This is a genomic window from Nibrella saemangeumensis, assembly GCF_039541915.1.
Lineage (GTDB): Bacteria > Bacteroidota > Bacteroidia > Cytophagales > Spirosomataceae > Nibrella > Nibrella saemangeumensis.
In genome coordinates this window covers 115,344-230,686 of sequence record NZ_BAABHD010000021.1, presented here as the reverse complement: position 1 = coordinate 230,686, position 115,343 = coordinate 115,344, and the positions used below count along the sequence as shown (strand labels likewise).

104 protein-coding genes (2 of these 104 cut by a window edge) are annotated in these 115,343 nt (G+C 53.2%); 57 read left to right on the top strand and 47 right to left on the bottom strand.

Going from position 1 to position 115,343, the window contains the following annotated elements; genetic code table 11:
- From ABD949_RS07775 to ABD949_RS07765, 3 genes are all read left to right on the top strand, one after another.
- A protein-coding gene (locus ABD949_RS07775) for a flavin monoamine oxidase family protein (RefSeq protein ID WP_345242238.1) crosses the window boundary here: on the top strand, positions 1-859 show its 3' portion. The gene continues 704 nt to the left of window position 1, outside the view; only the last 859 of its 1,563 coding nucleotides appear in the window; the start codon falls outside the window, past its left edge; the stop codon is at positions 857-859.
- Between the two features lie 14 nt (positions 860-873).
- Positions 874-1,878 carry a Hint domain-containing protein gene (locus tag ABD949_RS07770; protein WP_345242237.1) on the top strand — a complete coding sequence of 335 codons (1,005 nt, stop codon included), beginning with the start codon at positions 874-876 and terminating at the stop codon, positions 1,876-1,878.
- A gap of 185 nt (positions 1,879-2,063) precedes the next feature.
- On the top strand, positions 2,064-3,269 hold the full coding sequence (locus ABD949_RS07765) for an NAD(P)/FAD-dependent oxidoreductase (protein WP_345242235.1): 1,206 nt from the start codon (positions 2,064-2,066) through the stop codon (positions 3,267-3,269).
- 83 nt (positions 3,270-3,352) lie between these two features.
- On the opposite strand, the gene ABD949_RS07760 is transcribed toward ABD949_RS07765, so the two are convergent.
- The 4 genes from ABD949_RS07760 to ABD949_RS07745 all read right to left on the bottom strand — a co-directional run bounded on the left by ABD949_RS07760 (position 3,353) and on the right by ABD949_RS07745 (position 7,265).
- Entirely contained in the window at positions 3,353-4,123 is a 771-nt protein-coding gene (locus ABD949_RS07760; protein WP_345242233.1) for an MBL fold metallo-hydrolase, read from the bottom strand.
- 44 nt (positions 4,124-4,167) lie between these two features.
- Positions 4,168-4,938, bottom strand: coding sequence for an SDR family oxidoreductase (locus ABD949_RS07755; protein ID WP_345242231.1), 771 nt, complete (start codon positions 4,936-4,938; stop codon positions 4,168-4,170).
- Between the two features lie 67 nt (positions 4,939-5,005).
- The gene (locus ABD949_RS07750; RefSeq protein WP_345242229.1) at positions 5,006-6,670 is read right to left on the bottom strand and encodes an apiosidase-like domain-containing protein; all 1,665 of its coding nucleotides are present in this window, start codon (positions 6,668-6,670) and stop codon (positions 5,006-5,008) included.
- 199 nt (positions 6,671-6,869) lie between these two features.
- The gene (locus ABD949_RS07745; RefSeq protein ID WP_345242227.1) at positions 6,870-7,265 is read right to left on the bottom strand and encodes a T9SS type A sorting domain-containing protein; all 396 of its coding nucleotides are present in this window, start codon (positions 7,263-7,265) and stop codon (positions 6,870-6,872) included.
- Positions 7,266-7,684: 419 nt separating this feature from the next.
- On the opposite strand from ABD949_RS07745, the gene ABD949_RS07740 reads away from it, so the two are divergent.
- Together ABD949_RS07740 and ABD949_RS07735 are read left to right on the top strand one after the other, a co-directional pair.
- Entirely contained in the window at positions 7,685-9,025 is a 1,341-nt protein-coding gene (locus tag ABD949_RS07740) for a M16 family metallopeptidase (protein WP_345242225.1), read from the top strand.
- Positions 9,026-9,050: 25 nt separating this feature from the next.
- Entirely contained in the window at positions 9,051-10,427 is a 1,377-nt protein-coding gene (locus ABD949_RS07735; RefSeq protein ID WP_345242223.1) for a M16 family metallopeptidase, read from the top strand.
- Positions 10,428-10,511: 84 nt separating this feature from the next.
- Here the strand turns inward: ABD949_RS07735 and ABD949_RS07730 are convergent, their stop codons facing one another.
- Both ABD949_RS07730 and ABD949_RS07725 read right to left on the bottom strand, forming a co-directional pair.
- Positions 10,512-10,907, bottom strand: a complete 396-nt coding sequence (locus tag ABD949_RS07730; protein WP_345242221.1) for a T9SS type A sorting domain-containing protein — start codon at positions 10,905-10,907, stop codon at positions 10,512-10,514.
- 228 nt (positions 10,908-11,135) lie between these two features.
- A complete protein-coding gene (locus tag ABD949_RS07725) occupies positions 11,136-12,392 on the bottom strand; it encodes a cation:proton antiporter (protein ID WP_345242219.1) in 1,257 nt (418 codons plus the stop codon).
- Positions 12,393-12,592: 200 nt separating this feature from the next.
- Between ABD949_RS07725 and ABD949_RS07720 the strand changes: the two genes are divergently transcribed.
- Positions 12,593-15,703, top strand: coding sequence for a PVC-type heme-binding CxxCH protein (locus tag ABD949_RS07720; RefSeq protein WP_345242217.1), 3,111 nt, complete (start codon positions 12,593-12,595; stop codon positions 15,701-15,703).
- Positions 15,704-15,711: 8 nt separating this feature from the next.
- Positions 15,712-16,653, top strand: coding sequence for a TIM barrel protein (locus ABD949_RS07715; RefSeq protein WP_345242343.1), 942 nt, complete (start codon positions 15,712-15,714; stop codon positions 16,651-16,653).
- An 83-nt stretch (positions 16,654-16,736) separates the two neighbouring features.
- Here ABD949_RS07715 and ABD949_RS07710 read toward each other — a convergent pair whose 3' ends face one another.
- Both ABD949_RS07710 and pnuC read right to left on the bottom strand, forming a co-directional pair.
- Positions 16,737-17,045 carry an isoamylase early set domain-containing protein gene (locus tag ABD949_RS07710; RefSeq protein ID WP_345242215.1) on the bottom strand — a complete coding sequence of 103 codons (309 nt, stop codon included), beginning with the start codon at positions 17,043-17,045 and terminating at the stop codon, positions 16,737-16,739.
- Positions 17,046-17,193: 148 nt separating this feature from the next.
- Complete coding sequence (gene pnuC / locus ABD949_RS07705) at positions 17,194-17,877, bottom strand: nicotinamide riboside transporter PnuC (RefSeq protein ID WP_345242213.1); 684 nt, start codon at positions 17,875-17,877, stop codon at positions 17,194-17,196.
- Between the two features lie 84 nt (positions 17,878-17,961).
- On the opposite strand from pnuC, the gene ABD949_RS07700 reads away from it, so the two are divergent.
- The 3 genes from ABD949_RS07700 (at position 17,962) to ABD949_RS07690 (ending at position 21,076) form a co-directional block, all read left to right on the top strand.
- Positions 17,962-19,155 (top strand): Gfo/Idh/MocA family protein, encoded by a 1,194-nt coding sequence (locus ABD949_RS07700; RefSeq protein ID WP_345242211.1) that lies wholly within the window; start codon positions 17,962-17,964, stop codon positions 19,153-19,155.
- Positions 19,156-19,222: 67 nt separating this feature from the next.
- A complete protein-coding gene (locus tag ABD949_RS07695) occupies positions 19,223-20,011 on the top strand; it encodes an SDR family NAD(P)-dependent oxidoreductase (RefSeq protein WP_345242209.1) in 789 nt (262 codons plus the stop codon).
- Positions 20,012-20,035: 24 nt separating this feature from the next.
- Positions 20,036-21,076: a methionine synthase gene (locus ABD949_RS07690; protein ID WP_345242207.1), complete on the top strand. Its 1,041-nt coding sequence runs from the start codon at positions 20,036-20,038 to the stop codon at positions 21,074-21,076.
- 85 nt (positions 21,077-21,161) lie between these two features.
- Here ABD949_RS07690 and ABD949_RS07685 read toward each other — a convergent pair whose 3' ends face one another.
- On the bottom strand, positions 21,162-21,488 hold the full coding sequence (locus ABD949_RS07685; protein ID WP_345242205.1) for a HesB/IscA family protein: 327 nt from the start codon (positions 21,486-21,488) through the stop codon (positions 21,162-21,164).
- A gap of 146 nt (positions 21,489-21,634) precedes the next feature.
- Here ABD949_RS07685 and mce point away from each other — a divergent pair, with 146 nt between their 5' ends.
- From mce to ABD949_RS07670, 3 genes are read left to right on the top strand one after another with little or no spacing between them, the layout of a single operon-like run.
- Complete coding sequence (mce, locus tag ABD949_RS07680; RefSeq protein WP_345242203.1) at positions 21,635-22,042, top strand: methylmalonyl-CoA epimerase; 408 nt, start codon at positions 21,635-21,637, stop codon at positions 22,040-22,042.
- 13 nt (positions 22,043-22,055) lie between these two features.
- Positions 22,056-23,213, top strand: coding sequence for an AAA family ATPase (locus ABD949_RS07675; RefSeq protein WP_345242201.1), 1,158 nt, complete (start codon positions 22,056-22,058; stop codon positions 23,211-23,213).
- On the top strand, positions 23,210-23,776 hold the full coding sequence (locus ABD949_RS07670; protein ID WP_345242199.1) for a hypothetical protein: 567 nt from the start codon (positions 23,210-23,212) through the stop codon (positions 23,774-23,776). Before ABD949_RS07675 ends, ABD949_RS07670 begins: the two co-directional genes overlap by 4 nt.
- Positions 23,777-23,854: 78 nt before the next feature.
- Here ABD949_RS07670 and ABD949_RS07665 read toward each other — a convergent pair whose 3' ends face one another.
- Positions 23,855-24,163: a hypothetical protein gene (locus ABD949_RS07665; RefSeq protein WP_345242197.1), complete on the bottom strand. Its 309-nt coding sequence runs from the start codon at positions 24,161-24,163 to the stop codon at positions 23,855-23,857.
- Positions 24,164-24,272: 109 nt separating this feature from the next.
- Between ABD949_RS07665 and ABD949_RS07660 the strand changes: the two genes are divergently transcribed.
- Complete coding sequence (locus ABD949_RS07660; RefSeq protein WP_345242195.1) at positions 24,273-24,836, top strand: sugar O-acetyltransferase; 564 nt, start codon at positions 24,273-24,275, stop codon at positions 24,834-24,836.
- 3 nt (positions 24,837-24,839) lie between these two features.
- On the opposite strand, the gene ABD949_RS07655 is transcribed toward ABD949_RS07660, so the two are convergent.
- From ABD949_RS07655 to ABD949_RS07645, 3 genes are all read right to left on the bottom strand, one after another.
- Positions 24,840-25,271 carry a response regulator gene (locus tag ABD949_RS07655; RefSeq protein ID WP_345242193.1) on the bottom strand — a complete coding sequence of 144 codons (432 nt, stop codon included), beginning with the start codon at positions 25,269-25,271 and terminating at the stop codon, positions 24,840-24,842.
- 407 nt (positions 25,272-25,678) lie between these two features.
- The gene (locus tag ABD949_RS07650; protein WP_345242191.1) at positions 25,679-26,227 is read right to left on the bottom strand and encodes a hypothetical protein; all 549 of its coding nucleotides are present in this window, start codon (positions 26,225-26,227) and stop codon (positions 25,679-25,681) included.
- A 189-nt stretch (positions 26,228-26,416) separates the two neighbouring features.
- Positions 26,417-26,743, bottom strand: coding sequence for a hypothetical protein (locus tag ABD949_RS07645; protein ID WP_345242189.1), 327 nt, complete (start codon positions 26,741-26,743; stop codon positions 26,417-26,419).
- 155 nt (positions 26,744-26,898) lie between these two features.
- Between ABD949_RS07645 and ABD949_RS07640 the strand changes: the two genes are divergently transcribed.
- The 3 genes from ABD949_RS07640 to ABD949_RS07630 all read left to right on the top strand — a co-directional run bounded on the left by ABD949_RS07640 (position 26,899) and on the right by ABD949_RS07630 (position 31,411).
- Positions 26,899-27,333: a response regulator gene (locus ABD949_RS07640; protein WP_345242187.1), complete on the top strand. Its 435-nt coding sequence runs from the start codon at positions 26,899-26,901 to the stop codon at positions 27,331-27,333.
- 175 nt (positions 27,334-27,508) lie between these two features.
- Positions 27,509-27,952 carry a LytTR family transcriptional regulator DNA-binding domain-containing protein gene (locus tag ABD949_RS07635; RefSeq protein ID WP_345242185.1) on the top strand — a complete coding sequence of 148 codons (444 nt, stop codon included), beginning with the start codon at positions 27,509-27,511 and terminating at the stop codon, positions 27,950-27,952.
- Positions 27,953-28,048: 96 nt separating this feature from the next.
- Complete coding sequence (locus ABD949_RS07630) at positions 28,049-31,411, top strand: class I SAM-dependent DNA methyltransferase (protein ID WP_345242183.1); 3,363 nt, start codon at positions 28,049-28,051, stop codon at positions 31,409-31,411.
- A gap of 103 nt (positions 31,412-31,514) precedes the next feature.
- Here the strand turns inward: ABD949_RS07630 and ABD949_RS07625 are convergent, their stop codons facing one another.
- Entirely contained in the window at positions 31,515-32,120 is a 606-nt protein-coding gene (locus ABD949_RS07625; protein WP_345242181.1) for a hypothetical protein, read from the bottom strand.
- 460 nt (positions 32,121-32,580) lie between these two features.
- On the bottom strand, positions 32,581-32,760 hold the full coding sequence (locus tag ABD949_RS07620) for a hypothetical protein (RefSeq protein WP_345242179.1): 180 nt from the start codon (positions 32,758-32,760) through the stop codon (positions 32,581-32,583).
- A 288-nt stretch (positions 32,761-33,048) separates the two neighbouring features.
- Here ABD949_RS07620 and ABD949_RS07615 point away from each other — a divergent pair, with 288 nt between their 5' ends.
- The gene (locus ABD949_RS07615; protein ID WP_345242177.1) at positions 33,049-33,315 is read left to right on the top strand and encodes a hypothetical protein; all 267 of its coding nucleotides are present in this window, start codon (positions 33,049-33,051) and stop codon (positions 33,313-33,315) included.
- A gap of 117 nt (positions 33,316-33,432) precedes the next feature.
- Here the strand turns inward: ABD949_RS07615 and ABD949_RS07610 are convergent, their stop codons facing one another.
- Positions 33,433-33,810, bottom strand: a complete 378-nt coding sequence (locus ABD949_RS07610) for a hypothetical protein (protein ID WP_345242175.1) — start codon at positions 33,808-33,810, stop codon at positions 33,433-33,435.
- 538 nt (positions 33,811-34,348) lie between these two features.
- Here ABD949_RS07610 and ABD949_RS07605 point away from each other — a divergent pair.
- The 4 genes from ABD949_RS07605 (at position 34,349) to ABD949_RS07590 (ending at position 37,087) form a co-directional block, all read left to right on the top strand.
- Complete coding sequence (locus ABD949_RS07605; protein WP_345242173.1) at positions 34,349-34,699, top strand: hypothetical protein; 351 nt, start codon at positions 34,349-34,351, stop codon at positions 34,697-34,699.
- Entirely contained in the window at positions 34,699-35,415 is a 717-nt protein-coding gene (locus ABD949_RS07600) for a hypothetical protein (RefSeq protein ID WP_345242171.1), read from the top strand. The genes ABD949_RS07605 and ABD949_RS07600 overlap by 1 nt, the downstream gene beginning before the upstream one ends.
- 199 nt (positions 35,416-35,614) lie before the next feature.
- A complete protein-coding gene (locus tag ABD949_RS07595; protein WP_425576736.1) occupies positions 35,615-36,376 on the top strand; it encodes a sensor histidine kinase in 762 nt (253 codons plus the stop codon).
- Between the two features lie 45 nt (positions 36,377-36,421).
- Complete coding sequence (locus ABD949_RS07590) at positions 36,422-37,087, top strand: response regulator transcription factor (RefSeq protein WP_345242167.1); 666 nt, start codon at positions 36,422-36,424, stop codon at positions 37,085-37,087.
- 27 nt (positions 37,088-37,114) lie between these two features.
- Here ABD949_RS07590 and ABD949_RS07585 read toward each other — a convergent pair whose 3' ends face one another.
- Both ABD949_RS07585 and ABD949_RS07580 read right to left on the bottom strand, forming a co-directional pair.
- On the bottom strand, positions 37,115-38,170 hold the full coding sequence (locus tag ABD949_RS07585) for a response regulator (RefSeq protein WP_345242165.1): 1,056 nt from the start codon (positions 38,168-38,170) through the stop codon (positions 37,115-37,117).
- Positions 38,148-39,758 (bottom strand): sensor histidine kinase, encoded by a 1,611-nt coding sequence (locus ABD949_RS07580; RefSeq protein WP_345242163.1) that lies wholly within the window; start codon positions 39,756-39,758, stop codon positions 38,148-38,150. Before ABD949_RS07580 ends, ABD949_RS07585 begins: the two co-directional genes overlap by 23 nt.
- A 167-nt stretch (positions 39,759-39,925) precedes the next feature.
- Between ABD949_RS07580 and ABD949_RS07575 the strand changes: the two genes are divergently transcribed.
- Positions 39,926-40,294, top strand: coding sequence for a thioredoxin family protein (locus ABD949_RS07575; protein ID WP_345242161.1), 369 nt, complete (start codon positions 39,926-39,928; stop codon positions 40,292-40,294).
- Positions 40,295-40,376: 82 nt separating this feature from the next.
- Here ABD949_RS07575 and ABD949_RS07570 read toward each other — a convergent pair whose 3' ends face one another.
- The 8 genes from ABD949_RS07570 to ccoS all read right to left on the bottom strand — a co-directional run bounded on the left by ABD949_RS07570 (position 40,377) and on the right by ccoS (position 47,604).
- Positions 40,377-41,342, bottom strand: a complete 966-nt coding sequence (locus ABD949_RS07570; RefSeq protein ID WP_345242159.1) for a 2-hydroxyacid dehydrogenase — start codon at positions 41,340-41,342, stop codon at positions 40,377-40,379.
- Between the two features lie 26 nt (positions 41,343-41,368).
- On the bottom strand, positions 41,369-42,082 hold the full coding sequence (locus ABD949_RS07565; RefSeq protein WP_345242157.1) for a sulfite exporter TauE/SafE family protein: 714 nt from the start codon (positions 42,080-42,082) through the stop codon (positions 41,369-41,371).
- Between the two features lie 66 nt (positions 42,083-42,148).
- Positions 42,149-42,580: a FixH family protein gene (locus tag ABD949_RS07560; RefSeq protein ID WP_345242155.1), complete on the bottom strand. Its 432-nt coding sequence runs from the start codon at positions 42,578-42,580 to the stop codon at positions 42,149-42,151.
- Between the two features lie 81 nt (positions 42,581-42,661).
- The gene (gene ccoG / locus ABD949_RS07555) at positions 42,662-44,068 is read right to left on the bottom strand and encodes a cytochrome c oxidase accessory protein CcoG (protein WP_345242153.1); all 1,407 of its coding nucleotides are present in this window, start codon (positions 44,066-44,068) and stop codon (positions 42,662-42,664) included.
- Between the two features lie 55 nt (positions 44,069-44,123).
- A complete protein-coding gene (locus ABD949_RS07550; RefSeq protein WP_345242151.1) occupies positions 44,124-44,963 on the bottom strand; it encodes a cbb3-type cytochrome c oxidase N-terminal domain-containing protein in 840 nt (279 codons plus the stop codon).
- 20 nt (positions 44,964-44,983) lie between these two features.
- Positions 44,984-45,151: a hypothetical protein gene (locus ABD949_RS07545; RefSeq protein WP_345242149.1), complete on the bottom strand. Its 168-nt coding sequence runs from the start codon at positions 45,149-45,151 to the stop codon at positions 44,984-44,986.
- A gap of 69 nt (positions 45,152-45,220) precedes the next feature.
- On the bottom strand, positions 45,221-47,416 hold the full coding sequence (gene ccoN, locus ABD949_RS07540; protein WP_345242148.1) for a cytochrome-c oxidase, cbb3-type subunit I: 2,196 nt from the start codon (positions 47,414-47,416) through the stop codon (positions 45,221-45,223).
- Positions 47,417-47,430: 14 nt separating this feature from the next.
- On the bottom strand, positions 47,431-47,604 hold the full coding sequence (gene ccoS / locus ABD949_RS07535; RefSeq protein WP_345242147.1) for a cbb3-type cytochrome oxidase assembly protein CcoS: 174 nt from the start codon (positions 47,602-47,604) through the stop codon (positions 47,431-47,433).
- 230 nt (positions 47,605-47,834) lie between these two features.
- Between ccoS and ABD949_RS07530 the strand changes: the two genes are divergently transcribed.
- The gene (locus tag ABD949_RS07530) at positions 47,835-48,011 is read left to right on the top strand and encodes a DUF1059 domain-containing protein (RefSeq protein ID WP_345242146.1); all 177 of its coding nucleotides are present in this window, start codon (positions 47,835-47,837) and stop codon (positions 48,009-48,011) included.
- Positions 48,012-48,306: 295 nt separating this feature from the next.
- Positions 48,307-48,576, top strand: a complete 270-nt coding sequence (locus ABD949_RS07525; RefSeq protein ID WP_345242144.1) for a DUF983 domain-containing protein — start codon at positions 48,307-48,309, stop codon at positions 48,574-48,576.
- Positions 48,577-48,704: 128 nt separating this feature from the next.
- Here ABD949_RS07525 and arsS read toward each other — a convergent pair whose 3' ends face one another.
- From arsS to ABD949_RS07495, 6 genes are all read right to left on the bottom strand, one after another.
- Entirely contained in the window at positions 48,705-49,751 is a 1,047-nt protein-coding gene (gene arsS / locus ABD949_RS07520; RefSeq protein ID WP_345242142.1) for an arsenosugar biosynthesis radical SAM (seleno)protein ArsS, read from the bottom strand.
- 83 nt (positions 49,752-49,834) lie between these two features.
- The gene (locus tag ABD949_RS07515) at positions 49,835-50,167 is read right to left on the bottom strand and encodes an arsenosugar biosynthesis-associated peroxidase-like protein (protein WP_345242140.1); all 333 of its coding nucleotides are present in this window, start codon (positions 50,165-50,167) and stop codon (positions 49,835-49,837) included.
- A gap of 105 nt (positions 50,168-50,272) precedes the next feature.
- Entirely contained in the window at positions 50,273-51,271 is a 999-nt protein-coding gene (locus tag ABD949_RS07510; protein ID WP_345242138.1) for an NAD-dependent epimerase/dehydratase family protein, read from the bottom strand.
- 165 nt (positions 51,272-51,436) lie between these two features.
- On the bottom strand, positions 51,437-52,216 hold the full coding sequence (locus ABD949_RS07505) for a DUF4397 domain-containing protein (protein ID WP_345242136.1): 780 nt from the start codon (positions 52,214-52,216) through the stop codon (positions 51,437-51,439).
- 5 nt (positions 52,217-52,221) lie between these two features.
- A complete protein-coding gene (locus tag ABD949_RS07500) occupies positions 52,222-53,766 on the bottom strand; it encodes a SusD/RagB family nutrient-binding outer membrane lipoprotein (protein WP_345242134.1) in 1,545 nt (514 codons plus the stop codon).
- Positions 53,766-56,852, bottom strand: coding sequence for a SusC/RagA family TonB-linked outer membrane protein (locus ABD949_RS07495; RefSeq protein ID WP_345242132.1), 3,087 nt, complete (start codon positions 56,850-56,852; stop codon positions 53,766-53,768). Before ABD949_RS07495 ends, ABD949_RS07500 begins: the two co-directional genes overlap by 1 nt.
- A 640-nt stretch (positions 56,853-57,492) precedes the next feature.
- On the opposite strand from ABD949_RS07495, the gene ABD949_RS07490 reads away from it, so the two are divergent.
- The 7 genes from ABD949_RS07490 (at position 57,493) to ABD949_RS07460 (ending at position 67,074) form a co-directional block, all read left to right on the top strand.
- Positions 57,493-60,666, top strand: coding sequence for a SusC/RagA family TonB-linked outer membrane protein (locus tag ABD949_RS07490; RefSeq protein ID WP_345242130.1), 3,174 nt, complete (start codon positions 57,493-57,495; stop codon positions 60,664-60,666).
- A 21-nt stretch (positions 60,667-60,687) separates the two neighbouring features.
- The gene (locus tag ABD949_RS07485; RefSeq protein ID WP_345242128.1) at positions 60,688-62,151 is read left to right on the top strand and encodes a SusD/RagB family nutrient-binding outer membrane lipoprotein; all 1,464 of its coding nucleotides are present in this window, start codon (positions 60,688-60,690) and stop codon (positions 62,149-62,151) included.
- Positions 62,152-62,178: 27 nt separating this feature from the next.
- Complete coding sequence (locus ABD949_RS07480; RefSeq protein WP_345242126.1) at positions 62,179-62,655, top strand: hypothetical protein; 477 nt, start codon at positions 62,179-62,181, stop codon at positions 62,653-62,655.
- A gap of 133 nt (positions 62,656-62,788) precedes the next feature.
- On the top strand, positions 62,789-63,931 hold the full coding sequence (locus tag ABD949_RS07475; RefSeq protein ID WP_345242124.1) for a pyridoxal phosphate-dependent aminotransferase: 1,143 nt from the start codon (positions 62,789-62,791) through the stop codon (positions 63,929-63,931).
- 150 nt (positions 63,932-64,081) lie between these two features.
- Positions 64,082-65,110 carry a 3-dehydroquinate synthase gene (aroB, locus tag ABD949_RS07470; RefSeq protein ID WP_345242122.1) on the top strand — a complete coding sequence of 343 codons (1,029 nt, stop codon included), beginning with the start codon at positions 64,082-64,084 and terminating at the stop codon, positions 65,108-65,110.
- Positions 65,111-65,235: 125 nt separating this feature from the next.
- Entirely contained in the window at positions 65,236-65,769 is a 534-nt protein-coding gene (locus tag ABD949_RS07465) for a DUF4136 domain-containing protein (protein WP_345242120.1), read from the top strand.
- A gap of 126 nt (positions 65,770-65,895) precedes the next feature.
- Positions 65,896-67,074, top strand: coding sequence for an ATP-binding protein (locus ABD949_RS07460; protein ID WP_345242118.1), 1,179 nt, complete (start codon positions 65,896-65,898; stop codon positions 67,072-67,074).
- A 37-nt stretch (positions 67,075-67,111) separates the two neighbouring features.
- Here the strand turns inward: ABD949_RS07460 and gldA are convergent, their stop codons facing one another.
- The gene (gene gldA, locus ABD949_RS07455) at positions 67,112-68,035 is read right to left on the bottom strand and encodes a gliding motility-associated ABC transporter ATP-binding subunit GldA (RefSeq protein ID WP_345242115.1); all 924 of its coding nucleotides are present in this window, start codon (positions 68,033-68,035) and stop codon (positions 67,112-67,114) included.
- Positions 68,036-68,207: 172 nt separating this feature from the next.
- Between gldA and ABD949_RS07450 the strand changes: the two genes are divergently transcribed.
- Positions 68,208-72,038, top strand: a complete 3,831-nt coding sequence (locus tag ABD949_RS07450) for a PVC-type heme-binding CxxCH protein (RefSeq protein WP_345242113.1) — start codon at positions 68,208-68,210, stop codon at positions 72,036-72,038.
- 113 nt (positions 72,039-72,151) lie between these two features.
- Entirely contained in the window at positions 72,152-73,834 is a 1,683-nt protein-coding gene (locus ABD949_RS07445; RefSeq protein WP_345242111.1) for an amino acid permease, read from the top strand.
- A gap of 7 nt (positions 73,835-73,841) precedes the next feature.
- Here the strand turns inward: ABD949_RS07445 and ABD949_RS07440 are convergent, their stop codons facing one another.
- Positions 73,842-74,564, bottom strand: coding sequence for a class I SAM-dependent methyltransferase (locus ABD949_RS07440; RefSeq protein WP_345242109.1), 723 nt, complete (start codon positions 74,562-74,564; stop codon positions 73,842-73,844).
- 165 nt (positions 74,565-74,729) lie between these two features.
- Here ABD949_RS07440 and ABD949_RS07435 point away from each other — a divergent pair, with 165 nt between their 5' ends.
- Entirely contained in the window at positions 74,730-75,131 is a 402-nt protein-coding gene (locus ABD949_RS07435; protein ID WP_345242107.1) for a phage holin family protein, read from the top strand.
- 53 nt (positions 75,132-75,184) lie between these two features.
- On the opposite strand, the gene ABD949_RS07430 is transcribed toward ABD949_RS07435, so the two are convergent.
- The 6 genes from ABD949_RS07430 to ABD949_RS07405 all read right to left on the bottom strand — a co-directional run bounded on the left by ABD949_RS07430 (position 75,185) and on the right by ABD949_RS07405 (position 81,659).
- On the bottom strand, positions 75,185-75,871 hold the full coding sequence (locus ABD949_RS07430) for a zinc metallopeptidase (protein WP_345242105.1): 687 nt from the start codon (positions 75,869-75,871) through the stop codon (positions 75,185-75,187).
- Positions 75,872-75,989: 118 nt separating this feature from the next.
- Positions 75,990-76,475: a D-glycero-beta-D-manno-heptose 1-phosphate adenylyltransferase gene (rfaE2, locus tag ABD949_RS07425; RefSeq protein WP_345242103.1), complete on the bottom strand. Its 486-nt coding sequence runs from the start codon at positions 76,473-76,475 to the stop codon at positions 75,990-75,992.
- 8 nt (positions 76,476-76,483) lie between these two features.
- Entirely contained in the window at positions 76,484-77,536 is a 1,053-nt protein-coding gene (locus tag ABD949_RS07420) for a lysylphosphatidylglycerol synthase transmembrane domain-containing protein (RefSeq protein ID WP_345242101.1), read from the bottom strand.
- A gap of 103 nt (positions 77,537-77,639) precedes the next feature.
- Positions 77,640-77,993 (bottom strand): aspartate 1-decarboxylase, encoded by a 354-nt coding sequence (panD, locus tag ABD949_RS07415; RefSeq protein ID WP_345242099.1) that lies wholly within the window; start codon positions 77,991-77,993, stop codon positions 77,640-77,642.
- 249 nt (positions 77,994-78,242) lie between these two features.
- Complete coding sequence (locus ABD949_RS07410; RefSeq protein WP_345242096.1) at positions 78,243-81,005, bottom strand: alkaline phosphatase family protein; 2,763 nt, start codon at positions 81,003-81,005, stop codon at positions 78,243-78,245.
- 138 nt (positions 81,006-81,143) lie between these two features.
- Entirely contained in the window at positions 81,144-81,659 is a 516-nt protein-coding gene (locus ABD949_RS07405) for a DUF2911 domain-containing protein (RefSeq protein ID WP_345242095.1), read from the bottom strand.
- 145 nt (positions 81,660-81,804) lie between these two features.
- On the opposite strand from ABD949_RS07405, the gene ABD949_RS07400 reads away from it, so the two are divergent.
- The 10 genes from ABD949_RS07400 to ABD949_RS07355 all read left to right on the top strand — a co-directional run bounded on the left by ABD949_RS07400 (position 81,805) and on the right by ABD949_RS07355 (position 94,421).
- Entirely contained in the window at positions 81,805-83,610 is a 1,806-nt protein-coding gene (locus ABD949_RS07400) for an acyl-CoA dehydrogenase (protein WP_345242094.1), read from the top strand.
- 92 nt (positions 83,611-83,702) lie between these two features.
- The gene (locus tag ABD949_RS07395; RefSeq protein ID WP_345242093.1) at positions 83,703-84,725 is read left to right on the top strand and encodes a YheT family hydrolase; all 1,023 of its coding nucleotides are present in this window, start codon (positions 83,703-83,705) and stop codon (positions 84,723-84,725) included.
- Between the two features lie 79 nt (positions 84,726-84,804).
- Positions 84,805-86,709, top strand: a complete 1,905-nt coding sequence (serA, locus tag ABD949_RS07390) for a phosphoglycerate dehydrogenase (RefSeq protein WP_345242092.1) — start codon at positions 84,805-84,807, stop codon at positions 86,707-86,709.
- 2 nt (positions 86,710-86,711) lie between these two features.
- The gene (locus ABD949_RS07385; protein WP_345242090.1) at positions 86,712-87,794 is read left to right on the top strand and encodes an aminotransferase class V-fold PLP-dependent enzyme; all 1,083 of its coding nucleotides are present in this window, start codon (positions 86,712-86,714) and stop codon (positions 87,792-87,794) included.
- Positions 87,795-87,958: 164 nt separating this feature from the next.
- Entirely contained in the window at positions 87,959-88,978 is a 1,020-nt protein-coding gene (locus ABD949_RS07380; protein ID WP_345242088.1) for a hypothetical protein, read from the top strand.
- 265 nt (positions 88,979-89,243) lie between these two features.
- The gene (locus ABD949_RS07375; RefSeq protein WP_425576735.1) at positions 89,244-90,266 is read left to right on the top strand and encodes a spore photoproduct lyase family protein; all 1,023 of its coding nucleotides are present in this window, start codon (positions 89,244-89,246) and stop codon (positions 90,264-90,266) included.
- Between the two features lie 84 nt (positions 90,267-90,350).
- Positions 90,351-91,232, top strand: coding sequence for a DUF937 domain-containing protein (locus tag ABD949_RS07370; RefSeq protein WP_345242084.1), 882 nt, complete (start codon positions 90,351-90,353; stop codon positions 91,230-91,232).
- Between the two features lie 181 nt (positions 91,233-91,413).
- Positions 91,414-92,313 (top strand): S1 family peptidase, encoded by a 900-nt coding sequence (locus ABD949_RS07365; RefSeq protein WP_345242082.1) that lies wholly within the window; start codon positions 91,414-91,416, stop codon positions 92,311-92,313.
- A 75-nt stretch (positions 92,314-92,388) separates the two neighbouring features.
- Positions 92,389-93,468 carry a M20 family metallo-hydrolase gene (locus ABD949_RS07360; protein ID WP_345242080.1) on the top strand — a complete coding sequence of 360 codons (1,080 nt, stop codon included), beginning with the start codon at positions 92,389-92,391 and terminating at the stop codon, positions 93,466-93,468.
- Between the two features lie 185 nt (positions 93,469-93,653).
- A complete protein-coding gene (locus ABD949_RS07355; protein WP_345242077.1) occupies positions 93,654-94,421 on the top strand; it encodes an SEC-C metal-binding domain-containing protein in 768 nt (255 codons plus the stop codon).
- 46 nt (positions 94,422-94,467) lie between these two features.
- On the opposite strand, the gene ABD949_RS07350 is transcribed toward ABD949_RS07355, so the two are convergent.
- The gene (locus tag ABD949_RS07350; protein WP_345242075.1) at positions 94,468-95,184 is read right to left on the bottom strand and encodes a hypothetical protein; all 717 of its coding nucleotides are present in this window, start codon (positions 95,182-95,184) and stop codon (positions 94,468-94,470) included.
- Positions 95,185-95,365: 181 nt separating this feature from the next.
- Here ABD949_RS07350 and ABD949_RS07345 point away from each other — a divergent pair, with 181 nt between their 5' ends.
- Together ABD949_RS07345 and ABD949_RS07340 are read left to right on the top strand one after the other, a co-directional pair.
- Positions 95,366-96,343 (top strand): type I phosphomannose isomerase catalytic subunit, encoded by a 978-nt coding sequence (locus tag ABD949_RS07345; protein ID WP_345242073.1) that lies wholly within the window; start codon positions 95,366-95,368, stop codon positions 96,341-96,343.
- A 10-nt stretch (positions 96,344-96,353) separates the two neighbouring features.
- Positions 96,354-97,853 (top strand): gluconokinase, encoded by a 1,500-nt coding sequence (locus tag ABD949_RS07340; protein ID WP_345242071.1) that lies wholly within the window; start codon positions 96,354-96,356, stop codon positions 97,851-97,853.
- A gap of 55 nt (positions 97,854-97,908) precedes the next feature.
- On the opposite strand, the gene ABD949_RS07335 is transcribed toward ABD949_RS07340, so the two are convergent.
- The 3 genes from ABD949_RS07335 to aat all read right to left on the bottom strand — a co-directional run bounded on the left by ABD949_RS07335 (position 97,909) and on the right by aat (position 100,922).
- Complete coding sequence (locus ABD949_RS07335) at positions 97,909-99,162, bottom strand: glutamate-5-semialdehyde dehydrogenase (protein ID WP_345242070.1); 1,254 nt, start codon at positions 99,160-99,162, stop codon at positions 97,909-97,911.
- Positions 99,163-99,174: 12 nt separating this feature from the next.
- Positions 99,175-100,209: a glutamate 5-kinase gene (gene proB / locus ABD949_RS07330; protein WP_345242069.1), complete on the bottom strand. Its 1,035-nt coding sequence runs from the start codon at positions 100,207-100,209 to the stop codon at positions 99,175-99,177.
- Positions 100,210-100,292: 83 nt separating this feature from the next.
- The gene (gene aat, locus ABD949_RS07325; protein ID WP_345242068.1) at positions 100,293-100,922 is read right to left on the bottom strand and encodes a leucyl/phenylalanyl-tRNA--protein transferase; all 630 of its coding nucleotides are present in this window, start codon (positions 100,920-100,922) and stop codon (positions 100,293-100,295) included.
- Positions 100,923-101,333: 411 nt separating this feature from the next.
- On the opposite strand from aat, the gene ABD949_RS07320 reads away from it, so the two are divergent.
- The 4 genes from ABD949_RS07320 to argC all read left to right on the top strand — a co-directional run bounded on the left by ABD949_RS07320 (position 101,334) and on the right by argC (position 105,679).
- Positions 101,334-102,038, top strand: a complete 705-nt coding sequence (locus ABD949_RS07320; protein WP_345242066.1) for a GNAT family N-acetyltransferase — start codon at positions 101,334-101,336, stop codon at positions 102,036-102,038.
- A gap of 140 nt (positions 102,039-102,178) precedes the next feature.
- On the top strand, positions 102,179-103,399 hold the full coding sequence (locus ABD949_RS07315; protein WP_345242064.1) for an argininosuccinate synthase: 1,221 nt from the start codon (positions 102,179-102,181) through the stop codon (positions 103,397-103,399).
- A 20-nt stretch (positions 103,400-103,419) separates the two neighbouring features.
- On the top strand, positions 103,420-104,700 hold the full coding sequence (locus tag ABD949_RS07310) for a glycosyltransferase family 4 protein (protein ID WP_345242062.1): 1,281 nt from the start codon (positions 103,420-103,422) through the stop codon (positions 104,698-104,700).
- Positions 104,693-105,679 (top strand): N-acetyl-gamma-glutamyl-phosphate reductase, encoded by a 987-nt coding sequence (gene argC, locus ABD949_RS07305; protein WP_345242060.1) that lies wholly within the window; start codon positions 104,693-104,695, stop codon positions 105,677-105,679. The genes ABD949_RS07310 and argC overlap by 8 nt, the downstream gene beginning before the upstream one ends.
- On the opposite strand, the gene ABD949_RS07300 is transcribed toward argC, so the two are convergent.
- The 3 genes from ABD949_RS07300 to ade form a co-directional block, all read right to left on the bottom strand.
- Positions 105,676-106,947, bottom strand: a complete 1,272-nt coding sequence (locus ABD949_RS07300; RefSeq protein ID WP_345242058.1) for a replication-associated recombination protein A — start codon at positions 106,945-106,947, stop codon at positions 105,676-105,678. The two genes, argC and ABD949_RS07300, sit on opposite strands and share 4 nt — an antisense overlap.
- 77 nt (positions 106,948-107,024) lie before the next feature.
- Positions 107,025-107,645 carry an RNA polymerase sigma factor gene (locus ABD949_RS07295; RefSeq protein WP_345242056.1) on the bottom strand — a complete coding sequence of 207 codons (621 nt, stop codon included), beginning with the start codon at positions 107,643-107,645 and terminating at the stop codon, positions 107,025-107,027.
- Between the two features lie 149 nt (positions 107,646-107,794).
- Positions 107,795-109,432 carry an adenine deaminase gene (gene ade / locus ABD949_RS07290; protein WP_345242054.1) on the bottom strand — a complete coding sequence of 546 codons (1,638 nt, stop codon included), beginning with the start codon at positions 109,430-109,432 and terminating at the stop codon, positions 107,795-107,797.
- A 161-nt stretch (positions 109,433-109,593) separates the two neighbouring features.
- On the opposite strand from ade, the gene ABD949_RS07285 reads away from it, so the two are divergent.
- The 6 genes from ABD949_RS07285 to fucP all read left to right on the top strand — a co-directional run.
- Positions 109,594-111,258 (top strand): UxaA family hydrolase, encoded by a 1,665-nt coding sequence (locus tag ABD949_RS07285; RefSeq protein ID WP_345242052.1) that lies wholly within the window; start codon positions 109,594-109,596, stop codon positions 111,256-111,258.
- 101 nt (positions 111,259-111,359) lie between these two features.
- A complete protein-coding gene (locus tag ABD949_RS07280; RefSeq protein ID WP_345242049.1) occupies positions 111,360-112,133 on the top strand; it encodes an SDR family NAD(P)-dependent oxidoreductase in 774 nt (257 codons plus the stop codon).
- Between the two features lie 30 nt (positions 112,134-112,163).
- The gene (locus ABD949_RS07275) at positions 112,164-113,018 is read left to right on the top strand and encodes a fumarylacetoacetate hydrolase family protein (RefSeq protein ID WP_345242047.1); all 855 of its coding nucleotides are present in this window, start codon (positions 112,164-112,166) and stop codon (positions 113,016-113,018) included.
- Between the two features lie 5 nt (positions 113,019-113,023).
- Positions 113,024-113,848, top strand: a complete 825-nt coding sequence (locus ABD949_RS07270) for an amidohydrolase family protein (RefSeq protein ID WP_345242045.1) — start codon at positions 113,024-113,026, stop codon at positions 113,846-113,848.
- 82 nt (positions 113,849-113,930) lie between these two features.
- Positions 113,931-114,713, top strand: a complete 783-nt coding sequence (locus ABD949_RS07265; RefSeq protein WP_345242043.1) for an L-fucose dehydrogenase — start codon at positions 113,931-113,933, stop codon at positions 114,711-114,713.
- A gap of 73 nt (positions 114,714-114,786) precedes the next feature.
- Positions 114,787-115,343, top strand: the beginning of a protein-coding gene (gene fucP, locus ABD949_RS07260; protein WP_345242041.1) for an L-fucose:H+ symporter permease. The gene runs 730 nt beyond the window's last position; the window shows 557 of its 1,287 coding nt (coding positions 1-557); it begins with the start codon at positions 114,787-114,789; the stop codon falls past the right edge of the window.

The following is a 115,343-nucleotide window of genomic DNA, read 5'->3' as shown; positions in this document are numbered from 1 at the left end:
GACCGATCCCTATGGCCTGACTGACCTGCTGCACTCCGGCTTTATGCAACCCGTGTTCTACAACGTCGGCGAATACGTATATGAGCAACAGACAACGCTGTTGCAGCCGGTGGGCGGGATGGATGCGATTCCGAAAGCATTTGAAAAGAAGCTGACCGGCAAAATCCTGTTCAACGCCCCGGTGAAAGAACTCCGCAAAACTGAATCGGGCGTGCGGGTCGTGTACACCCAAAACGGCAAACCGGCCGAGCTTACCGGCGAGTTCTGCGTCTGTACACTGCCGCTGCCGGTCCTGAAAAACCTGGACTCCGACCTGTCCGGAACGGTGAAGCGGGCCGCTGATTTTGTGCCGTACATCAAGACCGGCAAGATCGGCCTGCAGTTCAAGCGCCGGTTTTGGGAAGAAGACGAAGGTATTTACGGCGGTATCTCCCGCAGCAACATGGACATTAACCAGATCTGGTACCCATCGTTCGGGTTTATGGGTAAAAAGGGAGTACTGATCGGCTACTATAATTTCTACAGCCGTGCCGAAGCGGTAGCTAATCTGCCCATCAACGGCCGTGAAAAACTGGCGCTGGAGCAGGGGGGTAAGATTCACCCGCAGTACGCGCAGGAGTTCGATAATTCCTTCTCACTGGCCTGGCACAAAATTCCGTACAACGAAGGCGGTTGGGCGCTGTACGACGACGCTGTTCGCCGGAAATATTATTCAGCGCTAACGGAGCCCGACGGCAACATCTATTTCGCCGGAGAGCATACCACCTACCTCACCGCCTGGATGGCCGGTGCCCTGACCTCCGCCCGCCGGACTGTCGAAAGCATCCACGCCCGTGTGGGTCAGTACACGAAAAAGTAAACTACAACCAAGCTATGAGACACATCAACCGCCAACTACCAACTCTTCTGCTTTTCCTCTGTGCTGTCATTGTAAACCAGTTCGCTAGTCAGCGCGTCTGGGCGCAGGCTGCCAGCGCGGGCATGACCCTCGATCAACTGAAGGCTATTAAAGAGATTAAAATTGGTAATCTGGAGAAAGATACCTACTTCAAAGCCGGGGGCTACATCCTGGACCGCTACGAAGAACGGCCGGCTTACGTCTTCAACTACAGCGACGGTATTCCCCGAAAGATCTACCTCTATAAGGTATACACGGCTGCCGACACTAAAGAACTGGGCCTGCTGGCCATTTACCAGAACGGCAAAACCAACCAGACAATGCCCTTCGTGATTCCCGGTGCTACCGCCGACCGCAAGGCGTGGGATGCCTACATTGACGACCTGAAATATGTAGGCGAAAAAGAAGCCGGTCTGATGTCGGCGCTGGGCTTTGTGCTGTCGCGGGAGATGGCCCTGCTGATGGGCGGTGGCGGCCCCAAGGAAGAAGGGGGCGATAAAAAGAAAGAGGAATACAACTTCTGTTTCCCCCCCCATGCCCAGGTCTCCCTCGCCAACCGGCAGACCAAAGCCATTCAGGACATTAAACCGGGCGATGCGGTGATGGCGTACGCTAATGGCCGGATGGTAACGACACAGGTGCGCGAAGTGCAGGTACACGAAGCGCAGGATGTTGCTATCACCGCCGTGTGGTTGACGGCCAGCGAAGAGGTAACGGCGTCAACCCGCGCCGGGTTGACGGCCCCCATACTGCTGGAAGCCACGGCCAATCATCCGGTGCTGACGGCCACCGGCCAGAAGCGGTTGGGCGATCTGCGGAAAGGAGATATGCTGTACCGGTATGATGAGGCTTCAACGGCTGTTGTGGTCTGGACCGTAGCCGATGTGCAGGCGGGGGCACGGACGGTGAAAACCGTGTATAACCTCGTTACAGAACAAGGCAGTTTCGTCGTCAGCGACTTTGTTGTCCTGGACAAATAAGCATTAAAGAGTTTACACTTCGTCGATAGAGCCGGCCAGCCCGAAAGGGCTGGCTTTGCTTTTGTCTAACGTTCATTAAACAATTTGGCTGGACAACGAGTAAGGTAGGTGTATTGACCCAGAACATAGATGGCGCTACCGGAATAAGTGGACCGGCGTTGCGCCATACTCAACGTTAAGAAAAAATGAATGTCCGTTCTTCAGATACCTACTGGGTTTCCAGCGACCCGGTACAAACCTATTATCCCCCCCTTCAGGAGCCGGTTGACTGCGATGTGCTGATTATCGGCGGAGGGATCACCGGAGCGCTGGTTGCTTACGAACTGGTTGAAGCCGGGATCAGGACCGTGCTGATTGATAAGCGGGGAATCGCACAGGGCAGCACGGCCGCCAGTACTGCCCTGATCCAGTATGAAATGGACGTTCCCCTCCACCAGCTCATCGACCAGATTGGCGAAGAGGATGCCGTGCTCAGTTATAAACTTTGCCTCCGGGCGCTCGACCGGCTAACCGGAATTGCCAAAAAACTGAACTTCGCGGGAAAATTCCACCGGCGCGAAAGTCTGTACTTTGCCGCTCAACAGAAGGATGTCGACGAACTAAAGCAGGAGTGCGAAACCCGGAGCCGGTACGATTTTCCGGTAAGCTGGCTCGACAAGCCGGCGCTTTTGCGGCAGTTTGGCCTGGCGGCTGAGGGCGGCATCCTGTCGTCGGTGGGGGCCGAGCTTGATCCATTTGCCTTTACCCAGGCCCTGTTACACTATTTAACCGAACAGGGACTACGGGTTTTTGCGCATACGGCAGCTGCGGAACTGACGTATCGGAAACAGAACGTGGAGGTGCAAACGGGTCAGGGACTGATCATTACCGCCAAAAAAGTCGTGTATGCTACTGGCTATGAAGTACCGGAGCGGCTGGTCGAGGTGAACGACATTACCATGCTCAGCACATACGCCCTTGTGACGGAGCCAATCCCCCATTTGCCCGAGCGGGTGAAGAATGCCGTTCTGTGGGATACCGCCGATCCATACTTTTATGCTCGTACCGTAGGCGGCAACCGCCTGCTGATCGGTGGGGGAGACGAAGACCTGCTCGAGGCCGGCCAGCGGGATGCACTCATTCCCCAAAAGCAGCAGCAGCTTCTTGACCGCTTTAGCGAGTTGTTTCCGGACCTGCCCGCCACGGCGGAACTGACCTGGGCCGGCACCTTTGCCGAAACCAAGGACGGGTTACCCTACATCGGTGAGCATCCGCGCTATCCCCACAGCTACTACGCCCTGGGGTTTGGCGGCAACGGCATTACGTTCAGCACAATTGCCGCTACCGTTATCCGCAACCTATACCAGAACGGCCATTGCGACTACGCCCGGCTATTTCGGTTTGGACGGTGAGGAGGAATGATTGAGTGAATGAATTAAAGAATGACTGAATAAAAATTACTTTGTTGACAGTTTTTATTCAATCATTCTATAATTCATTCACTCTTTATCATATAGACCGGTGTTTCCTGAAAACGCGAAGCAACAACCACTTTAGTACCGCTGGTGTGAGCTTTGAACAGGTCCATGGCTACCTGCGGGCAGTTATTGTCTTTCGACAGGTGGGAGAGCAGCACATGGCTCATATACGCCGGCCGGTGCGTTTTGAAGAGTTCCAGCGCTTGCTGGTTGGAGAGGTGTCCCTGACCGCCCCGGATGCGTTGCTTCAGGAAATAAGGATATCTGCCGTGCTCCAGCAGGTCCTCGTCATAGTTAGCTTCCAGAAAAGCGGCATGGCACTGTCGGAAGTGGTCAATTACGTTGTCGCAGGCAATACCAATATCGGTAAATACGCCGACGCGGGTATCCTGGTAAGTAATCAGAAAACTATGCGGGTCTGAGGCATCGTGCTGCTTTGGAAAAGCCGTGATGCAGAGGTCGCCGATCCAGACGGGAGCCGAACTCCGTAGCGGACGAATAGGAAATCGGTCCTCGGGCAGTCGGCACTGCTGCAAGGTACGGGGCGTAACATAAACCGGCAACTGGTATTTTCTCGCCAGCATGCCAATACCGCGAATATGGTCGGTATGTTCGTGAGAAATAAAAACAGCCTTTACCGTCTGGAGCGATAGCGATAGCCGTTCCAGACGCCTTTCGATCTCCCGACAGGAGATTCCCGCGTCGATCAGAACCGCTTCCTGCTCATTGCCAACATAATAGCAGTTTCCGTTGCTGCCAGAGTTCAGGGAGGTAATAAATAGGGGCATAGAACTACAAAGAAACGGCTTTTTTAGCACTTTTTCTCTATAAATCAGAGCCCGTACGACAGAAAGCCACCGTCCACCGCCAGCGTCTGGCCCGTGATGTAACCGGCAGCCGGCAGGCAGAAAAATACCGCGGCCGCGGCTACTTCTTCGGGCTCTCCCACGCGCTTCATCGGAGTCCGGCGCAGAATACTCTCCAGTCGTTCCGGGTTAGTCAGTACCGGCTCCGCCAGGGGAGTCCGGATGTACCAGGGCGCCACGGCATTGACCCGGATGTTGTCGGCCGCCCACTCCACCGCCAGGTTACGCGTCAGTTGGTTCAGTGCGGCTTTCGATACACCATAGGGCGACCCACTGCCGACATGTGTCATGCCCGCTACCGAAGAAACAAACACAATGCTGCCTTGGCCGGAGGCTTTCAGCAGCGGATAAGCGGCCTGACTCAGTTCAAACGCCGAGCGCAGGTTGGTATTTATGATATGCTCGAACTCGTCCGGGCTGTAGTCAATGGTCGGCCGTCGGATGTTGGTGCCAGCGTTATTGATCAGGATATCCAGGCGGCCCCACTGCTCCTGAACGGCTTCAATTACCTGCCGGGCCACACCCGGCCGGCTTACATCGGCCGCCATACCGTCTACGGGGCAGCCGTCTTCCTGATAGGCCGCTACCTGCTGTTGCAGTAGTTCGGCGTTACGGGCCACAATGAATACTTCGCAGCCCCGGTCCAGCAGGGTTTTTACAATAGCTTCGCCGATCCCTTTGGTGCCGCCGGTGACCAGCGCCCGCCGGCCGGTAAGTTGCCAGTTTATGAGGTTCATAACAGAGTGACAGGTTATCTCCCGCAGTAGCCGGGAGGGTACGCAGCGGCTAAGTTACGCAGCAACGTTACTTTCGCTGCAAGACAATCGCTTTATCTGAGCCTAAGTCCTGCGGACCGACCCAAATACCCCCTTTGAAGTCCGGCATCAGGCGGCTTTGCCCTGTCCATATGTCAACGATCCGAACGGTATAATCCTGCTTTGGCGTATTCAGAATGGGCGTTCCCGACTGCACGTATAACAGATACTGACTGTTGTCGGGGTTGGCGAGGCAAAGGGTGCCGTGATGGGTAAGGGCGTTGTTCGGCGCCATTCTCCAGTAGTCGACGGAGGTGAACACATCGTACATGACCCCGTAGTAGTGCAGCATAATCATGGTCGAGTCGCCCCGGCCGTTGATCCAGCCACCCCCGGTATTGTTACCGGCGCAGCTACCGCGGTCGGCCCGCTCGCCGGTGGTCTGGTAGCCGCCGGCCATGCAGATCTCCCAGGCCAGCCGGGTGCGGGTTTTGGCGTCGCGGCCGGGCGCTACTTTTTTGCCCATCGGCCCGCAGCCCCATTCGGGGTAATGGTCTTCGTAGCCGTACTCTTCGTTGATCTGCGGCTTGGGTACGCCGGTCTGCGCCTGCTGCTGCCGGTTGCTCAGCATCTTGTAATAGCCACCGCACTCGTCCCAGTCCTGCGTCATGGCAAAATCGGTCCAGGCCGACGCCCGGAACGGAAAACTGCCGTGGCCGTGGATCGAGGTCAGGTGCTTATACGGGTCACGCTCGCGGAGGTAGCTGCCCATCTGCTCGGCCCAGGCTTCGTTGCGGAAGAGGTGATATTCGTTGGTAACGTCCCACATTACGTTGGAGAAGGCCCCGAACCGGTTCACGGCGTAGCGGTAGTAGCGCTTCTCGTCCTCCCCACCCATATTGGCTTTCCTGAACGGATCGGAGCCGTGGTCCATACCATCTACGTAAAAGATCAGCGAGACATTGACATTCCGCTCACGGGCAAACGCCAGCATCCGATCAATGCGCTGCCAGTGGGCGACATTGTAGCGGGTAACGTCGAAGCCGGGTGTGTCGAGGCTGGTAGGATCTTTGGCGACCCAGGGGTTCAGTTTCAGGGTAAACTCGTCACAATCCTGCACCATCGGCTCGGCCCAGCGGTCACCACCCGGCTGGCGGCCGTTGATAACCACCCGAATGCGGTTGATTTTCAGTTTGGCCAGCCGGTCGATGGCGTCGCGGATGGTCTGTTCGTTTTTCCAGCCCATCAGCCAGTAGGTAGTCGTGCCGTTCCAGAAATAATGCTCGCCGGTGCCTTCCCAGATAAAATGGTATGGATGCTGTGGGTCAACGCGAACCATACCTTTGCGCCCGGCTGGCACCGCCGTCAGCGAACCAGCGTATTGAATGAATTTTCCGTTGTACTGGCCCCGGATGGTAAACCGGTAGGTACCGGGTCGGGTAGGCATAAAGCGCACCCGGTGCAGCGACCCATCCTGTGCGTCACAAAACCCCTCTACCCGAACCGAATCGCCGGATTCGTGCCGAAACGTACCGGTAAGGGGGACCTCGGTAAAGGGATTACCGGCGCGGAAGGCCGGCAGGCGGAGGGTAACTTCGGCGTAGTCATACACATCTACCTTGTCGCGTTGCAGGGCAAAGGCATTTTGGGGCAGACGCTGGGCAAGAAGCGGGTGGGACAACAGACAAAGAACAAGCAGGTGAAGAGACTTCATAACTTTTCAGGTACGGCAGGTAACACGAACTGCTGGAATCGCTTTAATAGAGTTTACGGCGTAAACATAGAAAATTCCGTGTAAATGTGTGGGTGGCTCTGTTAGGCCTGTCTGTAGTTTGAAGAACGGCAGGACCTTACAAGCAAAAAGCCCCGACGAATGCCGGGGCCACTTTGTGTATGGTGAAATGATTTCGTGTTTAGTTGAGCGCAATAGTGCGGCTTACCGTAGCCGGAGCTACGTCCGAAATGGTGAAATCTTTGACCATTAGGTCAGCGCCGTTGGTCACCTCTACGCGGTACGTACCGTTGACCAGTTCCGACAGGTTCAGCTTGCTCTTGAAGGTACCTTCTTTTTTGGTCAGGTACTCGGTATGCAGCACCGTGCCGGCTGCGTTTTTCAGGACAATCTGCACGCGGCTGCCCGTCTGCTTCTGAACGATGACGTTCAGCGTGGTGGCATTAGCGGCCGGAAAAATGACAGCCTTATACGAGGTTGCGGTTTTCTTGTCGCCGGCGTTAGGATTAGCCGAAGCTACATACGAAACAGAGCTCAGTGTCAGAGCCAGAACCAGTGTTTTGATGATCGTTTTCATTGTCTTGTGTGGATAGTATGTTGTTAATCTTTCTGTTGGTGTGTCAATCAGATTTGTCCCTGATTGTTGAGTCAAAGATAGCGGACGACCCGGCAACGTTGCATCACATACTACTTTAGCGGTAAATTTTTTTAGATGAGTGGCAGACAAGCGTGACGGTTGAGTAAACGGTCAGAAAAAACCGAGAAACGTGTGTCCGGTTTCGGACATAAAGCATTGTAAATGAGATGATAATAGTAAGGCTAGGTGGTATTTGGTAAATTTTTTTATCCACCAAATAATATGCTGCAAACCGGTTTAATTGGCTATTTACGATTGGCGCTAACAACTAAAGCCAAATTAAAATGCTATTCCTCTTTAAGCAGTTGGAGAATAGCCTTCGTACAATTTATTTTGAAAGTTTCTTTTTGCCTTTGCTTATGAAATCAGCAATCTGTTTACTAATCGGTTTGTGGCTTAGCGTCGGGTTGTCCTGGGCGCAGCATAAACCAAAACCCGAGGATGTCCAGACCTTCACGCTGAAGAACGGCATGAAGTTTCTGGTACTCGAAGATCACTCCATCCCCAACGCCAACTTTTATCTCTTCTGGAAAGTAGGGGCCCGGAACGAGGTCCACGGCATCACCGGCCTGTCGCACTTCTTTGAACACATGATGTTCAACGGCTCCAAAAAATACGGGCCCAAGCAGTTCGATCGGGTGATGGAGGCCGCCGGCGGTTCCAACAATGCCTATACGAGTGAGAACGTAACCGTGTATACCGACTGGTTCCAGAGCGGAGCCCTCGAAACCATCTTCGATCTGGAGGCCGACCGTATCGCCAACCTGAGCATCGACCCGAAAATGGTGGAAAGTGAGCGGGGGGTGGTGCTGTCGGAGCGCAGCACCGGCCTCGAAAACAGTAATTACCGGCTCCTCAGCGAACTGGTAAAATCGGTAGCCTTCGTGGAGCATCCATATATGTTTCCGGTGATCGGCTTCGAGTCAGATATCAAGAAGTGGTCGCAGCAGGATCTGGAGACGTATTTCAAAACCTATTACGCGCCCAACAACGCGGTAGCGGTGATTGTCGGCGACGTAAAGCCGGAGCAGGTAAAAAAGCTGGCGCAGCAGTATATTGAGCCCATTCCGGCGGGCAAACTGCCCGAGCCTATCCGGACGGTTGAGCCTCCGCAGAACGGCGAACGCCGGGCGGTCACTTACAAGGATATTTCAACACCCAATATTCTGCTGGCCTACCACACGCCCGAAACCAGTCACCCGGATTACTACGCGCTGGATCTGCTGAGCAGCGTGCTGAGTGCGGGAAACTCATCGCGGCTGGTAAAGGCCCTGGTGCTGGACTCGACCATTGCCTCGCGGGTATCTACCAGTATGGCCGACGGTTTTGACCCGAACCTGTTCTATGTTTACGGGGTGGCTGCCAATAATATTACGGCTGAGAAGCTGGAACAATCCATTCTGGCCCAGATTGATCGGGTTAGTAAGGATGGCATTACGGATGCGGAGCTGCAAAAGCTGAAGAACCAGAAACTGATGGAATTTTACCGGACTATGGAAACCATCAACGGCAAAGCCAACAGCCTGGGTACCTACGAACTGTTTTTTGGTGATTACAAAAAGCTGTACGAAGCCCCGTCACTTTACGAAAAGGTTACCAAAGAAGACATCCGCCGGGTAGCGGCCAAATACCTGACCGGCCGCAACCGTACCGTTGGCTACCTGCTGCCGGAAGAGAAGACCAAAGCGGGCGCTAACTAACGCCCCGATTCATTGACTGACAGCCATGAAAAAAATACTTGTGTTTATCTGTTGTCTGCTGGCCGTTGGTTTTGCGTCGGCGCAGACGTTCAAAGTGCCCCCGTACCAGAAGGTTAAACTAAAAAATGGGCTGACCGTTTACCTGATGGAGCAGCATGAGGTGCCGCTGATCAACGTATCGGTGGCGTTTGATGCGGGCGCCGTAAAAGATGGTACTCGCTACGGACTGGCCCATATGACGGCTGATGCGTTGCTCTTTGGCAGTTCCAAATACACCAAAGAGCAGATCGAGGAAAAGACCGAATACGTAGGGGCCGATGTTAATACCTACGCCGGTAAGGAGGTGGCCAAACTGACCGCGTCGTTTGCCGTAAAGGACCAGGATCAGTTATTCGATATTATTCAGGATGTGGTGACGCGGCCGGCCTTCAACGAGCCGGAATTTGCCAAATACAAGCAGCGGCTGCTGCTGCAACTGACCCAGCAAAAGGAGAGTCCCCGCGCTGTGGCTACCTCCTACTTCAACCGCTTTGTGTTTAACGAGCATCCGTACGCCAATCCGCTGACGGGAATTCAGTCGACGGTGGAGAGGATTTCGGTCAACGATGTACGGGAGTTTTACCGCACTCAGTACACCGCCGACCGGGCCGCCATTGCTATTGTGGGTGATTTCAACACCGCCGATATGAAGAAGCGGATTACCAACCTGTTCGGTACCTGGAAAACGGCGCCGGCTTCGTCGCCCAAACTGACGGAGCCAGCCCTGGCGTTCAACCAGAATCGTGTGCTGCTGGTGGATAAACCCGATGCCCGCGAAACCACGTTCCTGATCGGCGGTAAGGGCGTGACTCAAAGTAATCCGGATTATATTCCGGTGGTCGTGGTTAATACCATTCTGGGCGGCCGGTTTACCTCCTGGCTGAACGATGCGCTGCGGGTCAACGCCGGCCTGACCTACGGGGCTAATAGTCGGTTTGCCACGCTGAAAAACAGTGGGACTTTTACCATTTCGACATTCACCAAAACCAGTACCACCACCGAGGCTATTGACATGGCGTTGCAGGTACTGGATAGCCTGCACCGAAAAGGTATTGATGCCCAGACGCTGGAGTCCGCCAAAAACTACGTCAAAGCCACCTTCCCGCCGAACTACGAATCGGCCGGGGCGCTGGCCGATTTGCTGACGGATATGTTCAGCTTGGGGTACGATGAATCCTTTATCAATAACTTCCAGAAGAACGTTGATGGCCTGACGGTGGATAAGACGCGGGAGATCATTAACCGCTACTTCCCCAAAGAGAACCTCCAGTTTGTGGTCATTGGCCAGGCCGGGTCCATCCGGGACAAGGTGAAGAAGTACGGAGCTATTACCGAGAAAGCTATAAAGGCCGAAGGCTTTTAAGCCGTGCTCCGGCAGTAAGGCAATAAAGCAGCAGCCCCGACAAATGCCGGGGCTGCTTTGTGTATGGTGAGATAATGTAGAAACTTAGTTAAGCGCGATGGTGCGGTTTACCGGAGCCGGATTTATGTTCGAAAGGGTGAACTCCTTGGCGGTTGTTTCGGTACCGTTCGTTACCTCCACGCGGTACGTACCGTTGGTCAGTTCAGCCAGGTTCAGTTTGCTCTGGAAAGTACCTTCTTTCTTGGTCAGGTACTCGGCGTGCAGCACCGTGCCGGCTGCGTTTTTCAGGACAATCTGTACGCGGCTGCCCGTCTGCTTCTCGACGATAACATTCAGGGTAGTGGCGTTTGCTGCGGGGAAGATAGCGGCCTTGTACGAAGTGGCTACTTTCTTGTCGCCGGCATTAGGATTAGCCGAAGCTACATACGAAACAGAACTCAGTGTCAGAGCCAGAACCAGTGTTTTGATGATCGTTTTCATTGTCTTGTGTGGATAGTGTGTTAGTCGTTTCTTTTTGAGGGTGACAATCAGATTTTGTCCCTGATTGTTGATTCAAAGATAGCAGGGTGTTCCGGTACTTTGCATTGCATACTACTTCAGCGGTCGTTTCCCCATGATGAATGGCAGAAAGGCGTGACGGTTGAGTAAACGGTCAGAAACCCAGAAACGACCGGGTGTCCGGAATCGGACAAAGCGGCTGGTAAACAGCTAGTTAGTTTCTGGTTTGGTCCGGTAGATTCGCCGGGCAACCCGCTCCAGACTGAGTCCCTGCACGATGATGGAGAACAATACGACGGTATAGGTCGTAAAAACGATGAGGTTCTTAGCCGCAAACGATTCCGGAATGGAAAGCGCCATGGCGATGGACAAGCCGCCCCGCAACCCACCCCATGTCAGCATCAGCAGGTCGCGCCGTTCGGAGTAAATCCACCGGCGCGACATCAGCAGGGGTATCCGGATGGCCAGGTAGCGGCAAACCAGCACAATGACGATAGCCGCCAGGCCTACCTCTATATAGATCCACTCGAAGGTCAGCGCCAGCAGGCGGAAGCCGATCAGGACAAAGAGGATGGCATTCAGGATAATGTCAATGATCTCCCAGAACTTCTCCACGTATTCTTCTGTAATGTCGCTCATGGCCACCCCCTTGGCCTGCTTGCCGGTAAACAGTCCGGCTACCACAATCGCTAGTGGCCCCGATACATGCATCCAGGATGCCAGCGTATAGCCCCCCATCACGGCCGCCAGCGTTATCATGATCTCCGTCTGGTAATGGTCAATGGATCGCAGCAGGAAGAAGATGCCGTAGCCCAGTACCAGCCCGAAGATCAGCCCGCCGACGGTTTCTTCAATGAACAGAATGGCGATATCCCCGGCCGAAACCGAATCGACACCCCGGCGGGCAATCTCCAGAATGGTCAGAAAGATCACCACGCCCACGCCATCGTTGAACAGCGACTCGCCGACAATTTTGATTTCTGTGCTTTTGGGAACGTTGGTTTTGGTCAGAATTCCTAAAACGGCAATGGGGTCGGTAGGCGAAATCAGGGCACCGAAAAGCAGGCAGTAGATATACCCAATCGGGTAGTCAACCGCCAGCAGCAGGCCATACAGCAAACTGGCGATCAGGAACGTAGACAGCACCACGCCAATCAGCGCAAACAGGGTAATGCTGCGCCATTCTGACCGCAGCAGGTCAATATTAGTGTGTAAGGCCCCTGCAAACAGCAGAAAGCTAAGCATGATGTCGAGAACGATGGTGGTAAAGTCCAGCCGCGTCACAAACTCCACGGCTACATCAAAGTCGATTGGATCAAGCTGGTAGGCGAAAATAAGCGCCAGCGAAAACACCAGTGAAACGACCATCAGACCGATGGTGTCGGGAAGCTTCAGAAAGCGGACGTTAACGTAGGCAAAGGCGGCTGTGAGGATAATCAACAGGGTAATGACGCGGAATATTTCCATAGAGCAGGGGTGGTTGTCGGCCCAAAATTGTCCAGAAAAGCTGTAGCACACAAACTTCAGGCGCACGCAACGAGACAAATCCACCCTGGCCGCCGGCCGGCAATAGTAAAAGGAACGCTTTTCTGCTTTATGTATATAGTAGCTGATTTATTGATAAATTTACGGGTAATATTCCCATACGCTAACCCTGTTGCTTTCCTATGCATTTCTTTCCGTTGTCTTCTCAACGATTCCTGACCCGGCGGGCCCTGGCATTATCGACGGCCGGTCTGCTGATTGGCGGAACGCTGATTGGGGCTTATCAAAATGACCTCAATGAGGCCTCCTCCGCGTTTCTGGATGCCTTGTATACGCAGCTCAGCGACGATGACAAACACGATCCCAAGTACGCGGTAGCGGGTCTGAACGTAGCCCCCGGCCTGGAAGCTACGCTCTTTGCCGCCGAGCCGATGCTGACCAATCCGACCAACATCGACGTAGATGCCCGCGGTCGTGTCTGGGTGTGCGAAGCCTATAACTACCGGCCCGCTATTACCGGCCATGCCACGCACCAGGAAGGCGACCGCATTGTAATTCTGGAAGACCAGAACGGCGACGGCAAGGCCGATGTCAGCAAGGTATTCTACCAGGGACCCGATCTGCAGGCTCCGCTGGGCATCTGGGTACAGGGTAACAAAGTGATTGTATCCAACAGCCCGAACGTATACGTATTCACCGACGAGAACGGCGACGATAAGGCCGACAAAAAAGAAATTCTGTTTACGGGTATCAGCGGAGAGCAGCACGACCACGGCATGCACGCGTTTGTGTTCGGTCCCGACGGGAAATGGTACTTCAACTTCGGCAATGACGGCAAGCAAATCCGGGATAAAGACGGCAAGCCTATCTTCGACCGTACCTCCGGTCGTGAAATCGACTCGAAAAATTACCGCCAGGGGATGGTGTTCCGCTGCAACCCCGACGGCAGCGAGATGGAGGTTCTCGGCCACAATTTCCGGAACAACTTTGAAGTAGCGCTGGATTCGTACGGTACCATGTGGCAGTCGGACAACGACGACGACGGCAATAAAAGTGTGCGCATCAATTACGTGATGGAGCATGGCAACTACGGCTACACCGACGAAATGACGGGAGCCGGCTGGCAGGCTAACCGGACCAACATTGAACCCGAGATTCCACGCCGGCACTGGCACCTGAACGATCCGGGCGTGGTCCCGAATCTGCTCCAGACGGGAGCCGGCTCGCCCACGGGTATTATCGTGTACGAAGGTACCCTGCTGCCTGAGCAATTCCGCAACCAGGTTATTCACTGCGATGCCGGTCCGAATGTGGTGCGGGCGTATCCGGTGCAGAAAAGCGGAGCCGGGTATACGGCTACTATCGTCCCAATTCTGGAAGGTGCGCGCAATCAGTGGTTCCGTCCATCGGATGTGTGCGTGGCACCGGACGGGTCGCTGATGGTCTCCGACTGGTATGATCCGGGCGTAGGGGGGCATCAGGCCGGTGATCTGAACCGGGGTCGCGTTTTCCGCGTTGCTCCGCCCAATACGCCCTATCGCATCCCGAAAGTCGATCTGGCTACCACCGAAGGCGCGATCGAAGCCCTGCAAAGCCCCAATATGGCGATCCGTTATGCCGCCTGGAACAAACTGAACGGCATGGGTACCAAAGCGGAAAAGGCACTGGCAAATTTTTACAAGACATCGGCTAACCCCCGCATGAAGGCACGGGCGCTGTGGCTGCTGAGCAAGCTGAACGGAAAAGCTGGTAAAAAGCACATTGAGACCGCTCTGAAAGACGCGAACCCCGATCTGCGGATTACCGCACTCCGAGCCGCCCGCGAGTTGAAAATGGATATTATTCCGTACGTGAAGCAACTGGTCAATGACCAGGACGCTCAGGTACGTCGGGAGTGTGCGCTGGCCCTGCGCCGGCATACCTCACCCGAAGCCCCCGAACTATGGGCCCAGCTGGCTGCCCAGCACGACGGCAAAGACCGCTGGTATCTGGAGGCTCTCGGAATCGGGGCCGACGGGCAGTGGGACAGCTACTATGCCGCCTGGCTGAAGCGGGCGGGCGCTAATCCTGCCGCTACTGATGCCGGCCGGGACATTGTCTGGCGTGCCCGCACGAAAGAGGCCGTGCCCCTGCTGGCGAGTCTGGCGGGTGATGCCTCCAGTGACCTGAGCAGCCGTCTGCGCTATTTCCGGGCCTTCGACTTCAACCCCGGTGCGGCTGAGAAGTCAAACGCCCTGCTGGCGATTCTCCAGAGCAGCAACGGCGCCACCGATATCACCAAACTGGTGCTGCGTCACCTCGACCCTGGGTTTGTCAAGCAATCGCCGGTAGCGACGTCGGCTATGAGTCAGTTGCTGAACGAGACGTACGGTACACCGGAATACATGGAGTTGATCAACCGCTACGAGCCCGCTACCGAAAACGAGCGACTGCGCAAACTCGCCATTGAGAAAGCCTTCACCGGCATGGGTCGCGATGCGGCCCGTCAGTTGCTGAAGCAGGGTGGGGGCCAACTGGTCTGGCAGGCAATCAACGGATCAGATGCCGACGTTGCCGTGGGCATGATCAGTGCGTTGCGGATGGTCGGCAATAGCGAATCGCTGGACATTTTGAAGACGATTGCATTAGACGAAAAACGGCCGGCTACTCTGCGTCGGGAGGCTACCCGTGCCCTGGGTGGCAGTAACAACGGCGAAGACATGGTTATTGCCCTGCTAAAATCAGGCGCTATCACAGGCGATTATAAAGCCGCTGCGGTGCAGGGGGTATCCAATGCGTGGCGGAGAAGTATCCGTACCGAAGCCGCCAGCTACCTGGATAAGCCTAAGGGCTCGGCGGGTAAAGCGCTGCCGGCCATTCCGGAGCTACTGGCCATGAAAGGCGATGTCACTAAGGGGGCCGGGGTATTCCGTACCAGTTGCGCGGTCTGTCACCAGGTCAACAGTGAAGGTATGGACTTTGGACCCAAGCTGTCGGAGATTGGTAGTAAGCTGCCGAAGGAAGCGCAATACCTGGCTATCATCCATCCGGATGCGGGTATCAGCTTCGGCTACGAGGGCTGGGAGGTGAAGTTTAAGGACGGCAGTGCGGTAGCCGGAATCATCTCCAGCAAGACCGAGACCGATCTACAGATGAAATTCCCCGGCGGGGTGGTGTCCAATTACAAAATGGGGGATGTTGTCTCCATGAAAAAGATGGACAACTCCATGATGCCAACCGGCCTGCAGGAGGCTATGAGTACGCAGGAACTGGTTGATTTAGTAGAATATATGGCAAGTTTGAAGAGAAAGTAATCTGTATGATACACCGTCGTGACTTTGTAAAAACCACATTAGGCGCAGCAGGTGCTGCGCTGACCGGCAGTGCGAGTGTTGCCGCTGCTTCGGAAACTACCTCTGCCTCACCGACAGGCAAAAACAAATTTAAGCTGCACTACGCTCCGCATTTCGGCATGTTCGAAAACAGCGCGGGCAAAGACCTCATCGACCAGCTGAAGTTTATGGCCGATATGGGCTTTACCGCCCTGGAAGACAACGGTATGATGGGGCGGCCCGCCGATGTGCAGGAGAAGATCGGCAAGGAGCTCGATCGCCTTGGCATGAAGATGGGCGTGTTTGTCGTCGACAAAGGCGGTAACTCCCAGAATACCTTAGCGGCCGGTAAGAAGGAGCATATCGATATTTTCCTGAACGGCTGCAAGCGGGCGGTTGAGGTAGCCAAGCGCTGCAACGCCAAATACATGACCGTGGTACCCGGCGACTTCGAGCGGAACCTGCCGATTGGTATCCAGACCGGCCACGTTATTGATGCGTTGCGCCGGGGTGCCGAAATCCTGGAGCCGAACGGCCTGGTGATGGTGCTGGAGCCGCTGAGCGATACGCCCAACCTGTTTCTGCGCACTTCCGACCAGACGTACGAGATCTGCCGGGGGGTAAACAGTTCGGCCTGTAAGATCCTGTTTGACGTGTACCACATGCAGAAGAACGAAGGCCACATTATTCCGCATATTAACTGGGCCTGGAACGAGATCGGCTATTTTCAGATCGGCGACAACCCCGGCCGTAAAGAACCGACTACCGGCGAAATCAACTATAAAAACGTATTCAAGCACGTTTACCAGAAGGCAAAAGCCGAGAACAAGGAGTTCATCTGGGGCATGGAACACGGGAATGCCCGACCCGGAAAAGAAGGTGAGATGGCCCTGATTCAGGCGTATGTTGAATCGGACAGCTTTACGGTATAGTACTGACGTTACCTGCCGACTATAAACAAAAAGGTCTCCGGCTACCCGGAGACCTTTTTGTTTATTCGTTCTTTTACAATACGTTACAGCACAATAACTGAGTTGTCATCGTCAGACACTCCGCTCTTTACGTATTTGTCAGCCTCCTGATCGTTGGTCCACTTCTCGCCGTCGATCAGATAGCGGAACTGGAACTCCTGACCGCACGGTAATTCAAGCGTAGTTTTATAAGAACCATCTTTTTGCTTCTTCAGAACAGCCGCATCCGTACTCCAGCCATTGAACTCGCCAACGACAGCAACCGTCTTGGCACCGTTAACGGCATCAGCAGGCAACGTAAAGGTGACTTTGCAAACAGGTTTACTCTTTAAATATTGTTTGGCTAGTGCCATAGTGAGTTGGTATGTTTGGTTAGTGACACAAAAATATACCCGTATGAGTACAATGCAATGGTAATCAATGCGTTGGTGGCTAATTTATTGAAATCTTTATAATACGTGTGCACAATTTCATAAATAACCATCGAAAAACGGGTCCTTTTTATCCAACGGTCCCGGCTCTATACGTAGACCGGTAGCTCCGGTAAATGACCGTCCAGTGCCAGGCTCCGTACAGCGCAATCAGGCAGAAAATAAAATATTCGATACCAACCAGTTTCACCCCTTTTACGAAATACATATAGGTGGCTATGATGTCGACCAGCAGCCAGACGTACCAGCATTCGACCTTCTTCTGGATCATCATAAACGTGGCCACAATGCTCATGACGGTGGTAAAGGAGTCGAGGTACGGGAATGCGCTGGGTTTACTGAACAGCACCGGAAACCACTCGTGCAGGTTGCTGGCGAAGGTACCCAGGGCCCCCGTTGCCGCCATGCCGCCCAGGATCAGGTACAGCATATACCGGTTTGGGAGCCGGGTAATGCGGAGTTCCTGCCGGGTGTCGGCTTCTCCCGGTGCGGGGTGCGTCCATCGCCACCACCCCTGCAGGTTCGTAGCAAAGAAGAACACCTGCAGAAACATATCCGGGTAAAGCTGGATCTGATAGAACAGAAAAAAAAACAGCGTAACGCTGATCAGCCCAAGCGGCCAACTCCACACATTGGCACGGGAAGACAGCCAGACCGCTACCCCGCCGGTTAGTACCCCGAAAAACTCCAGATAGCTCATCGGGTAGTCCCATAGCGTAAAGAATATGGTGTTTATGTCAAAAAATCGTTCCATTGTCCAGTTTTTAGACGGGGCTTTCTATCTTTGGCGGCACGAAACTACGCATATCCTACAAACTCTATTCCCTGTCAATAACCTATGCAACGAATTGCCATGCTGGGCTCCGGCTTCATCGGCCGGTTCTACGCCGACTCGCTGCACGGCCAGCGGAGCCGGGACCGTGTCGTCGCTATTTACGCCCGCCGGGAAGAAAGCGCCAGGAAGTTTGCCGATGATTACGGCTGCTCGTTCTTCTCAACCGACATGGAGGAGGTAATCGCCCATGCGGATGTCGATATGGTCTGCATTGCCTTACCGAATAACCTCCACGAAGCGGCCGTGATGCTGTGCGCGAAGCATAAAAAAGCGGTGGTTTGTACCAAACCGCTGGGCCGCAACGCCGACGAAGCTCTGCGCATGATGCAGGCGGTGGAGGAAGCGGGTATTTTTGCCGGCTACCTGGAGGACCTCTGCTATACCCCCAAGTTTTTGAAGGCCATGGAAACCGTAAAGAGCGGGGGCCTGGGCCGGATTTTGTGGGCAAAATCGCGGGAGACACACCCCGGCCCGCATAGCGAGTGGTTTTGGGATAAGGAGCAGGCCGGTGGCGGTTGCATCCTGGACCTTGGATGTCACTGTATCGAAATTGCCCGCAATTATATCGGTAAAGAGGTAAGGCCGGTTGAAGTGATGTGCTGGGCCGCTACGCAGGTGAAACCCATCGATGCCGAAGACCACGCCATTGCGCTGGTGAAATACGAGAACGGGGCCATTGGGCAGTTTGAGGTAAGCTGGACCTTCCGGGGCGGTATGGACCTGCGCGACGAGGTGATGGGTACCGAAGGCACGATCTGGATCAACAGCTTTCTGCGGACGGGCTTCGAAATGTTTACTACCGGCAAAGGCACTGCCTATGTAGCCGAAAAGGCCGAGTCGGCAACCGGCTGGCTGTTTCCGGTGGGTGATGAGGTAAACGAACTGGGCTACAACCATATGTTTACCGACATGTTTACGGCCGCCGAAGCAGGCCGCGAACCCGCCGAGACGTTCTACGATGGTTACGTTGTCAATGCGGTGATCGATGCCGCCTACCGGTCGGCCCAAACAAAGCAGTGGGAACCCGTACGCCTGCCCGTCTGGCGGGGCAGAGAAGGGCTTACGCAGGAATCAACCCTGGTCGACTACGACGAGAACCACTACCTCATCAAAGAAGAGATCACCCACGACGGCCGCCACAAACTCATCCTGAAAGACAAAGCAACGGGCCGGATTCTGGAGCGGGATCTTATTTAGTCCTTAGTGGGCAGTAGGCAGAAAAGTTGCCGCTGTATACTGCCCACTGCAAACTGCCCATTAAAATATGACTTGGTTAACCAACAAACGAATTGTCATTATCGGCGGTACCACGGGCATTGGCCTGTCGGCGGCTCAGGCCTTTGTGCGCGAGGGGGCCCGCGTTGTCGTAGTCGGGCGCAATCCGGAAAGCTGCGCGGCTGCCGAGCGACAGTTGGCCGGTGGGGGTCTGGCCATGACGGGCGATGCGGCCGAACCGGGTACGGCACAGCGGGCTATTGATCTGTGTCTGCAACTCTTTGACGGCATTGACGGCCTTTATCACGTGGCCGGTGGCAGCGGCCGGAAGTTCGGCGATGGTCCGCTGCACGAACTGACGCTGGAGGGCTGGAACGAAACATTTTCTATGAACCTGACCTCGCTGATGCTGGCCAACCAGGCCGCTATCCGGACTTTTCATGAGCAGGGGAGCGGGGGGACTATTCTGAATATGAGTTCGGTGCTGGGGTATTCGCCCTCGCCCCGCCATTTTGTGACCCATGCCTATGCCGCGGCCAAATCGGCTGTGTTTGGCTTTACCAAATCCATTGCGGCCTACTACGCGGCCGACAACATCCGGATAAACGTTATTGCGCCGGCGCTGGTTGAAACGCCCATGGCGCAGCGGGCGGCCGGCGACGAAGAAATTATGGCCTTTATCCGCACCAAGCAGCCGCTTGATGGGGGGCGTATCGGCGCGCCCGATGACCTCGATGGTGCCGCCGTGTATTTTATGTCCGATTACTCCCGCTACGCCACCGGGCAGGTGCTGACCGTCGACGGCGGCTGGTCGGTCAGCGAAGGGCAATATGAATAAACGTTATTAACCAGAGAGACCCTCATGCAACCCATACCCATCCGTACTACCGTTGTCGGGAGTTATCCGTTTCCCGGCTGGCTGGAGTTCGCTACGCAGCACCTCGACCAGTTTGGTCCGGCCGACGTGGAGGAAATGATTGACGATGCGGTAGTCGCGGCCGTACACGACCAGATTACCGCCGGCCTCGATGTCATTACCGACGGCGAACAGACCCGGCTCGACTTCAACCTGTCGTTCTACGGCTTCATCAAAGGGCTGCAGCCTAATCACAGCGAAACCCGCAAGTTTGGTCCGCCTGCCCACGACCAGCGGGGCAAGCACTCCATTGTGGATGAACTGACCGCTCCAAAAGGATTAGGGGCGGTTAGGGAATACCAGCGGCTGAAGAAACTGGCACCCGCCGGCCCTACGCTGAAAGCCTCGGTACCGGGGCCCTACACGCTCAGCGGCCGGATGCTGCCGAACGACCGCTATAAAGACCGGTACGCCATTACAGAAGCATTACTGCCGTTTGTGAGTAAGGAGCTGGAAGAACTGGTTGCGGCCGGCTGTACCGAAATCACCGTCGATGAACCGTCGATGTCGTGCTATGCTTACCGGGAAGATACCCGGCGCTTTGTCGAGATCTTCAACCGGACGGTGGCTCCGGTGGTAGGCAAAGGCCGCCTGTCGACGCACTTATGCTTTGGCAACTTCAAAGGGCGGCCGGTCGGCTACCGGAGCATCAAACCCATGCTGCCGGATTTTCTGGACCTGACTGTCGACGAGGTGCATATTGAAATGGCTAACCGCGAATTTGCCGAGATTGAACTGCTGGCCGAGTTTGCGCAGGTAATGGACGTGGCTGTGGGTATCATCGACGTAAAGAACTATTACATCGAAACCGTGGCCGACGTGGAGGAGCGCATTCGGCGGTGCCTGCAATACGTGCCAGCCGAGAAACTGGCCGTGGCTCCCGACTGTGGTCTGAGCCAGACCGCCCGCTGGGCCGCCCGGCAGAAGCTGATCAATATGGTGGCCGGTGCCCGGAAGGTGCGGGAGCAACTGGCGGTAATGGCGTAAGACACAAAAAAGCACCGTCTGGAAGCCGACGGTGCTTTTTCACAACCTTACAAGAAATATCGACCGGGCGCTTACGCCCGGTCAGTTAAACAGCAAAGCTTTCGCCACAGCCGCAGGTGCGGCTGGCGTTGGGGTTTTTAAACTGAAACCCTTTCCCGTTCAGCCCGTCGGAGAAATCCAGTTCGGTGCCAGCCAGGTATAACAAACTCTTGCGATCTACCAAAATCCGAACACCCTTGTCTTCCACGATATGGTCGTTGGGTTGTTCGGTGGCGTCGAACTGCAGGTCGTACATCAGGCCGGAGCAACCTCCACCCTGTACCGCTACACGGATGGCGTAATTATCCTGTAGCCCTTCCTTCTGGCGCAGTTCAACAATTTTTTCTTTTGCTTTTTCTGAAACAGAAACCATATCTCTATATACTAAAAATGACGATGTAGCGTGAAAATAACAGCCCCTGCATTGTCATGCGACGCTAAGCTATTAACTTTTGGCACGCGGGAAAAGTTCGATATAGAGCCGCCAATTCCTTATCCAGTATTTTCTGTTCATTCATCATGCTGACCAACGTCGAACATATCGGTATTGCCGTCAAGAGTATTGCCGCTTCCAACGAGCTGTTTACGAAGTTGTTAAATATAGCTCCCTACAAAGCCGAGGCTGTAGAGTCGGAGGGGGTGACTACCTCATTCTTTAAAGTTAACCAGACAAAAATTGAGCTTTTGGAAGCCACCACTCCCGATAGCCCCATTGCTAAGTTCATCGAGAAGAAAGGCGAAGGTATTCACCACCTGGCCTTTGAAGTCAACGACATCCGGGCCGAAATGGAGCGGCTGAAGGGCGAAGGCTTCACCCTGTTGAACGAAACGCCCAAGCGTGGAGCCGACAACAAACTGGTCTGTTTCCTCCACCCGAAAGGTACTAATGGGGTACTGGTGGAGTTGTGTCAGGAGATAAAGGAGTAAAAAAGAAGAAATCATGCTAAAGCGCGTATCAATACAAAACTTTAAAAGCCTGAAAGACGTCACCCTGGATTTACAGAGGGTCAATCTGCTGATCGGGCCAAATAACTCTGGAAAGAGTAATTTCCTGAAGGCGTTGGAGTTTTTTGAAAGTCGTGAGTTTCGCTCTTATGATTTAGCCGAGTTAGAGAGGGTTTCATATAAGCATCAACGAAATAGTATTAAGTATGCCTTTGATTTTAAATCTAAAATAAAGAGTTCATTAGAAGGACAGATTAATAGCCAGCCAGAAACTTTTTACCGACTATTGTTTGATAAGCAGATAGTTATAGAAAATTTTGAAGCTCAAGTTGTTCATAAAGCTGTTCCAGCTATTATTGATGAAAACGGCAATACTATTTCTGTAGAAGATTCAATAATTGATAGGATTGAACCAGAGTTTCGAAATTATCTCAGCCCTAAAATTTATAAACCCGATCCGAATAAGTTAAATAAGCCTGGGCCAGTGGGCACGGGAGAAGAAGTAGTCAACGCCGATGCTTCTAATCTCGTCGGCTTTTTGGATTTAATGCTTGTCAAATACCGCAGAACTGCTTTTCAACAAATTGAGAATGATCTGCAGAAGTGCATACCTGAATTTGATGAAATTAAATTAGATGATGTTAAGCCAGCAGAAGAGATACGTAGGCTTTACGCCGAGGACGGAAACAAATACTCTTTTAGACGTCTTGGGTTAAGGGATGGCCGTCAAGATATAACCTATTGGGCCGATGAACTCTCAGAAGGCACTTTATATTTTCTTGCTCTCCTTTGTATCATCAACCAACCCAACCCGCCAAAGCTTCTCCTTTTAGAAGAGCCGGAAAAAGGTATTCACCCGCGCCGTATCAAAGAGGTAATCCAGTTTATCCTGCTGTTAGTAGAGGAAAAGGATATTCAGGTGATTATGACCACGCATAGCCCGGTGGTGCTGGATATGTTTGCGGATATGCCGGAGAGCGTTTTTATTTTTGATAAAGACGAAGAAGGAGCAACCCACGTAAAAAACTTGCAACGGGATGTTATAGAACCAGATACGGCAAAAAGCACAGAGTTGGGCCTGGAACCTCCCCATTATACCGATGCGCTCGGTGATTCATGGACAGTTGGCTTTTTGGGAGGGGTACCCAAATGAGGAAACTGTTTACCTATGGTTTTTTTGGTGAGGATGCTGCACAACAAAATTTCCTGTCTAAGTATCTGGACCACCATTATCCGAATACATTCATTGAAGATGAGGAATTTCGCTGGCGGATAAAAGTCAGGAACAGGGACCAGGTGGACGCCCTTCTCCCACAAGCGTTACTCCAAAAGGTAAAGCTGAACTTAGATGTGCTTTTTGTCGGCCGGGATATGGATAGCGCCCATGAGCCATCTATTCTGGCTAAACGCGATTACTTTAGTAAAATCTGCAAAGGTGATGGTTCGGTATTCATTATGCTGCCGGTGCAGTGTATTGAGCATTGGCTCTGGTATCTCAAGCGCAGGCAGGAAGAGCCTGGTAAGAACACCCCTTTGGAATCATTAAATCGCCGGGATGCCAAACGAGCTGTTTATGGTAACAGTCAGGTCACCGAAACGCAACTCGAAAAAGCGAATCAGATCTTGCTCAGTTTAGATGTGAAATGGCTGGAAAGTCGTTCGGAGAGTTTCAGGCATTTTCATCAGCAGGTCGGCCGATTCGTAGAAACGCATTAAAAAATAAGCCAGCCCGGCAGCTGATGGGTCGGGCTGGCTTACCTGCTGAATCAATGGGTGGAATAGAAAAGAAGATACTTAGTTGGAGGACTTCCGGGCTTCCTTAACGGTTGCTTTGGCGTTGGCCTTCGTATCTTTCACTTCGCTCTTTATCTCCTTCTTCATTGCTTTTTCCTGCTTCTTTTCGGCTTTTGCCATTTTGGCATCGCCTTCAGGGGTGCCGGCGTGCTTCTCGGCCTTCATCATTTTCTTTTCGGCCTTGGCTTCTTTGCGATCAGCCTTTATTTCCTTTTTCGCTTCTTTGGCTTCCTGCACAACCTGGGCATAAGCACCCTGCGAACACATCAGGGCAGCACAAACGGCTACCGTCATCATTACCTTTTTCATTTTCATAACGTTTTAGCGCAAACCCGTCACTATGGTAAGTTTGTCGAACCTAATAACATATCAGGTAACGAAAATGTTTGAGTGAGCAAACAACCTAAACACTGCCCTCATGAAAACTGAAAAAGAAAAAATGCTGACCGGCGAGCTGTACAACGCCCTGGACCCGCAACTTACCGAAGAGCGGGTGCGCACCCGGCTGCTGATCAAGGACCTGAACGACAGCCGTGAAGACCAGCCGGAAGAGCGGGCCCGTATCCTAAAGGAATTGATCCCAAACGCCGGCGCCGACCTGTGGCTGCAACCGCCGTTCTACTGCGACTATGGCAGCAATATAATCGTTGGCGACAGAGTATTCTTCAACTTCAACTGCGTGGTGCTCGATGTTACATACGTAAAAATAGGCAGCCGGACCCTGTTCGGTCCCAATGTGCAGGTGTACACCGCTACCCACCCCACCGACTACCAGGTACGGGCGTCTGGGGTAGAGTTTGCCAAACCCATCACCATTGGGGAGGACGTGTGGGTGGGCGGCAGCGCCGTCATCTGCCCTGGCGTTACCATCGGCGACCGCACCATTATCGGGGCAGGTAGTGTGGTAACCAGAGACATTCCTGCTGATGTGTTTGCCGCCGGTAACCCCTGCCGGGTAATCCGGTCGCTGTCTACACCTTAAACGTTAAATAGAGGCCGTTATATGGGCCGGCAGGGTACAACAGTTAAACCAGTAATCGCACGTGAGGGTGATGAGTGGGATGTATTCTTCCGGTGAAGACGGCTTCTCTACACAGGCATTGGCCCGCAAGGCGTAAGCCTCCCGGAGGTATGCCGTATCGGCGGCTTTGGTGAGCACAATAATGGGGGTGAGGCTGGTGCCATCGTGCGCTTTCAGGGCGTGTAATAACCGGAGCTGATTGTGCTTACCCGGCAGATGACCCAACAGAATAATGGCGGGTGCCTGCTGGGTGGATTCCAGATGGGCGACCAGCATCGATTCGGTGTATAAGGGCACTACCGTGTACTGTTTATACGTAAGCCCCCAGAGATGCTCTGCCGTCTGACAACTTTGCCAGTCATCAATGATCCATATCGTGTTATGTCTTCCCATCATTGCCGCCGGCTCGTTATATGATCAGTATCTGGTATAAACCTACGCAAAATTAATCATATTTCATGCTGTACCGGCTGTCCGTTGCTGCCATCAGAGGCTTGTCGCCTGGCAACCACCGGTGGGAGGCTCCGTTTCAGGGCGGGCTTAAACAGACAACCCGGCCACATCACGGACCGGGTTGTACACTACTCGTTTATCATTTAATCATTCTCCGAACTATTGGCTAATGCGAAACCGCGCCTTTATCCCAAGAATGTTAATACTAAATTACGGCGTTTATAGGAATTTTTTACTATTGCCTTCCTAATAGGTAATTATTTTTGGAATGAGTAACAGTAACTACCCAAGAAAAAGGCCGGGACCTCAATCGGTTCCGGCCTTTTTTTGACTGTGTATCGTATTTTCTGTCAATGGAACCCGTGCTGTTCCAGATAACGCACGTCGGCTTCATTACGGGGTTCAACGCCAATGACAATGCCGCCCTCTTTAATACCTGATTCATATTCTTTAGCGCGATCATCAGGTACACCGGCTCCCGTCAAAGCCCCAATGATACCACCCGTCAGGCCACCGGCACCAGCACCGGCCAGACCAGCCGCGATAGGCCCGGCAATGACCAGCCCTAAACCGGGAATTGCCAGCGAGGTACCGATAGCCGCGATGGCTCCGGCAATGGCCCCAAGCGTACCGCCAATGGCCGACCCTTTACCGGCTCCTTCCATAGCTTTATCGCCCAGATCCGAGTTGTCATTCCGGTAGCTGTCATTGTCGAAATTCCGCTTGCGCGTGTCATCAGACATTACGAGGTTTACATCATCCTTTGAAAAGCCATGATTGAGTAATGCGTCGTAGGCCTGTTCAGCACTTTCACGATCCCGGAAGATCGCCGTCATCATCCCTGACGTCCTGCGTGTCGAGGAACCTGTCATACCTGTGTTGTCTGTGTAATTAGCCATAATACTTGTGGTTTGTTGAGTACAAAGAGCGCCTTGTGCTGCCCCTGTTGATTGAACACGGCTGGGGTCATAATGTTTTGCTTTTGTCGTATATAGGTAACGTTGAAGGGCCTTGAAAAAAAAAGCCCGGCTACTCAGTAACCGGGCTGTCGTTGTTCATGGGTGGAGTAGAATACGGAGCGACTACGCTTAATCGTTCGGAGTCACTACTTTGTCGGCTTTCTTGGTTCTGCGTTTGGCTTTCGCCTTCAGGTCCTTCGCATCGCTCTTGATCTCCTTCTTAATGGCCTTTTCGCGCTTCTTCTCCGCTTTTTCTATTTTGGTTCTGGGGCTGGTAATACCAACAATCCCATCATCTTCTTTCGCGTTTTCGAGCTTCTTCTGGGCTTTGTCCAGTTTCTTCTCGGCCTTCATTTCCTTTTTGGCTTCTTTAGCCTCCTGCACGGCCTGGGCAAAAACGGTACCCGACCACATTAGAGCGGCACTTACAGCGGCCGCTATCATCATCTTTTTCATTTTCATAACGTAATGACCTGCCTCGTCGGCAGGCGTTGTTTGAACACAATAACATAGCTGCGATTGAGATTGTTTGCACAATTATTTAAATAGGGTCATCTAATCCACCGAGATTAGGTAGTATCTTTGCTGACGAACTGCCCTCCCTTTCCTGTATGAGTTCCATTCGGAATTCCTTAATCTACATTGTTGACGATCATCATCCTGATCGTCAACTTCTCTTATACGAATTGGAGAAACAATGTACCAATTGTCATATAATTGGCTTTGTCAGCGGAAGTAGTTTATTCAGTATCCTTCAGGACACTAGCCGTCACCGGCTTCCCAATCTGATTCTGCTGAGCCTGCATATGCAGGGAGTAGACGGGCCGGCCATTTTAGATTTCATCAAAACGAATCCAGTCTTCAGGCGAATTCCGGTCATCATAATGGCGCACAGGGCCAGTCCGGAAGAGGTAATGCTGAGTTATGATAAAGGCAGTACTGCCTTTATGAATAAACCCCAATCTGCTGCTCAGGCCGAAACGATGGTGGCCGTAATTAACCACTATTGGCTGGATGTAGCCGAACTGCCCATGGGCTACAAGTAGCTTTTGCGCCGGGGTGACAGGTTAATCAACCCGGTTATCACCCGTCCCTACCGGTTACCTTCGCTTCACTACCCAGCATTTTTTAAACAAAAAGTACAGGGTAACGCTTATAATCGTAAACTAAAACATCTACATTTACCTTGTATGGTCAAATTGTACTATGATATAACCGCATATGGGTACGATTTATCTGATCGGGTACAAAAGGAATGTAGATACCGATACGATTATATGGATTGAAGGGTATGGCAACTATGCGAAAGTCCATTTCCTGAGTGGAGAGACTTGCCTGATTACGCAGACGCTGAAGAGGTTTGAGCGGACCCTGGGCAACTTCATGCGGGTAAATAAGGCTTCGCTGGTGAACCCGCTCCACATCGACTGGTTAGAACAAACCTCTCCCAACCATGCCGCTATTTGCCTTTCCAATAGGATTGAACTGATCCTATCCCGCCGTCGTATAAAGTCTATCGTTGCCAGGCTAAAGACCTTGCCCATGGTTCAGGAGACAAGCATAGACGAGCCATTGCGAATCAAAAAAAGACCCGGCTACAGAGTAAGCGGGTCTTCTGAACCTGGCGATAAACTGATGAACTTCTCCGTTACAAAGCACGTGTAGATAGAACGAATGGTTTTCAAATTCTGAACAAGTCACTATATTGTCACTTTTTGGCATAATTATGTGCCACGACAATAGCTTATACCATACGCCATCGTGACCTTTACCGAATTTGAAGCCCGCTGGAAATCGGCCGGCGGTGCCGAACGCGCCAACTACGGCATCTTCTTACTTGAACTTTGCGACCTGCTGGGCGTACCTCGCCCTGAACCTACCACCGATAATCCGGCGCAGGATGCCTACGTGCTGGAACGAGCCGTCGAGTTCAACGATGGTGTAAACGGTCCGGCGCTCCGGAAAAGCACCGGCCGTATTGACCTGTATAAACGCGGCTGCTTTGTACTCGAAACCAAGCAAGGCACGGAAACCCCTGACCAACAAAAGGCGGTAGAACGGGCTGAATTAGGACTGGCTCCGGAAAAACGCCGGAAAGGTCATGCCGTGCGGGGTACCACCAAATGGGGGCAGATGATGGAAGCCGCCCGCCAGCAGGCTCTCGGCTATGTGCGGGCGCTACCTGCGGATGAACCCCGGCCGCTGTTTGTGCTGGTGGTCGATGTGGGCTACTGCATCGACATCTACAGCAATTTTGCCGGGGTTGGTGATTCCTTTATTCCGTTTCCCGACCAGACTCGCTATAGATTGTATCTCTCTGCTTTGGAGCAGGAGAGTACCCGCGCCATGCTGCGGCAGATTTTTCTGGAACCGCGTGAACTGGACCCAAGCCGCCGGTCGGCACGGGTGACCCGCGAACTGGCGGGCTATCTGGCCGGTGTATCAAGCCAGTTGGAACGGGCGGGCCATCCGGCCGATACGGTGGCGCAGTTTCTGATGCGCTGCCTGTTTACCATGTTCTCGGAAGACGTAGGGCTGATTCCGAAGGAGTCGTTTACGGGTATGCTGCGGCAGTATGCCGCGCCTGATCTGCGGGAGTTCCTGCCGGATGCGCTGCAAAACCTGTGGCAGAAGATGGATACCGGTGGCTTTTCGTCCGAGCTGAAAGCGCGTTTGCGCCGGTTCAACGGCAAACTGTTCCATGATGCGACCGCTTTACCGCTTTCGCCTGAACAGATTGAGCTGTTGCTGAAAGCAGCAGAGGCTGACTGGACGGCGGTAGAACCGGCCATCTTTGGCACCCTGCTGGAGCGGGCGCTGGACCCCCGCGAACGGCATAGCCTGGGTGCACACTACACCCCGCGCCGGTACGTCGAACGGCTGGTACTGCCTACGGTGCTGGAACCGTTACGCCGGGAGTGGACGGCTGCACAAGCCGCAGCCGCCCGGTTGCTGGAGGAGAATAAGCCCAAAGACGCCCGCGCCGAACTGGTCCGTTTTCTGAACCGGCTCACGGCCATCAAAATATTAGACCCGGCCTGCGGCTCCGGCAATTTCCTGTACGTAACGCTCGAACACCTGAAACGCCTGGAGGGTGAGGTACTGGCCGCTATCAACAGCTACGGCCAGACGGGCCTGCTCGACCTGGGTGGCGGGACTACCGTAAGCCCGCGCCAACTGCTGGGACTGGAGCTAAACCCCCGCGCTGCCGCCATTGCCGATGTGGTGCTGAAGATCGGTTACCTGCAATGGCACCTGCGTACCCACGGAGCCAGCGAACTACGCGAGCCGCTGCTGGACGAATACGAGAATATTCAGCAACAGGATGCGGTGCTGACCTACAACGGCAGTTTTGACAATTCTAAGCCAACTGTATGGCCGGATGCTAATTTTATTGTCGGTAATCCGCCTTTTGTAGGGGATAAAGCTATGAGAGGTGCTTTGGGTGATGCTTATGTTGATGCCCTGCGCAAGACCTATAAAGGCATCGTACCCGATTCATCTGATCTGGTGATGTACTGGTGGGAGAAAGCGGCTGAAACGGTCCGGCAGGGCAAAACCGAATCGTTTGGGTTTATTACCACCAACTCCATTACGCAGACCTTCAACCGGCGCGTTATTCAGCGGCATTTGGAAGCCGAGCCACCCCTGTCATTAACCTATGCGATTCCTGACCATCCGTGGGTCGATAATGCTCAGGGCGCGGCCGTTCGAATTGCCATGAGTGTAGCGCGGGTGGGTAGCCATACAGGTACGCTGGCTACCGTTACGCGGGAGGTAGCTACCGACGATGACGATGCACACTCGGTAGAGCTGACGGAAACGTCCGGTACAATCAACGCAGATTTCAGTGTTGGGGCAGATGTGGCCGGTGCTGCCACATTAAAGGCAAATACCCGTGTAACCAGCAACGGCATGATGCTGGCTGGGTCAGGCTTCATAGTCACTAAGGAACAGGCAGAAGATTTAGGCTTGGGTCGTGTACCAGGATTACAAGACCGCATTCGGCCCTATCGGAACGGTAAAGATTTAACTGCAAGGCCGCGTGGCGTTTATTTAATTGATTTGTTTGGGTTGAAAGAAACCCAGGTAATCAGCCACTTCCCTGAACTGTATCAACACGTTTATACTTATGTAAAGCCCGAGCGAGATCAGAACAATCGCAAGAAGTTAAAGGAAATCTGGTGGGAGTTTGGCGAAACCCGTAAGGGCTTACGATCTGCTATAAAAGGGTTAACTAGATATATTGCCACACCCGAGACAGCAAAATATCGTATATTCCAATTTATAGACGGTGGCATAATGCCAGACCATAAGCTGATATGCTTAGCCTTTGATGATGCTTATTTTCTGGGCATAGTTTCAAGCCGAATTCATGTAGCTTGGTCACTAGCAACTGGAAGTTGGTTAGGAGTAGGTAATGATTCAGTCTATACAAGCTCCCGCTGCTTTCAAACCTTCCCATTTCCTGAAGCCACACAGGAGCAGCGTGCCCGCATTCGAGAACTAGCCGAGCAGTTAGACGCCCATCGTAAACGCCAGCAGGCAAAACACTCAACATTGACGCTTACGGATTTGTATAATGTGGTTGAGAAACTGAAAATGGGAGAGCCGCTGAATGCCAAAGAGCAAACCATTAATCAGCAGGGGCTGGCATCAGTGGTACTGAGTTTGCATCAGCAACTGGATGCCGCCGTTGCCGAAGCCTACGGCTGGCCGGTTGACTTACCCGAAGCCGAAATCCTGAATCGTTTAGTAAAGCTAAACCACGAACGCGCCCGCGAAGAACAGGCCGGACATATCCGGTATTTGCGTCCGACTTATCAGCGGTCCGGCGTTCCGGCACCCGGTCAGCAGCAACTCGGCATTGATCTGCCTACAGCAGCAGCTACTACCGAAGCTGCATCCACAGAAGCTACTGGCCCAATAGAGTGGCCGAAGGAGTTGGCTCAGCAAATGCGGGCGGTACGCGATGCCGTGCAGCAGGCCGGTCAGCCGCTCACGCCCAAACAGGTAGCCGACCGGTTCCAGCGCACAAAACCCGACAAAGTACAGCCGCTATTAGATACGCTCACGGCGCTGGCCTTGCTGCGGCAGACGGAGGAGGGGAGTTATGCCGCGTAGCGGAAAGAAGAGCATAGCTGCTACTCTGTCGTTTCGGGCGATCATGTTAACCCATAAAAAAAGGCAGCGTGTGAAGGCTGCCTTTTTTTATGGGTCAGTTAGTTTAAAGTCCTTGTAACACACCAACTATCTGGTTAAGCAGATCAACGATCTGAGCAAGATTCGCCAGGAAGCTCACCGGATCCAGTAAACCGGCTACGGCACATAACAAATTGCCCAGCAAATTACCTGAGCCGGATTGCGCATCAATGGTTAAGTTCACCTGATCGAGATGAACCACCAAACCCAACAGATTAAGGTCAAGCGGCCCCAGCGTCAACTCCAGAATTTCACACGTAGCCTGGGCTGTAATATCTCCCAGACTGGCCGTTCCCATAGAGGGAAAGCTAACGGGCAGTGTCCACTGCTGGCTTGTGATCGTTTTTACAGCGCTTCCGCTAAGCTTCTTGCCTTTGATGTTAGAGATCGTACCTACTGCCAACACCTGAGAGCCATCTTCAATAAAACGGGAAATGGTAAAAACGCCACTAAAACTGCTGCCATCAACGGTGCCGGTTATAGGTGCCGACAGTGCACTGGTTGCTTTTTTGGCCGTAGCCTCCGTTCGTGCACCGGAAGTCTGGTCAGGAGCAACGGTGTCAGGGTTAGTACAACCCAAAGCAAGGGCGAATAGGACTAAACTAAGTCCTTTGCTGATCTGGTTCTTCATAACTGAGTTGAATTGTTTAAGGTGAAATTAGAACAGTGCACTGTTTCTGTAGGATAGAACGGTATATCACAGAAAGGGTTATTGAGAAAAAAAAGAGTGTTATTAAACGGTATTTAATAGAAATCATGTATACGTTATAGCATATGAGTTAATAAGTGATAACAAAAATTGTTACCGTATTCGTAACTACTTAAAAATTAAATTCATAAGTAAATAACGTATGATAGTTATACGTTTGGCGTTAAAACCTTAGTCACTTAATTGTATATTTTGTATACGACAAAGTTTGCTCTCCGGAAACGTTCACGGCGCTGCTGCGGCAGACGGAGAGGGGGGAGAACTATGCAGCATGATACACTATCTGTACTACTCCATAAACTTACTAAGCAGCAGCACTTCCTGACCAATATGAATTTTGGGCCTGTCAATCTTAATCAGACCTTGAAACACCGCTTTTCTCTTATTGTTGTCTGCATTGATAAATGAGGTCAAACGTGCTGCGGTTCACAAAAGCAGTGCTGGCCGGGGTGTACAGGTACCCTCCCTGCGGAAGATGTTGCTGATCCAGGGCGGGTATGTAGACAATGGTGATGGTAATCGAGCCCTGTCCAGGTGATTGGATGGTACAAGTTGTGCGCATAAACAATCAACTGGTTCAGGTTACAAGAACGGTATTAATACAATGCCGGCAATGGCCCAGGATAAGATCGGCAATTAATCCAGTATGGGACATTCTAACGCCAATTGCCAATAAATCAGGGCTCTGTCAACCAGACTAAGGGAACGATGTGCTTCGCAGTCCATCAATATAATTTATAAACATTAGACTAGGGTGAGTGGTTGATAAAACCAATTTTGTTGCTGTTTAGCGGACAGAGAGCAGTGGAGACGGGAAAATGGTAACGAGCATACAGTCAACTCAACGTATATGGAATACTATGACAAAAAACAGATTATACAACTTTTGACAGACCATGGGTTCACCGATGTGTCGCCTATTAGGTATGGCGCTGTATCCATTTATGAGCGTGGGGCCATGCGCGTAGTTGTGGGTACAAATACCGTGTGGTTGTTTCTTGATGAACGGCTACAGGCATCGCTGCATGGAACCGTATCTGTGGTGCTGGAGGGCTTAGCGGAGTTCCTGCACGTAGCGGAGGGAAGTGCTGACCGGACTACCCGATTCACAGGATAACTGAGGACGTAATGTATTGTTTTACCCTGCCCGGCAAAGCAAGCCGGGCTTTTTATTTAACATAGCCAATGTATCAGGTTATGCACAGACTCGCTCCTGTTAACCACAGTAACAAACCTACTCAACGTCACTGGCTTTGATAGAAGTAAGCACTGTCGGCAAGTGGTGTTCAAGCTTTTTAGTAACTAAACTGCTTATGGATTCACTATACCTGTCGGAGTAGCTCAGGGGCCAGGTTTGCGGGTCGGGCAGTTTTACCTCCTCTATTATTTTCTCCTGCTTTACTGCTTCGGCCGGTAACACCAGTAGGCCGACCAGGCACATCACTGCCAGCACGGAAAAACTCACGGCTGTAGGGGCGATGTCAAAACCCAGATTGGAGACAACTTCTTTGAACCACGGCTGCTGGGGATAAACAAGTTTATAAATAGCCAGTAAGGAAACTGCAAAAAGGCTAATGAGCGCAGAACGAATTACCGTCTTTCTTTTTATCATAACGTTGGCGTGGGGAAGCGGAAAGTCTCCAGGTATAGGAACACCAGATTGTGAGGATGGTTCAGTTAGGTTATTAAATGGTTACTAGTTGACGATACCGCCTACATAGTTGCCGGCAGCAAAGCATTGATTTAATCAGAATACTCCGGAGACAATGTGGGGTTTTGGTAAATTGTGCTACCGATGTGCTGCCACGAAAAATGAAATAGCCTGTCAATCAACGTGTTGACAGGCTATCAGTAACCTAACCTATGAGATGAGAAATTCGTTTATGTCGGGAAGCGTAGTTGACTATGGTGTATCAGCCCAACTGCTAAACGGTATGTCAAAGGTATAAGCTTAAGCGTCAGTATGTAAGCGCAAAAACCCGCTTTTTCAGATAAGGGCTTAAAACAGGGGTTACCCCGTAGTTTGGTAAGTAGAACTACGCATATACGGCCCCTCGCGGGCCGGGAAGTTGCCAAAACCGGAATAGCTGCTTATTTAGTAGTTTAGACAGAATCGTACCCAACCGGGTACGGGTAAACCCCTCGTCATTATGAATACAACTAACGGAGAAGGTGGACGTTTTATTGAAGTAGGTCAGGCGGTTGGTATGGCCCGGCGTTTCCGGCAGGGAAAAGGCGACGTCACCAAGGCCGAACTCTTTAGCCGGGCGCAGCTGATGGAGCTGCTGGAAGGCGCAGACGGCCTGCGTATCTACTACGGAGCCGACGATAACGGCAGAGGCCAGCTGCTGCTGGTGAGCGTCGACAAGGAGAAGCGCGACCGCCTGCCCGCGACGGCCGGGGGCGGTAAAGACATGCCGGGGGGCGAGCCGACCGGAAAAGTGCTGGCCTTTGGGCAGCCCTGTCCCAATGTGTGTGATTCCACCAGTGCTTTATTCTGATGGATTATCTGGCCGACCATATCGGATTGCTGGCCAGGGTTGCCGACGCAAGTATTCTCATTCCGCTCATAGCCCTGCTCATCAGGCGACAATACATTACCGGTGAACTGCGTATACTGGCCGCGTTTGTTATCCTGGTGTTTCTGCGGAATCTCATTACCGAAATTCTGTCGGCCTACCGCATCCATAACATTATCTTTTATAACTGGTTTGTTATTTTCTTTTACCTGAACACGGCTTATTTATACGCCCGTTTGCTGAAAGGGCGGATACGTCAGTATTTTATTCCGATATCCTGTATGCTGCTGGTCGGCTTGTCGATGCTGGAGTACGACACCATGCTCAATCCCAAAACGGTAATGTTTAACTCCTATGCCCACCCCCTCAGCGGATTATTTACTATTGTGCTGGTGCTGGCGTTTTACTTTCAGGTGCTGGAGAGCCTGCAGATTCCCAACATCAAACGCGATCCGTATTTCTGGTTCAGTTCCGGAGCGTTGTTGTATTATACCGGTACCCTGCTGGTGTATGTGTTCAGCCGATATACCCTGAGTGTATCCCCGGAGATTGATATGCAGCGCCAGTACTGGAGCATCGACTGCCTGCTCAGCATCATTTTTTATCTGTTCATGGCGGTGGGCATCTGGTTTACGGGGCCGGCCGGGCACACCAGAAAGAGGAGCACGGCTAAAATGCGGATAATTTCCAATTTGTAACGGTTATAATATACGCAGGCGTAAACCCATTTTTTCGCTGTAAGTTTCTCATTTTCTTACCGTTCAATATCTCAAATCGAAAAAGCTGGTTTGTTTCTCAGCCCTTTAGTATATTCGTTTTAGCCAATATGACCTGCTAACTGCTGTGGACGCGAATACCTTTCGACTATACCTGGCGCTCGGAACGGCGTTGTTGCTGATGATGGCAATCTTTATTGTCGTGTTCGTGGCTTATTACCAGCAGAAGCAGGTAAAGCAGCAGTTGGCCCTGAAAGAACTGCAGGAGAAATATCGCCGGGAGCTGATGGCGGCCACTTTTCAGGGGCAGGAGCAGGAACGCCGGCGGCTGGCCCGCGACCTCCACGACGAGATCGGCACCATGCTGTCGGTGACCAAAATGAGCCTGAATCAACTGGACCGCAAACTAACCGACAATGTACCGGCCAGTTTACTGCTGCAGCGCACCCGCTCCCTGCTCGACGAAACCATGAGCAATGTCCGGCGCATCAGCCGCGATCTGGTACCCACCACCCTCGACCGGTTCGGGCTGGTAGCCGCCCTGGAGGAACTCATCGAAAAAACAACCGACGGAGACATTCACATTCAGTTGGAATGTAACGCAACTTTAGATAACTTAACCTCTCCAATGGAAGTCATGCTGTACCGTATTGCGCAGGAGCTGGTTAATAACGGCATTAAACACGCGAGGGCTACGCAGATCACGATTCAGTTGTTTTGTCAGGAAAATGAGGTACGCCTGTCGGTAGTTGACAACGGACATGGCTTTGATTTCGATGATGTAATGAAAGACAGAGACCGGGGGCTGGGTCTGCGGAATATCGAAAGCCGGCTGAGTGTGGTCGACGGCCACGTTACCTTTGATGTGGCACCCGGCCGCGGATCAAAAATTTATGTGCAGGTGCCGCTGCCCCAGTCCGAGCCGGAGCCTGAATTGGTGTAAATTCCTCTCTGCTCGTATGAGCCTAACCAGAAACCTTTTTGAGCTATGAGAAAAATAAAATTGGCTTTGGTCGACGACCATAACCTCTTTCGGCGGGGTATGGCGACCATCTTAAGCCAGGTACCCGATTTTGAGCTGGTGCTGGAAGCCAGCAACGGGCAGGAGTTTATCGACAAAATTCCCCGCCGTGTTCCCGATGTGGTGCTGCTCGACCTGCAAATGCCTGTGCTCGACGGCACCGCCACCGCCGATTATCTCCGCGACAACTACCCCCTCATCAAGATTGTGGTGCTGACCATGCACGACGAAGACCGCATGGTGCTGCACCTGCTGGAGAAGGGCGTGAGTGGCTATCTGCTGAAAGATTCTGACCCCGACGAGGTGGAGCTGGCCGTGCGGAAGGTCATGGACGAAGGCGTTTACCTGAACGAATTCGTTTCGAAGGCGATGCTCCGCAAGATGACTAACAAAACCACGGTGGTGAAGCCCAGTCCCAACGCGGGCCTGTACAACGGCAAGGTGGTGCTGTCGGAGCGGGAAAAAGAAGTATTAAAGCTCATCTGCGAAGGGCTCTCGACGCAGGAGATCAGCGAAAAGATCTTTCTCAGCCCCCGCACCGTAGAGGGCCACCGCCTGCGCATTCTCGAAAAAACCGGCACCAAAAACACCGCCGGCATGGTGGCGTACGCGTTCAAGAACAACTTAATGTAAAAAGAGCGGGCCGCCGGCCCGCTCTTTTTATACTCGCATCTGCTTCAGCCGCTCCGGATTCTTGACCCGGATGTTGCCGTCGGCGATCTCAATGAGGCCGTCCTGCTTGAACTCGCTGAGGGTCCGGATAAGGGATTCGGTGGCGGTACCGACAATGGACGCCAGATCGTCGCGGGAGAGCTGAATGGCTGCTGCGTTGCCCGATGATGCTGCCCGGTTATGCAGGTTCAGCAGGGTGTCGGCCACGCGCCGGCGGAGGGAGTTATAAGCCATGCCCAGCAACTGCTGCTCACGCTCGGTAACCCGGTTGGCCAGCAACTGCACAAACCGCTTGGCTACCTCCGGGTCGCGGGTCATCAGGTCCATGAAGGTTTCTTTGGGGATATAAATCAGCTCCGAGTCTTCCAGCGTTACGGCCGTATCAGTATGGTCGGTCTGCTCCAGCAGGCTGACGTAGCCGAAGAAATCGCCGGCCTGGTACAGACCGGTAATGAGTTCTTTGCCGTCGGCGTTGGTTTTATACGTTTTGACCCGGCCGGTTTTCAGGAAGAACAGCCGCGACGGCTCATCACCTTCCGAGTACACAAACTGCTTTTTTTTGATCTGGTGCGTTTTCCGGTCTACCGTCAGCGACTCCAGGCCGGTCACGGCGCGGGCGTCGTCCAGAAACTGGTTCAACCCTTCGGATGAGGGTTCGTAGGCCGGGCGCATCTGCTCGAAGCGTTTCAGCCGGCCTTCAATGGCGTTGAGCAGTTCAATTTCGTCGAAGGGCTTGGTCAGGTAGTCGTCGGCCCCCATTTCCATCCCTTTGCGCAGGTCGGCGCGTTCGGTTTTGGCGGTCAGGAAGATAAACGGAATGCCGTTGAGGTCGGGGTTACGGTTGAAGATATGGAGGACGCCGTAGCCGTCCAGCACCGGCATCATAATGTCGCAGATAACCAGGTCGGGCCGGGTTTCCAGTGCCCTCTCGACGCCTATTTTTCCGTTTTCTGCCGTGATGACCGTATAATTGGCCAGTTCGAGGATCTCGGCGGTATTCTCCCGGATGTCGGGGTTATCTTCAATGAGCAGGATGGTTTTCATGGTGGAATGTAAGGGTTACAAGTGTGCCTTCGTTTAGTTCACTGCTGAGTTCGATGGTGCCGTTGAGCAGCTCCACGTATTTGGCCACGATGTGCAGGCCGAGGCCGGTACCCTGGAAATTGGTGGCGTTTTTGGCCCGGAAAAACCGTTCGAACAGGTGCTTCTGGTCGTCTTCGGAGATACCAATGCCCCGGTCACGGATCGACAGTTGGGTGGTAGTACCCGAACAGCGGCCGGTTACCTCGATCCGCATATCTTCGCCGGAATATTTGATGGCATTGGACAGAAGGTTGATTACAATCTTCCGCAGCAGCGACTTATCCAGCCGAACGGACCGGGGACAGTCCAACGTCGTTTTTATGGTCTGACCCGGCTTTAGCATGCCCTGCATATCGGTTACAACGTCGCTGATGAGCGCCGTAACATCGAAGGTTGTCCAGTTGGCTTCGACGCGGCCTTCTTCCAGCCGGCCCACCGACAAAAACTCTTCGAGAATATCGTTCAGGTGGTTTACCGACGATTTGATACGCTGGATGTGTTTCTGCCGTTTGTCCTGCTGCTCGGTGGTGATGTATTTTTCGATCAGCGAGGCCGAGGTCAGCACCGCGCTCAGGGGTGTCCGGAACTCGTGCGAGGCCATAGACACAAAGCGGGATTTTAGCTCGCCGAGTTCGCGTTCGGCCGCCAGCGCTTTGGTCAGTTCATCTTTCGACTCCTCCAGCTGGTGCAGGGTGGCCATCAGGGCGTGGGTGCGATCGGCTACCTTCTGCTCCAGTTCGATATTGAGCTGGGCAATTTTGTTGCGTTGTTCGATCAGCGCCCGTTCGGCTTCTTTCTTGAAGGTGATGTCCAGGATATACGACACCACGTACAGGTCGGAACCCTGGTAAAAGTAACTCAGGCTCACTTCGGCCGGAAACACCGAGTCATCTTTGCGTTTAGCGTACAGGTCGCGGCCGTGTCCCATGGCTCGTACCTGGGGGTTGGCGTTGAACGACTCCCGGAGTTCTTCGTGGCGGTGGAGCACCGTGTATGGCACCAGCGCGTCAATCGACTTCCCCTGCAACTCGCCGGGCGAATAGCCAAACTGGTTATGAGCAAACTGGTTCGCCGAAACCATGATACCCCGTTTGTCGCACACCACAATGCCGATGGTCGCGTTGGTAAACACGGCTTCATACTGCCGTGAACTCTGCTCCAGCCGGCGCTCTACCGACCGGGCGTGGTTGATGTCGGTGATCTGAACGAGCAGATAGCGTCTTCCGTTTACTTCAAACGGGTCAACCTCCAGTTTTCCCCAGAAGGAAGCCCCGCTTTTTCGGGGAAACTCCCTCTCTTCGGAATAATGACTGGTCTGCTCCAGGGCCGTTTTGATCTGGGCAAGCTTACCGGGACCAAACGGATTGCAGGACGCGTTGTGGCCGGATTCCTGCAGGAACTCAGCGATGTCGCGGCAGCCGAACAGGTCGGAGCCGGCCGGATTAACCTGGATGAACTGGTCTGTCTCCCGGTCGAGCAGGCCGATGAAGTGCTTGGCGCGCTCAAATAAAGGATTTATCAGCGCTGCCGATAGAAAGTCTTTGATCATACGTAATCACGCAAGGCGTAGCAATTTACGTTTTTGAGCTATATACCCGCAATATATAACGCATTACGCAGGGACAGGTGATTTTAATCAAACGGCTACCTGACGTAGGTCATATAATCTAAGGCAGGAAAAGGAGAATTTTACTGTCGATTAAGTAGCCTATTGCTATGCCTGTATACCGTCCTTTATTTATTCCGCCGAAAACAGCCGTGTTGTTGGTATTTATGCCCAGGGTATCGTCCTTATCCCTGGATGTGGAGCTGTTGCTGGAACGCGTAGGGGCGGTGCTGGGCGACGCGGTTAAAATTACCCGCGTCGACGAATCCACGCATCCCGAAGTGGTCAACAGCTTTGGGGTCCGGATGCTGCCTTCGTTTGTGCTGATTATGCAGGGAAACGAAATCTGGCGGCATACCGGCTCCATTGAAGGGTCAGAACTGCTGCAACTGCTGGCTGAGCAACTGGAAAAACTTCAGCCGAGGCTCGATACCTTACCCGTGCCGAATCCGATAGAACCAAACCGGCTTAGCTTATAATATACCGCCTTCTCTTTTGACCCGGCGGAAAGACGGGATGGCGAAAACCCTGTCTTTCCGCCGGGATTTTGCTGTTGTCTTCTCAACCGTTCGCCCACCGATTCAGGTGCTCAATGGTCTGGCGGCTGATGGAGTCGACGGCCTCGCGGGTCAGAAACGCCTGATGGCCGGTAATGATGACGTTATTCTGCTGCATCAGTTCTTCCAGCAGGGGGTCGCGGGGCTCGCGGGACCGGTCCTGAAAGAAAAGCCCCCGTTCGTTTTCATACACATCAATACCTAAATAGCCTAACTGCCCATCTTTGAGGGCCTCAATGGCATCCTGTGTATCCAGTACCCCACCCCGCCCTGTATTGATCAGCATGGCACCCCGCTTCATCCGGCTAATCCGCTCGTTGTTAAATAACCCTTTTGTCGATTCATTCAGCGGCACATGGATGGAGACAATATCAGACTCGGCCAGCAACGTCGGAAAGTCAACGAAGTCGATGGGGTCGCGGGTAGGAGCGGCCTGTTCGGGCCTGACGTCGTAGGCAATCACCCGGCAGCCAAAGCCGCGCAAAATATCGATAACGGCCGCACCGGTATGGCCGCAGCCCACAATACCCGCTGTCTTGCCCTTAAGCTCAAAGCCGAGCAGTTTTTCGGTCAGCCGGAAATCAAAGCGTTTGACGTTGTAGTCGGCCCGCAGCAACTGGCGGCTCAGGGCCAGCATGAGCGCTACGGCATGTTCGGCGATGGCATGGGGTGAATAGCGCGGCACATTACCAACCTGAATCCCTAAGGCATCGGCGGCCTGGCGGTCGATGTGGTCCATGCCCGTGGAGCGGGTTACCAGGTACCGCACGCCGTGTTCGTGCAATCGTTTCAGAATGGGAGCGGATGCATCGTCGTTGGTAAAAATCAGCACGGCATCGCAGCCTTTGGCGCGGTCGACGGAATCAATGGATAAGGGTTCGGCGATGTACCGGATGGTGTGTTGGCCCTGGTTGAATCGGTCGAGAGCTGGTTTCTCGTAGTCACTAATACTAAAAGCAGTAACGTTCATAGGGGGCTATTTTGCCGGCAAGTTACTCAATTCCCTAAGGTGCCGTGGCAGTCAGGAATAGAAGTTGAGTTTACGGCCGGTGAATGGGTGGCCGGGGTGTGGGCGTAGGGAGTCAGGCCGCGGACGATCAGGAAGACCGCCAGCAGGGCTGTGGCTACGGGTAAAACCGGGCTCAGGCGCTGCCGTAGCGCGGGGGGCAGCAGGCTGGGGGCAAAGCGAATGCCTAACAGGGCGGGCAGGGTACCCAGCCCGAACAGGATCATGTAGAGGGCTCCGTCGGGCGGAGTTGGGTTGTTGAGGGCGCCGGCCAGCGCCACGTACACAAAGCCGCAGGGCAGCAGGCCGTTCAGAAAACCCATGCTGGTAAAACTCAGCAGGGTAGGGTGTTGCAGCAGCCGCGTCATGGGAGCCGTTACCCACCGTACCGCCCGGCTCGACCGTAGCTTGTACAGATGCGTCCGGTTGGTGAGGGTATAGAGCAGCAGCAGCACACCGGACGCGATTGACACCGGTCCCTGAATACCCGCCAGCAGCAGACCATGGCCCAGCAGACCGGTTACCAGACCCAGCAGGGCATAGGCTGAGATACGGCCCGCATGATACAGGAGTACACCGCCTGCCCGTTGGTAGCGGGGCAAACGCCCCACGGGCAGAGCCATGGCCAGGGGGCCGCACATACCAACGCAGTGCAGGCTTCCGGCCAGGCCGGCCATAACGGCAGTTGTCCACCAGATGTTCATTGCTTTATTAAATTGGATAGAGCCTTGCTGGCACCCTGGCGATCGAGGGCCGCCCGCTGTCGGTTATTACTGAATGTAGACTTCCTGTTCGGCATAATACTCGCTCCGGCCGTCGGTCCAGTTAAGCTGCACGCGCCAGCGACCTTTCGATAGCCGGGCGGTGGATACAACCTGTCGGGTAGTCCGGTTAGGGCTGATGGAGACACGGAAGTCCTGCCGGCGGTCTGAAGGCCGGTAGAAGGTAATCTCTCCCTTACGCATGGTATCCGGGAGAACAAAAGCGACCTGCTGTTGCTCCGGTTGGTAAACCATAGTGACTGGTGTTTTAAGGCGGGCCGTGTTACTGACCCTATCTATCTGACGCTGGTACTGAATTTCGTCCTGATAATAGTCGTCTCGGACCAGGTCTATCTGCTGACGACTCATTAAAGTGACCATTCCGCCGATGAATCCGGCAAACAGAATGAAGGTTAACGTGATGGCTTTTCCCCAGTTCATGAGTATGTTGTAGTTGTGCCTCACCCCGCGCTAAATGGCAGGTTTTTCATGTAATCTCCTCGCTCACGAGAAAGGGGGAGGCTAATTTACGGGTCCTAAAAATGTAGTTGTTGACCGTTCAATAACTTTATCGCCGGAAATTACTTCCAGCTCTAACTTTGTGCTGCTTTCCTGGATACTCTTTTCCGGCAGCAGAATAAAGAACACGCCTTTGGCCATATCGCTGGCCGGTACGGCTGTCAGTGGCTGTACCATCCGGATGGTGGCGTCGGGCCGGCTGAGCCGGAACCGTACCGGCATAGACCGGTAGGTCTTATTCACCACTTCAATCGTATACAGGTTAGAAACCATGCCGTTGGCTTCGCGCTGGTAAAGTTGCCCCGGTGCCCGCAGCAACGTCGTCTCCACGTCGGAGCGGCTGACCAGCAAAAAGACCAGTACCCCAATCAACGCAACCAGTACAGCGCTATAGGCTTTGATCCGGGCGGTAAATCGCAGGGGCTTCTTCTCCTGAATACCCGCCAGCGAGTCATACCGGATGAGGCCGCGCGGCCGCCCTACTTTGTCCATCACACTGTCGCAGGCATCAATGCAGGCCGTACAGTTGATACACTCCAGTTGGGTACCGTTACGGATGTCGATACCCGTCGGGCAGACGTGGACACACAGGGCGCAGTCGATGCAGTCTCCTTTCAGTTGAATCGGCGATTCGTTCTTTTTGATCTTTCCGCGAGGTTCACCCCGCACATCATCGTAGGCGACCACGATCGAGTTTTTGTCCAGCAGCACCCCCTGCAGACGACCGTAGGGGCAAATGGTGATGCAGACAATCTCCCTCAATTTGGCAAACACGACGTAAAATGCGCCGGTGAAAATCAGGATCGATGCCAGGCCACCGAGGTGGTTGGCCGGGTTGTCGGTGACGATTTCCAGCAGGGCATCTTTGCCGATGATATAGGCCAGAAACGTGTTGCTGATGACGAACGCGATCAGGAAGAAGATGGTATGCTTGGCCGTTTTCTTCAGGACTTTATCCGTTGTCCACGGAGCCGCATCGAGCCGTTTCCGGGCGTTGTGATCGCCTTCGATCCAAATCTCGATCTTCCGGAATACCATTTCCATAAAGATCGTCTGGGGGCAGGCCCAGCCGCACCATACCCGTCCGTACACCACCGTAAAAAGGATGATGAAGACAATGAAGGTAATGAGCCCAATGGCCACCAGGTGGAAATCCTGCGGCCAGAACGTGACTCCGAAGACGATGAACTGCCGCTCCAGGACATTGAACAGAAACAGCGGGTGGCCGTCGTAGCTCAGGAAAGGTCCGGTAAACAGGGCCGTCAGCAGCACCCAGGCCACCACGGTCCGCCAGCGGTGCAGTGGACCTTTGATGACCCGTGGGTGCAGCCACTTCCGATCACCATTATCCCTGGCATTTGACAGGTGGTCACGGAAAGTGTCTTTATAAGAGGCAACGTTTGGTTGCATGATTTCCTTTATTTAATCGGGTACGTCGAGTGGGTATTTCAGGTACTATGTTGTTTTATCGGGCTGCTACTTCCTCACCTGCCTTGGTTCCCTGCGGTTCTTTGGCGTTAGCGGGGTTGGTGCCTTTCAGTGACAGCACAAAGCTGGAGATCTGCTGGATTTGCAGCGGGTTGAGCTGGTTTTTCCACGAGATCATCCCTTTGTCGGGTATCCCTTCGGTGATGGAGTGGAATACGGCTTTGATGTCACCACCATGCAGCCAGTACTCATCGGTCAGGTTCGGGCCAACTTTTCCTTCGGCCTGTTCGCCGTGGCAGGCTACACAATACTGGGTATAGAGCGTTTTACCGGATTCCAGGCCTTTGGCATCGGCCACCATCGTCACCGTATTTTCGTTGATGTTGCCGGCTACCTTCTTAATGTATTCTTCGCGCTGCTTTTCGGCGATGGCTACCTCCTGGGTGTACTCCGCAATTTGCAGGCTGTCGGTATCAATAACATGGTAGTAGATCAGGTAGACCACACCAATAGCGATGGTACCGTAGAAAAGCGACATAAACCAGGGCGGAGTCGGATTGTCGAGTTCCTGAATGCCGTCGTAGCTATGCTCCATCACCAGTTCTTTCTCCTGGCTTATGGGCACCAGGCCGGTGAAGTATTGCCAGAAAGTCTTCTTCGGCCTGGCTACCACAGCCTGGGCAGACTCGGCCGGCTGGTTAAGCTCACGAACGGTCAGGTACAGGTGAATAACCTGAACCAGGACCAGCGCACAGACCAGGATGATGATACCGACGACCGCGGCCAGGAACACATCCTCTACCGTTTTAACCTCACCAAACAGGTGGTCGGAACCGGGTGCGCTGAGCAGAATAGTTTGTAACAAGGGCAGATTCATGGCTATAAGCTGCAAAAAGATTAATCGTTTGAGTCGTCCAGCGGTAGCTGGCTAATGTGTTTGATGTAGTTCCGGTCGACCAGGGCCAGGTAAAGTCCTACCAAGACAAAGAAGGCCAGGAATGTCAGGAACGACGTTACCATGTAGACGTCTGCTCCGGGTATTTTGGTGATGAATTGCTTGAACATCTTAGTTTATTGTTTCAGGTTTCAGGTTCCGAGTTTGACTGAGAGCCGAACCTGAAACCTGAAACTATTTTATTTCTGCGCTGTCTCCAGCTTTTTGATATCCGTTCCGATGCGTTGCAGGTAGGCGATGAGGGCGACGATCTCGCGGTCTTTTTCGACTTTGATGCCGTCTTTGCCCAGCCGGTCGGTGATGTTCTGCGCCTGCTTGTCCATGTCGGCATCGGCGTAGGCAATCTCCATATCGCTGTAGGGTACCCCTACTGATCTCAAAGCTTTCAGTTTAGCCTGCGTATCTGTTACGTCAAGCTTCTGGTCGATCAGCCAGGGGTAAGCCGGCATGATGGAGCCCGGTGACATAGCGTTCGGGTCGCGCATGTGGTGGTAGTGCCAGGAGTCCGGGTACTTGCCACCTTCGCGGTGCAGATCCGGTCCGGTCCGCTTGGAGCCCCACAGGAACGGGTGGTCGTAGACGAACTCACCGGCTTTCGAGTATTCACCGTAGCGCTCGGTTTCGCTGCGGAACGGCCGTACCAGCTGGCTGTGGCAGTTGACGCAACCCTCGCGGATGTACAGGTCGCGGCCTTCTACTTCCAGGGCGGTGTACGGCATTACCGTGGCAATAGTCGGTACGTTGGACTCAACCATGAAGGTCGGGATCAACTCGATCAGCGAACCGATCAGAATCATCACCAGCGAACCGATCAGCAGCGGGATAGGCTTGCGCTCAAACCAGCGGTGCCAGTAGGTATCATGACCGGTAGCCACGTACTCTTTCTCCAGCGCCGGTGCTTCAGCGGGCTCGTTGGCAACCAGCGTGCCGGCGGCCATCGTCTTAAACAGGTTGTAGGCCATCAGAATGGCACCGGCCAGGTAAAGCACACCACCAAACGCCCGCATCATGTGCATCGGGATGATCTGCATGGTCGTCTCCAGGAAGTTCGGGTACTTCAGGACGCCTTCCGGGGTGAATTCTTTCCACATCATACCCTGCGCAAAGCCGGAGATATACATCGGCACGGCATAGAACACGATACCCAGGGTACCTAACCAGAAGTGTGTGCTCAGCAACTTCTTCGAGTACAGGGGTGTGCGGTACATTCTCGGGATCAGCCAGTATAGCACGGCGAAGGTCAGGAAGCCGTTCCAGCCCAGGGCACCGACGTGTACGTGTGATACGACCCAGTCAGTAAAGTGCGCGATGGCGTTTACGTTCTTCAGCGACAGCATCGGGCCTTCGAAAGTGGCCATACCGTAGGCAGTAACGCCTACCACCATGAACTTCAGAATCGTATCTTCCCGCACTTTATCCCAGGCACCGCGCAGCGTCAGCAGACCGTTCAGCATACCACCCCACGACGGCGCAATCAGCATGATCGAGAACACGACACCCAGCGATTGCGCCCAGTCGGGCAGTGAGCTGTACAACAGGTGGTGCGGACCGGCCCAGATGTAGATGAATATCAGCGCCCAGAAGTGCAGAATCGAGAGTTTATAGGAGTATACCGGACGGTTCGCCATTTTGGGCAGGAAGTAATACATCAGACCTAGGAACGGTGTCGTCAGGAAAAATGCCACGGCATTGTGACCGTACCACCACTGCACCAGGGCATCCTGCACACCAGCGTACATGGAGTAGCTTTTCAGGAAGCTAACCGGCATTTCCATCGAGTTTACCACGTGCAGCACAGCAACGGTGATAAACGTCGCGATGTAAAACCAGATGGCCACGTACAGGTGACGCTCCCGGCGCTTGATGATGGTACCGAACATGTTGATACCAAAGACCACCCAGATCAGGGTAATGGCAATGTCAATCGGCCACTCCAGTTCAGCGTACTCCTTGGAGGTAGTCATACCCAGGGGCAGCGTCAGGGCGGCCGCCACGATGATCAGCTGCCAGCCCCAGAAGTGAATCTTGCTCAGCAGGTCGCTGAACATTCGTGCCTTGCAGAGCCGCTGCAGCGAGTAATACACGCCCATAAAAATGGCATTACCCACAAAAGCGAAGATCACCGCGTTGGTATGCAGCGGGCGAATCCGGCCGAAGGTGGTGTACTGATTGCCCAGGTTCATGGCCGGCGAAAAGAGCTGTGAGGCAATGAGGACACCGACCAGCATGCCGACGACACCCCAGATGATGGTAGCGACGCCGAAGTTGCGGACAATCAGGTTGTCGTACTCAAAGCGCTCCACAACGGGCTGGCCCGTAACCGGCTTTCTGCGTTCGGGCGCAGCGAGTGGAGTTTGTTCGAGAGAAACGTTCATACAGTTTTGAAGAATTAAGCAGTTTTATCGTTTGAAGTAGCAGTTAACTCATTGTCATCCAGCAGCACACGGATCGAAGGCGTGTAGAGGTCGTCGTTCTGACCATGACGCATCGACCAGAAAAAGGCTCCCAGAAACCCGAGGGCCAGCGTCATGCTTATACCGATCATTAAGAAGATTATTTGCATCGTCGTCAACTTTAGCACATCAAAGTTCCGACTATTGGCAGGGGTACCCTATGAGGGAAGTCAGGTGGCGGGGTGATTTGGATCAGGAAGAAGCCTGGTGAGGTAGTTAACGCACGTCCAACCGAATAGGCGTCGGCCGTACCGACCGTTTAGTAACTAGTTGGCCAGTTGTGCATTATCTGTCAATTAAATAGGTACTTTAACGCAAGACCAAAAAACGCCAGAGCCCCATGAAAGTATTACACTGCAGAGACATTGGATTTGATTGTGAAGCGGTCGTGCGCGCCGAATCCGAAAATGAAATACTGCAACAGGCTGCGGCTCATGCCTCCTCGGTGCACCAGGTTACCGTAACGCCCGAGATGGCAGAGCAGATCAAGGGCCTGATTCAGGAGGAAAATGCCTGAACAGCCGCCAGCTCATGTTTAAATTAAGAAGCCGCGGCCATCCTGTTGCCGCGGCTTCTTTTTTCTGGAAAGTATATAAACCGGCTCTGCAACCATCCATACAAGAGCAATTTGACGGATAAACTAACATCGGAACTTGATATTTGGTTACTTTGCAGAGCTAGATCCGCTTTCTATCCATTTCGTAATGCCAGCCGTATCAAAATCCGAAGCTGTTTTTAATGGTCTCTGCCCCCGGTGCCGACAGGGCAAAATTTTCAGCCATTCAGCGTTGAACCCGTCCCGTTTTGCGGATATGTACGAACACTGTCCGCACTGCAATTTCCGCTATGAAATTGAGCCGGGTTATTTCTGGGGGGCCATGTTTGTGAGTTACGCCCTATCGGGGGGAATTGCGCTGGTGATGGGCTTTATCCTGTTTTACGGCTTCAACGATCCCGAGGGCTGGGTATACGTAGCCGTTATTGCGCCTTTACTGGTGCTGCTGACGCCGATCAACTTTCGGATTTCGCGGGTACTGTGGCTGCACTATGTCTCAGGCATAAAATATAAGCCGGAACTGTAACAGAATCACCCGATCCAATTGGGCAGATATTTCGGCCACTAATGGCTCTATCCGGTCAAGTCCTTTTTCCGGTGTCATTGCCGCAAAGTAATTGGAATAAGTACTAATAAGTAAGCCTTTGGGCCTGCTTAAGCCGTTGTGCCTCCACAACTGGAACCGGCTCCGGCGGTGCAGCCGTAGCAGTGTTCATTCAGCACGATATTCCGCCGATTCAGCAGATCAACATTAAAGTTTCTGACGTGGCGGACCGGGCCTTCTACCGTCAAATCGAGCATCTGGTTGAAGTCACAGTCGTACAACTGACCGTCCCAGCCCACGGAGATGGTATTGCGGCACATCACGCCGGCGGCCGCAGCCGGGTTGAAGGCGTTGATGAGCTTTTCCATATACCCGTGGTAGTTGCCGGTCGCGATCAGAAAATCCAGATAACGGCTCACGGGCATATTGGTGATAGCATAGAGGTCGTTGAAGACTACCCCAAACTCGTCTTTCAGCACCCGCTTAAACTGGCGCTTCAAACCCTCCTGCGACCCTGGCAGAAAGGCTCCGTTGGGATTGTACACCAGATTCAATAGAAGGCCGGTACCTTCCTGACCGTAACCGACGGTGTTGAGCATTTTCATGGCCTTAATAGAATCTTCAAAGACGCCCTTTCCACGCTGCCGGTCGGTTTTGTCGGCATTGTAAAACGGCAGCGAGCTAACCACCTCAACCTGGTGGTCGCGATAGAACTCCGGCAGATCATGGTACTTCGGGTTAGCCACAATAATGGTCAGGTTACAGCGCACCATTACTTTCCGGCCCCGCTTATGAATTTCTTCGACAAACCACCGGAAGTTGGGGTTCATTTCCGGCGCACCACCCGTCAGGTCCACCGTAGGGATATCTGTCCGGTCCAGGGCATCCAGACACTGCTGCATGGTTTCGCGGGTCATAATCTCTTTGCGGTCCGGGCCGGCATCGACATGGCAATGCCGGCAGGTCTGGTTGCACATCTTGCCCACGTTGACCTGAAAGATGTCAATACCCGTCGGGTGCAGCGGAAAGAGGCCGGCGGCATTCATTTTTTCCTGAAAGAGAGGGAGCCGCAATTTGCCGGCGACCTCTTCGTGCAGCAGTTCCAGCTGAACCGCAGTATCGGCCAGTTGGTGGCCGGAAGCTTTGAGACTTTTCATAAAACGTCTGTACAACGGATCGGATCGTCGGAGCGATTGCATTCCGTTTCCAAGTAGAACGGAATTGTATCCCGTTGTACGATTTACATCGACAACTCTTTTGCTTTGTTCATCATCTGAACGCCGTGAACCAGCGAAGCGCCACCCCGAATGGCGGCAGCCACGTGTACGGCTTCCATCATTTCCTGTTCCGAACAGCCCTTTTCCATGGTATCCACTGTATACGCATCAATGCAGTACGCACACTGCACGGTATGCGCTACGGCTAAGGCGATCAGTGATTTTTCGCGGGCGGTCAGGGCTCCTTCGGCAAATACGGCACCGTAATACGAGAAAAATTTGTCGGCCAGTTCTTTCTGGAACTCACCAATATTGCCAAACTTCTTGAGATCTTCCGGATTGTAATAGGTCTCCATACAGGGTTTTAAGCTAACAAGTAAATTATAAACGAAAATGTTTTGTACGGCAATGAGGCTCCAGGCGGCAAATTTACCCGATATTTATCGAACCGACGTGGCTTTTTAGGGTACTTTGTCCAAATAGCCCTGCTCCACAAACCAGTTGAACGCTTCCTGAACGGCTAGCCGGATGGGCGTAGCCGGTAAACTCAGTTCCTGTCTGGCCTTATTTACAGAAAAGTAATGCCCGTCGATGGCCACCTTCATCATCGCACTATTCACCAGCGCCGGTTTGCCGGTAAGCTGGGTTTTCAGATCACATAACCGGCCATAGCGCAGCGCCAGCCAGTCGGGAATCCTAATTCGGGGTGGTCTGATGAGCATCACCTCTGCCATCAACTGAAAGGCTTCACGGTAACTTAAGTTCTCATTCCCCAGAATATAATGTTCTCCGTTGCGGCCTTGCGTCAGCGCATTGACCGTAGCTACCGCTACATCGCGGACGTGAACGTAGTTTTTGCCCCCGCCGGTATACGCCGGTACCCGTCCCCGGTACAGTTCCAGTAACATGGCGTTCGATGTAGGCTTGGCATCCAGCGGTCCCAGCATAAAGGTCGGGTGGACCGACACCACCGGCATACCCCATTGCAGGGTACTTTTGGCTACTAATTGGGTGGCTGCGTGCTTACTATCCATATAGTCGAGCCCATACTGGTAACCAGCATACGGCCGGGTCTCGTTGCCGGGCTGGCTTTGGGAGCCAAAGCCGAATACATTGGCGGTGCCGACATACACCAGCCGCTGCACCTTCGCTTTGTCGGCGGCACTCAGCACATTTTCAGTGCCGTTCAGGTTGATGTGCCAGACATCCGGTGACCGGGCCGGGTTAATCTGCGCCAGCGCAGCCGCGTGGATGATGTAGTCGCATGGCCGGGCGGCCGCTGCCACGTCGGCTGCCCGACGGATGTCACCTTCGGCGAATTCGAGTGGCAGACCCATAAGCGTACGGCTGTCGCTGCCGGGCCGGACAAATGTCCGCACCGTGTAGTGTCGTTTCAATAATTCACGGGCTAGATGGCTGCCCAGAAATCCGTTGGCACCCGTCAGCAGAACGGTTGGCATCAGCGATAATTTAGCATTGGTTTAGCGGTCGGGGGCTGCATCCCTTTTTTTATATACGACAGACTACCCCAGAAATTTTGCCGATAAATAATACAGACAGTGGGCATCGGGCAGCTACCGTACCTGGTTTTCTGCCTGATGCCCACTGGAAACCGCCCACTAAACTTATCGATTAATATACCCCGTTATGCGCGGAGCCACCGTACCCGTGCGGCCCGGTATGCCCACGGCAACAATGGTAAGTACCCGGCCTGACGTACTGCCGGTGAAGTTATAATTCGCGCCCACTGCCGTAGTTGTACCGGCCAGCCGGAGGCTGAAGTTAGAAGCCAGCGCCCCATCAACGGGTACAAAGGCCGACGAGGCTTTATAGGCCAGCTTCGGCACAATGACCGTCCCGTTGCTTAAGGCCAGGTCATATTCGTTGGCTCCCGGAATCAGGTTGATAAACCGGACGTAGTATCGGGTGTTGTCTGTGGCGCTGCTGAAATCGTCGTTCACCAGCAGCACCTCCGGCAGCGTACCCGCTCCGGCGACAAACAGGGTGTAATACTTATTGTCTTCCAGCGTAACGGGCTGGTTGTACAGTACCGTCTCGGACGTAACCGTGCCACTGGCGGGTGCCGAAATCTTTACCGTTTTCTGCTGGCCGGCTGCCGTGCCGATCACGGCGTAGTTGGCGTTGGTGGCACCGGGGAACGTGCCGCCGAACGCGATTGGTGCCGGCGTGCCCGGACTGGTAGCCGTAGCGCCAACGGGCGTGTTGGCGCTGATCTTCTGGTCATTGACGAACAGGTTCACGCCCGGTGCTTCCGGTGCCGCATGGAACAGCTTGACGCGAGCTCCCGAGGTGACCGGCGTATCCTGCACCGGTACGGTATTTTTCTCGCAGGACAACACCAGTAGGGCAGCCGCCGAGAGAACGTATAGTGAGTTCTTGAGCATGGTTGTTAAGGTTGCGTAAACCACAGCGGTTTCGTGTGAAAATCAATATCCAAACCGCCGATCTTGTTCAGGGCGTCGATGTTCCAGACGTACTCGGAGTTGTAGCGCGGGCGCAGACGCTGTACCGGCTTGCCGTTGTTGTTCTGGAAATAGTTCTGCGGCAACTGGAACGACGTATACACATCGGAACTGTAATTGTACCGGCGCAGATCCGACCAGGTATCCAGAAAACCCCATCCCCATTCGGCAATGTATTTCTGGAGCATGATCTGGTTCAAGGTCAGCTCGGCGGCTGTCTTCGGTATAATGGTTTCGTTGGTCAGATACGCGGTCCGGTCGGCGGCCGAAATACCGGTGCCGAACAGGGGCGATGTCAGGTGCGATTCGATACCCCGGCGGTACGCAGCCAGCGCAGTAGCCTTGTCACCTTTCAGGAAAGCAGCTTCGGCTTTGATAAACTGCAACTGTGCGTGGGTCATCAGCGGGAACGGTCCTGTGTTGGTAAATATATACTTACCCGGTGTGTTGGCGGCCGGCGTAACGTTCAGGGTACCACCCCAGGGATTTACAACCCGCGTGTTGGTTGGGACACTGGCGGCCGTCGACTGCCCTGAGCCCGGCGTCAGCCCCCGGTAGGTACCGTCTCCGCTGGGTTGCAGCATCAGTGGCATACGGGGGTCTTTGGCCCCCTCGAATACGGTACCATCCATTAGCCGGACGATAAACGCCGACTGGCCATACGGCTGCAGGTTGCCCCGGATTGGACCAAAGAAGCTGGCGTCGGTGGTGTTCAGACCGTTGAAAGTCAGCATGGCATCGTCGGCATTGCTGGTAAACGAGCTATCAACGTAGCTAATGACTTTGTTGGGGTCGTACGCCGATTTTTTGCTGGCGAGCCGCTGCGTGGTAACCGCCAGCAGGCCGTAGGCAAACCGCTTCCACTTCAGCCGGTCGCCTTTGTAAATGACGTCGCCCCTGGCGAGCTGCACCTGCGATACACGGCCGTCGGTGCGGTTAAGCGCCTGAATGGCTTCGTTGCACAGCCGGACAATCTCGGCATAGACCTTTTCCTGCGTGTCGTAGTTGAAGGTGTTCTTGTTGGGGTCGGAGTCGTAGGCTTCCGACAGGATGATCTCTCCGTGGGCATCGGTCAGCATCTGCCAGCCCCAGGCTTTCATGGCCAGGCCCACGCCCAGGTAATCCCACTTTTCGTTGGCGCGGGCATCGGCGATCAGGTTTTCCAGGTTCAGACCGCCTTTCCAGTACACGTTCCGCCAGATTTCGCCCCCGGCATCGGAGTTGGGGACGTAGCCGTGGAGGTCCCAGGCATCACCTGCACCAAACCACTGCCAGTTCTGAACGTAGCGGCCAATGTAGCGGGCGTCGAACTGGATACCCAGGGCGTAAAAGTTCTGGATTGGGGCCAGCAGCAAAGCGGCTTCCACCTGATCCGGATTATTCGGGTTTTTGTTGATGTCGAGGTACTTCTCGCAACTGCTGAACGTCAGCATAACCCCGGCGAGAAGGATGGTTGCTATGATTTGTTTCATTATAGAGTCAGGTTTATGCCAACATTATACGTCCGCGGCAGCGGCAGGTTGCCGTAGTCGATGCCGAAGCCTCCGCTACCGCCCACGGTGGCCGTGGTGGCATTTACGCCCGGATCACCGCCGGAGTAGTTGGTAATCATGAACAGGTCCGTACCGGTGAAGTACAGGTTGGCCGCTTTGAAGACCTTCGTCCGGGTCAGCAGGTTGTTCGGTAGCGCATAACGGATGGTTACGTCTTTCAGCCGCATCCAGTTCACATCACGCTCAATGAAGTTCTCATCCGCAAGCGAGGTGTAGTACGCGTTGTTGTAATACGGAATGACCTGAATGGTGTTGGCCGTCGGACTGGCGGTGTTCTCTAGTCCGTCTTTCAGCACGCCCTGGAACACGCGGGGTGTTTCGCGGTCGAGGGTGCGTTTGCTCAGACCCTGGCGAAACAGGAACAGTTCGGTGGCGTTGTACACATCACCGCCCTTGCGGAAGTCGAGCAGGAAGCTCAGCGAGAGGTTCTTGTAATTGAACTGGTTGTTCAGACCCATCACGAAATCCGGATTCCGGTCGCCCACCACGTTCCAGTTGGTTTCGGTCAGCGGCAGGCCCGTAATCGGGCTGATCAGGATCTGACCCTGGCTGTTGCGCTGGTAGGAGTTACCCGTCAGCGTCGTCAGCGGACCATCCACACGAACACCGTTCCGGATATTGGAGTACACCCAGGTATCCGACATGTAGAACTCCGGCAGGTTGTTGGGCAGGCTCACCAGGCGGCTGTTGGTTTTGGTGAAGTTGAGGATCGTGTTCCAGGTAAAGTTATTGGTCCGGATCGGCTCGGCGTTCAGCGACAATTCGACCCCGTTGTTCCACAGCTCACCGCCGTTGATGACCTTCAGAATAAAGCCGGTCCCGTAGCTGATGCGCAGGTCGCGGATGATCTGGTCGCGGCTGCGGGTCCGGTAGTAGGCAGCATCCAGCCCCAGGCGGTTGTTGAAGAACTTCAGTTCGGTACCGATTTCAAACGACGTTACCTTCTCCGGTTTCAGGAACGGGTTCGGGGCCGTAAAGCCGTAGCCGAAGCCACCTCCCGTGGTGGGCTGGTTTTCGTAGGCCTGAGAGGTAGCATATGGGGGCGCTTCTTTACCTACTTCCGCCAGCGACGCCCGGATCTTACCGTAGCTCAGGACATCGCGCAGACCGGCATCACCCGCCAGTTCGGTGAAGATAAAGCTCAGCGAAGCCGAGGGGTAGAAGAACGAGCGGTTGGCTTTCGGGAAGGTCGACGACCAGTCGTTGCGGCCCGTTACGGTCAGAAACAAGGTGTTGTTATAGTCAAAGGTAACGTCACCAAAAGCCGCTACCAGCCGGCGCTGCTCCAGCCGCGACAGCGACCGCTGCGTCAGCGGATCGGTATTGTTGATGGACACAAATTCCGGGTCCAGAAACTTCTCGCCCCGGCTCGACAATACCTTATAGTTATAATCGTACAGGGCACCACCCAGCCGCATCGTCGTGCTCAGTTTACCAAATTTCTGGCGGGCCGTAGCGAAATACTGCAAGGTGATGGTCCGGTTGTTATCGGTAGCCTGATCGAGGCTGCCGCCGAAGCTTTGCGCCCGGTTCGACTGCGGGTGGTACTTAATCAGGTACTGGGTCGAGTAAACGTCCATACCGGCCCGGCCCGTCAGCGACAGCCAGTTGGTGGCGTCGTAGGTCAGACCTATGTTGGCCAGAATGCGGTTGCCCACATCCCGGAGCTGGTTTTTGTTTACGTCGAAATAGGGGTTCTCAATCTCGTTACCCGCCGTTACCCGCCGGCGCAGGCCCGTAGCCGGGTCCAGGTAACCGCTCATGTTGTCGGTGGCCGGCCACTGCAACATACCCAGCAGGAAGCTGTTGGCTCCTTTCGATACCTTGATATTGTCGGTGTTGATATACTGCAGCGTCGACTCGGTCGAGAGTTTGTCGGATAGTTTGGCGGTTCCGGCCAGCGACAGGTTAAAGCGGTCGTACTTTGTGGTCGGGATTACCCCCTGCCGGGTCGAGTAGCTGCCCGAGAGTCGGTACGTGTACCGTTCAGTACCGCCTTCGAAGGCCAGGTTATGGCGCTGCCCCGTACCAGTCTGGAAAAAGTTTTCGGCGTTTTCGTAGAACGTGGTGTTCTCCGGGTAACGGGGGCCAAAGTAGTTGAACACATTGCTTTGTAAAACACCGTTGTTGCCCTGGCCGTATACCCGCTGCAACTCCGGCAGGCGGCCTACCTGCTCAACCGTAAAGTTGCTGTTGTACGAAATACGGCCTGTGCCGGAGCGTCCCTTACGGGTCGTAATCACCACCGCTCCGTTGGCCGCTTCAACGCCATATAGGGCAGCGGCTTCGGGGCCTTTCAGAATCGTGATGGATTCGATGTCGTTCGGGTTCAGATCAGCCGCCCGGTTGCTGAAGTCGACCGTCCGGTTGGCAAACGAGGTAGCGGAGTTACGCTCGGCCACAAAGTTGGCACTCTGGGCGGTGCGGTTGTCGATGGGTAGACCGTCGATTACAAACAAAGGCTGGTTGTTACCGCTAATCGAGTTGACGCCCCGGATGATGATCTGCGACGAGGCTCCCGGCTGGCCACTGGTGGTGGCGATGTTTACCCCGGCCACCCGGCCCTGCAGGCCATTCAGGAAGTTATCGCGCTGGGTTTGGGCCAGGTCCTGGCCGGCAACTTCCGTGACAGCATAACCAAGCTGACGTTTTTCTTTTTTTACCCCCAGGGCCGTCACCACCACTTCGTTGAGCGTAGAAGCCTCCTGCCGCAGGATTACGTTCACCACGTCGGAATTGCCGACCGTAATGTTTTGCGACTGAGTCCCAATAAAACTGACGGTGAGGGTCTGCCCCGTGCTGGCCTGAATGCGGTAGGTACCGGTAGCGTCGGTGTTGGTACCCCGTGCGGTACCTTTTACAACCACGCTCGCACCGGGAATGGCCGAGCCATCTTCGGCGGAGGTCACCTTACCGGTAATCGTCCGGTCCTGGGCCCTGGTGTGAAAAGCGGTAAAACCGCTCAAAACAAACAGCAGAAGCCATTTGAGTAGTTGGTCTTTCATAGATTAGTCAGGTTAATAGTTCTCAGATGAGGTTGCAATAATCTTAAATATTCATTGCTTATAAAAACAGTCACTATTGATTTATCGATAGACTTTAGGAAGTAAGTTGCATTTTAGTAAGGTAATCTTGAAGTTTATATATAGTTAATTTTGTTTATTGTATTATAATGTGAATTATGTATGTCATTTAAAAGTATTTTCCGAATTATATTTGGCTTTTATGTCTAATTGCCTATTTTTGGTTCAACAACAAAACGCATTCGCAGCCTTACTGAAACGATTGTTCGCTGGCCGCACTACCGAACAATCTCTACCGGATACCCTTACCCTGCATTTGTAAGCGGGTAGGCTGGTTTACCGGTCCCCGGCCCATCCGGGGGATATTCTTCCACTTTTTATCTGAGTACCGACAACGGCTATTCGCCCGCTGGTGATGTATTGTATTGGCTTTACCGACGACAATGCATCCCCTGGTTTGGCAAAGCCGGCAACGCATTGTCCGGCGCAATCCGGTCAACCCTCTTTTGTCATGCCCCCGGCTGCCCAAGGGCCGGGCGAAGCGGCCAGTGTCCCGTTCCGGAAGCACCGGGGGTACATGACAAAGGCTCTTTATCGATTCCCAAAATAACCTGATTGAACTATGAGGAAACAATTACTGCTCTGGATGCTGGTGAGCCTGCTCCCGGCGATGATGGCCCATGCCCAGTCGCGCATCCTTACCGGCACCATCCGGTCGGCGGAGGAAGGCCCCTTACCGGGGGTTAACGTAGTACTAAAGGGAACCCAGCTTGGCTCATCAACGGATTCGGAAGGTAAATTCAGCCTGAGCGTGCCTGCCGACAATGCCGTACTGATTGTCAGCTCGATTGGATTCATTACAGAAGAAATACCCGTCGGCAGCCGTTCGAAACTGGATCTGACGCTCAAGGCCGATGTGCGCGCCCTGGCAGAAGTAGTGGTAACGGCCTTTGGGGTGCAGAAAGAAGTAAAATCGCTCGGGTACGGCGTGCAGGAGATCAAAGGCCAGCAACTGACCGAAGCGCGGGCTACCAATGTTGTCAATGGCCTTTCTGGTAAAATAGCCGGTCTGCGGGTCAGTTCCAACGGCGGTCCCGGCAGTGGGTCTACCATTCAGATCCGCGGAGCGTCGTCGGTATCGGGCAACAACCAGCCGTTGATCGTTATCGATGGGGTGCCTATTCAGCAATCATTCGACAAGCAGTTTGGCTCAGGTATATCGGAGGTGAATCCCGATAACATCAAAGAGATTAGTGTGCTGAAAGGCCCCAATGCGGCTGCTTTATATGGTTCACGGGCCGCAAACGGGGTTATCCTGATTACTACCAAAAATGGAGCAGGTACCAAAGGCATTGGAGTGGAAATCAACTCCAACACTACCTTTGAGCGCCCCTGGATCAAACCTGATTTTCAGGACATCTACGGGGGCGGCAACGGCTACCGTACCTGGTATAACGACGGCTGGAGCGGAGCCATCACCGACCCGCTTGAAGTTCAGCAGTACCGGGCGGCCTACGGGCCTAATGCTCCGCTGAGTGGTACCGATGGTACCGATGAAAGCTGGGGTGGCCCGCTGGACGGACGGCTGGTGCGGCACTGGTGGTCGGGCAAAGAGGTAGCTCCGCTAACGCCCCAGCCCAACAACTGGGATGAATTCTGGCAAACCGGCAGCACCTATTCCAACAACGTAGCTCTGGCGGGTGCCAACGATAAAGGCAATTTCCGGCTGTCGGTGGGGCGGGTCAACCAGAGCGGGATCGCCTACAAAAATGACTTTTACCGCAACAACGTCAAGCTAAATGCCGGCTACAACTTTACACCCCAGCTGAGCATGACCTTGTCGTCGGAGTATATCAAATCCGGCTCGGCCAACCGCAGCTTTACCGAGGGTCAGCAGTTTATCTGGTCGCACCGGCATATCTCGTGGGAACAGCACAAAAACTGGCGGGATTACATAGGTACCCACATCCAGCGGGCTTTACCTGGTCGTCCGGCCGATACGGAGCCGCCTAACTGGCAGCATACCTTCTTTACCAATCCGTTCTACACCGCCGAAATGCTGCCGTACTCCAACGAAAAAGACCGGCTGGTCGGCAACATTGCGTTGAACTACAAAATTCTGCCCTCGCTCAGCCTGATGCTGCGCAGCGGTACGGATTTGTGGACGGATACCCGTATTAATGTGGTGAACTTTGAGCGGGTACGGAACGGCAACCGGACGCCCGGCCGCTATTCGGAAGAGGTACTGCGTCGGCAGGAAACCAACAACGACTTTATTTTAACCTACAACAAAGCCATAAACACCGACTTCACCACCAATGTGCAGGTCGGGGGAATCAATCGGGTAAACTATTACAAGCGTAATTACCTCTATGTTGGTGAACTGGTAGTCGACGGCGTATACAATGCCGCCAACTCCAACCCCAGCCAGAACTCGGTAGAAAGCCGGATCGAGAAATCGCAGGTAAACAGCTTGTTTGGTTCGTTCGAACTGGGTTACCGCAACGCGCTCTTCCTGAACGCAACCGCTCGTAACGACTGGTCATCAACCCTGCCGAAAGAAGCCCGCTCGTACTTCTACCCATCCGTGTCGGTAAGCGCCGTGATAACCGAGCTGCTGAATCTCCAAAGCAGTGTGCTGTCGTTCGGAAAGTTACGCGCCAGCTGGGCCCAGGTCGGTAACGATGCCGACCCGTACCAACTGATGCAGACGTTCCGCTCGGGTGGGTCATGGGCCGGTTCGGTGCCGCAGTTTTACGAGAACATTCGTATTGCCAACGCCACGCTGAAGCCGGAGATTACTACCGGTACCGAACTGGGTGTCGACCTGCGATTCCTGCGCGGACGCCTTGGTCTGGATGTTACCTACTATGACCAGACATCGCGCAACCAGATTCTGGGCGTCGAAATTTCGAAAGCCAGCGGCTACAACTCGCGCATCCTGAACGCGGGTAAGATCACCAACAAAGGCCTTGAAGTTGTGCTGACGGGAAGTCCGGTTAAGCTCCCGAACGGCTTTGCCTGGGAGACTACGCTGAACTTTTCCCGCAACCGCAACCGCGTACTCGAACTGGCCGAAGGGCTCACCACCTATATCCTGAACGAGCGCCGGGGTCTTACCTCTGAAGCCCGCGTGGGTCAGCCGTATGGCACCCTGTTCGGCATTGGATTTGAGCACGCGCCGGATGGACAGATTCTGTACAAAGACGGCTACCCGGTGGTGTCCACTACGCCCCGTGTGCTGGGCAACATCCAGCCGAAGTGGATGGGCGGCTGGCTCAATACGGTCAGCTACAAAGGGCTGTCGCTGTCGGCGCTGGTAGACGTGAAGATGGGTGGCGATTTCTACGACGAAGGTACCGCCAACGCCCGCTGGACCGGCCAGTATGAGGAAACGGCCGTTGGGCGCGAAGAAGGAGTAATTGGCAAAGGCGTGGTCAACGTCGGCACGGCAGAGAACCCGCAGTATGTGGGCAATACGGTACTTGTTCCGGCTACTACCTTCTACGGCTACAACAACCCCCGCCGGTACCACGAAGCGGCTATTTTCGACGGCAGCTACGCAAAACTCCGCGAGGTAACGGTCGGCTACCAGATCCCGGCTGCGCTGCTGAGCAAAGTCTTTATCCGCTCGGCTAGGGTATCGCTGGTGGGTCGCAATGTGCTGATGCTGTTTAAGAATCACCCGCACATGGACCCGGAAGTAGACCGGTTTGGTGCTAATCAGCAGGGCTTTGCCTACGGAGAATTACCCAGTTCCCGCAGCCTCGGTGTCAACCTCAATCTGTCGTTTTAATTACCCCCAGACGAGAAGCGTATGAAGACTATAAAAGCAATTTTGCTGATGGGTGTGCTGCTGGCGGGCGGCTCCTGCACAAAGGAGTTCGACACCATGAACACCGATCCCAACAACCCGACGGCCATCGGTCCGCAGTACCTGCTGCCGTATGCCATCGAAACGTCCATTGACCGCTATTGGGGTGGCCGTACGCGCTTTGAGCGGCTGAACCTGGACGGTACCATGCTCTGGATGCAGTACCTGACCCGGAACATCTATTCCAACGAAGGAGACAACTATGGCGTGTCGGTTGCTTTTTACAACAACAACTGGAAAGCCTTCTTCAACGACAGCCAGGTAAACTTTCAGCGCATTGCGTCGCTGGCCGGTACCGGCGGGCGCTTCGAAAACCCTAATTACGAAGGCATTGCCATAGTAATGCGGACGTGGGTGTTTTCCCTGCTGACCGATATGTTCGGCGCTATTCCGTACACCGAAGCTCTGAAAGGGACCGGCGATCAGCCCATCTATACGCCGGAGTACGATTCTATGGAGAAGATCTACGCCGGGATGCTGAACGACCTGAAACTGGCTAACGAAAAGCTTAGCACAACAGGACCGGCGGTATCGGGTGACATTCTATATGGGGGTGATATTCTGAAGTGGAAGAAGTTTGCCAACTCACTCCGGCTGCGGCTGGCTAACCGGCAGGCCGCTAAGAAACCGGCCGAGTCAAAAGCCATTATGACGGAAATCCTCGGCGACCCTGTCAAGTACCCGGTTTTCACCAGCAATGCCGACAACGCTGCGCTGAAGCATTCGGCCGTGTTGCCCAGCAATAATGAGTGGCATCAGGTGATGATCCAGGACGGCCGTACCGACTGGAACATCAGCAAAACGCTGGCGGATAAGCTGAACGAGCTGAACGACACCCGCATCACTGTATTTGCGCAGCCGAACAAAGCTGGTAAATACGAAGGGCACGCCAATGGCCTGCCGGATGCGATCGCAACTACCTACCTCGGCACCAGTTCTGATCTGGGTACCTACTTCAAACAGACGATCACGCCCAGCGTCCTGATGACGTACGCCGAGCTGAACCTGATCCTGGCCGAAGCCGCCGTGGATGGCGATATTACCGGCGATGCACAGGCGTATTTTGAGAAGGGAATTGCTGCCTCGTTCGATCAATACGGCCTGAAAGTACCGGCCGATTACTTTGCCAAGGTGGGTAATGTAACGAAGGAGAAGGTGATGGAGCAGAAATGGATCGCCTTATTCGGGCAGGCGCTGGAAGCTTGGACGGAGTATCGCCGGACAGGCCTGCCGGTACTGCCGACGAAAGATCCACGCGCTATCTTCGAAAACGAGGGTGTGTTGCCAACCCGTCTGCCGTACCCCACTACTGAGTACTCGCTCAATAAGGCTAAACTCGACAAGGGTATCTCGTTGAACGGCGGACCGGATAACATGCGGACAAAACTGTGGTGGGTAGAGAAATAAGCACGAACGATAAACGCTGAATGCCTGATGAAGAACTATAAAATACAACTGATAACCCTGCTGGCGGGTAGCCTGCTGGTGGGCTGTATGAAGAAGGATGATCCGTTTGTTGACCGCGTGGTCGCTCCGGTGCTGGTCGTAGTTGATAATGCTGTTGGCGATGGGGGCGGAATGAACGGCGAACCGATTGTCTCGCAAAAAGTATCTGGTCCGGTTACTCTTGCCGTCCGGGTTTTTGAACTCGACAAAAGCGGCATTCTGAACTACAAGGTTGGCATTGACTCTATCCCTGTAACATCTCTGACCATCAAACTGACCAAACGCGATGGTACGGCGCTGGGTGACCTAAAGACCGATAACACGGGCAGAGCCAGCCTGACGAAAACCTGGGCTGAGCTGGGCGTGACCGCTCCCAAAGCCGGTAGCTCGGTTTCACTCACCTGGACCGGCGAATACAAAGGCCAGGCCTTTGCCCGGCTGTCGCGGGTGCAGGCAGTCAATTAACAATTGAGTGGTTGAATGATAGAATGATTGAATGGCCGCTGAGGCAATCCCACATACTTAGGCTTTTTACCATTCTATCATTCAACCACTCAATCATTCAACAATTAAAAACAACCTGTCAAACTCTTCTAAAATGAATCTAAACCGTCGTGACTGGCTGCGGGCCAGTATGCTCATGGGAACCGGTCTGGTAACCGCTCCGGCTGCTTATTGCGAACCCTGGCTCGATGAAGCTGCCACCGCTGTGCCCGTTATGGCACCCAAGGCAGGCCTGAAGGCCCGGCTGTCGGCCAATGAGAATCCCTATGGTCCTTCTCCTAAGGCGATCAAAGCCATTGCCGAAGCATCGTCAGAAGGGTTTCTGTATCCGTTCCAGCATGCCGGTGAACTAAAGAAGATGATTGCCGCGCAGGAAGGGGTACCCGAAGATCATATTTTGCTGAGTGCGGGTTCGGGTTCGTTACTAACGGCGGCTGCGTTATACTACACGCATAAACAACCGGGCGGAGCCATTCTGTCGGCCGATCCTACGTATGAGCAACTGATGCGGACGGCCGTAGCCCACGGAGCCGGCTGGGAGAAAGTACCCCTGACCGGCGGCAGCTACGACCACGATCTGGCTGAAATGGAAAAGCGCATTTCCGACAAAACCAGTCTGGTGTATGTCTGCAACCCCAACAACCCGACGGGCGTAACCATTGATCCGGCTCAGCTTCGGGGATTTGTGGAGCGGGCGTCGGCGAAAAAGCCGGTATTTGTAGACGAAGCTTATATTCACTATACGGGCGACCCGGCCAAGTACTCGGTCATCGAGAACGTGAAGAAAGGACAGGATGTGCTGGTAGCCCGTACGTTCTCCAAGATTTACGGGATGGCTGGACTACGCATAGGGTATATAGTTGGTAAACCGGAAACGCTGGCGGCTTTGATGAAATGGGGGGGCGGTCCTGGTCAGTTAAGTATGACGACGATCCGGGCGGCTCTGGCCTGTTACAAAGATGAGGAGTTTATTAAGTTCTCGCTGAGCAAAGGGCTTGAGGCCCGCGAGTTTCTGTACACAACCCTGAAACAGAACGGCTATACCTATTTGCCGTCGGGTACCAATTTCGTACTGTTCCCGATCCGGATGAAGGGCGATGCCTTTACCGGCAAAATGATGGAGCAGGGGGTGAGTGTGCGGCAGTGGAAGTTCGATGGTCAGTACTGGTGCCGCGTCAGCCTCGGTACGATGGACCAGATGAAGGCGTTTGCTGATGCGCTGAAAGTGGTATCGTAGCCGGTTTGATTGGTCAATTGGTTAATTGGTTGACTGTGTTCTTATAAGGGCGGTAGTGGTTAGTTGTTGGGAGATTGGTAATTTTTACTGATGACTAACGACTAACGACTATTGACTATCCTATTTTTGTGGGAAATTAACCTTCCCCTTATGTCCGACGTCCGTATTGCGCCCATTGCCGAAACGCTACCTCAATTTCTCGAAAAACACCAATTTTCATCCGTTGCTGTACTGGTTGATTACCATACCCAAAAATTTTGTTACCCTTTAGTAAAAAAGTGGTTGCCAAAACACACCATCATTCGCATAAAGGCGGGCGAAGAACACAAGCACCTGCGCACTTGTGAAACGATCTGGGAGGCACTGACCAACGCTAATTTTGACCGCCACGGGCTGCTTTTGAACCTGGGCGGGGGGGTAATTGGCGATATGGGTGGCTTCTGCGCGGCTACCTACAAGCGCGGTATCGCCTTTGCGCAGATTCCAACTACGCTGCTGGCGCAGGTCGATGCGAGTGTAGGCGGTAAATTGGGTATTGACTTTCACGGATATAAAAACCATATTGGTGTCTTCAAACTGCCCGAAACGGTTCTTATCGATCCGGTATTTCTTCAAACCCTGCCCGAACGGGAACTGCGCTCGGGTTTTGCCGAGGTGATCAAGCACTGTCTGATTGCCGACGCAAGGATGTGGGATGAAATTCGTCGACGCGATCTGACCGAGCAGAATCTGACTGAGTTAGTAGCTCATTCCGTTGCCGTGAAGCAGCGGGTGGTGGAGCAGGACCCCACCGAGAAAGGGCTGCGGAAGATTCTGAATTTCGGTCATACGCTGGGTCATGCTGTGGAGACCTATTTTCTGGCCCAGCCGAGGAAGCGATTGCTGCATGGCGAAGCGATTGCGGTTGGTATGGTAACCGAGGCCTTTCTGGCCCATCAGAGAAATATGATTGACGCCACCCTGCTGGCAGAAATCGAAGAGTACATTTTTTCCGTATATGGAAAAGTAAACCTGACCGGAGCCGACGTAGAACCCATTGTGACGCTGACAGTACAGGACAAGAAAAACCAGGGTAAACAGGTGCGCATGGCGCTGCTGGACGGGCCCGGCCGCTGTGCATTCGATATACCGGTTACCAGGTCCGAAATGCGCCAGGCGCTCGACTATTATCGGGGTTAACTAAATTGTTGTCCCTGACAGTCAGAACGCTAAACAAAGGCTTAGTACATAGAGTTTGATTCAAAAAGTCATACATTTTTACAAAAAGTCGCTTTTTAGTCCATCTTAACTGTTACAAGTCTATTATGAGAAAACTGGTTGGCGTTCTTGTTGTGCTGGCGGTCGTCAGTATGGTTGGTTGTATGCCCGGAAAATTGTTTGTGGAGCACGATTACAGCTACGAAGGGCAATTTAAAAATTACAAATCCTTTAATTTTCTGGAGTGCGAGTACATCGACTCCACGTTGCTGTGCTCCGACATCCAGGATGCCATCCGGCATCAGATGGAAGCCCGTGGCTACCGGGTGAGTAACCGAAGCCCAAATCTGCTGATCTCCTACAATATTTTCCGGAGCGACCTGCGCTTCCGGGGGTATCAGCAGCCGGTCATCAGAGATTGGGTGGTGCGCGAGGATGATGAGGCTACCTACAAACGGATTGATTACAACCTGGATGAAGGCACGCTGATGATTTCCCTGATTGACGCGGAGACGTATCAGGTAATCTGGAAAGGGTATGCCTCAAAGATGATGAGGAACCCGAATTTCAAAAACAATTACTTTAAAGGAATTGTCCGTTCTATTTTTGACCAATATCCCCTTATGGCCTCGCAGAAATAGCGATTCCACCACCGCACAGAAACTTCTACTTGTTGAGCCGGCCTTTGGGCCGGCTTTTTTCGTGATTTTTCAATAATATTCATGTAAATTTTTCACGCGATAAAAAATTTACATGAATATTTGGGTATGATACAGCGCATTCTTGAGGAGAAAGTATTCGACTTACTGACGTATTTTCCGGCTGTTGTGCTGGTGGGGCCCAGGCAGGTAGGAAAGACTACCTTAGTAAAAGCCATTCAACCCAGACTCGCCCGTCCGTCGGTTTACCTGGATCTTGAGGTCCCGTCGCAACGGGCCAGGCTGGAAACCGATCCGAAAATTTATCTGATAAACCGCCAGGAAGAGACTGTTATTCTGGATGAAGTACAGCAGTTTCCGGACTTGTTTCCGCTCCTGCGCGGAGTCATTGATCAGCATCGGGTAGGTGGCCGGTTTTTGCTGCTGGGCTCGGCCTCGCCCGCTCTGTTGCGAAATACATCGGAATCAATGGCCGGGCGGGTGGTGTACCTGGAGATGCATCCGTTATTGTACCAGGAGTTGCCGGCCCCGGCTAGCTATCGGCTGCATTGGTTGCGGGGTGGCTTTCCCGAAGCCTTTCTGGCACCAACCGACTGGTGGCTGCGGGAGTGGTTTGAATCGTTTATTACGACCTACCTTCAGCGCGATTTACCTCAGTTGGGCTTACCGGCCGCCCCTGCGTTAGTCCGGCGGTTGCTCACCATGCTGGCCAGTCAGCAGAGCGGTTTACTGAATTACTCTATGCTGGCTAATTCGCTTGGAATTTCTGTGGCCACGGTACATCGGTATGTCGATTTTCTGGAACAGGCTTTTCTGGTCCGGCGATTGGCTCCTTATTTTATTAATGTGGGCAAGCGACTGACAAAGGCTCCAAAGGTATACATCCGCGACTCGGGGATAGCGCACCACCTACTCAGGCTGTACGACGAAGAAGCCTTGTTGGGCCATCCCGTCGCAGGAGGTTCCTGGGAGGGGTACATCGTGCAGCAAATCATAGCGATGCTGGAGTCGGGTACTACCGCCTATTTCTACCGGACTCAGCAGGGCGCTGAATTGGACTTAGTCATTGAGCAGGGAGCCCGTATTATACTGGCAGTTGAGATTAAACTAACCAATTCCCCTGCCCTCAGCAAAGGCAATACCGTTGCGTTGCAGGACCTGAGCAATCCGCCCTTGTTGGTGATTACGCCAACAGCCGATGATTACCAATTGCGGTCCGGTACCTGGGTTTGCAGCTTGGCTACGCTGGAACAAAACCTCAGGCGGTTTGGTGTCTTTACCCAATAGAGATGTTCAGATGCTCGGCAGTTTTGTATCTCGTGGGCTACCCCTGCGTAAGCTCCCGGAAGATACCCTCCAGGGAACTTTCCTGCTGTTTCAGCCCTACCAGTGTCAGCCCTTTATCGGCTGCCAGTCGGAATACGGCCGCCCGGAGGTCGGCCTGGCGTTGCGCTACAAGGCGGTACCGGCCCTGCCCCAGCGGCACCACCTGCTCTACTCCCGGCAGGTTTGCCAGTAATTCCGGCTGCGCCAGATCCTGTTCGAACTCGGCAACAACGGTGGTTTTATCGTCGGCGCTGGCGCGTAGTTCGCTCAGCGGACCGTCGGCGACGATGCGGCCCCGGTTGATGATAACGACCCGGTCGCAGACGGCTTCTACCTCCTGCATGATGTGGGTGGAAAACAGCACGGTTTTGTCTTTGCCGGCCTGCCGGATTACCTCCCGGATTTCGGTCAGCTGGTTAGGGTCCAGGCCGGTGGTGGGTTCGTCGAGGATCAGCACGGGCGGGTTGTGCAGCAGCGCCTGCGCCAGACCGACACGCTGCCGGTAGCCTTTTGATAACTGGCCGATGCGCTTGTGCTGCTCCCGTTCCAGACGGACTAAGTCGATCATGTCGGCAATGCGGCTGGTCAGTTGGGTGCCCGATAAGCCGTGTAGCGAACCGGCAAAGCGCAGGTATTCTTTGACGTACATATCGAGGTAGAGCGGGTTATGCTCCGGCAGGTACCCCACGCTCCGGCGCACTTCCATGGGTGCCGTGCGCACATCAAAGCCGTTCACCTCAATCGTGCCGGTCGTAGGAGGTAGGTAACCGGTAGCGATTTTCATGGTGGTGGACTTACCGGCTCCGTTGGGGCCGAGAAAGCCGACAATCTCACCGGGTTTTACCGAAAACGAAATCTGATCGACGGCCCGCTGGCCGGTACTGCCGTATTGTTTGGTAAGTTGCTCGACGCGAATCGACATACAGAACCTTCAGTGGTTATAATCGGAAGTCCGCAAAGGTAGCCAATTTGGCCCACGGTTTGGCATAGCGGGTGGGTATCCTGCCGGGGCTATTGACTCTGACAGATAGGAAACGTTACTTGCTGTCTTTACCATATAGTCTGCCTTTAACCCTTTTTCCGTCATACGTCCTATGCTTAGGTCAATTAGTCTATGCACCGTTCTGATCCTGATCTGTTTCGGCTGGGTAGCGCTGAAACCCAAAGAAGCTACCTCCACCGCTCCGGCCGCCGATAGCTTACTGCTTGCCAAACAGGATGAGCAGGCCGGCACTATTTCCATTTTCCGGGCCGGTGGCAACGAGCCAATCGTTACCCAGCATGCCAAAGCCGACTTCCGGCCCTATCTGCACCCCATTGTGGCTCCCGACAGCAAGGGGCTGTTGACCGAATACAGTCCGGGACACCACAAGCACCAGACCGGTCTGTACTGGGGCTTTACCAGGGTCAACGGCCGCGACTATTTCCACAACCCGCAGGGCGATTACTGGCGTCGGGTATCGGCGAAGGTGCTTCGGGCTTCTGGTCCGGAGGTGAAATGGCAAACGGTGTACGATTTGCTCGACGACAAAGGCAATGCCGTACTGACCGAAACGCAGACCTGGGTAATGCGGGCCAGGAACGGAAAATACCTGCTGGACCTGGAGTGGGCGGGTGAAGCGAAAACGGATGTGACCATCGGCAAATACGATTATGGCGGGCTGTTTCTGCGGATGCCGTGGAAAGAAGGGATTAACGGCGAGGTGATCAATGCCGCCCGCCAGCGCAACGAAAAAGCCGAAGGGCAACGCGCGATGTGGGTGGATGTGGGGATGCAGGTGGAGGGCCGGGATGATCTGGCCCACATTGCCATTTTCGATCATCCGGAAAATAAAGGGTATCCGCAGTACTGGCGGGTCGATGGTCAGTTGGGCATTGGTCCGGCGCGGGCGCGGATGGCTGACTGGACCATTAAGAAAGGCGATACCGAGGTGATTAAACATCAACTGGTTGTGTATACCGGAAAGCTGAACGACGTGGAGTTGACCGAAACCTGGAGTGCGTTCAGTGGCCAGAATTCAACCTATGCCCTGTGGGGGATTGCGCAGCAGGAGGGGCGCTCGGCGAAGTTCCTGACGCCGGAGGAGGCCGTGGCCAACATGACGGTTAAGGATGGTTTTCAGGTGAATGTCTGGGCGTCGGAGCCGATGATGACCCAGCCGATGGCTTTCTGCTGGGACGATCGGGGTCGGCTGTGGGTGGCCGAAAACCGGGATTATGAATCGCGGGGGCGCGGGTTCTCCAATGCCGGCAACAGCCGCATTCTGATTCTGGAAGACACTGACCACGACGGCAAAGCCGACAGCAAAAAGGTATTTATGGAGGGCATTGCGTTCCCGGCGGCTATTGCGGTAGGTTTCGATGGCCTATTCCTGGGCGCTCCGCCTAACTTACTGTATGTGCCTGACAAGAACGGCGACGATAAAGCCGACATGGACGATATTGAAGTCCGGCTATCCGGCTGGGGTATCCGCGATCGCCATGAAACCCTCAATAGTTTGCACTGGGGGCCGGATGGCTGGCTGTACGGACTACAGGGCTTTGCTACGCCTTCTAAAGTGAGCAAGCCGAAGGGGAAAGGTAAGTTGTACCGGCACAAGGACCCGTTTCCGGAGGACATTCTGAAAGGCGAGGGTGTCGATATTAATGGTGGCGTCTGGCGCTACCATCCCACTAAAGACCGCTTTGAGGTAGTGGCGCACGGCTTTAGCAACCCATGGGGAATCGACTACGACGCAAAAGGGCAGTTGCTGATGAGTGCCTGCGTGATCCCTCACCTTTGGCACGTCATTCCAGGGGGAATCTACCACCGGCAGGGCGGGCAGCACTTCAATCCGTACGTCTACAACGACATCAAGACCATTGCCGACCACCGCCACCGGTCGGCGCATGGCGGGGCCAGGGTCTACCAGTCGGATGCTTTTCCGAAGGAGCAGCAGGGGCGCATCTTTATGGCTAACATTCACGAACACGGTGTGCTGTCGGATGTGCTGGAACGCAAAGGCTCAGGCTTTGTGGGCCACCACGGCGACGATTTCATGATGGCCAATAATGCGCAGTGGGTGGGTTTCAGCATGGAAGTTGGGCCCGACGGCGGGCTGTACGTGCTGGACTGGCATGATGCCGATATCTGCGGCAATGAAGTCGTGAACGGCGAAACCGGCCGCATTTTCCGGATTACACCCAAGCAGTCGCTGGCCGGGAACTGGAAGGGCCGGTACGCTGATCTGACCAAAATGACCGATCAGCAACTGGTATCCCTGCAGACTAGTGGCAGTGACTGGCACGCCCGCCGGGCGCGGACTATCCTGCAAAACAGGTCGGTTAAGGACAAACTCGCTAAAAAGACGCATGACCAGCTTCGCACAATGTTCCAGACTAATGCCAACCCGGACTGGCGCTTGCGGGCCATGTGGGCGCTGCACGTAACGGGTGGGTTCAAACCGGCTGATTTGATCAAGTCGCTGAGCGATAAAGACGAATACGTACGGGCCTGGGCTATTCAACTGCTGTGCGAGGACAAAGCACCGTCGGCCGAGGCCATTGCGGCCTTCACCCGAATGGCTAAAGAGGATACTTCGCCGGTGGTGCGGCTTTACCTGGCGTCGGCCTTACAGCGTGTTGATCCGAATGCCGCCTGGCAACTGACTGAGCAACTAGTGATGCACAAAGAGGATGCTGACGACCATAACCTGCCCAAAATGCTCTGGTTCGGCCTGGAACCGCTGGCGAAAGCAAATCCCGCACGGGCGCTGGAACTGGCCGGCCGTTGTGCCATTCCGATGATTGCCAACTTTGTAGCCCGCCGGGCCGTAGATGCCGACGCGATGGACGTTTTGGTGGCCGCGCTGGACAAAGGGCCAAAAATGCAGACCGCCATGCTGGAGGGCATGCGCGACGGCATGGAGGGCCGCTACGACCTGAAAGTCCCAACCAACTGGGCCGCTGTCTACGCTAAGCTGAAAAACGGCAACACCCGAACCGCCCAACTGGCTACGGACCTGGCGCAGCGATTCGGTGATACCGAAGCCGTGCAGAAGGCCATGACAACGCTGAAAGACAAGAGCGCACCGCTTGAACAACGCCGGCAGGCTCTGCAACTGGTAACCAACCGCAAATGGCAGGAACTCACCAGCGAACTGCCCGCTCTGCTCAGCGAACCCGCCATGCGGGCCGATGCCATCCGGTCTATTGCCGCTTTCGACAGCGAATCCCTCGGTAAACTGCTGTTGTCCCGGTACAACAATTTCAACGCGGCCGAAAAACTACAAGCGGTACAGACGCTTTCCTCGCGGCCCCGGTACGGCTGGATGCTAACGCAGTCGCTGAAGAGTAACGACATATCCAAGCGGGATGTACCGCCTTACGTAGCCCGCCAACTGTTGCGGGTAGTCGGCAGCGGGTTCGTGGAGGTGTACGGGCCGATTGAGCAGTCGGGTACCGACGAGCGGGCCTACGCCAAATACCAGCGCCTGCTGACGGCCAAAGCCGTCGGCAGCGCTGATCCCATTAAAGGACATACCGTTTTCCAGCGCACCTGCGGAAGCTGTCATAAGATGTACGGTGAAGGCGGGGTGATCGGCCCCGACCTGACCGGCTCCAACCGCGCCAATCTGGATTACCTGCTCTTTAACGTGCTGAACCCAAGTGGAGATATTCAGGAGGATTATAAGATGGTCGTCATCACCACCCGCGACGGGCGCACCTACTCCGGCAACATCATTGGCGAAAATGACCGGCAGGTAACCATGCGCGTAGTCGGGCAGGACCCCGTGGTATTGAGCAAATCTGCTATCCAGTCGCGGGAGGTAACGCCGGTTTCGCTAATGCCTTCCGGTCTGTTTGATAACCTCACGGAAGCAGAGGTCCTGGATCTGGTTGCTTTTTTGCGGACGAAGGAGCCGGTGAAGCAGGCGCGAAAATGAGTTTATACTTCCAAGTTTCAAGATTCATGTTCCGGCAATTTTCAATGTCCGCTGACAATGGCTATTTTTAGCCCCTTGACCCCCGTAGAAAAGCTACTTCTAACGATACCTGCATGAGCGAATCTGTATTTCGTAAAAAATCTGTTCACAAAGCCGTCGCCGACGCTACCCACGGTGACTCCCAAAATCTGGTTAAAGTACTGGGCGTACGAGATCTCACTTCTTTAGGTATTGCCGCCATCATCGGAGCCGGTATTTTCAGTACCATCGGCCGGGCAAGTTTCAACGGTGGTCCGGCCGTATCGCTGTTGTTTGTCTTTACCGCCATCGCCTGCGTGTTTACCGCCCTCAGTTACGCTCAGTTTGCCTCAACGGTTCCGGTGAGTGGTAGCGCTTATACCTACGCTTATGTGTCTTTCGGAGAAATATTTGCCTGGATTATTGGCTGGGCGCTCATTCTGGAATATGCCGTCAGTAATATGGTCGTAGCCATATCCTGGTCGGAGTATTTTACGTCTATGCTCGCGGGGTTTGGGATACAGTTTCCGGCTTATCTCGGAACCGATTATGGGTCGGCGGCAACGGCCTATGAAGCCGTCCAGGCCGCCAATCGTACCGGCGTTAGCCTGAGCACATTACCCGGTAATACAGTGGCGCTGGCGCAGGCCTACGAAGCGGCTCCGCAGTTGGGCAGCCTCCGGCTCATTGCGGACCTGCCGGCCGGGTTGATTACCGTGCTGATTACGGCCCTGGTCTACATTGGTATCAAAGAGTCCCGCAATGCGAGTAACATTCTGGTGGTACTGAAACTGGCCGTTATTGGCCTGGTGATTCTGGCGGGTGCGTTTTTTGTGAGGCCGGAAAACTGGTCGCCGTTTGCGCCGAATGGCGTAGCCGGTGTACTAAGTGGCGTTGCTTCCGTGTTCTTTGCTTTCATCGGCTTCGACTCCATTTCAACGACCGCCGAGGAGTGCAAAAACCCCCAGCGTGACCTGCCCAGGGCAATGATCTACTGCCTTATCATTTGTACGGTGCTGTACGTGCTGATTACACTGGTACTGACCGGTATGGTCAATTATAAGGAACTGGGCGTTGATGATCCCCTGGCGTATGTGTTTCAGCATGTCGGTATGGATTTTATTGCCGGCGTCATTTCGGTGAGTGCCGTGGTGGCTATTACCAGCGCCCTGCTGGTATACCAGTTGGGGCAGCCGCGGATCTGGATGACTATGAGCCGCGATGGTCTTTTGTGGCCGGCATTTGCCCGGATTCATCCGCGTTACCGGACGCCATCGTTCGCTACCATTGTAACCGGATTTCTGGTGGCAATTCCGTCGCTGTTTCTGGATATGCAGTTCTTTATCGACCTGACCAGCGTCGGCACGTTTTTCGCTTTTATCCTGGTTTGCGCGGGGATTCTGTATCTGGATGCCAAAGGAATTTCAAAGCAGTCGAAGTTCAAGGTGCCGTATGTCAACGGGAAATATATTATTGGTATCGGGCTGGTGGTGGCGCTGGTATTTGCCTGGCAGAGCGGCACGTTGCTGACGGGTATTCAGGCCAAGCCGCTCCTGGCGTTCTTCTGGCTCACCTGGACCGTGCTATCCGTACTGGCATTCCGGCACAACTTCTCGCTGCTCCCCGTAATGGGTATTTTGACCAACCTATATTTGATGACTGAATTGGGCATCAGCAACTGGATGATCTTCATCATCTGGCTGTTCATTGGTCTGATCATCTACTTCTCATACGGTTATAAAAAAAGCCGGCTGGCCGAGAAAGAAGTGCTGACGTAAAAAATAGTTACTTCCCAAAAAACAGTATATGCTGCTGCGGCAGCGACTTATTGACGTTCAGCAGGCGCAGGCCCACCGACTTCATTTCGCTGTTGGCCTGCGCCACGCTCATTTTATGGAGGGGTTTGATTGGCACATCCGGATCTTCGGCGCGGTATTCGACCAGCACGACGCGGCCACCGGGTTTCAGGGCCTGCACAATGTTTGTCATCATTTCCCGGGGGTGCGAGAACTCGTGATAGGCATCAACCATCAACGCCATATCGATGCTGTTGGGCGGGAGTTTTGGGTTATCAATGGTACCCAATACTGGTTCTACGTTGGCCGTTTTATTCTTTTGCTTTCTCTGGTTCAGGTAATCAATCATTTCGGGCTGAATATCCACGGCTAATACGCGGCCCTGCGGTACAGTGGGGGCAATCCGGAAGCTGAAGTAACCCGTGCCGGCCCCGATGTCGGCCACTACATCAGTGGGTTTCAGATCAAGGGCATTTAGTAGCAGGTCGGTCCGTTCTTCCTGTTCGCGTTCCGGCCGTTCCAGCCAGGCCGCTCCCAGGTGGCCCATTACCTGCGCAATTTCACGGCCCAGGTAAACCTTACCGACACCATCCCGGCTGGCGCTGCGGTACTGGTAAACGCCGGTACTGTCGGCGGTATTAGCCGTTTGGCGGGTTGTCTGCCGGTCGCAGTTGATCACGAACAATAGCAGGATAAATAGCATACGAAGCATACGCAGAGAGTAGTTTAAGCGGTAACTCTTTGTAAAGCACAAAGGATTATTCAGTCCGTATGCTTTTTTCTCTGAACATACACCGAATGATTTTGGTATAACTGGTATTCTTTCATTTGTCGGGAAATAGTTGTTATCTTTAAATAAACCAATCCGTCATTTTTTATGAATTTTATACTGCATTTGCTGCTCGATGCGGCTATTATATTCGGTCTGGCGTATGTTATGCCCCAGGTAGAGGTTAAAAACTTTGGGACCGCGCTCATCGTGGCCGTGCTGCTGGCCCTGCTCAATTTTCTGATCGGCTGGATCTTCCGGTTTCCGCTCAATCTGGTGACCTTTTTCCTGCTGACCGGCATCGTGCGGATTATTGTTACCGCCATCATTCTGAAACTTATCGACAAGATGTTGCCAAGCTTCCGGATCGACGGCTTTTGGCCCGCGCTGGTGATTGCTATTGTTGTAGCCGTTGTCGGGGTGTTGATTGACCGCTCACTGGCTCCTCCTGAGTACGTTCAGGAAGGTGGGCAGCAAGTTCTTCGCAGCTTCCAGCTCTTGATTGGCTAAAAACAAAAAGCCCCCGACGCTCGGGGGCTTTTTTATATATCATTCAAACGGGATTAGTCGCTCCGACGGGCACCCATCAGGATGCTCACGTAGTACAGCAGCGTGGCCAGTGAACCAATAGCGGCAACCACGTAGGTCATCGCGGCCCACCACAAGGCGTTCTTTGCGTACCCGAACTCGCGCTGGTTAACAATACCCCGATTCTGAATCCAGGCCAAGGCACGCCGGCTGGCATCGAACTCAACCGGCAGCGTTATAAAACTGAACAGCGTCGTTAGCGCAAATAAGCCAACCCCAATCGTCAGCGGCAATATGCTGGTGTTAATCATCAGGATACCGATCAGAATAATCCACTGCATATAGCTGGAGGCTATCGACAGGACCGGTACCATGGCCGAGCGGAACTTCAGCGGTCCATACGCCGTTGCATGCTGCACCGCGTGACCGCACTCGTGCGAGGCAACGGCCGCAGCCGCTACCGAGCGACCATAATATACGTCGGCGCTCAGGTTTACGGTCTTGTCCTGCGGATTATAGTGGTCGGTCAGCATGCCTTCCACCGACACCACCCGCACGTCGTAGATGCCGTTTTCGTTCAGCATCTTCTGGGCAATTTCGGCCCCGCTGAGGCCGTTGCTTAGCCCGATCTGTGAGTATTCGTTAAACTTACTCTTGAGCCGCCAGCTTACAAAAAGGCTGACAAGCATCACCACTATACCGATTACATATGCACCTAACATAGTCTTTGTAGTTTCCTGGTTTTAGGTTAATGAACGGCCAAACTTGCTAACCGTTCATTAAAAAAACAATTTTTGCTCAGAATTCATTTCACCGTTGGTAAAGTCTGTTTACCATTAGTCACGCCGAATAGATCTTCGTTATTTTCTCGATCAGGGAAGAGGTGGAATATCCTTTCACTAACGGTACCGTCTGCACACTTCCTCCCTGCTGAATAACGAAATCTGCCCCAACGATGTTTTCGGCCGTGTAATCATCGCCCTTCACCAGAATATCCGGCCGAACGGCCCGGATCAATTCCAGCGGGGTGGGTTCATCAAAGAGCGTTACGGCGTCGACAAACGCCAGCGCAGCCATTAGCCGGGCGCGGGCATATTCGTTCACCACGGGCCGCAGCGGGCCTTTCAGCCGACTGACGGAGGCATCGGTATTCAGGCCCAGAATGAGTTTGTCGCCGAGGTTACGGGCTTTTTCGAGGTAGTCGATATGGCCCAGGTGGACGATATCAAAGCAGCCATTGGTGAATACTACACGCTGCCCTTCCGTCCGCCATTGGACTGCCAGTTGCACGGCTTCCTCGCGGGTAAGAATCTTCGAATCAGTCATTGGTCGTGTTATTTGCTGCCGACGGCGGCCGGCTGCTCCTGACGGGTGACCGTATTATTACCGGCTTTCAGCAGCACAATCACAAAGGCAATGCCGCCGTAAAGGAGTACGGTCATCGTCTGCACCGCCCAGATAAACGTAGCCAGCAAGCCACCGTCTTTGCTCTCCAGGCCGTACAGAACCAGCACACTGCCCACCAGAATCTGAAAGGAGCCCGTACCGCCGGGGGTAGGGGTGGTCATTCCGATAGCGCCCACCACCAGGATGGTCAAACCAGCCAGAATACCCAGACCGCTGGTTTCGGGTACCGCAAAAAACAGCACGTACGACATCAGGTAGTACAGCGTCCAGATCAATACGGTGTGAAACAGAAAACCGCCCGGATTTTTCAGTCGGCGGACGCTGGTCAGCCCCTCGAGCAAGCCTATGAGAAATTTTTCCACTTTCTGGTAGAACGGCTTTTGACGCAGCACATCTTTATACCGGGAGAATAACACCCAGGCTACAATGACGAGCCCAAGTAACCCCCCCGCGAGCAGGAGCAGCATTGTAGTGTTGCTGTTTTGACCGGTTCCGCCCAGTTTATCCGTAAAGAGACTAATAAAGAAGGTGCTGAGACGGTTAAATTCCAGCAGGAACGTCAGGCCGATAAGCACCAGCAGCATCAGTACATCGATGATTCGCTCGGCCACCACGGTGCCGAAGCTGACGTTTACCGGCACCCCTTCCAGCCGGTTCAGGGTACCGCAGCGGGTCACCTCACCCAGTCGGGGCACCAGCGTGTTAGCAAAGTACCCCGTCATGACGGCTAACACCGCATTCTGGGCGGTGGGCTTATAACCAACCGGCTCCATGAGCATACGCCACCGCATAGACCGGCTCCAGTGCGCCACAAACGCCAGAGCGGCTGAGATCAGAACGAAGCGGTAATCGGCCTGGCGGAAACGGTCAACAATTTCATCGATGCGGATACCACTGTATTGGAAAAAGAGCCAGAGAAGACCGGCGGCCAAGCCGAGTGATACAAGCAGTTTTATTAAATCTTTTACACTAAACTTCATTTTTCTATGTCAAATCTATATGCTCTGAAAGGATTAAGCCATATTCCGTCCAAAGTAACAGAATATGGCTTAATCCTTTTGTGAATATTTGTAAACGGCACCATCAGCCTTTGACAAGCCGGTTGTTTTCATCCGGAAAGACCACAGTCGGCTTGTGCGTTTTTGCTTCTTCGGGTGTCATCATGGCATAGGCAATAATAATGATAATATCGCCAACCTGCGCTCGCCGGGCGGCCGCTCCGTTGAGGCAGATAATGCCGGAGCCGCGGTCGCCTTTGATCACGTACGTAATCAGCCGCTCTCCGTTGTTATTATTAACGATATGCACCTGTTCGTTCTCCATAATGCCGGCCGCATCCATCAGATCTTCATCAATGGTAATGCTGCCGACATAGTTTAGTTCGGCCTGGGTAACCTTAACACGGTGAATTTTTGACTTTAATGCAGTAATGAACATGGTTGTGCTGGTAAAACGGCTGCAAAGGTAAGGCAATCCGTTCAATCGCTAAAACAGGTGGCCGAATGGGTTGGTTCCGCCGTCCAGGTCAGCATCTCTGCCAACCTGGTGCTCGTCCGCGTTTGCAACGCGAGACGGGCGAGGTTCGCGTCTGTGACGCGCAAATATCCGTGCTTCTGCTACCAGCTAGTACACGCGCGCATTACAAATGCGCACCTCACCCGTCTCGCGATACAATCGTGGACGAGCTTACTGCTTTTTGCGCTTTTTCTTCGCCTGCTCGTCGTCTTCCTGCCGGCGTTTTTGCATGGTTTCGGTGCGGTCGAGTTCTTCCGATTCGGCGAAGGCTTTCCAGTCGAATTTTTCGTCGAAGGGGTCAAGAGCTTTTTGTGGGTCAAATACGCGGGCGTCGACGGGCACAGCGCGGTAGGGGGTGAAGTCAGGCTGGTCGGTGAACAGGTCGGATAGGTCGGTAGCTCCGGCATCGTACTGGTTCAGGTAGGGCATGCCCAGGATATGCCAGAAGGTTTTGAAGACACTGCCGAAGCTATAGTGCCCATGCCCGACGTAGTTCTTTTTGGCGTAGGGTGAAATGACCAGCAGCGGACTTCGGTGCGCGTCGATGTGGTCTACGCCACCCTGCGGATCGTCTTCCAACACGAAAATAGCCATATTCTTCCAGTAGGGGGACCGGGATAGAAATTCAATGGCCCGTCCTACGGCTAAATCATTGTCTGTCATGTAACTCTCCGTAAAAGGGAAACCGGCTTTGGGGCGTTCGCGGGTTCCGTGGTCATTGGGTAGCATCAGGGTAATCATGGAGGGCAGCGTTTTGCCGTCACCAACCCATTTCTCGTTGAATTCTTTAATGAACAAATCCGTCCGGAACTGGTCCGGAATGGCCATGTTATAAGTGGGAAAGATGCGCGACGAGCGGTCGTACAGCGGAGCGGGTAGCGGGTAATTTATGGTGTACTTTTCGCCGATGTACTTCATGGTGCTGTCGCTGTAGGCAGCCGCCATCTCGACCCCAAAGCCGAAGTTGAAGAATTCCTTGCCGTGCTGCTCCAGGTGCTCCCACATGGAACCAGCTTCGTTGTAATCCTCCGGATAGATGGAGCCGGCTGAGCCGTAAAAGGCCAGGTTTCCTGGCGCGTTGGAGCTGTCGCGCTGGTTACGCCTGCCCCCGTAGGCAGCTGCGGTGCCGGTTTCAACCCACTCATTCGGGTAAGTGTTCACCATCCAGCGGTGGCCGTCGGCTGATACGTCGGCGTCGCAGTAAAAGTTGTCCGACATGGCAAATCGCTGTGCCAGCGCCAGGTGATTCGGCATTACAGTAACCTTGCTCACCGACCGGGCTTTGTCGCGGCTGGTAAAGGAAACATCACGGCCATAGCGGGCCAGCGTGGGGGCTCCCTGACCGCCGGTTACCTGCCCGAATATTTCGTCGTAGGTGCGGTTCTCCTTAGCAATAAAGACAATGTGTTTAATCGGCGATTCTTTGTGTCGGGGATACAGCGGAATGGGATTGGTATGGCGGCCGGTTGGGACCGGCGAGAAGCGGAAGTTATTGCCCATCACCTGCCGGGTTTCGGTGGCTAGTTGCGCATCGGCGGGAATATCAATCACGGAAACAGTTCCTTTCATCAACCCACCGATGTAGCTGCCTTCCGGTCCCATCTGGAAGTTTTTGCCACCGTTGGGTCCGCTGCCGAAACCTTTGGCATTGGCGACAATCAGCTTTTTACCGTCCAGACTCACCTTCAGTTTCGACGGAAACCAGCCGGTCGGGATATGGCCGATCACCTGCATGGTGGGTACATCAATTACGCCTACGGCATTGATACCCGCTTCGGCTACGTACAGCCGCTTGCCGTCTGGCGACAGGGCTACTCCAAACGGAATAACACCCCGCCATTTACCCAGCCGGGTATCGGGCGAGAGCGGAATGTTGCGTACCACGGTATCTTTTTTGATATCGATGACCGAAATGCAGTCGTTGTTGCCGTTGCTGACAAAAACGTACTGGTCAGTAGCCACCACGGAATTAGGACTGGAGCCACCGATGGCCGGAAAGTCTTCGATTAGTTGCCCCACCAGAAAGCCGGTTTTAATTTTCGCCCGTACCTTCGGCTGATTGCCCAGTGAGATGCTCCAGACCGAAAATGCTTCGGGGACGTTGGGATCACCCAGCGCCGGAATACCTTTCTCGGGTACCCCTTCCTTCATTTCTCTGGAGCCGTATTTCGACGCCGGCCAGTTATGGGCGGTCTCTTTCAGGTTCTTCCGATCCAGGTCGGTGAAGGGTTTATACTCGAATACGCCGACATTGGCAACGTAGGCTGTCTTTTCGTCCGGAGATAAGGTGATGCCGAACGGATACCGGCCGGTGGGCACATTGTGCAGAATGTTGCGGCTGGCTACGTCGATCACCAGCATCCGGAACCCAATCTGGTCTACGGCGTACAGGGTACGGCCGTCGCGGCTCAGCACCATATCACCAATATAACCATGCGAGTAGTCGGCACTGCCTGTCTTGACGGAGCAGTTAATCGATCCGACCCCTTTGCCGGTGGCCAGATCGAAGACAAAGATCTTGTTGGTTTCGCCACCGGCCACATACACGGTCCTGTTATCCGGCGTAATGGCCAGGCCCATAAAACAGGCTTCCAGCATCCCTTTATCATTCTTAGCGCCTTCGGGTATCTGCCGGACCTGTGGATTGGCTGTTAGTATGTTCCGGAGTATGGAAATAGAAAATGGAGAGGTCCCCGAATTGGCCGTTACCACCGTTTGCCCATCGGGGCTGAGCGCGAGTCCGTACGGGTGTGGAGCTGTGGTGATTTGCCGACCCCGAGGTGTCAGTAATCGGCCATTAGGCAGTACGGTAAGGCCCGTTTTATTAATTTTAGCGTATTCAGTGCCCGCCGGGGCGGAGATGAGAAAGCGGGGCTGGGCCTGAAGTGTAGCGAATACGACAGACAGAAGGACAGACGTAAATAGATTTTTCATAGGTCAGGGTTGACAAGGGAGGCAGTAACTGCAAATAAAAGAGCTAAGCAAATGCTTTTGGACAGCTAAGCCATTCTTTTACAAAAAAATAAAGCCTGACTGCAATAGCCAGGCTTTATCAGAATAAGCAAAGGTATCTTACTTGATCGGTACAGCAACCATCGTTTTGTCCCAGGCGATGGTCAACTGGTTGTCGGTTGGCGTGATCGTCAGTTTTTCGGCGACTTCGCTGCTAGTTTTGGCCGGAACCTTCACGCTGGCAACATCCTGACCCTTGTTTTTCTCGTAGTCGTAAGCACCCCACTGGCCAAGCTTACCATTCAGGATAACGGTCCATTCTTTTTCGTTGGGGATGGTAAATAGGGTGTAGGTGCCCGCTTTTACCGGCTTGCCACCGAAGTTCACATCTTTGGCAAAAGTGATCTCGGTTGCTTCGTTAGCACCCGTGCGCCATACTTTACCGTACTTTTCCAGGCTGGTTGAGCCCTCAGGACCAAAGATTACCCGACCTTTCTTGGACGGTTGACCGTACTTTACTTTGATGTTTTTGCTGGGGCTTTCTGCCGTTACGGCAGGGCTAGGCTTGGTGCCCTGAGCATACACAAAAGAAACCGTCAGGAAAAGAGCGACCAGGATTGCACTCAGTTTTTTCATGATACTTGATTATTTATTGGTTACGTGGCATTAACATACAAAGTAAACGATAAATTTTTCGGTGGTGTATAATTTTGCACAGTAAAAAAAGTATTTTTACCGAAATTGGTATGCTTGCATACCATTAATAAAAAGACCACATCTTATGGCGACTACCTATTTCAGTAAGCGAAATCTGCGCTTTCTTTTATACGAAGTGTTCGATGCAGAACAACTTACCCGATACCCCTATTTCGAAGCGCATGACCGCGAAACCTTTAACCTCGTACTGGAATCAGCGACGCAGATAGCCGATACGCTGATGCACCCGTATGTGAAAGACGTTGATAAAAACCAGCCGGAGCTGAAAGACGGCAAAGTAACCGTACACCCAAAAATCAGGGAATACCTGACTGCTATGGGCGAGGCTGGTCTCATTGGTGCTGGTTTTTCTTTTGAACACGGTGGGCAGCAACTGCCCGAGCTGATCAATGCTTCCCTCGGCTTTATCCTGATGGCTGCCAATAACGGCATGATGTATATCGGCCTGACATCGGGAGCCGCTCACCTGATTTCGTCGTTCGGAACACCAGACTTGCAGGAAACGTATGTGCCTAATATGCTGTCCGGCAAATGGCAGGGCACCATGGCGCTGACCGAGCCGCAGGCAGGTAGTTCGCTGTCGGATGTGATAACTACCGCCGTTCCGCAGCCAGACGGAACTTACAAAATTAAAGGCCAGAAGGTATTCATCTCGGCCGGTGACCATGATGCCGCCGATAACATCATTCATCTGATGCTGGCCCGCATTGAAGGTGCTTCCAAAGGCACCAAGGGTATTTCGCTGTTTGTAGTGCCCAAATACCGCCCGGACGGAAATGGCGGCTTTACCGATAATGACGTAACCTCGACTGGGGTCTACCACAAAATGGGGCAGAAGGGCGTACCGGCTATGCACCTGACTATGGGTGAGCGCGACGACTGCGTTGGCTGGCTGGTTGGGCAGCAGCACCAGGGCCTGCCTTATATGTTTCAGATGATGAATGAGGCCCGCATTGGTGTCGGGATGACGGCGGCCGCCATTGCCACGGCTGCCTACTATGCCGCGCTGCAATACGCTAAGGAACGCCCGCAGAGTCGCCGGCTGAACGATAAGAATTTGCTGGACTCTCCCCAGACGCCGATCATCAATCACCCCGACGTACGCCGGATGCTATTGTTCCAGAAATCAGTAGTGGAAGGTTCGCTGGCGATTCTGCTGGAATGCTCGCGACTGTCGGACCTGATTCATGTAACAGAAGGCGAGGAGCGCGAAACCTACCAGTTGCTGCTCGACCTGCTGACACCGATTGCCAAAACCTATCCCTCTGAAATGGGTGTGCAGTCGGTGAGTCAGAGTATGCAGACGCTGGGCGGCTACGGCTATACCGAAGACTTCCCGGTTGAGCAACTCTACCGCGACATCCGCATTACCCCAATTTACGAAGGCACCACGGGCATTCAGGCGCAGGACCTGCTGGGCCGGAAGGTGACCATGAAAGGAGGGAAGGCCCCACAACTGCTCTTCGCCGAAATCCGCAAGACTATTGCCGAAGCCTCCACCCACGACGACCTGAAATCCTACGCTGATATGCTGGAAGGCGAGTTGACGCGCATTCAGGAGGTAACCATGAGCCTGCTGCCGTTTGCCGGACAGGGCAATTACGAGCGCTTTTTGGCCGATGCTACCCTGTACCTGGAACTGTACAGCATCGTTACCATTGCCTGGCAGTGGCTGAAGCAGGCCGTTGTTGCCAAGCAGGCCCTACTGACCCAGAATCCGCAAGGCGACGAGCTGGCTTTCTACGAAGGTAAGCTGCATACCATGAAGTATTTCTTCCACTACGAAGTGCCCAAGACACTCGGCCTTGCTAAGCGTCTCCAGGACACCGAGGTGCTGACGATTGTGTCGGAAAAGGAACTTGCGCTTTAATTTGACAGAAGAGACAAGCAAAAGGAGTGAGGGAGCATTGCTTTCTCCTCCTTTTCTATTTTATCCTACCTTTGCGGCATAGTTCGTTTTGTATGCCGCTGATTGAGCCTTCAAGCTACCGGCCGCCTGCCCGTCTTTGGAACGGCCACCTGCAAACCATCGTTCCGTCGCTGTTCCGGCGCGTAACGGTCAACTACCTGCGTGAACGCCTTGAAACGCCCGATGATGATTTTCTGGATCTGGATTGGGCGTTTGCCTTAGTAGGCAGTAGGCAGTTGGCAGTTGCCCCTGTGCCAACTGCCAACCGCCCACTGCCTACTAAGGACTGCCCACTGGTAATCCTCTCCCACGGTCTCGAAGGTGATTCCAGCCGGCCGTATGTGGCGGGTATGGTACGGCATCTGACGCAGCACGGGTTTGATTGCCTGGCCTGGAACTTCCGGTCGTGTAGTGGTGAGATGAACCGGCAACTGCGATTTTACCACAGTGGAGCCACCGACGACCTTAACTATGTGGTGCAGTTTGCCATTGGTAAGGGGTATAAAAATATTTCGCTGATTGGCTATAGTCTGGGCGGTAATCTCACGCTGAAGTACATCGGGGAGCGGGGCCATGCCCTGCCGGGTGAAGTGAAGAAAGCCGTTGCGTTTTCGGTACCGCTCGACCTGGCCGCCAGTAGTGTTATGATCGACCGCGGCTTCTCCCGGGTCTACCTCCGGCGATTCCTGCGACACCTCCAGGCGAAGGTCGTTGGCAAAGAAAAATTGTTTCCCGAAAAAATATCTTCCAAAGACTACCGCCGGGTTCGTACTTTTGCGGACTTCGACGATCGGTATACGGCACCTCTGCACGGTTTTCGCAACGCACAGGATTACTACCAGCAGAATAGTTCCATCCGGTTTTTGCGGGGAATCGCCATACCAACACTCATCATCAACGCTAAAAACGATCCGTTACTGGCTCCGGAATGTTATCCGGAGAACCTGGCTCGGGAACTACCGAACGTCTATATGGAGTTTCCTGAGCAGGGCGGCCACTGCGGCTTTCCATCCAGCGACCCCGTTAATGGGGTGTATTGGTCGGAGCAGCGGGCATTGGCGTTCTTAACCAGTTAAGCACATCTTCAACAAACGATAGAAGAACCTCAAAAATGACTAGTGACTCGGCTTTTGTTGAATTGGAAACTTACGCTTTATGTTAACCAAACCACTGGAACAAACGTATTTCGTCATCGACTTTGACAGTACGTTTACCAAAGTTGAAGCCCTCGATGTGCTGGGCGAAATCTCCCTGGCGGGCCGTCCCGATCGGGATGACGTACTGGATCAGATCAAGGCCATTACCGACCGCGGCATGGCCGGCGAAATCTCCCTGTCTGAATCACTCCGCCTGCGGCTGAAACTGCTTAACGCCCATCGCGACCACCTTCCTGCACTGGTTGAAACGCTGACCGGCAAGGTGTCCGATTCTTTTCAGCGCAACCGGGTATTCCTGACCGACCATGCCGACCAGATCTATGTGGTATCGAGCGGGTTTAAGGAGTTTATCGTACCTATTGTAACTCCGCTGGGTATTAAGGAAGACCATGTCTTTGCCAATACGTTTGAGTTTGACGAAGCCGGAAATATCATCGGCTGTGACTGTACCAATCCGCTCTCGATGGATAAAGGGAAAGTGCAGCTCATCCGCGACCTGAACCTCGACGGCGACGTGTACGTTATCGGAGATGGCTATACCGATTATGAAATTAAAGAAGCTGGTCTGGCCAACCGGTTCTACGCGTTTACCGAAAACGTTATGCGTCCAACTGTGATTGAAAAAGCAGATCATATTGCTCCTTCGCTCGATGAGTTCTTATACCACAACAAATTGAGCCGGAGCCAGTCGTATCCCAAGAGCCGCATCAAAGTGCTGCTGCTGGAAAACGTTCACCCGGTGGCCGTGAATTTGTTTGAGCAGGAAGGATTTAAAGTTGAAATCCGGAAAGGGGCGCTGGATGAGGATGAACTCATCGAAGCTATCCGCGATGTTTCTATCCTGGGTATACGGTCGAAAACGCAGGTAACACGACGGGTGCTGGAGAATGCCAATAAACTGATGACCATCGGTGCTTTCTGCATCGGTACCAACCAGATTGATCTGAAGACCTGTATGGAGCGCGGGATTGCTGTGTTCAATGCACCGTACAGCAACACCCGGTCGGTGGTTGAACTGGCCATTGGTGAAATCATCATGCTCATCCGGAATATTGTCCCGAAAAGCAACCAGATGCATCAGGGTGATTGGGATAAGTCGGCCAAAAACAGCTTTGAAGTTCGTGGCAAGAAACTGGGCCTGATCGGGTATGGCAACATCGGTACCCAATTATCCGTGGTAGCCGAGGCCCTGGGTATGGAGGTGTACTTCTACGATGTGGTTGACAAACTATCCCTGGGTAATGCCCGTAAATGCAAATCTCTTGATGAACTGCTGGCCATTGCCGACATCATCAGCATGCACGTAGACGGCCGCCCCGACAACAAAAACCTGATCGGCAAGCGGGAATTCGACCGGATGAAGAACGGCGTGCTGTTCCTGAATCTGGCCCGTGGTCACGTCGTTGATGTGCCGGCGTTAGTAGAGGCTCTGAAAAGCGGTAAAGTAGGGGGTGCGGGCGTCGATGTGTTCCCGCATGAGCCAAAGACCAATCAGGAAGAGTTTGTCAGCGAATTACGCGGTTTTTCGAATGTGATTCTGACGCCCCACATCGGTGGCAGCACCGAAGAGGCTCAGGAAAACATCGGCAACTTTGTGCCGGGCAAACTGCTCGAGTACATCAACAACGGCAGCACTTACGGCAGCGTAAATTTCCCCGAACTGCAACTGCCCCTGCTGAAAGATTCACACCGGCTGCTGCATATCCATGCCAACGTGCCGGGTATCATGGGTCGGATCAATCAGATCTTTGCCAAACACGATATCAACATACGCGGTCAGTACCTGAAAACTACCGAAAGCATCGGTTATGTAATCACCGATATCGCCAAGAACTACTCCGAAGAAGTAGTGGAGGAACTGAAGCGGATTGAGCATACGATAAAGTTCAGGCTGTTGTATTAAAAATGAAACAAACCTACTTTACTCCTGGTCCGGCCGAGCTGTATCCGACGTTTTACCAGCACCTGCAAACGGCGCTGGATGAACAGATTGGATCAATTTCGCACCGGAGCCAGCGTTTCCGCGATATTTACCGCTACACCGACGAACAACTTCGGACACTGCTCAGCGTCCCGGCCTCGCATGCCATTCTGTTTACGGGCTCTGCTTCCGAAATCTGGGAGCGCATTCTGCTGAACTGTGTGGAGCACGAAAGCTTTCACCTGGTCAACGGCTCGTTCTCGCGCAAATTTTATGACTATGCCAAAGCACTGCATAAGTACGCGCACCTCGCTGAAAAGCCGTTTGGCGAAGGGTTCGACTACGCCGATGTAGAGGTACCCGAGTATGCCGAACTGGTTTGTGTGACGCATAACGAAACGTCGTCCGGGGTGCAGATGCGAACGCCGGAAATTCATAAGCTGAAGCGGAAATTCAATAAAAAGTTGTTTGCGGTGGATATGGTATCGTCGGCTCCGTATCCGGATCTGGACTTCAGTGTGATTGACTCCGCCTTTTTTTCGGTGCAAAAGGCCTTTGGGATGCCGGCCGGGCTCGGTGTCTGGATTGTGAATGACAAATGTCTGGAGAAAGCCGAACGGTTGCAACGGTACGAAGGCTGCGTCATCGGCGCCCACCATACGCTGCCGGTGCTTTGGAAAAATTACCAGACGTTTGAAACGCCGGCTACGCCTAACGTGCTGGGCATTTACCTGCTCGGCAAGATTGCCGAAGATTTTAATGCCATCGGTATTGATGCCCTCCGTCGGCAGACAGAAGAAAAAGCCCGGATGCTGTATAAATTCCTCGATAGCAGTGACAGTTACGAGCCGTTCGTAAAGGAGGAGCGGCACCGGTCGCAAACCGTGGTGGTGGCGAAAACGAAAAAGCCCTCCGCCGAGGTGATCAGCGCGGTAAAGCAGGCGGGTATGGTAATCGGCAGTGGTTATGGCAAGTTCAAGGAGTCGCAGATTCGTATCGCAAACTTTCCCGCTACTTCGGCTGAACAGGTTAGTGATCTGATTAGCGAGTTGAAAAAGTTAGCGTAAATAGCGACGGTTATATACAAGAGCAGGTACTGGCAAATAGGCGTTGCCGTCCTGCTCTTTTTATTTTACCGGAATTGAATAGCGTTCTCTATAAACCTTATGGATTTGTGGGAGTTACTTTACTGTAGATAAAGTATATGTACCATTTATCCAACTCAACGACTATGAGACGATTACTAATCATGCCGGCGCTGCTGGCGTTGCTCTCGACAGTGTCGTTTGCACAGACAACGAACAGCACCAGGCCAGCCAACGAGCGACCGGTTATCAACGAGCGCACCAAACAGGATGTCCGTGAAGGTGTAAACAAGGTAGAGCAGAACGCCAAAGAAGCGGCAGGTGATGTGAAAGAAGGGGTATCGAATGCCGCTCAGGAGGTAAAAGAAGAAACGAAAGAGGCAGTACGAGATGTAAAACAGGGAGCTTCCAATGCGGCACAGGATATAAAAGAAGGCACCCGAAATACCGTGCAGGATGTAAAACAAGCTACGTCTACTGCCACTGAGGAGGTGAAAGAAGAGGTTAAGGAGGCTACGCAGGATGTGAAGGAAGGGACCCGAAACACCGTACAGGATGTGAAGGATGCTACCCGAAATACGGTGCAGGATGTGAAAGAAGGGGTATCGAATGCCACAGAGGAAGTAAAGGAGACTGCACAGGAGGTATCGCAGGATGTGAAACAAGAGGTTCGGGAGCTTCGCCGGAACGAACTGTCATGGTTCCAGCCGGGTAGTTTCTTTGCCGGCGCATCGCTGGGCTTTGGCCTGGGCCGTGGCAGCGGTACCTATCTGAACTTCCATCCGCGCATCGGTTATTTCTTCCTGCCGGGGGTGATGGCCGGTCTGCGATATGGGTTTGAAAACCGGCTCTCAACCAGCTACCGCGCCAATCAGGTGGGTGGTTTTATCCGGTATTATCCGCTAAAAGGTCGGATTAGTGCCTTTGGTGGTGTTGGGTACAATGTAGGCCGGGAGTATGCCAGCAACATTAGCGACAGTGACCGGGCCCGCTTTAACAGCATCAATCTGGAACTGGGGGCTATGGTCAGGCTCCTGCCTAATTTAGGTGGCGAAATTTCAATCGAGAATAATTATTACGACCGGGTAAATGCCCTGGCAGGTCGGAACCTGGGCGGTCGTATTCGGTTCGGCTTTAACTATTACTTTGGCCGGGCCAATCCGTAAGGCTTGACGTAAATCATGATGGCCATAATAAAAGCCGGACTGCTATGGTCCGGCTTTTTTATTGCAACCACAGGATTTATAAAGCAAGTCGGAAGCTGGATTTATTAGCCCTGGATTGGTGTTATTCTATAGGGACGGTGTGCTGGTGATACGTGTGTTTTTCCGCCGTCTCCTGTCTCAGCTTATGATTGTCGAAACGCCTGATTCTCCAACCTTACTCTCTGATGGTACAACCTTGCCGCTGGTTCGCTCAGCCCGACTCTGGATGCCTAAGCGGGTGGTGTTTACGCCCGACGCACTCAACGAACCCTTTGGTCAGCAGATCTACGAGCGGGTAAGTTCACTGAATCTGCCCGTTGAGGTAATGAAGAACAACCGCATCACTGGTTTACGCGGTGCCGACGAACGGGAAACCTACCGCATCGCCAAAAATACCCTGGCTGTGGTGAATGCTCCGCCCAGTGCCTTCCGGCTGCAGCCCATACCGCCCTCGGCCGACTGGCAGATGAACCTGGCCGAAGGCTGTCCGGCTTACTGCCAATACTGCTACCTGGCAGGTAGTTTGCAGGGGCCGCCGGTTATCCGGGCGTACGCCAACCTGCCGAAGATGCTAAAGGCCACCGCTGCCTGCGAAGTCCCCGGTAAACTCACGACTTTTGAGGTAAGCTGCTACACCGACGTGATTGGCATTGAACACCTGACGGGCAGTCTGGCCGAATGTATCCGGTACTTTGGTACGCGGGAGCAGGCCCAGCTGCGCTTCGTGACCAAATACGATCAGGTAGATGCGCTGTTGAACCTGCCGCACCACAATCAGACCCGTGCCCGTGTCAGCCTCAATGCCGACCCCGTAGCCCGGCGGCTCGAAGGCGGTACTGCTTCCGTGGAGGCCCGCCTGCAGGCTCTGCGCAAACTGGCCTTACCTCGTCAGGAAGGTGGGGGAGGGTATCCCGTTGGGGTTGTGCTGGCACCAATCATGCCTATACCCGATTGGCAGGAGCACTATACTCATTTGCTTAACCGCCTGGCCGAAACCCTCGATTTTGCCTGTGACCTCAACGCTGAGTTTATCAGTCACCGCTTTACCCCCGGCTCCAAAGACGTGCTGTTGCAATGGTATCCAAATACCTCATTGGAAATGAACGAGCAAACCCGCGCCGGAAAGCGCAATAAATTCGGAGGTACCAAGTACGTTTACAAGCCGGCGGATATGCAGATCCTGAAGCAGTTTTTTTACCGGGAATGGCAAAAACGGTTTCCGGATGCGCCTATCCTGTACTGGACCTGATCTGGCCAACGATCATCCTACTAACTTTATCGAACATTCCGGTTGACAGTCTGTTTTATGTATGAATAAACCAACGTTATGGACATGGCTGTTAACCTTTTATCGTATCTCCAGGAGCAGTTTACACCTTCGGTTGTTGATCAGCTCAGCAGTCATTTAAACGAGTCGCCCACTAATACCCGTAAAGCCATTGATGGGGTATTACCGGCGGTGCTGGGCGGTATGGCGCAGCGCGTGCAGGAATCCGGCGGTGCCTCCGATATTGTTGATTTGCTAAAGGACGGTAACTATGGGAATACTCCGCTCGATATATCACAGGTAATCGGCTCACGGGGCGACGAACAGGCCGCAGCCGCTACCGGTAGTAGCCTGCTCGACCGGATCTTTGGTGATGATACCGACGAAGTTGCCAGTGCCGTGGCGTTGCACAGCGGTGTGCAGCAACCCTCGGCCCTGGCGCTTATGGGTCTGGCGGGCTCTGTTCTGATGGGCATTCTGGGCCGGCAGGCGCAGGATAAAGGCCTGTCAGCGACAAACCTGACTACGCTGCTGGCAGGTCAGGCCGATTATATACGAACGAGCCTGCCGGCTGGACTTGCTTCTTTGTCTGGGGTGCTGAACCTCGATAAAATGCGCACCGAACCGGGTGAATCTATTCAGGGGACCACCACGATGACGAGTACCCCGGTCAGCCCGGACATACCGCTAAGTCCGCAGGTGGAACGCCGGCGGGAAAATGTAACCTGGCTGCGCTGGGTATTGTTTGCCGTTGGAGCGCTTATTCTGTTTCTGATTGTGCAGAAATGCAGGCAAAACCAGTCTGGTACTGAAGGCGTTTATACCGATACAACCTCACGAGCAGAGCCTAATGCGGTGGAGGACCGGTCGCCATCTACCCGTGAAAACATTGAGGATGCTAATGGTTCTACCCGCGATACAGCCGCTGGACCGTTTAAGCGGCCATAAGATGTTGGACCCTGAGGGCATTTGAATGATTTGTTAGCCGAATTAGCAAAAGATAATAGGTTGAATCTGTTTAAGCGCTGTCAACCTGAACAAAGCAGCCTTCTTTTGGGAGGCTGCTTTTGTTTTTACCGATAACCAGCCGAAATTGCGTTAATTTGCCTTTTCTTTTTGCCCACTGTCCATGTTTGTAGACGCGATTGAACGTGTTGATCTGTTTACCCGGCCGATTCACTCAATTATCCGGATGTATGGTCATAGCGAAATCCTGCCTGGTAGCGCCACGCTTTTTTTTGTTAATGAACAGGGTTGCGCCGTTACCTGTAAGCACGTAGCCGATCTCATCTCCACTGCCGAGGATATTTACAAGCACTATCGGAATTTTCTAGCGGAACGCCACCCGTTTCAACGGCTTACCAACTATGGTCAGCATCTGCAGCGGCTGGAAGAAAAATACCAGCTACGGGCAGAAACGATGATCCGCATCCGGAACAATTTCCTGAACTGCGTCGATCAGTTTGCCGAATTACTAATTGATGCGCACCCGACGCAGGATCTGGCCATTTTGCGCTTCAAGGGGTATAATCGCATTCTGTACCGGTCATACGCTACTTTCCTGCGCGATAGCAGCCGCATTAAATCGGGCCGGAGTTTGTGCCGCCTGGGCTACCCGTTTCCGGAGTTTACCAACTACCGCTACAACAAGGAAACCGACGATATTGAATGGACCAGCGAAGGCCGCGTTCACTCGCCCCGCTTTCCCATCGACGGCATTGTGACCCGGCTGATGAGTGATACCAACGGCAGCCGTACCGGTGAAATAACCGGTATTGAACTGAGCACTCCTGGCCTGCGGGGGCAGAGCGGTGCGCCTTTGTTTGATGTTAACGGCACCGTATACGGCATGCAGAGCGCCACCCGGCATTTGCACCTGGGTTTTGATATTGAAGACCGGGACGTCATTGTTAACGGACGCAAAACACGTGTTTCCAATTACCCGTTTCTCAATGTTGGACAATGTGTTCACGTTGATGTGATCAAACAGTTCCTGCGCGAAAAAGGGGTAAAGTATTATGAGGAGTAGAGAAGATAGCAGAAAGGGAAATTTTGTTTTTTAGGGGTATTTTGGCCATTTTCGTTGTGATTTTGATTTGTGTGTATGACCGTGACTAATACTTCCCGGCAGGCGGTGCTGACCGAATCGGCCATTGCTTTGCTCAAACGTTTAATTGCTATCCCCTCCTTCAGTCGTGAAGAGGACCAGACCGCCCTGCTGATTGAGGCTTTTTTTCGGGAACAGCAAATTCCCTTTCAGCGAACAAAAAATAACATCTGGGCCACTAACCTTTATTTCGATGCGGCCAAACCGACCCTGCTGCTCAACTCTCACCACGATACGGTAAAGCCTAATAAATCCTGGACGCTGAACCCCTTTGAGCCGCTGGAGCGCGACGGCAAACTATACGGCCTCGGCAGCAACGATGCCGGCGGGTGCCTGGTTTCGCTGCTGGCTTCCTTCTGCTATTTCTACGAGCGAGCTGGTATGGGGTATAATATCGTGATGGCGGCTACCGCAGAAGAGGAGGTTTCCGGGCGCGAAGGGCTGGAGTATATCTTACCCGAACTGCCACCCATCAGCTTTGCCATTGTGGGCGAACCCACCGAAATGCATCTGGCCGTAGCTGAGAAAGGGTTGCTCGTTCTTGATTGTACTGCCCACGGAAAATCGGGCCATGCTGCCCGCAATGAAGGCGAAAACGCCATCTACAAAGCTATTCAGGATATTAACTGGATTACCAGCTACCAGTTTCCCAAAGTGTCACCAACACTGGGCCCAATTAAAATGTCGGTGACGATTATCAACGCCGGTACGCAGCACAACGTTGTCCCCGATGCCTGCACGTTTACGGTTGATGTTCGGGTAACGGAGCAGTATACGCTGGAAGAAGTGACTGATACCATCCGGCAACATGTTCAGTCGGAGGTAAAGCCCCGCTCTATCCGGCTGAAACCCTCCAGCATTCCCGTCGGCCACCCCATCGTACAGGCGGGTATTGCCCTCGGCCGGTCTACCTATGGCTCACCAACCACCTCCGACCAGGCTTTACTCGACTGCCCATCGCTGAAATGCGGTCCCGGCCATTCCGAGCGGTCGCATACCGCCGATGAGTTCATCTACCTGCGTGAGATCGAAGAAGGCATAGGGCTGTATATACAGATGCTGGAAGGGGTGATATAAAGAGTGAAAGAGCGAAAGAATGAAATTAGACTATTGTATCTGGTATGAACGTAGAGAGTGTAATCAACTTGGTTCGTACGACTTGAGTTCGGCAGCAAAAAGCCTCAAATTTCAATAATTTGAGGCTTTTTGCGTTTTCTGTTTCATTTTTATGACTATACTCCATATAATACAATTATTGAATAATGGGAAAAGTACAAAGGGAACGAACTGCAGACGATCTTAAAGAACAGCTAAAAGAGCAAATACATTTTCTAAAGGTATCAAGCAATTCCTTCGACTCAGGTTATTATGGGGAAGCCAAACGACTGGCTGTAACTTTAAGAATTCTATTACATGATACTAGAAATAGTAAATCCGTTCTCGAGCAGTTAGGGTATAAAGGGGGCATTGGATTTATAGATACATGCTTGGATTTAGAACCAGATAATTTATTGACTCAGTGCAATTTACTAGCAATAATGTCGTCAAATAGTTTTGATGGTTATGTTCCTCTTCTGGGCGAAGGCTATTTAGGGGTAGAGCACTCAAAACCGTTTGATGCTTGGTGGAACAAACCGGTATTAAAGGACAGCACAGGTAAAGAGTTTACCAGAAAAGAATTAGTTCTATACTTAGCAGATCAAGATGGTGGAGCACATGTTGATCCTAAGCTTGATGAAGAGTTTATTAAACTTTCACGGGAAAACTCTATGCAATGGAATATTACTAATGGGGTAGATCAAACACCTATCAACTCTCCAGTACTACCGGCAGTCAGGCAAATTGCATATGAAGTTGAAAAATCTCTTGAAGAGATGCAGCCGCCTAATAACAAATCTACTGCCTCAGATTGGCGTAATATATCTTCGGAAAACACAGTAGCTCTAAAAAGTATATCTAAACTGGGCAGAAATGAAGTCTGTTTTTGTGGTAGTGGACTAAAATACAAAAAGTGCCACGGAAAACCGTAACACTTTTTATTATTTGGTTATGCAGGGCACAAATGTGCGGCAGGCTCTAACGCACTTCGTTAAGCTGTTTCAGATGGGGGGTCTCCACACTCACAAACAAGCTCAGCAACCACCGGTGTGTCGGAATCAGAATCAAGGCCATTAGCCCGGTCCAAACGGTTACCAGCATCGGCATGCCCAGCAATCCTGGCTCTGCTCCGATACCTTGTTGTAACAAGCCATCCAGTCCCTTAAAGACGACCACGGCCTCGACAATCAGCGGTACGAAGGCAAACCCCAGCCAATAGACTACCTGCTTAGGACGGGGTAACTGGCGGAACGCACGCCATAATGGGGGTGCTGCCAGCAGGACGGTCACCGTCAAACCAAGCCAGCGACCCAACACCGGCTGATCGGTGATTAACCGGAATAGAGTTACCTCGTCACCACCACCCATAACAGCGGTAAGCAGCCGGGCCTGCATCACGCTGCCAAACACCAGCGAGAAGCCCAGCGCTTTCCGTTGCCTATCTGCCTGTCCCATCAGGTAATATCCGGTCCAGGCCAGGGCATAACTGAACAGCGGACCAGCCATGAGCGCCAGTGGATAGGCTCCGTTCATAGAGCAGGTTTCGCATAAATGCCAGACATTAAAGCCTCGTGGGCCCCAGCAGCCACACAATAGCCGGCCCACACTGGTGTGCGCCTGTTCGTGTAATTCGTGCAGAACCAGAAATAAGGCGGTAAAGGCTATAAGGTAGCGGGTGGTAATCGTTGTTCTCATAGGTGCCTGTAATAGAACTCAGGCAAAGTAGCCAAATCAATAAGTCTCCTCAACCGCAGCGTAGACAGGCTGGTACAATCAGGGAATCAACCGGAAAAATAGTATGGTGAATCGATAGGTATTTCTATCTGTTTACAGGGACAAACCATTATTTTTGGCGCAACATCAAATACCTGGCTCCATGCTCTATCCACTGACGTTCAAAACCATTTATAAAGATAAAATCTGGGGTGGACAGAAAATCAGGTCCATCCTGGGAAAAGACTTTTCACCCCTGCCCAATTGTGGCGAAACCTGGGAGATTTCCGGCGTAGCGGGCGAAGTGTCGGCGGTGAAGGAAGGACCGCTGAAGGGTAAATCACTCCAGGAATTGCTGGAGCATTATAAAGAACAGTTGGTGGGGAAGCACGTATACGAAACGTACGGCGACCGGTTTCCGCTGCTGGTCAAATTCATCGACGCCAACGATGACCTCTCCATTCAGGTTCACCCCAATGACGCGTTAGCCCACGAGCGGCATAACGGTTTCGGCAAAACCGAGATGTGGTATATCATTCAGGCCGATGAAGGTTCCTCGCTGATCTCCGGGTTCAACCGTAACGTGTCGCGGGAGGAGTATATTGATGCCGTCAGGAGTAATACGCTGACCGACATTCTGAACCGGGAGCCAGCCGAAGCGGGCGATGTATTTTTCCTGCCCGCCGGCCGCGTGCACACCATCGGCAAGGGCCTGTTGCTGGCCGAGATCCAGCAGACCTCCGACATCACTTACCGCATTTACGACTTCGACCGGGTCGACGACAAAGGGCAGAAGCGTGAACTGCATACCGAACAGGCCGTTGATGCTATTGATTACAACCACCACGACGACTACAAAACCCGGTACGAGCGTAAACGGAATCAGAGTGTCAATGCCGTTACTTCCGACTACTTCGTTACCAACATCCTGAACTTCGACCAGGAGGTGATGCACGATTACACTCACCTCGACTCCTTTGTGATCCTGGTCTGTGTAGGCGGAGCCGTGACGATCCAGGCCGACGGTGGCTATAACGTACCGTTGAAATTAGGAGAATGTGCCCTGATTCCCGCTTCTGTAAAGCAGGTAACGCTGGTACCCGAGGACGATATGACATTGCTGGAGTCGTATGTCCCTTAAACCTGATTTCATGAATTGTATCGTAGGTGTTGATATCGGCACAACCAATGTAAAAGCCCTTGCCATGTCGGTTGCCGATGGCCAGGTAATTGCTCAGGCTTCGGCCCCGGTGACCACCCTCTTTCCCAAACCCACCCACTGTGAGCAGGACCCTAACCATATCTGGCAGGAATTGTGCCAGGTATTGGATGAACTGGTACAGCAGACAGAGGCTCAGGGGGCCTCAATCGACGCCGTTTGCTTCAGTTCGGCGATGCATAGTCTGCTGGCCATCGATGCTGAGGGGAAACCGCTAACCAACGCTATCATCTGGTCTGATAACCGCGCTGAACGGCAGGCTAAGGCTCTGCGACCCGACCGTTCGCCGACTGGTCGCGACATCTACCGGCACACCGGTACGCCTATTCACCCGATGACGCCCCTGTGTAAACTGGCGTGGCTGCGCGACAACCAACCCCGGCTGCTAAAGGAGGCTGCGCGGTTCATTTCTATTAAAGAATACATCTGGCATAAGCTGACGGGGCACCACTGGATTGATTATTCCATTGCCACCGCTATGGGGCTGTTCAATAGTCAGACCCGGAATTGGTACGCGCCCGCGCTGAAGTACGTCGGTATTCGGGCGAGTCAACTATCGGAGCCTAAACCAACGACTACCTCATTTAGCTATCAGAAGAATCAGGTTGCCGACAAAACAGCGCTGCCCGACGGTGTGACCCTGTACATTGGCGCTTCGGATGGTTGTCTGGCTAATTTAGGAGCTGGAGCGATTGCGCCGGGGGTTACGACCCTGACCATTGGTACCAGCGGAGCCATTCGGCGGACCAGCGGCAAACCGCTGCGTGAGCGGCAGGGCCGGTTGTTCAGCTACATTCTGGATGTAGATGAAGCTGGTAAAGACTCTTACTTTGTAGTGGGTGGCCCGACCAACAACGGGGCGAACGTGCTGCAATGGCTGGCCGAAAACCTAACCCGACTGGACGTAGCCGATGCGCTGGCCGAGGCAGAACAGGTTCCGGCCGGTGCAGATGGACTCCTGTTTCTGCCATACCTGCAGGGGGAACGCGCCCCGCTCTGGAACGCCAACGTGCGGGGAGCTTATCTGAATGTCAGTTGGCAGCATACGCGGGCACATTTCATCCGGGCCGCGCTCGAAGGCGTCATGTTTAACGTACTCACCATAGAGAAGATGCTGGCCCGTTACACCGGTCCTACGCGGGTGATTCATGCCAACGGAGGCTTTGCCCAGTCGGAGTTCTGGGTGCAGATGCTGGCCGATATTTTCGGGGTACCCGTGCAATTAAATGCCAGCAACGAAAGTGGAGCCATTGGCGCTATCCTGCTGGCGATGAAAGCCCGCGGACTAGTAGGTTCTCTGGCAGAAGCAGCCAGGCAGGTGGAATTTGGGCAGACCTTTCAGCCAAACCCCGATCACCAGCGGGTTTACCGGAAAACATTCCGGCGGTTTCAGAACGCCAGTACTATGGAGTTGTACTCCGTGCAGCCGTAGGCTGATGATACCTGGGGTAGCCGTGTAACACGGAGTACAACTCCGTGCTACTTTGTCACCACCTCACCTGCCCATCACCCACAACCACCCATTTCTCCGTCACCAGCTTCTCCAGCGCAAAAGGGCCACGGGCGTGCAGCTTTTGGGTAGAGATACCGATTTCGGCCCCTAAGCCAAACATACCTCCGTCGGTAAAGCGGGTGGAGGCATTGGCGTAAACGGCGGCTGCATCCACTTCGTTGAGGAAGCGGTCGATAAGCGCCTGATTTTTTGAGACAATGGCCTCCGAATGCCGCGACGAGTACATCTGAATATGTGCCAAAGCTTCATCAATGCCGGAAACAACCTTTACCGCGCATTTGTAGTCAAGAAACTCGCGGCCATAGTCTTCCGGCCGGGCACGTTTCAGGTGAGCATACCCAACTTTTTTCAGAATAGTAGCTGAGGTCTCATCCGCAAACACCTCTACATTCCATTTTTCGAAGTCTTCCTTAAGGGCAGGCAGGAATGTCTCCGCTATTACCGCATCAACTAACAGACAATCCAGTGCATTGCAAACCGATGGCCGCGACACTTTGGCATTAACCACAATGTTTTTCGCCTTTTCCAGGTCTGCGGTTTTCTCTACATATGTATGGCAAACCCCGGCTCCGGTTTCAATGGTCGGCACCAGCGAGTGCTGCCGGACGTACTGGATCAGCGAGTCAGAACCTCTGGGGATAATAATATCGACGTATTTAGTCGCCTTCAGCAGTTCATTCACTACGGCCCGGTCGGGAGCCAGCAGGGCTACAGCCGATTTGGGTATGCCAAACTCTTCCAGCACGCCCTGAATCAGTTTAACCAGATATCGGTTGGAGTGGTCGGCTTCTTTGCCGCCTTTCAGGACGCAGGCGTTCCCCGAGCGCAGGCAGAGAGCTGCTACGTCTATCGTGACATTTGGCCGCGATTCATAGATAACGCCTACCACACCCAGCGGCACAGCTATTTTACGGAGTGATAAGCCCTGCTCAATGGTCCGCTCCAGTAACACCTCACCCGTCGGGTCCGGTAGTTTGGCTACATCGCGCAGACTGGCGGCCAGACCGGCCACCCGACTTTCGGTCAGTTGCAGACGGTCTTTCTTAGGATCATCGTCCGGCATCCGGTCGAGGTCCTTCTGATTCTCGGCCAGAATATGGGCTGTATGCTGGGTCAGTACGTCGGCCAGCCGGTTGAGCAGGTCGGCTTTCCGGCTGTCGCTCAGCCGCCGGACAACGGCTGAAGCCCGTTGAGTCTGCTGTAACAGGGGCGTTATCACGGTAGACATAAGTAGTATGCTTTACAAAAGTACAATATCATTGGCATTTGCCACCTCTACATTTTGCTGATTAAGTCGCTCCGCTAGCTGGGCTGAGGATAATCTTGCTCTGGCAACCCCAACAACGGTCTGTTCGGTATCAAGGATTTCGACAACTTCTCCTGTGTCAAACTCACCCATTATGGCCCGTACACCCACTGCCAGCAGGCTGCTCCGGCGCTGTAAGGCTTTTACCGCCCCTGCATCAATCTGCAGGCGACCGGTAACCAGGCTACCGCTGCCCAGCCACCGGTTACGGGCCGAGAGTGAACTGGTATGGGCGGTAAAGAAGGTACCCATTTCGCCGTTCAGCGCCCGGACAATGCCGTCGGGTTCGTTCAGGCCGAAAATGACCACCCGGATACCCATCCGTGTAGCCAGTTTGGCAAACGTCAGCTTGGAACTCATTCCGCCTAGTCCCAGCGAGGACTTATCGGTTCGGACAACGCCGAATACCTCCTGAGAGAGTTCGGTAACCTGGCGGATAATCTGACCATCGTTGTCGAGCAGGCCTCCTACCGAAGTGCACAGCATCATCAGGTCGGCCTTGAACCCTACCGCGATCAGCGTGGCCAGTTCGTCATTATCCGAAAACTTCAGCTCCCGGCTGCTAACCACGTCATTCTCGTTGGCTATAGGAATAATGCCATTGTTCCAGAGTTCTTCGTAGGTCTGCTTGAGTTGCAGAAACTGGTTACGATCGGCAAAGTGATGGCGCTCGCAGAGGCTCTGGGCAACCGGAATCTGGTAGGCCGAAAAGTAACGGCTGTATACGCTGAGCAGGAGTGGGTTACCGATGGCAGCGGCTGCTTTGCGCTGGGTGATATCACCCCGGTAGTTATGAATAAACGATTTGCCGGCCCCTACGGCCCCTGATGAAACCAGAACAATCCGGTAATGCGGATGCAGGCTGGCCACCTGCCGGGCAATGTCGGCAATGACCGTCTCGTTAAGTTCGCCGGTGGGTTTGGTAATGGACGCTGTCCCAAACTTAATGACCAAAATGGGCTTTGTCATGCCCGCAAAGGTACGCGGTTTAGCCGGTTTATGCCCCTACCTGTTCGCGCAAAAACACAGCTTTGTAGAGAGACTCGGCGGATTTAATCGTTCGGCTGGTGCTTGAACAGGTGTTCCAGTACGGGCTCCGTAAAGCGGGATTTCCGGCGCAGGGCCTGCTTAAGCCGTTTCAGGTAGTCTCCTTTGGGGATTTCAATGGCTCCGAACCGCTTGACATTGTCGTTGATAAACTGCGTGTCGAGGAGCTCAAACTGGTTTTCCTGCAGCATAACCATCAGGTAGTGGAACGCTACCTTTGACGCATTGCTGACCAGGTGGAACATGGATTCCCCGAAAAAAGCCGAGCCTAAAGCCACACCATATAACCCACCAACCAGCCGGTTATCCTGGTAGGCTTCAATGCTGTGGGCAAGGCCCATCCGGTGCAACTCGGTATAGGCAGTAATGATTTCGTCAGATATCCAGGTGCTGTCGCCGTAGCTGCGGGGGGCTGCACAGTAGCGCATTACCTGGCTGAATTCGGAGTTAACCCGGATTTCAAACTCTTTTTTGTTCAAAACCGGACGCAGCGAACGGGAGGGCCTGTACGTATCAATTGGAATTATAGCTCTGGGGTCCGGCGAATACCAATACAGCGTACCGTCAGCATCGGCCATCGGAAAGATACCGTTTATGTAGCCATATATGAGGTCGTCGGCGGTGAGCTTGTTCATGAATAGTGGACTGAATACTTACTTAGACAAATTTATATAAAAAAACGAGGTTAGTTACAAGGGATTACCGGACAGAAAATAAAAAGAAAAGCCTTGAACTATTCCAAAAAAATCATGTTTTATCATTGCACAGGTCGGGCAATTTACCTAACATTGCCACCGTTTTCAACGAAAACATGCCTGTGGTAAACCGATAAAATGGCCTATCAAGTTTACATACCGACCTTCTATCACACTACGCCATTTCGGTTTAGGTCCGAAAGGACCATATAATCTTTTTTGCCTACGGGGCAAAACTTTCTCGCTGGTACCTGATTCTCTTATCAACTTTCTCATTTAAACAACGCGGATCAAAACGTCTCCGTTTGAGTTAAACGTCTAATCGTGATACTCGTTTCTCAATAAACGACGATGATTACACAAGAAGTAGTAAACGACCAATATATAGTTCAGGTAGCAAACGAAAACCATCTGCGGCTGGCCGACACTATCTGTAAGGAAATGGAGCAGAGCGCCAAGGCCCGGGGCACCGGTATCGCCAAGCGTTCGCCGATTTACCTGATGGAGAAAATGCTGGAGGGGAAAGCAATTATTGCGATAACAACAGCCGGCGAGTGGGTGGGTTTCTGTTATATCGAAACCTGGGAGCATGGTAAATTCGTGGCAAACTCTGGGCTGATTGTTCACCCGGACCACCGGAAGAGTGGCATTGCCACCCGCATCAAGGCGAAAGCTTTTGAGCTGTCACGTACCAAATACCCGAACGCTAAAATCATAGGCTTGACGACCAGTCTGGCGGTTATGAAAATTAACTCCGATCTGGGTTATGAGCCGGTTACGCTCAGCGAACTGCCGGCCGACGACGCGTTCTGGAAGGGTTGTTCAAGCTGCGTGAACTACGATGTGCTCACCCGGACCAATCGCAAACATTGCCTTTGCACAGGGATGTTGTACGATCCTGAGGAGAAAAAGAAGACCGAGAAGAAGGAGAAATGGAATTTTCTCAAGGAGTCTAATCTATATGAGCGCTGGATGCGCCTGAAGCAGCGAATACTGCTGCGGATTCAGGACCGTCAGCGTTCCAGGAAGTCGGAGCGGGAACTGGAAACCGTCTGAGACTGCCTGGGTGATTGTTGTCTGAATTGGTATTTTGGATTGATAATCAAGTCCCTTTCGGCGGTTCGTCGGAAGGGATTTTTTATGTTTGCAGGAAAATTACGCTTTACCTTAATTTCTTATTCGAGCTTTTACGTTAAATGGCCCAGCAAAAAGTAGTATTGGCGTTCAGTGGAGGTCTGGATACCTCGTTTTGTGTAAAATACCTGTCAGAAGATAAGGGGTATGAAGTGCATTCGGTATTGGTGGATACCGGGGGCTTTTCAGATGCCGAGTTGAAGGCGATCGAAGAGCGCGCTTACTCCCTGGGCGTCGCCCACCACGCCACCATCTCCAAAACCGACGATTATTACCAGCAGTGCCTGAAATACCTGGTATTCGGCAATGTGCTGAAGTATAACACCTATCCGCTGTCGGTGAGCGCCGAACGTATCTTTCAGGCCGTAGCCGTTGGCGAATATGCCCGCACCATCGGAGCCCGCGCCATTGCTCACGGCAGCACCGGGGCCGGCAACGACCAGGTGCGGTTCGATATGGCCTTCCGGATCATTTTGCCTCAGGCCGAAATTATTACGCCCATCCGGGATCTGCGGCTGTCACGCGAAGCCGAGATAGACTATCTGAAAGCCAAAGGCGTTGACCAGGAGTGGCACAAAGCGGCTTACTCCATCAACAAAGGGCTTTGGGGCACCTCCGTTGGTGGCAAAGAAACATTGACATCCAACGGCTACCTGCCCGAACCGGCATGGCCGACGCAGGTGACTAAAAGTGAACCAGAAACCATTACGCTTCACTTTGAAGAAGGTGAGCTGAAAGGCATCGGTGACGAAAAGGTTGCTAATCCGGTCGATGCTATCAAGCAACTCACGGAACTGGCGGGACCGTTTGGTATCGGGCGTGACATTCACGTGGGCGATACCATCATTGGGATCAAGGGTCGCGTGGGTTTCGAAGCGCCGGCTCCACTGATTATCATCAAAGCGCACCATACCCTCGAAAAACACGTGCTGACCAAATGGCAACTGTACTGGAAAGACCAACTGGCTAACTGGTACGGTACCATGCTCCACGAAGGCCAGTTTATTGATCCGGTGATGCGGAATATCGAAACGTTTCTGACTGAAACTCAGGCACACGTAACCGGCCAGGTGCATGTGCAACTGGCTCCGTATCGCTTTACCGTGTTGGGTATTGAATCACCGTACGACCTGATGTCCTCCGTGTTTGGCAGCTATGGCGAAATGAACAACGCCTGGACAGGAGATGATGTGCGCGGTTTCTCGAAAGTGATGTCCAATCAGGTAATGATTTACGAAAAGGTAAAGGAACTTGCCGAGGGTAAAAACAACGCTGCCGAGTAATCACCCCTAACTGTAACGAATTGCCAGAAACAAAGCCACTGTCGGTAGTAATTGATGCCAGTACCCAGGGCATGGGATATTACTATAACAAGTCGAAAACCGGAATCGGCCGTATTGTCGACTATTTGCTTGCCGGGCTGCTGGATTCACCAGAGGTACAGTTGTCCTTAGCAGCTCCCAGTCATTTGGCAGAGACAATGCGGTACGCTCAGGATGCTTACCCAAATAAGGCTGTTCCTTTTGTTAATCGGTCCGGGGATCAGTTTTGGGCGGGTGTTGAAAACGGGCTGCTTCGTCCGTTCGGGCGAAGCAGCCTGCCGACAAAAGCAATCCGGTATCTGTTTTACCAGAGCCGAAAGCGGCTCAGGGCTGAACAGGCTGATTTCAACGGGATCGAGCTGCCGAATGGCACGATCTATCATGCCCCCTTTTACGCCATCCCCGAAGCCATCAGCCGAATGCCCAGGGTGCATAAGGTACAAACCGTGAGCGACCTGATTCCCATTATCCATCCCGAATGGTTTTTGTCGGGTGAAGATTCGGTCAAACGCGCCATTGGTGCCATTCCGCCCGACGGCTGGGTGGTAACCATTTCGGAAGCCACCAAAGAGGATTTATGCAATTACTACCCCCATATCCATCCGGAACGGGTAGTGCCCATTCATCTGGCAGCTGCGCCTTCGTTGTTCTATCCGGTGAACGACGCATCGCGCAAGCAGGCGGTCCGGGCAAAATACAAGTTAGGCGAAGGCCCTTATCTGCTTAGTCTGGCAACGCTGGAACCCCGCAAAAACATCGACCATCTGATTCGGTGCTTTAGTCGACTGATTGAGGAAAAGTCTATTCCGGGGGAGGTAACGCTGGTGCTGGTCGGGACTAAAGGCTGGAAGTTTGATAAGATTACCAGCGAGTTAAGCCGGAATGCGGCTATTCAGTCGCGGATTGTCTTTACCGGATTTGTGCCCGACGAAGACCTGGCACCCATCTACGCGGGAGCGGTAGCGTTTGTGTACCCGTCGCTGTACGAAGGGTTTGGCTTACCACCATTAGAAGCTATGCAGTGCGGCTTGCCGGTCATTACGTCCAATGTATCCTCGTTGCCGGAAGTAGTCGGCGATGCGGCCATTCAGGTTGCGCCTACGGATCAGGATACCTTGTGCCAGGCTATGCTGACGCTGGTGCAGTCGGATACCCGGCGTCAGGAACTGGCGGTCCGGGCGCTGGAACAGGCCCGGTTGTTCTCCTGGGAGAAACACACGGCACAACATATTGATTTGTACAAACGAATTTCCAATGACTAATACCATAAACATCGGCATCATTGGCGGAGCCGGCTATACAGGCGGTGAATTGTTACGAATACTGATTAATCATCCCAACGCCCGCCTTGCGTTTGTCCATAGTAAGAGCCAGGCGGGTAAACCGGTGTACAATACCCATACAGATTTGCTCGGCGATACCGACCTGCTGTTCTCCGGCGATGAGCCAGCTGCGCTGCTGGCCCAGCCGGACCTGAACGTGATCTTCCTGTGCTCCGGTCATGGCGAATCCGCTAAGTTTCTGGCGGAGAACCCGGTGCCGGACACCGTAAAGGTAATCGACCTCAGCACCGACTTCCGCGACGAGTCAAACGGCTTTGTTTATGGCTTGCCCGAACTCCAGCGGGAGCGAATCCAACCCGCCAACAGGATTGCCAACCCAGGCTGCTTTGCCACCAGTATCGAGCTTGCCTTGCTGCCGTTGGCCAACGCCGGTTTGCTGCAGGACGACGTTCATGTCAGCGCCATTACGGGCTCAACCGGAGCCGGGCAGGCCCTGAGCCCGACCACGCACTTTACCTGGCGCAACAACAATATCTCGATCTACAAGGCCTTTACGCACCAGCACCTGAAAGAAATCCGGCAGAGCGTTGCGGCCTTGCAGACCGGGTTCGACAACGCCATCAACTTTGTGCCGTACCGGGGTGACTATACGCGGGGTATTATGGCCAATGTATACACCACGTTCACCGGTAGCCGCGAAGAGGCTAAAGCGTTGTACCATGAGTACTATGCAGCCCATCCGTTTACCCACGTCAGCGACGCACCCATTGACCTGAAGCAGGTGGTCAATACCAACAAATGCCTGATTCACCTGGAAAAGCACGACGGTCAGTTGCTCATCACCAGCGCCATCGACAACCTGACGAAAGGAGCTTCTGGCCAGGCGGTTCAGAACATGAACCTGATTTTTGGTTTACCGGAAGACACGGGGTTGCGACTGAAGTCGGTAGGGTTTTAATAGTCGTACCACTCGCCCCACCACTTCTGTAGGTTCTTTCTGATTTCGGCTTCGCGGGCGTTCTGGCCGGGATCATAGAGCTTTTGGCCTTTTAGCTCTTCGGGCATGAAATTCTGTTGGACAAAGTTGCCGGCAAAATCGTGGGCGTACTGGTACTTGTCGCCGTAGCCGATCTGTTTCATCAGCTTGGTTGGCGCATTACGCAGGTGCAGCGGCACGGGCAGGTGGCTGGTCTTTTCCGCCAGTTCCATGGCGTCGTTGATGGCTACATAGCTGGCGTTACTCTTGGAAGACGTTGCCAGATAAACGGCTACCTGCGACAGGATAATGCGCGACTCCGGATAGCCAATCATCCGGACGGCCTGCATGGCGTTCTGCGCCATAATAAGCGCCGTTGGATTGGCGTTGCCAATATCTTCTGAGGCCAGAATCAGCATACGCCGGGCGATGAACTCCGGATCTTCACCGGCATTAATCATCCGGGCCATCCAGTACAGAGCCGCATTGGGGTCAGAGCCGCGCAGGGATTTAATAAAGGCGGAGATGATGTCGTAGTGCTGCTCACCGGATTTATCGTAGCGGGCAATGTTTTGCTGCGCTACCTCGGTGACCAGGTCGTCGGTGATGACCAGTTCCTCATCGCTGAAGTGCGAGGAGGCAACCAGTTCCAGCAGGTTCAGCAGTTTGCGACCGTCTCCACCCGACAGCCGTAGCAGTGCATCGTACGACTCGACCCGAATCTTCTTTTGACTAAGGTAGGTATCCTTCTCCAGCGCACGGTTTACCACTTGCACCAGTTCGTCGCGGCTGAGTGATTCCAGCACGTAGACCTGACAGCGTGACAGCAGGGCCGAGTTTACCTCAAACGATGGATTTTCGGTGGTAGCCCCGATCAGGGTAATTTGTCCCTTCTCCACAGCACCCAGCAACGCATCCTGCTGACCCTTGTTGAAGCGGTGGATTTCGTCGATAAAAACAACAGGAGGGAACAGGCCGGCTGGGCGGTTCAGTACCTCACGGACGTCCTTCACCCCAGAACTAATGGCGCTGAGGCTGACGAATGGACGCCTGGTACCTTCCGCAACCAATTGAGCCAGGGTAGTTTTACCAACTCCCGGCGGCCCCCAGAAAATCATCGACGGAAGACGGTTCGACTCGACCGCCCGGCGCAATGGGCCTTTAGGGCCAATCAGTTTCTGCTGACCAATAACCTCATCCAGACTTTGCGGGCGCATCCGCTCAGCCAGGGGAATAATAGCAGGATTCATAGGGCGAAACTATCCGCCCACAAGGAGTATTGCAACCCGCAAAAGAAGGTTTGTAGATTAATGGAAGAAAGACTGATTTACATCAGGAAACTTCCCAACATCATACTGATGCCTAAAACAACCTTTTCGGGAGAAATGTACTTTTTCAGATTACTCAGCGCCCCGAAGATCAGGTTGTACACCGATTGGATATTGATCTGCATCAACTCCGAGATCTCTTCATTGGACATATTCTGATAGTACCGCAGGTAAACGGCCTCGCGCTGACGGCGGGGCAGACGTTCGATTGCCTTTTGCAGGCAGTCGTTCATGTGAAGATCTTCTTCCTGAGAGATCAGCGTGCTTTCGTACGAAGGATCGCTTCCGGTCAGTAACTCACCGGGACGGGCATCATCCTGGCTGCTAAACTTCTGTTCGGCCGTGAGGTGGCGAACCAGTTTACGCTTGATGGATGCCATGAGGTAAAACCGGACCGAAGTAGTTGGGCCTATGTTTTGCCGGTGCTTCCACAGTTCCACAAACAAGTCGTGGATACAATCCTTAATAAGAGCCTTATCGCTGGCAAAGTGTGTACAGTAGTGGTATAACACCTGTACGTATTCCTGATAGAGCTGGGCAAACGCTTTCTCGTTTCCACTGCGGAATTGATCCCAGAGCGTTTCCTCGTCAAGACCAAAGGATGTGCGACGACGGGGCATAAGTTAAATTGTAGAGGTTTTGTTGGTTAGGGTTTGTAAATTTATCAACAAAATATTGGATTTGGAAGAATGCTATAAAAAATAAAAGAAATTTTAATGCTAACAGCGAAATTTCGCGGAATACAGCCAAAAAGTTAAAAAACAGGAGGTTACACGGATAGATTAGTAAACTGAAAGTGACTTCCATCAAATAATCCTCTGTCACTGAGCTTTAAGGCAGGAATTACCAGCAAAACCATAAATGACAGGGTCATAAAGGGAGCTTTAAGCAAACTGCCCAACTCTTTTTTGACATACTGGTCTATAGCGGCATATTGTTGGGCTATCAGATAGCCATCTGCATCGGTCATCAGTCCGGCTACGGGTAACGGAAGTATATACGAGGATGCTGTCGGATTCCCATTGACAGCGCTTAAACCGCCCTGGTTCTCTATAACCAGGTTGACAGCGCGGCAGATGCTGTCGTCGTCGCAGCCTACGGCAATAATGTTATGAGAGTCATGCCCCACCGACGAAGCGAGCGCTCCATGCTTTAAACCGAAGTTTTTAATGAATGCTACCGCCGGTGGAACATCCTGGTACCGGTTGACCACTGTTATCTTCAGAATGTCCTGCCCTATGTCGGGCACAATATTGCCGTTTTCTACTACGGCATTTTCTATAAGCTCATTGGTAATTAGTTGCCCATCCAGCGCTTCGATAACCCGGATCTGGCTGGCTTCGGAGGCAGGAACCCTAAAGTCGGCTGGTAGTTTGGGGGTACAGTTGAACTGGTTCACATGCTCACTGCGCAGGTCCGGAATGTAAGACTGCCCGTCTTCGGCGACCACTTCGCCGTTGATTATCGTTCTGACAATATGAAACTCCTGGAGATTGTTGATCATGATAAAATCGGCGGGGTCCCCTTCGCGGAGCAGACCGACCGGTAACCGATAGTGGAGTACCGGATTCAGGCAGGCCGCGCGTAATACATGCCAGAGCGTATGCCCTTTGGCCAGCGCCCGAACTACCAATTGATTAATGTGTCCTTCCAGCAGGGTGTCCGGGTGCTTGTCATCGGAGCAGAACATGACCTGGGCCGGATACTCGGCCAGTATGGGAATGAGCGCATCGAAATTACGGGCGGCACTCCCTTCCCGGATCAGGATGTGCATACCCCGTTGAGCTTTGTCCAGCGCTTCTTCGTAGGAGAAGCATTCGTGGTCGGTTTCAATGCCGGCATCAATGTAGCGCTGGGCATCATCGCCCCGCAGGCCGGGCGCATGACCGTCGATCGGCTTGTTGAACGCTTTTGCCAGGGCGATTTTGGCCATTACGTCCGGGTCCAGATGGAGTACGCCCGGAAAATTCATCATCTCGGCGAGGTAGCCGATTTCCTTCATGCCGAGCAGCTTACGTACATCACGAACACTGATTTTAGCCCCGGCCGTCTCAAAGGTGGTTGCGGGAACGCAGGAAGGAGCCCCGAAGCTGAATTTAAACGGCACCCGGTTTCCATCTTCAATCATGTATTCTACCCCACGAACGCCCAGCACATTACCAATTTCGTGTGGGTCGGAAACGGTGGCAACAGTCCCATGTAGCACAGCCAGCCGGGCAAACTGAGCCGGAGTCAGCAACGAACTTTCAATATGGACGTGGGCGTCTACAAAACCTGGCAGAATATACGGCTCACCCGGTCGCTGGGCCCCCTGGCGGTCAATGCGCGCAATACGGCCGTTTTTAATCTCAAGGGTACCGAAGTAAATGGTTTGGTCAAACAGGTCGATGATATTGGCAGTCAGCATGAATGAAGGTTGGTCTGCTAGGGGTGGCATTAGTTGGTTGAGGACCGGAATACCAAAAGTTGAGATTGGGCGGGAAATTAACAAGTTTTGTCCGCAAAGATTTTGGCAAAAGCCAAGGGTATATAGTTTTCAGAACTGACTTATATAAAAAACAATACCCCATGTCCGCCAAAGTTCTCAAGATCCACCCCGATGATAATGTGATTGTGGCGCTCCGCGACCTCAGCGCCGGAGAACACATTGAATTCAACAATATTGAATACGAATTGCCGATTACCGTCAGCGCCAAACATAAATTTGTTACGTCCGATCTGCAGCCCGGTGACCCGGTTATTATGTATGGGGTATTGGTCGGAAAGGCTACGCAACCCATTCGCCGGGGGGAGCCCATTACTACCTTTAACCTCAGACACGATTCAAACCGCTACGGCCTCGACAAAAAGAAGCCGTATAGCTGGCAACCGCCAGAAGTGTCTCGGTGGCAGGGTAGAACCTTCATGGGGTATCACCGCGCCGACGGCCAGGTAGGAACCCGTAACTACTGGCTGGTGGTGCCGCTGGTCTTCTGCGAAAACCGAAACATACTAATTCTGAAAGAAGCGTTTGAGCGGGAGTTGGGCTACGCCCAGCCGGATATTTACCGGGAGCAGGTCCATCAACTGCTGAGTCTGTACCAGGCCGGTGACCTGGATACCATCAAAAAGATCGAGCCCTTTGCCGATCCTTCCCAGATTCAAACCTTCAACCACGCCAAAATGCGGCCATTTAAAAATGTTGATGGGATCAAGTTTATCACCCACGAAATGGGCTGTGGCGGTACCCGGCAGGATTCGCAGGCACTTTGTTCATTACTGGCCGGGTTTATCAACAACCCCAATGTGGCCGGCGCTACTGTGCTGAGTCTGGGGTGCCAGCATCTGCAGGGCGATATGCTGGCTAAAGAAATAAAACGGCAGAATCCCAAATCGGACAAGCCGCTGCTGGTGTATGAACAGCAGGACGGTACGGAGTTCGCGCTGATGTCGCAGGCAATAAAAGAAACGTTTCTGCAGCTGGTAGAGGTAAATAAGATCGAACGCAGGCCGGCTCCGCTGAGTGAACTGACGGTTGGGCTGAAGTGTGGTGGTTCCGACGGTTTCTCCGGTATATCGGCTAATCCGGCTATTGGACACCTTTCCGATATTGTGGTAACGCTGGGTGGCAAAACCGTTCTGGCTGAATTTCCGGAGCTATGCGGTGCGGAGCAGGAGATGATTAACCGCGCTACCTCCGACGATAAAGCGCAGAAGTTTATCGACCTGATGCAGACCTACTCGGCGCAGGCTGAAGCGGTCGGCTCTGGTTTCGATATGAACCCTTCTCCCGGTAATATTAAGGATGGTCTGATCACCGATGCTATCAAATCACTAGGTGCCGCTAAAAAAGGGGGGACCGCACCCGTTGCCGATGTCCTTAACTATACCGAACCCGCCGTTACACCTGGCCTGAGCCTGCTTTGCACCCCAGGCAATGATGTAGAAGCTACTACGGGTATGGCCGGCTCCGGAACCAACGTGATTCTGTTTACCACCGGCCTGGGTACACCAACGGGTAATCCGGTCTGCCCGGTCGTTAAAATCTCAACTAACAAAGCCCTTGCTAAACGCATGCCCGATGTCATCGACTTCGACAGCGGACCCATCATAGACGGTGAGCAGACTATCGAGCAAAACGGTGAAGCCCTACTGGAGTACATCATCCAGGTAGCCAACGGTGAGGCACTTACCAAAGCCGAACAACTCGGCCAAGACGATTTCATTCCCTGGAAGCGGGGGGTTTCCTTATAATTTTGAATGGTTGAATGATGGAATGATTGAATAAGGTACGCCAAGCTACTATTCAACTATTCTATCATTCAACTATTCAATCACTCAATCATTCAACCCTTATGTTTCACCTAAACGGAAAAACAGCGCTCGTCACGGGCGGGGCAAGTGGCATTGGTTTGGCTATATCGCAAACCTTTGCCAAAGCCGGTGCGACGGTACATATTTTAGAAATCAACGTTAGTCAGGCGCAGCAGGTGGCGGAGGAGATTGTGGCCGAGGGCGGTCGGGCCTTTGCGCACGAAGTTGACATCTCCAGGCAGGCAGAGGTGCAGGAAGTTGTCAGTAAAATTGTTGCCGAGGGCCCTATTCATATTCTGGTTAACAATGCTGGCGTGGCGCATATCGGTACGGCGGAGAGCACGACCGAAGCCGATTTTGACCGGATTGTTAGCGTCAATATTAAAGGCGTTTATAACTGCTTACACGCGGTGATTCCTCATCTGAAAGCCAATGGGGGCGGGGTGATCCTGAATATGGCATCCGTAGCGGCTACGGTGGGGATACCTGACCGGTTCGCCTACTCCATGAGCAAGGGCGCCGTGCTGACCATGACCTTATCGGTAGCCAAAGATTACCTGAAGCATAACATCCGCTGCAACTGCATCTCGCCGGCGCGTGTGCATACGCCGTTTGTAGACGGCTTTCTGGCCAAAAATTATCCTGGTCGGGAAGAGGAGATATTCGCTAAACTGGCGGCTACTCAGCCCATTGGGCGTATGGCTAAACCGGCCGAAGTCGGTGCCCTGGCGCTATACCTCTGCTCTGAAGAGGCCGGCTTCATTACGGGTTGCGATTACCCCATTGATGGAGGGTTTACCCGATTAAATAATTAAGTTCAACGTCTCAAATTTAACATCTCTATAATGAAACTCTTCCGGTTTGGTCCCGCCGATAATGAACATCCTGGTGTTATTCTGCCCAATGGCAAAGCGATCGATGTAACATCTTTCGGACAGGATTATGATGAGCAGTTTTTTGCTTCCAATGGCATTGAGCGCCTAGCGAACTGGCTCAAAGGCAATACTGACTTCTGCCCGGAGGTAAGGCCTGACGAACGTACGGCATCCTGCATCAAGCGCCCTTCTAAAATCGTTTGTGTCGGTCTTAATTATGCTAAACACGCGGCTGAAACCAACGCACCCATTCCGGCTGAGCCCATTCTGTTCTTTAAATCGACTACAGCCCTTTGCGGGCCTAACGATGATGTGGTAATTCCGAAACGTTCTGAAAAAACAGATTGGGAAGTTGAACTTGCTATTATCATCGGTAAAAAAGCTACCTACGTCGAAAAAGACGAAGCCCTTGACTACATCGCCGGTTATGCGCTGCACAATGACTACAGCGAACGGGCTTTCCAGTTAGAGCGGGGTGGTCAGTGGGTAAAAGGGAAAAGTGCCGATACGTTTGCCCCATTGGGGCCATTCTTGGCAACGAAAGACGAGATACCCGATCCCAATAAGCTGAACCTCTGGCTGAAGGTGAACGGCGAGTTGCTACAGGATTCCAACACCGACGACATGATTTTCGACGTGCCAACACTAGTCAGCTACATCAGCCAGTTTATGACCCTGCTCCCCGGCGATATTATTTCGACTGGTACCCCAGCGGGTGTTGGCCTCGGTTTGAAGCCGCCCCGCTACCTCAAACCGGGCGATGTGGTAGAACTTGGAATTGAAAACCTGGGCGTTCAGCGGCAGACGGCGGTCGCTTTTAGTTAAGTCTTATGACTATTGACGCACATCAACATTTCTGGTTTTACGATCTGGAGCGGGACACTTGGATTACGGAGGAGATGCAGACCATCAGGCGCGATTTCCTGCCGGCTGATCTGGAACCAGTACTAAAGGAGAACGGCATTGACGGCTGCGTGGCTGTGCAGGTGGCTCAGTCGGAAGAGGAAACCTTGTTACTGGCTCAACTGGCGCAGGCCTATGACTTTATTAAAGGGGTAGTCGGGTGGGTCGATCTTCGGTCGGAGAAGATTTATGAGCGGCTGGAGGTTTTGTCGCAATTTGAAGAAGTGAAAGGCTTTCGGCATATTGTACAGGCCGAACCGGAGGATTTCATGACGCGCCCGGAGTTTATCCGGGGTATTCGTCAGCTTACCGCCTTCGACTTTACCTATGACATTCTCATTTACCCCAGCCAGCTAAAAGCTGCGTTGCAACTGGTGCAGGCCGTGCCGGAGGTCAAGTTTATTATAGACCATCTGGCCAAGCCGTTTATTAAAGAACAGAAGATCAACACCTGGTCGAACTATATGGCCGAAATCGCCAAAAGCCCGAATGTATACTGCAAGGTGTCGGGCATGGTGACGGAGGCTGATTGGCACAACTGGAGCAAGAAAGATTTTTTCCCATACCTGGATGTGGTTTTTGAACACTTCGGCCCCGACCGGCTGGTATATGGTTCCGACTGGCCGGTTTGTCTGGTAGCCGCTAACTATACCCAGGTCAAGACTATACTGGAAGAGTATGTAGAGCCGTGGGGGCAGGAAGTGCGCGATAAAGTGTTCGGTGCCAATGCGGTGAAATTTTATAACCTATAGGGCCAGCCAGATTGTTGCTGTCTTTGCCATAGTCATTACCAACCTGATTTCCACCCAAATCCGGCAAGTTGTCGGAAGAACCATGAACCTGAATCTGCAAGACAAAGTCATTATTGTAACCGGTGGTGCCAAGGGCATCGGCGAAGGAATCTCTACCGTACTGGCTGCTGAGGGCGCTATTCCCGTTATTGTTGGCCGCAATGAAGATGACAACCGGCAAGCCATAGCTAAAATAGAAGAAGCCGGCGGCCGGGCTTTTCAGGTTGTCGCTGAGTTGACGAAACCGGAAGCCTGTAAAAGCGCCGTAGAGCAGATACTGGCGCAGTTTGGCCGTATTGATGGACTGGTCAACAATGCCGGGGTGAATGATGGTGTAGGGCTGGAGAAAGGTTCATACGAGCAGTTTATGGAGTCGTTGCACCGTAACCTGGTACATTATTACCTGATGGCGCACCATGCCTTACCGGCGCTGAAGGAGTCAAAAGGTAGTATCGTAAACATTGGCTCTAAAGTAGCCGAAACGGGGCAGGGCAATACCTCAGCGTATGCAGCCGCTAACGGTGGACGCAACGCATTGACCCGCGAGTGGGCGGTTGAACTGCTGCCCTACGGTATTCGGGTGAACTGTCTGGTCGTGGCGGAGTGCTGGACACCGCTCTATGAAAAGTGGATTCAGACGTTGCCTGATCCGGAGGAGAAGTTGCAGTCGATTGTATCTAAAATACCGTTTGAGAAGCGAATGACCACGGCGGTGGAGATTGCCAATATGGTGGTGTTTTTACTTTCCGATCAGTCGAGCCATACCACGGGTCAACTTATTCATGTGGATGGTGGGTATGTGCATCTGGATAGGGCGTTGACGTAGTTTTCTGTCTTATAGGGTAAAGAGCTTCGAAAACTCCTTTATATCAACAGAACAATTCCTAAACGCGTACCGTATGGCGTCTGTGTCAACTACTCCGGCTGCCAAAGCCACGGCCGGCACTACCGGCAATTACAAGCTGGCCTTTGCGCTGGTGACGAGCCTTTTTTTCCTGTGGGCGTTCGTCCATAATCTTGAACCCATTCTGATTCCCCACCTCAAGAAAGCCTGCCGGCTTACCGACCTGCAATCCGCCTTAATTGACTCAGCCGTGTACCTGGGGTATTTCCTGATGGCGTTGCCGGCCGGTCTTATCATGAAGCGGTATGGTTACCGGCAGGGTATTATTGCCGGCCTGCTATTATATGCCATCGGCGCGTTTTTGTTTATTCCGGCCGCCAGCACCCGGATGTACGTCTTTTTTCTGGGTGCCCTGTTTATTATTGCCGCCGGTTGTGCCTTTCTCGAGACGGCGGCTAATCCGTACGTTACCATTTTAGGGCCATCGGAATCGGCTACTACGCGGCTCAACTTCAGCCAGTCGTTCAATGGGTTGGGCGCGTTTCTGGCTCCTATATTAGGTGGACAGTTTATCCTGAGTGGGATTGAGCACTCTGACGCTGAACTGAATGC

Excerpts from the sequence above, each read along its gene's own strand:
- ABD949_RS07675 (WP_345242201.1), top strand. The coding sequence starts at position 22,056 with ATGCTAAAGCGCGTATCAATACAAAACTTTAAAAGCCTGAAAGACGTC.
- ABD949_RS07765 (WP_345242235.1), top strand. The coding sequence starts at position 2,064 with ATGAATGTCCGTTCTTCAGATACCTACTGGGTTTCCAGCGACCCGGTA.
- ABD949_RS07300 (WP_345242058.1), bottom strand. The coding sequence starts at position 106,947 with ATGAATCCTGCTATTATTCCCCTGGCTGAGCGGATGCGCCCGCAAAGT.
- ABD949_RS07405 (WP_345242095.1), bottom strand. The coding sequence starts at position 81,659 with ATGAAAAAACTGAGTGCAATCCTGGTCGCTCTTTTCCTGACGGTTTCT.
- ABD949_RS07645 (WP_345242189.1), bottom strand. The coding sequence starts at position 26,743 with ATGAAAAAGATGATGATAGCGGCCGCTGTAAGTGCCGCTCTAATGTGG.
- ABD949_RS07665 (WP_345242197.1), bottom strand. The coding sequence starts at position 24,163 with ATGAAAAAGGTAATGATGACGGTAGCCGTTTGTGCTGCCCTGATGTGT.
- ABD949_RS07545 (WP_345242149.1), bottom strand. The coding sequence starts at position 45,151 with ATGTTCAAGCAATTCATCACCAAAATACCCGGAGCAGACGTCTACATG.
- ABD949_RS07635 (WP_345242185.1), top strand. The coding sequence starts at position 27,509 with ATGGGTACGATTTATCTGATCGGGTACAAAAGGAATGTAGATACCGAT.
- ABD949_RS07475 (WP_345242124.1), top strand. The coding sequence starts at position 62,789 with ATGAATCTAAACCGTCGTGACTGGCTGCGGGCCAGTATGCTCATGGGA.
- ABD949_RS07760 (WP_345242233.1), bottom strand. The coding sequence starts at position 4,123 with ATGCCCCTATTTATTACCTCCCTGAACTCTGGCAGCAACGGAAACTGC.
- ABD949_RS07265 (WP_345242043.1), top strand. The coding sequence starts at position 113,931 with ATGAACCTGAATCTGCAAGACAAAGTCATTATTGTAACCGGTGGTGCC.
- ABD949_RS07295 (WP_345242056.1), bottom strand. The coding sequence starts at position 107,645 with ATGCCCCGTCGTCGCACATCCTTTGGTCTTGACGAGGAAACGCTCTGG.
- ABD949_RS07570 (WP_345242159.1), bottom strand. The coding sequence starts at position 41,342 with ATGAACGTTACTGCTTTTAGTATTAGTGACTACGAGAAACCAGCTCTC.
- argC (WP_345242060.1), top strand. The coding sequence starts at position 104,693 with ATGACTAATACCATAAACATCGGCATCATTGGCGGAGCCGGCTATACA.
- ABD949_RS07755 (WP_345242231.1), bottom strand. The coding sequence starts at position 4,938 with ATGAACCTCATAAACTGGCAACTTACCGGCCGGCGGGCGCTGGTCACC.
- ABD949_RS07690 (WP_345242207.1), top strand. The coding sequence starts at position 20,036 with ATGCAACCCATACCCATCCGTACTACCGTTGTCGGGAGTTATCCGTTT.
- ABD949_RS07380 (WP_345242088.1), top strand. The coding sequence starts at position 87,959 with ATGAGACGATTACTAATCATGCCGGCGCTGCTGGCGTTGCTCTCGACA.
- ABD949_RS07395 (WP_345242093.1), top strand. The coding sequence starts at position 83,703 with ATGCCGCTGATTGAGCCTTCAAGCTACCGGCCGCCTGCCCGTCTTTGG.
- ABD949_RS07620 (WP_345242179.1), bottom strand. The coding sequence starts at position 32,760 with ATGCGCACAACTTGTACCATCCAATCACCTGGACAGGGCTCGATTACC.
- ABD949_RS07445 (WP_345242111.1), top strand. The coding sequence starts at position 72,152 with ATGAGCGAATCTGTATTTCGTAAAAAATCTGTTCACAAAGCCGTCGCC.
- ABD949_RS07530 (WP_345242146.1), top strand. The coding sequence starts at position 47,835 with ATGAAAGTATTACACTGCAGAGACATTGGATTTGATTGTGAAGCGGTC.
- ABD949_RS07280 (WP_345242049.1), top strand. The coding sequence starts at position 111,360 with ATGTTTCACCTAAACGGAAAAACAGCGCTCGTCACGGGCGGGGCAAGT.
- ABD949_RS07720 (WP_345242217.1), top strand. The coding sequence starts at position 12,593 with ATGCATTTCTTTCCGTTGTCTTCTCAACGATTCCTGACCCGGCGGGCC.
- ABD949_RS07655 (WP_345242193.1), bottom strand. The coding sequence starts at position 25,271 with ATGATGGGAAGACATAACACGATATGGATCATTGATGACTGGCAAAGT.
- ABD949_RS07460 (WP_345242118.1), top strand. The coding sequence starts at position 65,896 with ATGATACAGCGCATTCTTGAGGAGAAAGTATTCGACTTACTGACGTAT.
- ABD949_RS07595 (WP_425576736.1), top strand. The coding sequence starts at position 35,615 with ATGATGGCAATCTTTATTGTCGTGTTCGTGGCTTATTACCAGCAGAAG.
- ABD949_RS07525 (WP_345242144.1), top strand. The coding sequence starts at position 48,307 with ATGTACGAACACTGTCCGCACTGCAATTTCCGCTATGAAATTGAGCCG.
- ABD949_RS07410 (WP_345242096.1), bottom strand. The coding sequence starts at position 81,005 with ATGAAAAATCTATTTACGTCTGTCCTTCTGTCTGTCGTATTCGCTACA.
- ABD949_RS07670 (WP_345242199.1), top strand. The coding sequence starts at position 23,210 with ATGAGGAAACTGTTTACCTATGGTTTTTTTGGTGAGGATGCTGCACAA.
- ABD949_RS07660 (WP_345242195.1), top strand. The coding sequence starts at position 24,273 with ATGAAAACTGAAAAAGAAAAAATGCTGACCGGCGAGCTGTACAACGCC.
- ade (WP_345242054.1), bottom strand. The coding sequence starts at position 109,432 with ATGCTGACTGCCAATATCATCGACCTGTTTGACCAAACCATTTACTTC.
- ccoN (WP_345242148.1), bottom strand. The coding sequence starts at position 47,416 with ATGAACGTTTCTCTCGAACAAACTCCACTCGCTGCGCCCGAACGCAGA.
- ABD949_RS07615 (WP_345242177.1), top strand. The coding sequence starts at position 33,049 with ATGGAATACTATGACAAAAAACAGATTATACAACTTTTGACAGACCAT.
- mce (WP_345242203.1), top strand. The coding sequence starts at position 21,635 with ATGCTGACCAACGTCGAACATATCGGTATTGCCGTCAAGAGTATTGCC.
- ABD949_RS07320 (WP_345242066.1), top strand. The coding sequence starts at position 101,334 with ATGATTACACAAGAAGTAGTAAACGACCAATATATAGTTCAGGTAGCA.
- aat (WP_345242068.1), bottom strand. The coding sequence starts at position 100,922 with ATGAACAAGCTCACCGCCGACGACCTCATATATGGCTACATAAACGGT.
- ABD949_RS07385 (WP_345242090.1), top strand. The coding sequence starts at position 86,712 with ATGAAACAAACCTACTTTACTCCTGGTCCGGCCGAGCTGTATCCGACG.
- ABD949_RS07610 (WP_345242175.1), bottom strand. The coding sequence starts at position 33,810 with ATGATAAAAAGAAAGACGGTAATTCGTTCTGCGCTCATTAGCCTTTTT.
- aroB (WP_345242122.1), top strand. The coding sequence starts at position 64,082 with ATGTCCGACGTCCGTATTGCGCCCATTGCCGAAACGCTACCTCAATTT.
- ABD949_RS07335 (WP_345242070.1), bottom strand. The coding sequence starts at position 99,162 with ATGTCTACCGTGATAACGCCCCTGTTACAGCAGACTCAACGGGCTTCA.
- ABD949_RS07495 (WP_345242132.1), bottom strand. The coding sequence starts at position 56,852 with ATGAAAGACCAACTACTCAAATGGCTTCTGCTGTTTGTTTTGAGCGGT.
- ABD949_RS07590 (WP_345242167.1), top strand. The coding sequence starts at position 36,422 with ATGAGAAAAATAAAATTGGCTTTGGTCGACGACCATAACCTCTTTCGG.
- ABD949_RS07365 (WP_345242082.1), top strand. The coding sequence starts at position 91,414 with ATGTTTGTAGACGCGATTGAACGTGTTGATCTGTTTACCCGGCCGATT.
- ABD949_RS07355 (WP_345242077.1), top strand. The coding sequence starts at position 93,654 with ATGGGAAAAGTACAAAGGGAACGAACTGCAGACGATCTTAAAGAACAG.
- ABD949_RS07735 (WP_345242223.1), top strand. The coding sequence starts at position 9,051 with ATGAAAAAAATACTTGTGTTTATCTGTTGTCTGCTGGCCGTTGGTTTT.
- ABD949_RS07275 (WP_345242047.1), top strand. The coding sequence starts at position 112,164 with ATGAAACTCTTCCGGTTTGGTCCCGCCGATAATGAACATCCTGGTGTT.
- ABD949_RS07340 (WP_345242071.1), top strand. The coding sequence starts at position 96,354 with ATGAATTGTATCGTAGGTGTTGATATCGGCACAACCAATGTAAAAGCC.
- ABD949_RS07485 (WP_345242128.1), top strand. The coding sequence starts at position 60,688 with ATGAAGACTATAAAAGCAATTTTGCTGATGGGTGTGCTGCTGGCGGGC.
- rfaE2 (WP_345242103.1), bottom strand. The coding sequence starts at position 76,475 with ATGACTGATTCGAAGATTCTTACCCGCGAGGAAGCCGTGCAACTGGCA.
- ABD949_RS07685 (WP_345242205.1), bottom strand. The coding sequence starts at position 21,488 with ATGGTTTCTGTTTCAGAAAAAGCAAAAGAAAAAATTGTTGAACTGCGC.
- ABD949_RS07375 (WP_425576735.1), top strand. The coding sequence starts at position 89,244 with ATGCCTAAGCGGGTGGTGTTTACGCCCGACGCACTCAACGAACCCTTT.
- ABD949_RS07370 (WP_345242084.1), top strand. The coding sequence starts at position 90,351 with ATGGCTGTTAACCTTTTATCGTATCTCCAGGAGCAGTTTACACCTTCG.
- ABD949_RS07450 (WP_345242113.1), top strand. The coding sequence starts at position 68,208 with ATGCTTAGGTCAATTAGTCTATGCACCGTTCTGATCCTGATCTGTTTC.
- ABD949_RS07505 (WP_345242136.1), bottom strand. The coding sequence starts at position 52,216 with ATGCTCAAGAACTCACTATACGTTCTCTCGGCGGCTGCCCTACTGGTG.
- ABD949_RS07510 (WP_345242138.1), bottom strand. The coding sequence starts at position 51,271 with ATGCCAACCGTTCTGCTGACGGGTGCCAACGGATTTCTGGGCAGCCAT.
- ABD949_RS07575 (WP_345242161.1), top strand. The coding sequence starts at position 39,926 with ATGCCTGTATACCGTCCTTTATTTATTCCGCCGAAAACAGCCGTGTTG.
- ABD949_RS07585 (WP_345242165.1), bottom strand. The coding sequence starts at position 38,170 with ATGAAAACCATCCTGCTCATTGAAGATAACCCCGACATCCGGGAGAAT.
- ABD949_RS07770 (WP_345242237.1), top strand. The coding sequence starts at position 874 with ATGAGACACATCAACCGCCAACTACCAACTCTTCTGCTTTTCCTCTGT.
- ABD949_RS07750 (WP_345242229.1), bottom strand. The coding sequence starts at position 6,670 with ATGAAGTCTCTTCACCTGCTTGTTCTTTGTCTGTTGTCCCACCCGCTT.
- ABD949_RS07360 (WP_345242080.1), top strand. The coding sequence starts at position 92,389 with ATGACCGTGACTAATACTTCCCGGCAGGCGGTGCTGACCGAATCGGCC.
- ABD949_RS07725 (WP_345242219.1), bottom strand. The coding sequence starts at position 12,392 with ATGGAAATATTCCGCGTCATTACCCTGTTGATTATCCTCACAGCCGCC.
- ABD949_RS07440 (WP_345242109.1), bottom strand. The coding sequence starts at position 74,564 with ATGCTTCGTATGCTATTTATCCTGCTATTGTTCGTGATCAACTGCGAC.
- ABD949_RS07465 (WP_345242120.1), top strand. The coding sequence starts at position 65,236 with ATGAGAAAACTGGTTGGCGTTCTTGTTGTGCTGGCGGTCGTCAGTATG.
- pnuC (WP_345242213.1), bottom strand. The coding sequence starts at position 17,877 with ATGGAACGATTTTTTGACATAAACACCATATTCTTTACGCTATGGGAC.
- ABD949_RS07565 (WP_345242157.1), bottom strand. The coding sequence starts at position 42,082 with ATGAACATCTGGTGGACAACTGCCGTTATGGCCGGCCTGGCCGGAAGC.
- serA (WP_345242092.1), top strand. The coding sequence starts at position 84,805 with ATGTTAACCAAACCACTGGAACAAACGTATTTCGTCATCGACTTTGAC.
- ABD949_RS07710 (WP_345242215.1), bottom strand. The coding sequence starts at position 17,045 with ATGGCACTAGCCAAACAATATTTAAAGAGTAAACCTGTTTGCAAAGTC.
- ABD949_RS07270 (WP_345242045.1), top strand. The coding sequence starts at position 113,024 with ATGACTATTGACGCACATCAACATTTCTGGTTTTACGATCTGGAGCGG.
- gldA (WP_345242115.1), bottom strand. The coding sequence starts at position 68,035 with ATGTCGATTCGCGTCGAGCAACTTACCAAACAATACGGCAGTACCGGC.
- ABD949_RS07640 (WP_345242187.1), top strand. The coding sequence starts at position 26,899 with ATGAGTTCCATTCGGAATTCCTTAATCTACATTGTTGACGATCATCAT.
- ABD949_RS07625 (WP_345242181.1), bottom strand. The coding sequence starts at position 32,120 with ATGAAGAACCAGATCAGCAAAGGACTTAGTTTAGTCCTATTCGCCCTT.
- ABD949_RS07550 (WP_345242151.1), bottom strand. The coding sequence starts at position 44,963 with ATGAATCTGCCCTTGTTACAAACTATTCTGCTCAGCGCACCCGGTTCC.
- ABD949_RS07580 (WP_345242163.1), bottom strand. The coding sequence starts at position 39,758 with ATGATCAAAGACTTTCTATCGGCAGCGCTGATAAATCCTTTATTTGAG.
- ABD949_RS07745 (WP_345242227.1), bottom strand. The coding sequence starts at position 7,265 with ATGAAAACGATCATCAAAACACTGGTTCTGGCTCTGACACTGAGCTCT.
- ABD949_RS07400 (WP_345242094.1), top strand. The coding sequence starts at position 81,805 with ATGGCGACTACCTATTTCAGTAAGCGAAATCTGCGCTTTCTTTTATAC.
- ABD949_RS07435 (WP_345242107.1), top strand. The coding sequence starts at position 74,730 with ATGAATTTTATACTGCATTTGCTGCTCGATGCGGCTATTATATTCGGT.
- ABD949_RS07490 (WP_345242130.1), top strand. The coding sequence starts at position 57,493 with ATGAGGAAACAATTACTGCTCTGGATGCTGGTGAGCCTGCTCCCGGCG.
- ABD949_RS07480 (WP_345242126.1), top strand. The coding sequence starts at position 62,179 with ATGAAGAACTATAAAATACAACTGATAACCCTGCTGGCGGGTAGCCTG.
- ABD949_RS07605 (WP_345242173.1), top strand. The coding sequence starts at position 34,349 with ATGAATACAACTAACGGAGAAGGTGGACGTTTTATTGAAGTAGGTCAG.
- ABD949_RS07600 (WP_345242171.1), top strand. The coding sequence starts at position 34,699 with ATGGATTATCTGGCCGACCATATCGGATTGCTGGCCAGGGTTGCCGAC.
- ABD949_RS07350 (WP_345242075.1), bottom strand. The coding sequence starts at position 95,184 with ATGAGAACAACGATTACCACCCGCTACCTTATAGCCTTTACCGCCTTA.
- ABD949_RS07740 (WP_345242225.1), top strand. The coding sequence starts at position 7,685 with ATGAAATCAGCAATCTGTTTACTAATCGGTTTGTGGCTTAGCGTCGGG.
- ABD949_RS07315 (WP_345242064.1), top strand. The coding sequence starts at position 102,179 with ATGGCCCAGCAAAAAGTAGTATTGGCGTTCAGTGGAGGTCTGGATACC.
- ABD949_RS07420 (WP_345242101.1), bottom strand. The coding sequence starts at position 77,536 with ATGAAGTTTAGTGTAAAAGATTTAATAAAACTGCTTGTATCACTCGGC.
- ccoG (WP_345242153.1), bottom strand. The coding sequence starts at position 44,068 with ATGCAACCAAACGTTGCCTCTTATAAAGACACTTTCCGTGACCACCTG.
- ABD949_RS07700 (WP_345242211.1), top strand. The coding sequence starts at position 17,962 with ATGCAACGAATTGCCATGCTGGGCTCCGGCTTCATCGGCCGGTTCTAC.
- ABD949_RS07500 (WP_345242134.1), bottom strand. The coding sequence starts at position 53,766 with ATGAAACAAATCATAGCAACCATCCTTCTCGCCGGGGTTATGCTGACG.
- ABD949_RS07430 (WP_345242105.1), bottom strand. The coding sequence starts at position 75,871 with ATGTTAGGTGCATATGTAATCGGTATAGTGGTGATGCTTGTCAGCCTT.
- ABD949_RS07730 (WP_345242221.1), bottom strand. The coding sequence starts at position 10,907 with ATGAAAACGATCATCAAAACACTGGTTCTGGCTCTGACACTGAGTTCT.
- ABD949_RS07560 (WP_345242155.1), bottom strand. The coding sequence starts at position 42,580 with ATGAACTGGGGAAAAGCCATCACGTTAACCTTCATTCTGTTTGCCGGA.
- ABD949_RS07650 (WP_345242191.1), bottom strand. The coding sequence starts at position 26,227 with ATGGCTAATTACACAGACAACACAGGTATGACAGGTTCCTCGACACGC.
- ABD949_RS07345 (WP_345242073.1), top strand. The coding sequence starts at position 95,366 with ATGCTCTATCCACTGACGTTCAAAACCATTTATAAAGATAAAATCTGG.
- ABD949_RS07515 (WP_345242140.1), bottom strand. The coding sequence starts at position 50,167 with ATGGAGACCTATTACAATCCGGAAGATCTCAAGAAGTTTGGCAATATT.
- ABD949_RS07285 (WP_345242052.1), top strand. The coding sequence starts at position 109,594 with ATGTCCGCCAAAGTTCTCAAGATCCACCCCGATGATAATGTGATTGTG.
- ABD949_RS07695 (WP_345242209.1), top strand. The coding sequence starts at position 19,223 with ATGACTTGGTTAACCAACAAACGAATTGTCATTATCGGCGGTACCACG.
- proB (WP_345242069.1), bottom strand. The coding sequence starts at position 100,209 with ATGACAAAGCCCATTTTGGTCATTAAGTTTGGGACAGCGTCCATTACC.
- arsS (WP_345242142.1), bottom strand. The coding sequence starts at position 49,751 with ATGAAAAGTCTCAAAGCTTCCGGCCACCAACTGGCCGATACTGCGGTT.
- ccoS (WP_345242147.1), bottom strand. The coding sequence starts at position 47,604 with ATGCAAATAATCTTCTTAATGATCGGTATAAGCATGACGCTGGCCCTC.
- panD (WP_345242099.1), bottom strand. The coding sequence starts at position 77,993 with ATGTTCATTACTGCATTAAAGTCAAAAATTCACCGTGTTAAGGTTACC.